The 115,343-nt window shown below is 67.7% G+C and carries 97 protein-coding genes and 2 tRNA genes (1 of these 99 only partly in view); 49 read left to right on the top strand and 50 right to left on the bottom strand.

All coding sequences use genetic code 11. The annotated features are described in order from the left end of the window. Positions 1 to 943: the 3' portion of a multidrug effflux MFS transporter gene (locus tag J5837_RS16145; RefSeq protein ID WP_210537852.1), read on the top strand. Its footprint begins 326 nt before the window's first position; only the last 943 of its 1,269 coding nucleotides appear in the window; the start codon falls outside the window, past its left edge; it ends in the stop codon at positions 941 to 943. A 109-nt stretch (positions 944 to 1,052) separates the two neighbouring features. Here J5837_RS16145 and J5837_RS16140 read toward each other — a convergent pair whose 3' ends face one another. From J5837_RS16140 to J5837_RS16105, 8 genes are all read right to left on the bottom strand, one after another. Next, positions 1,053 to 2,303, bottom strand: a complete 1,251-nt coding sequence (locus tag J5837_RS16140) for an amino acid permease (RefSeq protein WP_244756068.1) — start codon at positions 2,301 to 2,303, stop codon at positions 1,053 to 1,055. 56 nt (positions 2,304 to 2,359) lie between these two features. Further along, complete coding sequence (locus J5837_RS16135; RefSeq protein ID WP_210537848.1) at positions 2,360 to 3,433, bottom strand: aromatic ring-hydroxylating oxygenase subunit alpha; 1,074 nt, start codon at positions 3,431 to 3,433, stop codon at positions 2,360 to 2,362. Positions 3,434 to 3,544: 111 nt separating this feature from the next. Next, positions 3,545 to 5,506 carry a M2 family metallopeptidase gene (locus J5837_RS16130; protein ID WP_210537846.1) on the bottom strand — a complete coding sequence of 654 codons (1,962 nt, stop codon included), beginning with the start codon at positions 5,504 to 5,506 and terminating at the stop codon, positions 3,545 to 3,547. Positions 5,507 to 5,599: 93 nt separating this feature from the next. Next, entirely contained in the window at positions 5,600 to 6,085 is a 486-nt protein-coding gene (locus J5837_RS16125; protein WP_210537845.1) for a hypothetical protein, read from the bottom strand. Between the two features lie 43 nt (positions 6,086 to 6,128). Then, complete coding sequence (minE, locus tag J5837_RS16120; RefSeq protein WP_210537843.1) at positions 6,129 to 6,383, bottom strand: cell division topological specificity factor MinE; 255 nt, start codon at positions 6,381 to 6,383, stop codon at positions 6,129 to 6,131. A 2-nt stretch (positions 6,384 to 6,385) separates the two neighbouring features. Next, positions 6,386 to 7,195, bottom strand: coding sequence for a septum site-determining protein MinD (gene minD, locus J5837_RS16115; protein WP_210537841.1), 810 nt, complete (start codon positions 7,193 to 7,195; stop codon positions 6,386 to 6,388). A gap of 39 nt (positions 7,196 to 7,234) precedes the next feature. Next, a complete protein-coding gene (gene minC / locus J5837_RS16110; RefSeq protein ID WP_210537840.1) occupies positions 7,235 to 8,002 on the bottom strand; it encodes a septum site-determining protein MinC in 768 nt (255 codons plus the stop codon). Continuing rightward, positions 7,999 to 8,595 (bottom strand): GNAT family N-acetyltransferase, encoded by a 597-nt coding sequence (locus tag J5837_RS16105; RefSeq protein WP_210537838.1) that lies wholly within the window; start codon positions 8,593 to 8,595, stop codon positions 7,999 to 8,001. Before J5837_RS16105 ends, minC begins: the two co-directional genes overlap by 4 nt. A 148-nt stretch (positions 8,596 to 8,743) precedes the next feature. On the opposite strand from J5837_RS16105, the gene J5837_RS16100 reads away from it, so the two are divergent. The 5 genes from J5837_RS16100 to J5837_RS16080 all read left to right on the top strand — a co-directional run bounded on the left by J5837_RS16100 (position 8,744) and on the right by J5837_RS16080 (position 13,206). After that, a complete protein-coding gene (locus J5837_RS16100; RefSeq protein ID WP_210537836.1) occupies positions 8,744 to 9,988 on the top strand; it encodes a sensor histidine kinase in 1,245 nt (414 codons plus the stop codon). Further along, positions 9,985 to 10,626, top strand: coding sequence for a response regulator (locus J5837_RS16095; RefSeq protein WP_210537834.1), 642 nt, complete (start codon positions 9,985 to 9,987; stop codon positions 10,624 to 10,626). The genes J5837_RS16100 and J5837_RS16095 overlap by 4 nt, the downstream gene beginning before the upstream one ends. A gap of 198 nt (positions 10,627 to 10,824) precedes the next feature. Continuing rightward, positions 10,825 to 11,916, top strand: coding sequence for an SRPBCC family protein (locus J5837_RS16090; protein ID WP_210537832.1), 1,092 nt, complete (start codon positions 10,825 to 10,827; stop codon positions 11,914 to 11,916). A gap of 98 nt (positions 11,917 to 12,014) precedes the next feature. Beyond that, on the top strand, positions 12,015 to 12,389 hold the full coding sequence (locus J5837_RS16085) for a DUF423 domain-containing protein (RefSeq protein ID WP_210537830.1): 375 nt from the start codon (positions 12,015 to 12,017) through the stop codon (positions 12,387 to 12,389). A gap of 136 nt (positions 12,390 to 12,525) precedes the next feature. Then, positions 12,526 to 13,206, top strand: a complete 681-nt coding sequence (locus J5837_RS16080) for a DNA-3-methyladenine glycosylase family protein (RefSeq protein ID WP_210537828.1) — start codon at positions 12,526 to 12,528, stop codon at positions 13,204 to 13,206. A gap of 180 nt (positions 13,207 to 13,386) precedes the next feature. Here the strand turns inward: J5837_RS16080 and J5837_RS16075 are convergent, their stop codons facing one another. The 7 genes from J5837_RS16075 to J5837_RS16045 are packed head-to-tail and all read right to left on the bottom strand — an operon-like array spanning position 13,387 to position 17,038. After that, a complete protein-coding gene (locus tag J5837_RS16075) occupies positions 13,387 to 14,181 on the bottom strand; it encodes a M15 family metallopeptidase (protein WP_210537826.1) in 795 nt (264 codons plus the stop codon). A 36-nt stretch (positions 14,182 to 14,217) separates the two neighbouring features. Next, a complete protein-coding gene (locus tag J5837_RS16070; RefSeq protein WP_210537824.1) occupies positions 14,218 to 14,412 on the bottom strand; it encodes a hypothetical protein in 195 nt (64 codons plus the stop codon). 16 nt (positions 14,413 to 14,428) lie between these two features. After that, the gene (locus tag J5837_RS16065) at positions 14,429 to 14,980 is read right to left on the bottom strand and encodes a PH domain-containing protein (protein WP_210537822.1); all 552 of its coding nucleotides are present in this window, start codon (positions 14,978 to 14,980) and stop codon (positions 14,429 to 14,431) included. Beyond that, positions 14,977 to 15,777, bottom strand: a complete 801-nt coding sequence (locus J5837_RS16060; protein ID WP_210537820.1) for a CPBP family intramembrane glutamic endopeptidase — start codon at positions 15,775 to 15,777, stop codon at positions 14,977 to 14,979. Before J5837_RS16060 ends, J5837_RS16065 begins: the two co-directional genes overlap by 4 nt. Before the next feature lie 2 nt (positions 15,778 to 15,779). After that, a complete protein-coding gene (locus J5837_RS16055; RefSeq protein ID WP_210537818.1) occupies positions 15,780 to 15,959 on the bottom strand; it encodes a DUF4177 domain-containing protein in 180 nt (59 codons plus the stop codon). After that, on the bottom strand, positions 15,956 to 16,141 hold the full coding sequence (locus J5837_RS16050; RefSeq protein ID WP_210537816.1) for a type II toxin-antitoxin system antitoxin: 186 nt from the start codon (positions 16,139 to 16,141) through the stop codon (positions 15,956 to 15,958). Before J5837_RS16050 ends, J5837_RS16055 begins: the two co-directional genes overlap by 4 nt. Before the next feature lie 12 nt (positions 16,142 to 16,153). Next, positions 16,154 to 17,038, bottom strand: coding sequence for an SPFH domain-containing protein (locus tag J5837_RS16045; protein WP_210537814.1), 885 nt, complete (start codon positions 17,036 to 17,038; stop codon positions 16,154 to 16,156). A 121-nt stretch (positions 17,039 to 17,159) separates the two neighbouring features. Between J5837_RS16045 and purT the strand changes: the two genes are divergently transcribed. Together purT and J5837_RS16035 are read left to right on the top strand one after the other, a co-directional pair. Then, the gene (gene purT, locus J5837_RS16040; RefSeq protein WP_210537812.1) at positions 17,160 to 18,344 is read left to right on the top strand and encodes a formate-dependent phosphoribosylglycinamide formyltransferase; all 1,185 of its coding nucleotides are present in this window, start codon (positions 17,160 to 17,162) and stop codon (positions 18,342 to 18,344) included. Positions 18,345 to 18,354: 10 nt separating this feature from the next. Then, positions 18,355 to 18,681: a hypothetical protein gene (locus J5837_RS16035; RefSeq protein ID WP_210537811.1), complete on the top strand. Its 327-nt coding sequence runs from the start codon at positions 18,355 to 18,357 to the stop codon at positions 18,679 to 18,681. Between the two features lie 72 nt (positions 18,682 to 18,753). Here J5837_RS16035 and J5837_RS16030 read toward each other — a convergent pair whose 3' ends face one another. Both J5837_RS16030 and J5837_RS16025 read right to left on the bottom strand, forming a co-directional pair. Then, on the bottom strand, positions 18,754 to 19,974 hold the full coding sequence (locus tag J5837_RS16030; RefSeq protein ID WP_210537809.1) for an endonuclease/exonuclease/phosphatase family protein: 1,221 nt from the start codon (positions 19,972 to 19,974) through the stop codon (positions 18,754 to 18,756). Positions 19,975 to 20,016: 42 nt separating this feature from the next. Further along, the gene (locus tag J5837_RS16025) at positions 20,017 to 20,769 is read right to left on the bottom strand and encodes an arginyltransferase (RefSeq protein WP_210537807.1); all 753 of its coding nucleotides are present in this window, start codon (positions 20,767 to 20,769) and stop codon (positions 20,017 to 20,019) included. A 176-nt stretch (positions 20,770 to 20,945) separates the two neighbouring features. Here J5837_RS16025 and J5837_RS16020 point away from each other — a divergent pair, with 176 nt between their 5' ends. Then, a complete protein-coding gene (locus tag J5837_RS16020) occupies positions 20,946 to 21,506 on the top strand; it encodes an EF-hand domain-containing protein (RefSeq protein WP_210537805.1) in 561 nt (186 codons plus the stop codon). A gap of 120 nt (positions 21,507 to 21,626) precedes the next feature. Here the strand turns inward: J5837_RS16020 and J5837_RS16015 are convergent, their stop codons facing one another. From J5837_RS16015 to J5837_RS16005, 3 genes are all read right to left on the bottom strand, one after another. Beyond that, the gene (locus tag J5837_RS16015) at positions 21,627 to 22,121 is read right to left on the bottom strand and encodes a pathogenicity-like protein (RefSeq protein ID WP_210537803.1); all 495 of its coding nucleotides are present in this window, start codon (positions 22,119 to 22,121) and stop codon (positions 21,627 to 21,629) included. Next, positions 22,121 to 23,014: an acyl-CoA thioesterase II gene (gene tesB / locus J5837_RS16010; protein WP_210537802.1), complete on the bottom strand. Its 894-nt coding sequence runs from the start codon at positions 23,012 to 23,014 to the stop codon at positions 22,121 to 22,123. Before tesB ends, J5837_RS16015 begins: the two co-directional genes overlap by 1 nt. Before the next feature lie 107 nt (positions 23,015 to 23,121). Beyond that, on the bottom strand, positions 23,122 to 23,688 hold the full coding sequence (locus J5837_RS16005) for an N-acetylmuramoyl-L-alanine amidase (protein WP_210537801.1): 567 nt from the start codon (positions 23,686 to 23,688) through the stop codon (positions 23,122 to 23,124). A 54-nt stretch (positions 23,689 to 23,742) separates the two neighbouring features. Between J5837_RS16005 and J5837_RS16000 the strand changes: the two genes are divergently transcribed. From J5837_RS16000 to J5837_RS15990, 3 genes are all read left to right on the top strand, one after another. Next, entirely contained in the window at positions 23,743 to 24,303 is a 561-nt protein-coding gene (locus J5837_RS16000; protein WP_210537800.1) for an alpha/beta hydrolase, read from the top strand. A 138-nt stretch (positions 24,304 to 24,441) separates the two neighbouring features. Then, entirely contained in the window at positions 24,442 to 26,586 is a 2,145-nt protein-coding gene (gene rlmKL / locus J5837_RS15995) for a bifunctional 23S rRNA (guanine(2069)-N(7))-methyltransferase RlmK/23S rRNA (guanine(2445)-N(2))-methyltransferase RlmL (protein WP_210537799.1), read from the top strand. Continuing rightward, positions 26,583 to 27,191, top strand: a complete 609-nt coding sequence (locus J5837_RS15990; protein ID WP_210537798.1) for a class I SAM-dependent methyltransferase — start codon at positions 26,583 to 26,585, stop codon at positions 27,189 to 27,191. The genes rlmKL and J5837_RS15990 overlap by 4 nt, the downstream gene beginning before the upstream one ends. A 72-nt stretch (positions 27,192 to 27,263) precedes the next feature. On the opposite strand, the gene ald is transcribed toward J5837_RS15990, so the two are convergent. Then, on the bottom strand, positions 27,264 to 28,379 hold the full coding sequence (gene ald, locus J5837_RS15985) for an alanine dehydrogenase (RefSeq protein ID WP_210537797.1): 1,116 nt from the start codon (positions 28,377 to 28,379) through the stop codon (positions 27,264 to 27,266). A 415-nt stretch (positions 28,380 to 28,794) separates the two neighbouring features. Here ald and J5837_RS15980 point away from each other — a divergent pair, with 415 nt between their 5' ends. Further along, positions 28,795 to 30,081 carry an MFS transporter gene (locus tag J5837_RS15980; protein WP_210537795.1) on the top strand — a complete coding sequence of 429 codons (1,287 nt, stop codon included), beginning with the start codon at positions 28,795 to 28,797 and terminating at the stop codon, positions 30,079 to 30,081. 301 nt (positions 30,082 to 30,382) lie between these two features. Here the strand turns inward: J5837_RS15980 and aqpZ are convergent, their stop codons facing one another. The 5 genes from aqpZ to J5837_RS15955 all read right to left on the bottom strand — a co-directional run bounded on the left by aqpZ (position 30,383) and on the right by J5837_RS15955 (position 34,900). Next, positions 30,383 to 31,102: an aquaporin Z gene (gene aqpZ, locus J5837_RS15975; RefSeq protein WP_210537793.1), complete on the bottom strand. Its 720-nt coding sequence runs from the start codon at positions 31,100 to 31,102 to the stop codon at positions 30,383 to 30,385. 566 nt (positions 31,103 to 31,668) lie between these two features. After that, positions 31,669 to 32,532 (bottom strand): pirin family protein, encoded by an 864-nt coding sequence (locus J5837_RS15970; RefSeq protein ID WP_210537791.1) that lies wholly within the window; start codon positions 32,530 to 32,532, stop codon positions 31,669 to 31,671. 109 nt (positions 32,533 to 32,641) lie between these two features. Beyond that, positions 32,642 to 33,472, bottom strand: a complete 831-nt coding sequence (locus J5837_RS15965) for a phosphoglycerate mutase family protein (RefSeq protein WP_210537789.1) — start codon at positions 33,470 to 33,472, stop codon at positions 32,642 to 32,644. Between the two features lie 4 nt (positions 33,473 to 33,476). Further along, a complete protein-coding gene (locus J5837_RS15960; RefSeq protein ID WP_210537787.1) occupies positions 33,477 to 34,139 on the bottom strand; it encodes an FABP family protein in 663 nt (220 codons plus the stop codon). 248 nt (positions 34,140 to 34,387) lie between these two features. Then, positions 34,388 to 34,900, bottom strand: a complete 513-nt coding sequence (locus J5837_RS15955) for a nuclear transport factor 2 family protein (RefSeq protein WP_210537785.1) — start codon at positions 34,898 to 34,900, stop codon at positions 34,388 to 34,390. A gap of 100 nt (positions 34,901 to 35,000) precedes the next feature. On the opposite strand from J5837_RS15955, the gene J5837_RS15950 reads away from it, so the two are divergent. Next, a complete protein-coding gene (locus J5837_RS15950; protein WP_425504854.1) occupies positions 35,001 to 35,396 on the top strand; it encodes an RNA-binding S4 domain-containing protein in 396 nt (131 codons plus the stop codon). Between the two features lie 247 nt (positions 35,397 to 35,643). On the opposite strand, the gene katG is transcribed toward J5837_RS15950, so the two are convergent. Then, positions 35,644 to 37,788 carry a catalase/peroxidase HPI gene (gene katG / locus J5837_RS15945; RefSeq protein WP_210537783.1) on the bottom strand — a complete coding sequence of 715 codons (2,145 nt, stop codon included), beginning with the start codon at positions 37,786 to 37,788 and terminating at the stop codon, positions 35,644 to 35,646. 175 nt (positions 37,789 to 37,963) lie between these two features. Next, positions 37,964 to 38,590 (bottom strand): DUF937 domain-containing protein, encoded by a 627-nt coding sequence (locus tag J5837_RS15940; RefSeq protein ID WP_210537781.1) that lies wholly within the window; start codon positions 38,588 to 38,590, stop codon positions 37,964 to 37,966. 162 nt (positions 38,591 to 38,752) lie between these two features. Between J5837_RS15940 and J5837_RS15935 the strand changes: the two genes are divergently transcribed. The 3 genes from J5837_RS15935 to J5837_RS15925 all read left to right on the top strand — a co-directional run bounded on the left by J5837_RS15935 (position 38,753) and on the right by J5837_RS15925 (position 40,571). After that, on the top strand, positions 38,753 to 39,442 hold the full coding sequence (locus tag J5837_RS15935) for a helix-turn-helix transcriptional regulator (RefSeq protein WP_210537779.1): 690 nt from the start codon (positions 38,753 to 38,755) through the stop codon (positions 39,440 to 39,442). 66 nt (positions 39,443 to 39,508) lie between these two features. After that, entirely contained in the window at positions 39,509 to 40,153 is a 645-nt protein-coding gene (locus J5837_RS15930) for a glutathione S-transferase family protein (protein WP_210537777.1), read from the top strand. Between the two features lie 13 nt (positions 40,154 to 40,166). Beyond that, positions 40,167 to 40,571, top strand: a complete 405-nt coding sequence (locus J5837_RS15925; protein ID WP_210537775.1) for a GFA family protein — start codon at positions 40,167 to 40,169, stop codon at positions 40,569 to 40,571. Between the two features lie 38 nt (positions 40,572 to 40,609). Here the strand turns inward: J5837_RS15925 and J5837_RS15920 are convergent, their stop codons facing one another. Continuing rightward, on the bottom strand, positions 40,610 to 43,759 hold the full coding sequence (locus J5837_RS15920) for an AAA family ATPase (RefSeq protein ID WP_244756064.1): 3,150 nt from the start codon (positions 43,757 to 43,759) through the stop codon (positions 40,610 to 40,612). A gap of 233 nt (positions 43,760 to 43,992) precedes the next feature. Next, a complete protein-coding gene (gene mutS, locus J5837_RS15915; RefSeq protein ID WP_210537912.1) occupies positions 43,993 to 46,551 on the bottom strand; it encodes a DNA mismatch repair protein MutS in 2,559 nt (852 codons plus the stop codon). A 291-nt stretch (positions 46,552 to 46,842) separates the two neighbouring features. Between mutS and J5837_RS15910 the strand changes: the two genes are divergently transcribed. The 20 genes from J5837_RS15910 (at position 46,843) to J5837_RS15815 (ending at position 77,630) form a co-directional block, all read left to right on the top strand. Then, complete coding sequence (locus J5837_RS15910) at positions 46,843 to 49,509, top strand: TonB-dependent receptor (RefSeq protein ID WP_210537773.1); 2,667 nt, start codon at positions 46,843 to 46,845, stop codon at positions 49,507 to 49,509. Between the two features lie 93 nt (positions 49,510 to 49,602). Then, a complete protein-coding gene (locus J5837_RS15905; RefSeq protein WP_210537772.1) occupies positions 49,603 to 50,112 on the top strand; it encodes a CinA family protein in 510 nt (169 codons plus the stop codon). Positions 50,113 to 50,208: 96 nt separating this feature from the next. Then, the gene (lexA, locus tag J5837_RS15900; protein ID WP_210537771.1) at positions 50,209 to 50,853 is read left to right on the top strand and encodes a transcriptional repressor LexA; all 645 of its coding nucleotides are present in this window, start codon (positions 50,209 to 50,211) and stop codon (positions 50,851 to 50,853) included. A 264-nt stretch (positions 50,854 to 51,117) separates the two neighbouring features. Continuing rightward, positions 51,118 to 52,152, top strand: a complete 1,035-nt coding sequence (recA, locus tag J5837_RS15895) for a recombinase RecA (RefSeq protein ID WP_210537769.1) — start codon at positions 51,118 to 51,120, stop codon at positions 52,150 to 52,152. Between the two features lie 169 nt (positions 52,153 to 52,321). Then, positions 52,322 to 52,726, top strand: a complete 405-nt coding sequence (locus J5837_RS15890; RefSeq protein ID WP_342345561.1) for a DUF3224 domain-containing protein — start codon at positions 52,322 to 52,324, stop codon at positions 52,724 to 52,726. Between the two features lie 74 nt (positions 52,727 to 52,800). Continuing rightward, positions 52,801 to 53,190: an MmcQ/YjbR family DNA-binding protein gene (locus J5837_RS15885; protein ID WP_210537767.1), complete on the top strand. Its 390-nt coding sequence runs from the start codon at positions 52,801 to 52,803 to the stop codon at positions 53,188 to 53,190. 13 nt (positions 53,191 to 53,203) lie between these two features. Next, positions 53,204 to 53,581 (top strand): TfoX/Sxy family protein, encoded by a 378-nt coding sequence (locus J5837_RS15880; protein WP_210537766.1) that lies wholly within the window; start codon positions 53,204 to 53,206, stop codon positions 53,579 to 53,581. Then, positions 53,578 to 54,111 (top strand): recombination regulator RecX, encoded by a 534-nt coding sequence (recX, locus tag J5837_RS15875; protein ID WP_210537765.1) that lies wholly within the window; start codon positions 53,578 to 53,580, stop codon positions 54,109 to 54,111. The genes J5837_RS15880 and recX overlap by 4 nt, the downstream gene beginning before the upstream one ends. A 16-nt stretch (positions 54,112 to 54,127) precedes the next feature. Then, entirely contained in the window at positions 54,128 to 55,369 is a 1,242-nt protein-coding gene (locus J5837_RS15870) for a cation:proton antiporter (RefSeq protein WP_210537764.1), read from the top strand. Between the two features lie 138 nt (positions 55,370 to 55,507). Beyond that, entirely contained in the window at positions 55,508 to 58,174 is a 2,667-nt protein-coding gene (gene alaS / locus J5837_RS15865; RefSeq protein WP_210537763.1) for an alanine--tRNA ligase, read from the top strand. Positions 58,175 to 58,333: 159 nt separating this feature from the next. Next, the gene (gene csrA / locus J5837_RS15860) at positions 58,334 to 58,543 is read left to right on the top strand and encodes a carbon storage regulator CsrA (protein WP_210537910.1); all 210 of its coding nucleotides are present in this window, start codon (positions 58,334 to 58,336) and stop codon (positions 58,541 to 58,543) included. An 87-nt stretch (positions 58,544 to 58,630) separates the two neighbouring features. Next, positions 58,631 to 58,723: transfer RNA gene (locus J5837_RS15855), tRNA-Ser, on the top strand. Positions 58,724 to 58,798: 75 nt separating this feature from the next. Beyond that, positions 58,799 to 58,875, top strand: a tRNA-Arg gene (locus J5837_RS15850). 100 nt (positions 58,876 to 58,975) lie between these two features. Further along, complete coding sequence (locus J5837_RS15845; RefSeq protein ID WP_210537761.1) at positions 58,976 to 59,839, top strand: 4'-phosphopantetheinyl transferase family protein; 864 nt, start codon at positions 58,976 to 58,978, stop codon at positions 59,837 to 59,839. A gap of 52 nt (positions 59,840 to 59,891) precedes the next feature. Further along, positions 59,892 to 60,842 (top strand): cupin-like domain-containing protein, encoded by a 951-nt coding sequence (locus J5837_RS15840; RefSeq protein WP_210537759.1) that lies wholly within the window; start codon positions 59,892 to 59,894, stop codon positions 60,840 to 60,842. 4 nt (positions 60,843 to 60,846) lie between these two features. Beyond that, positions 60,847 to 67,953: an amino acid adenylation domain-containing protein gene (locus tag J5837_RS15835; protein WP_342345560.1), complete on the top strand. Its 7,107-nt coding sequence runs from the start codon at positions 60,847 to 60,849 to the stop codon at positions 67,951 to 67,953. Next, positions 67,950 to 73,712 (top strand): non-ribosomal peptide synthetase, encoded by a 5,763-nt coding sequence (locus J5837_RS15830; RefSeq protein ID WP_210537755.1) that lies wholly within the window; start codon positions 67,950 to 67,952, stop codon positions 73,710 to 73,712. Before J5837_RS15835 ends, J5837_RS15830 begins: the two co-directional genes overlap by 4 nt. Further along, positions 73,700 to 74,560: a serine aminopeptidase domain-containing protein gene (locus J5837_RS15825; RefSeq protein WP_210537753.1), complete on the top strand. Its 861-nt coding sequence runs from the start codon at positions 73,700 to 73,702 to the stop codon at positions 74,558 to 74,560. The genes J5837_RS15830 and J5837_RS15825 overlap by 13 nt, the downstream gene beginning before the upstream one ends. Next, the gene (locus tag J5837_RS15820; protein WP_210537751.1) at positions 74,533 to 75,945 is read left to right on the top strand and encodes a right-handed parallel beta-helix repeat-containing protein; all 1,413 of its coding nucleotides are present in this window, start codon (positions 74,533 to 74,535) and stop codon (positions 75,943 to 75,945) included. Before J5837_RS15825 ends, J5837_RS15820 begins: the two co-directional genes overlap by 28 nt. A 287-nt stretch (positions 75,946 to 76,232) precedes the next feature. Then, on the top strand, positions 76,233 to 77,630 hold the full coding sequence (locus tag J5837_RS15815) for a TIGR03013 family XrtA/PEP-CTERM system glycosyltransferase (protein WP_280518238.1): 1,398 nt from the start codon (positions 76,233 to 76,235) through the stop codon (positions 77,628 to 77,630). Positions 77,631 to 77,644: 14 nt separating this feature from the next. Here the strand turns inward: J5837_RS15815 and J5837_RS15810 are convergent, their stop codons facing one another. Further along, positions 77,645 to 78,550: a glycosyltransferase family 2 protein gene (locus J5837_RS15810; protein ID WP_210537749.1), complete on the bottom strand. Its 906-nt coding sequence runs from the start codon at positions 78,548 to 78,550 to the stop codon at positions 77,645 to 77,647. A 7-nt stretch (positions 78,551 to 78,557) separates the two neighbouring features. Here J5837_RS15810 and J5837_RS15805 point away from each other — a divergent pair, with 7 nt between their 5' ends. Next, on the top strand, positions 78,558 to 79,565 hold the full coding sequence (locus tag J5837_RS15805) for a polysaccharide deacetylase family protein (RefSeq protein ID WP_210537748.1): 1,008 nt from the start codon (positions 78,558 to 78,560) through the stop codon (positions 79,563 to 79,565). A gap of 31 nt (positions 79,566 to 79,596) precedes the next feature. Here J5837_RS15805 and J5837_RS15800 read toward each other — a convergent pair whose 3' ends face one another. From J5837_RS15800 to J5837_RS15785, 4 genes are read right to left on the bottom strand one after another with little or no spacing between them, the layout of a single operon-like run. Continuing rightward, positions 79,597 to 80,652 carry a GNAT family protein gene (locus tag J5837_RS15800; RefSeq protein WP_210537746.1) on the bottom strand — a complete coding sequence of 352 codons (1,056 nt, stop codon included), beginning with the start codon at positions 80,650 to 80,652 and terminating at the stop codon, positions 79,597 to 79,599. Between the two features lie 2 nt (positions 80,653 to 80,654). Continuing rightward, positions 80,655 to 81,653 (bottom strand): NAD(+) synthase, encoded by a 999-nt coding sequence (gene nadE / locus J5837_RS15795; RefSeq protein ID WP_244756054.1) that lies wholly within the window; start codon positions 81,651 to 81,653, stop codon positions 80,655 to 80,657. Next, positions 81,650 to 83,158, bottom strand: a complete 1,509-nt coding sequence (locus J5837_RS15790) for a class I adenylate-forming enzyme family protein (protein WP_210537744.1) — start codon at positions 83,156 to 83,158, stop codon at positions 81,650 to 81,652. Before J5837_RS15790 ends, nadE begins: the two co-directional genes overlap by 4 nt. Positions 83,159 to 83,169: 11 nt before the next feature. Further along, positions 83,170 to 83,418 (bottom strand): acyl carrier protein, encoded by a 249-nt coding sequence (locus J5837_RS15785; RefSeq protein WP_210537743.1) that lies wholly within the window; start codon positions 83,416 to 83,418, stop codon positions 83,170 to 83,172. Positions 83,419 to 83,557: 139 nt separating this feature from the next. On the opposite strand from J5837_RS15785, the gene J5837_RS15780 reads away from it, so the two are divergent. Next, the gene (locus tag J5837_RS15780) at positions 83,558 to 84,733 is read left to right on the top strand and encodes a PQQ-dependent sugar dehydrogenase (protein WP_210537741.1); all 1,176 of its coding nucleotides are present in this window, start codon (positions 83,558 to 83,560) and stop codon (positions 84,731 to 84,733) included. Positions 84,734 to 84,918: 185 nt separating this feature from the next. On the opposite strand, the gene J5837_RS15775 is transcribed toward J5837_RS15780, so the two are convergent. From J5837_RS15775 to J5837_RS15760, 4 genes are all read right to left on the bottom strand, one after another. Further along, positions 84,919 to 85,863, bottom strand: a complete 945-nt coding sequence (locus J5837_RS15775) for a class I SAM-dependent methyltransferase (protein WP_210537740.1) — start codon at positions 85,861 to 85,863, stop codon at positions 84,919 to 84,921. Positions 85,864 to 85,890: 27 nt separating this feature from the next. Then, positions 85,891 to 87,888 carry an asparagine synthase (glutamine-hydrolyzing) gene (asnB, locus tag J5837_RS15770; RefSeq protein WP_210537739.1) on the bottom strand — a complete coding sequence of 666 codons (1,998 nt, stop codon included), beginning with the start codon at positions 87,886 to 87,888 and terminating at the stop codon, positions 85,891 to 85,893. 73 nt (positions 87,889 to 87,961) lie between these two features. After that, positions 87,962 to 88,888 (bottom strand): glycosyltransferase family 2 protein, encoded by a 927-nt coding sequence (locus J5837_RS15765; protein ID WP_210537738.1) that lies wholly within the window; start codon positions 88,886 to 88,888, stop codon positions 87,962 to 87,964. Between the two features lie 119 nt (positions 88,889 to 89,007). Then, on the bottom strand, positions 89,008 to 90,159 hold the full coding sequence (locus J5837_RS15760) for a glycosyltransferase (RefSeq protein ID WP_210537737.1): 1,152 nt from the start codon (positions 90,157 to 90,159) through the stop codon (positions 89,008 to 89,010). 94 nt (positions 90,160 to 90,253) lie between these two features. Between J5837_RS15760 and J5837_RS15755 the strand changes: the two genes are divergently transcribed. Next, positions 90,254 to 91,282 (top strand): acyltransferase family protein, encoded by a 1,029-nt coding sequence (locus tag J5837_RS15755; protein WP_210537736.1) that lies wholly within the window; start codon positions 90,254 to 90,256, stop codon positions 91,280 to 91,282. 331 nt (positions 91,283 to 91,613) lie between these two features. On the opposite strand, the gene J5837_RS15750 is transcribed toward J5837_RS15755, so the two are convergent. Genes J5837_RS15750 through J5837_RS15735 form a run of 4 tightly spaced genes read right to left on the bottom strand, consistent with a single transcriptional unit; the run spans position 91,614 to position 96,168 of the window. After that, positions 91,614 to 93,689, bottom strand: a complete 2,076-nt coding sequence (locus J5837_RS15750) for an NAD-dependent epimerase/dehydratase family protein (RefSeq protein ID WP_210537735.1) — start codon at positions 93,687 to 93,689, stop codon at positions 91,614 to 91,616. A 2-nt stretch (positions 93,690 to 93,691) separates the two neighbouring features. Beyond that, positions 93,692 to 94,879 carry a glycosyltransferase gene (locus tag J5837_RS15745; protein WP_210537734.1) on the bottom strand — a complete coding sequence of 396 codons (1,188 nt, stop codon included), beginning with the start codon at positions 94,877 to 94,879 and terminating at the stop codon, positions 93,692 to 93,694. Beyond that, a complete protein-coding gene (locus J5837_RS15740) occupies positions 94,872 to 95,483 on the bottom strand; it encodes a class I SAM-dependent methyltransferase (protein WP_210537733.1) in 612 nt (203 codons plus the stop codon). The genes J5837_RS15745 and J5837_RS15740 overlap by 8 nt, the downstream gene beginning before the upstream one ends. A 28-nt stretch (positions 95,484 to 95,511) precedes the next feature. After that, positions 95,512 to 96,168: a J domain-containing protein gene (locus J5837_RS15735; RefSeq protein ID WP_210537732.1), complete on the bottom strand. Its 657-nt coding sequence runs from the start codon at positions 96,166 to 96,168 to the stop codon at positions 95,512 to 95,514. Between the two features lie 193 nt (positions 96,169 to 96,361). On the opposite strand from J5837_RS15735, the gene J5837_RS15730 reads away from it, so the two are divergent. The 8 genes from J5837_RS15730 to J5837_RS15695 all read left to right on the top strand — a co-directional run bounded on the left by J5837_RS15730 (position 96,362) and on the right by J5837_RS15695 (position 105,468). Then, on the top strand, positions 96,362 to 97,414 hold the full coding sequence (locus J5837_RS15730) for a polysaccharide deacetylase family protein (protein ID WP_210537731.1): 1,053 nt from the start codon (positions 96,362 to 96,364) through the stop codon (positions 97,412 to 97,414). A gap of 34 nt (positions 97,415 to 97,448) precedes the next feature. Further along, positions 97,449 to 98,732, top strand: coding sequence for an O-antigen ligase family protein (locus J5837_RS15725; RefSeq protein ID WP_244756052.1), 1,284 nt, complete (start codon positions 97,449 to 97,451; stop codon positions 98,730 to 98,732). After that, a complete protein-coding gene (locus J5837_RS15720; RefSeq protein ID WP_210537729.1) occupies positions 98,729 to 100,285 on the top strand; it encodes an oligosaccharide flippase family protein in 1,557 nt (518 codons plus the stop codon). The genes J5837_RS15725 and J5837_RS15720 overlap by 4 nt, the downstream gene beginning before the upstream one ends. Then, on the top strand, positions 100,282 to 101,628 hold the full coding sequence (locus J5837_RS15715) for a phenylacetate--CoA ligase family protein (protein ID WP_210537728.1): 1,347 nt from the start codon (positions 100,282 to 100,284) through the stop codon (positions 101,626 to 101,628). The genes J5837_RS15720 and J5837_RS15715 overlap by 4 nt, the downstream gene beginning before the upstream one ends. A gap of 2 nt (positions 101,629 to 101,630) precedes the next feature. Further along, a complete protein-coding gene (locus J5837_RS15710; protein WP_210537727.1) occupies positions 101,631 to 102,767 on the top strand; it encodes a glycosyltransferase in 1,137 nt (378 codons plus the stop codon). Then, positions 102,764 to 103,405, top strand: coding sequence for a polysaccharide deacetylase family protein (locus tag J5837_RS15705; RefSeq protein ID WP_210537726.1), 642 nt, complete (start codon positions 102,764 to 102,766; stop codon positions 103,403 to 103,405). The genes J5837_RS15710 and J5837_RS15705 overlap by 4 nt, the downstream gene beginning before the upstream one ends. A gap of 84 nt (positions 103,406 to 103,489) precedes the next feature. Then, positions 103,490 to 104,683, top strand: coding sequence for a hypothetical protein (locus J5837_RS15700; protein ID WP_244756050.1), 1,194 nt, complete (start codon positions 103,490 to 103,492; stop codon positions 104,681 to 104,683). Next, a complete protein-coding gene (locus tag J5837_RS15695) occupies positions 104,680 to 105,468 on the top strand; it encodes a glycosyltransferase family 2 protein (RefSeq protein WP_210537725.1) in 789 nt (262 codons plus the stop codon). The genes J5837_RS15700 and J5837_RS15695 overlap by 4 nt, the downstream gene beginning before the upstream one ends. Before the next feature lie 229 nt (positions 105,469 to 105,697). On the opposite strand, the gene J5837_RS15690 is transcribed toward J5837_RS15695, so the two are convergent. The 7 genes from J5837_RS15690 to J5837_RS15660 form a co-directional block, all read right to left on the bottom strand. After that, positions 105,698 to 107,869, bottom strand: a complete 2,172-nt coding sequence (locus J5837_RS15690) for a Calx-beta domain-containing protein (protein WP_210537724.1) — start codon at positions 107,867 to 107,869, stop codon at positions 105,698 to 105,700. A 13-nt stretch (positions 107,870 to 107,882) separates the two neighbouring features. Further along, a complete protein-coding gene (locus J5837_RS15685; RefSeq protein ID WP_210537723.1) occupies positions 107,883 to 109,184 on the bottom strand; it encodes an outer membrane beta-barrel protein in 1,302 nt (433 codons plus the stop codon). Positions 109,185 to 109,214: 30 nt separating this feature from the next. Then, positions 109,215 to 109,955: a P-loop NTPase family protein gene (locus J5837_RS15680; protein ID WP_210537722.1), complete on the bottom strand. Its 741-nt coding sequence runs from the start codon at positions 109,953 to 109,955 to the stop codon at positions 109,215 to 109,217. 40 nt (positions 109,956 to 109,995) lie between these two features. After that, complete coding sequence (locus J5837_RS15675; RefSeq protein ID WP_210537721.1) at positions 109,996 to 111,591, bottom strand: XrtA system polysaccharide chain length determinant; 1,596 nt, start codon at positions 111,589 to 111,591, stop codon at positions 109,996 to 109,998. After that, complete coding sequence (locus tag J5837_RS15670) at positions 111,591 to 112,214, bottom strand: XrtA/PEP-CTERM system exopolysaccharide export protein (protein ID WP_210537720.1); 624 nt, start codon at positions 112,212 to 112,214, stop codon at positions 111,591 to 111,593. The genes J5837_RS15675 and J5837_RS15670 overlap by 1 nt, the downstream gene beginning before the upstream one ends. 85 nt (positions 112,215 to 112,299) lie before the next feature. Then, a complete protein-coding gene (locus tag J5837_RS15665; RefSeq protein ID WP_210537719.1) occupies positions 112,300 to 113,307 on the bottom strand; it encodes an NAD-dependent epimerase in 1,008 nt (335 codons plus the stop codon). Positions 113,308 to 113,348: 41 nt separating this feature from the next. After that, positions 113,349 to 114,641: a nucleotide sugar dehydrogenase gene (locus J5837_RS15660; RefSeq protein WP_280518237.1), complete on the bottom strand. Its 1,293-nt coding sequence runs from the start codon at positions 114,639 to 114,641 to the stop codon at positions 113,349 to 113,351. A gap of 182 nt (positions 114,642 to 114,823) precedes the next feature. Between J5837_RS15660 and J5837_RS16470 the strand changes: the two genes are divergently transcribed. Then, the coding region (locus J5837_RS16470; protein WP_244756048.1) for an SDR family NAD(P)-dependent oxidoreductase at positions 114,824 to 115,343 on the top strand (520 nt) is incomplete at its 3' end.

Genomic DNA, 115,343 nt, shown 5'->3' with positions numbered 1-115,343 from the left:
GGCGTTCCGCGTGCTGCAGGGACTGTCCGCGGGCGTCGGCCTGATCGTCGGCCGCGCGGTGGTCCGCGACGTGCTGCACGGGGACGATGCGCAGCGGCTGATGAGCCAAGTATCGATGATCTTCGGCGTGGCGCCGGCGGTCGCGCCGATCATCGGCGCGTGGCTGCTGGGCTGGGCGCGCTGGCCGGCGATCTTCTGGTTCCTGGCGTTGTTCGCGCTGGCGATGATCGCCGCGGTGCTGTGGCGGTTGCCGGAAACCCATGCGCCGGCCGCGCGGCAACCGCTGCGCATCGCGCCGATGCTCGGCGGCTATGCGGCGATGCTGGGCGACGCGCGCTTCGTACGCCTGGCTTTCGCGGGCAGCTTCAATTTCGCCGCGCTGTTCCTGTACATCGCCTCGGCGCCGGCGCTGGTGATCGAACATCTGAAGCTGGGGCAGAACGGTTTCGCCTGGTTCTTCGTGCCGATGATCGGCGGGATGATGATCGGCGCGTTCGCATCCGGACGCATGGCCGGCAGGGTCGGCGGCATGGCCCAGGTCCGAATCGGTTTCGCCTGCTGCGGACTGGCGGTGCTGGCGAACCTCGCCTACCACGCCTGGACGGATTCGCCCACGGTGTTGCCGACCGTGCTGCCCGTGGCGTTGAACTCGTTCGGCATCGCCCTGGTGTTTCCGATCCTGACCCTGGCGATCCTCGACATGTTCCCGCAGTCGCGTGGTGCGGCATCTTCGATGCAGGCCTTCATCAGCCTGCTGTTGAACGCGGCGGTCGCGGGTTTGCTGTCGCCATGGCTCAGCGACGACTTGTTCCGCCTCGCGCTCGCGGCCGGAGCGCTCAGCCTGCTGGCGTGGCTGTTGTGGCGTTGGGAAATGCGCGTGCATGCGCGAAGGTTGCGTTGTCCGGTCGCGCCCGCGGCGCTGGAGCCTACCGACGAACTCTGACGTAGCGCATCACGCGTACACCGGTAGGCCGGGAACAATTGAACCGTAGGGCGGGCCTTGGCCGGCCATTGCGAGGCGTCGTGACGGTGGGCCAGGGCCCACCCTACGATTATCGGTTTCTGCCGTAACGCATCCAGGCGTATACCGGCAGGCCGGCGAGCAGCAGCGCGATGCCCCACAGCAGCGATTCGTGGCCGATGCCGAACAGCGCGTAGGCGCTGTAAAGCAGGCCGGCCAAGGCAAGCAGCCGACCACGACGTTCGCCGCGCAGCAACCATGCGGCGGTGCCGGCGAGATAGGGCAACAGGGTGGCGGCAGTGGACAGCAGGATCGAGAAGGTGAACAACTGCGCCAGCGAGCGGCTGTAATTCGCCGCGACCAGCAGCGAGGCAAGCACGCCGCTGGCCAGCACGCCGACTGCCGGCGTGCCGTTGCCGTCCAGTTTGGCCAGTGGCGACGGCAGCACGCCGTCGCGGGCGGCGGCAAACGGCACCTGCCCGGACAACAGCACCCAGCCATTCAGCGCGCCGAGGCAGGAAACCGCCGCGACCGCGGCGATGCCGAGGCCGGCCCATGGGCCCCATAGCGCGCGCGCCGCATCGGCCATCGGTGCGGTCGAATCCTTCAGTTGCGACGCAGGCAACAAGCCGAGCACCGCGCTGACCGCGAGCACCGTGACCACGCCCGCCAGCAGGGTGCCGACCACGGTCGCGCGCGGCACGGTACGTTCGGCGTTTTCGATGGCGCCGGCGGGAACCGTGGCGGCCTCCAGCCCGAGCAGCGCCCACAGGGTCAGCGCGGCGGTCGCGTTGATCGCATGCGGCAGGGACTCGCCGCTGGGATTGAACGGTGCGACGAAGTGCTGCGGCTGCACGAACCACAGCGCGATGCCCGCGAACAACAGCAAGGGCACGAACTTCAGCACGGTCAGCAGCAGCTGCACGCGCCCGGCCTCGCGCACGCCGAGCACATTGACCCCGACGCACAGCCACAGCGCGCCCAGCGCGCAGGCCGCGCCGCGCAGCGGCGTCGCCGTCGCCTGCGGGAACAGCGCGCCGATGCTGCCGGCGAAGGCCACCGCGATGGCCGCGTTGGCGCACCAGATCGACACCCAGTAGCTCCACGCGATCAGGAACCCCGGCACTTCGCCGAAGGCATTGCGTGCGAACACGTACGGCCCGCCGGTCTGCGGCCAGCGCATCGCCAGCCGGGCGAAGGTCAAGGCCAGCGCCAGCGCGCCGGCGAGGGTGATCGCCCAGCCGACCAGGCTCACCCCGCCGTATGGCGCCAACGACGCCGGCAACAGGAACACACCGCTGCCGATCATGTTGCCGACGACCAGCGCGATCGCCGCCCACAAGCCCAGTGTCTTTTTCTCCTCCCCCCGCCCGCGCGGGGAGGCTGGGAGGGGGGCACTCATGCGCCAGCGTCGGCGCGGTAGGCCGCGCGCAGCAGCTCGTGGAAGTGGTGCACGCCGGTCTCCCGCAGCGGGTTCAGCCGACCCGGCACGTAGCTGCCGGAAGCGAAGCCGCGCTGCACGTCCTCGCAGATGCCCAGGTCTTCGTGCTGCACTTCATCGCTGAAGGCGAGGTCGGCTTCGCGCTTCGCATCGTCGCCGGCGAGGTCGTAGTAGCTGTCGAAGATCACCCGGCAGCGGTCCACGCCCAGCGGCACCACGCGGTTGGTCTGCAGGCGGCCGGGCAGGATGTTGAGCATCGTGTTCGGCCACAGCCAGTAATACAGCGCGTCGCCGTTGCCGTACAGCGAATCGTCGCTTTCCAGGGGACTCCATTGCAGCGAATGCCAATGCATCAGCTCGGTGCGGTAGCTGCGGTAGTCGAGCAGCCGGTTCAGGCCCGGATGCACGTGCGGAACGTGATAGCCCTCGAGGTAGTTGTCGACGTAGACCTTCCAGTTGCAGGCGATGTCGTAGCTCACCCGATGGTGGTTGCCGTAGCGCTCCAGCCCGCGCTCGGCGCCGAGGCGCGCATCGATGCCTTCGACGAATGCTTCGAAGGCCGGTGCGTGCGTTTCGTCGACGGCGGCGAACACCAGCCCCTGCCAGACCATCACCGCCAATTGCGGCAGGCGGATCCCGGCGACGTCGAAATCCCGCGCGTCCTTCATTTCCGGCGCGGAGCGCAGCTGGCCTTCCAGGGTGTAGGTCCAGCCGTGGTAGCGACAGCGCAACGCCTTCGCCGCCAGTCCGTCGCATTGCGCCAGCGGGCCGGCGCGATGCCGGCAGACATTGTGGAAGACGCGGATGTCGCCGTCGGCGCCGCGCACCGCGATCACCGGCAAGCCCGCGAGGTCGGCGATGGCGTGGTCGCCGGGTTCGCGCAGTTGGGAGACATGGGCGATCAGTTGCCAGGCACGGTCGAAGATCGCACGCCGGTCGATTGCCGCCATCGCCGTATCGACGTAGTAGCGCGCGGGCAGGGCAGTGGCGGTTTCGGGAGGCTGCGGGGCGAAGTCGGGCTGGGCGTTCATGGCGGAAGTATCGTCCTGAAGATGCGGTAGGGGAAATCGGCGATCAGGGGCGGATCCCGAAGTCGCCGGGGCACATCAAAACGAAAGCCGGCTTGCGCCGGCCTTCGCCAATCATCCCTGTTTGCCCGTTCCGGCAGGCACCTGCCAGCCGCACTGCTTGCCTTCGTTCTCTTTCTTCAGCCACGCCTGCAGCGGGGCGAAGTATTCCAGCAGCGGCGTGGCATCGAGCTTGTCGCTGCCGGTCAATTCCTTCAGCGTCGGCTGCCACGGCTGGCTGGAGCCTTTCTCCAGCATCGCCCAGAACTTCTGTCCGGCGGCCTTGTTGCCGTAGAAGGTGCAGTCGTACAGCGGACCCTTCTGTCCGGCGGCGTTGCACAGGCCCTTGTAGAACTGGAACTGCAGGATGTGCGAGAGGAAATAGCGCGTGTACGGCGTGTTGCCGGGCACGTGGTACTTCGCGCCCGGATCGAAGAATTCCTCGCCACGCGGCGTGGCGGGCGCGACGCCCTGGTACTTCGCCTTCAACTGCCACCAGGCCTGGTTGTAGTGGTCCGGCTTGATCGAGCCGTCGAACACGCCCCAGCGCCAGCGGTCGATCATCAGGCCGAACGGCAGGAACGACACCTTGGCCAGGGCCATGCGCATCTGCGCGTTGATCAGCGCCTCGTTGCTTTGCTGCTGTTCGCCGACCAGGCCCACCGAATGCAGGTACTGCGGGGTCATGGCCAGCACGATGGTGTCGCCGATGGCTTCGTGGAAGCCGTCGTTGGCGCCGCTCTGGAACAGCGGCGGCAGCTTGTTGTAGGCCAGGTAGTAATAGACGTGGCCCAGCTCGTGGTAGATCGTGGTGAAGTCTTCCTCGTTCGGCTGGATGCACATCTTGGTGCGCACGTCGCCGGCCATGTTCATGTCCCAGGCGCTGGCGTGGCAGACCACGTCGCGGTCCCGCGGCTGGATGAACTGGGTTTTTTCCCAGTAGCCCTGCGGCAGTTTCGGCATGCCAAGCGATGTGTAGAAGTCCTGGGCGCGCTCGGTCATCTGCCTGGCCACGTCCAGGTCGGCCGCGCGTTCGGCTTCGTACTTCTTGCCGATGTCGGCACTGGGGCCGGCCTTGGCGAGTTCCTTCTGCAAATCCGCCTGGTATTGCGCCTGCAGCGCCTCGGTGATGTCGAGGCTGCCGGCATCGGGATAGGGTTGCAGCAGGTCCCACAGGTTGCCCCAGTCCTGCTGCCACAGGTTGCCCAGCAGGTGCGCGGGCAGCATGCCGCCGTCGACCTGGCCGCGCGCACCGTACTGTTTTTCCAGTTGCGTGCGGGTGTAGCAATGCAATTGCTCGTACAGCGGCTTGACCTGGCCCCACAGGCGGTCGGTTTCGGTGGCGATCTCGGCCGGGCTCATGTCGTAGCCGCTGCGCCACACTTCGCCCGCGTCGGCGAAGCCCATGTCGCGCGATCCTTCGTTGACCAGTTCGACGAAGCGCTGGTAATCGTTGCGCATCGGCACCGAGATCGTGTGCCAACCCTGCCAGGCGTCGAGCTGTTGGTCGTAGTCGCGGCTGCTGGCCAGCACCTTGGACAGCTGGCCGATGTCGCGGCACTGTTTCGCTTCGCCTTCGCCGGTACAGTACTTGCCGGCACCGTACATGCCGTCCATGCGCACGGCGATCTCGGTCAGTTCGGCCAGTTTCTTCGGGTCCTTCGGCGCGGGCTTGTCGCTCATCAGCTTCAGCAGCTTGATGGCGCGCGCGGTTTCCGGCTTCATCGGCTTGCCTTCGAAGCGCGCGGACTGGGCTATCCAGCCATTGAGCCGGGTCAAGAAACGCTCGTTGGCCTTGGCGCCGACCAGTTCGGTGTCGCCGTTGATGTAGGTCTGCGACAACCACTGCGCCGAGCTGAGTTCGGCGTACAGGTCGCGGTATTCGTCGTTGACCCGGGCGATGAATTCGTCGGCGCTCTCGCCCTTCGGTGGCGCCGGTACGCCCGCGCTTTCGGCCGGCTGTTCCTTCTTGCAGGCGGACAGCGCGACGAGGCCGGCGGCAACGGCAAGGGCGAGCAACAGGTGGCGTGACTTCACGGGCGAGCCTCGTGCGACGGATGCGGAAACGGCAGGCTAGTGCGCGCGACGGGCTGCCGCAAGGGTTGTTGCAATGCGAAACGGCTCATCGCCTCAGGCGGCGGGCAGGTTCCGTTCGAGCAGCCAGGCCTTCGCGTCCTCGGCGTCGCGTTCGAACCATGCCTGCGTGGAGCCGAGGCGGAACGTGTAACCCCACGCATCCATGTCCGCCATCAGCCGCTCGCGGCCGACGCCGGGCAGTTCGTCGGCGAGGATGATCTGCAGGCAGCAGGTGGCGTCTTCCTCGATTACCGAATCGGTCGCGTCGGTGTGCACCGCGGCGCGCTTCTCCGGCGGCAGCACGATCAAGTGGCCCGCTTCGTGCAGCAGCGAATGGATCGGCGTGTCGCCGCGCGCGTACACGCGGTGGGCGATGACGCCGGCTTCGGGTTCGCCCCAGAAACTGCCGGGTATCGGCGCATCGTCCTCGACGCGGTGCAGTTCCAGCCCGTGGCGGGCGAGCAACGCGGCCACGGCGGCGAAGTCCAGATCGCGCAGGCGCAGGACTTCGGGCTCGACGGCGGCGACTTGCGCGTTCATGCGTGGAATCGCGGGAGCGGGCGGGCCCGCTCCCGCGGAAGCATCAGGCCGGACCTTCCGGCAGCGCGACCGAGATGTCGAGCACGTCGTGGTCGCCGTCCTTCATCAGGTCGACCTTGACCGCGTCGGCGTCGACGTTGACGTACTTCTTGATCACTTCCAGCAGTTCGCGGCGCAGCAACGGCAGGTAGTCGGGCGCGCCGCGCGAGGTGCGTTCCTGCGCGATGATGATCTGCAGGCGGCTCTTCGCGGTTTCGGCGGTGTTCTTCTTCGCCTTCAGGAAATCGAACAGGCCCATGTTCAACCTCCGAACAACTTGCTGAAGAAGCCTTTCTTCTCCGCGGTGGTGAAGCGCATCGCCCGGTCTTCGCCGAGCAACCGCGCCACGGTGTCGTCGTAGGCCTGGCCGGCCGGGGATTCCAAGTCGAGGATCACCGGTTCGCCCTTGTTCGACGCGTTGAGCACGTCGCCGGATTCCGGGATCACGCCGATGGTCTTCAGGCCCAGCACTTCCTCGACGTCTTTGATGCTGAGCATTTCGCCGCCCTCGACGCGCGCCGGGTTGTAGCGGGTCAGCAGCAGGTTGGCCTTGAGGTTCTCGCCGTTCTCGGCGCGTCGGGTCTTGGAGTCGAGCAGGCCGAGGATGCGGTCGGAGTCGCGCACCGACGACACTTCCGGATTGACCACGACCACCGCCTGGTCTGCGAAGTACATCGCCAGGTAGGCGCCCTTCTCGATGCCGGCCGGCGAGTCGCAGACCACGTAGTCGAAATCGTCGGCAGCCAGGTCCTTGAGCACCTTCTCCACGCCTTCCTTGGTCAGCGCGTCCTTGTCGCGCGTCTGCGAGGCGGCGAGGATGTACAGGGTGTCGAAGCGCTTGTCCTTGATCAGGGCCTGCTTCAGCGTGGCTTCGCCCTGGGTCACGTTGACGAAGTCGTAGACCACGCGGCGCTCGCAACCCATGATCAGGTCGAGGTTGCGCAGGCCGACGTCGAAGTCGATGACCGCGACCTTCTTGCCGCGGCGGGCCAGGCCGCAGGCGATGCTGGCGCTGGTGGTGGTCTTGCCCACGCCGCCCTTGCCGGACGTGACGACGATGATTTCAGTCAATGCGGTTCTCCTTCGGTGATGCGTCTGTTTTGTTCGGGGTTATTCCTGCGCCGCGATCTTCAGCTGGTCCTTCTCCAGCCACACCTGCACCGGCTTGCCGTGCAGTTCCTTCGGCACTTCGTCCAGCACCATGTAGTGGCCGGCGACGGCGACCAGTTCGGCGCGGAATTCGCGGCAGAAGATCCGGGCGTCGGTGTTGCCTTGCGCGCCGGCGAGGGCGCGGCCGCGCAACGGGCCGTAGATGTGGATGGAGCCGTCGGCGATGACCTCGGCGCCTGCGCCGACCGAGCTCAGCACGGTCAGGTCGCGGTTTTCGGCGTACAGCTGCTGGCCGGAACGCACCGGCGGCTTCTGCACCAGGCCGGGCTGGCTGCTGGCGGCCGGCGGCTTCGGCGCGGCGGCCTTCGGTGCTTCGGCGACGGGCGCGGGCGCGGCGGCCGGTGCCGGCTCGCCGACGCGCTCGTACTGCGCGCGGAACTTGGCCAGCAGCGGCAGGCCGAGCTGTTCGGAAAGTCTTTCGGTTTCGCTGGTGCCGTAGGCCAGCGCCACCGGCAGCACGCCGGCGTCGCGCAGGCCGTCGAGCAGCGAACGCGCGGTAGCCGCGTCGGGCAGCTGGCTCAGGCCGCCGAAGTCGACGATCACCGCGGCGCGGCCGAACAGCTTCGGCGCGCGCTGCACCCGCTCGTGCATTTCCTGCACCAGCTGGGCCACGTCGAGGGTGCGGATGCGCAGGTTGGCGATGCCGACCTGGCCGATTTTCAGTTCGCCGGCCTGTTCGTAGCCGGTGGCTGCGGAAGTCGCGCTCATGTGCCGGTCGGCCTCTGCTCGGTGGCCACGGACTTGCGGCGCGCGCGCGTCCACGGCAGATCGGGCAGGGCGTCGCCGTAGGTGTCGCGCACCCACGGATAACTGCACAGCTCCTTCATCAGCATGCTGGCGCGCACGCCGAGGCCTTCCATCGCGTGCTGGCCGACTTCGCGGAAGCCGAAGCTGCCATGGAACAGCAGCGCCGGGTCGGCGCCGTGGTCGATGAACACTTCGCAGGCCAGCTGCGGGTAGCGCAGCTCGGCGAAGCTCTGCACGTCGGCGTAGAACGCGCGGCCGACGCCGCCGCCGCGGCGGCGGCTGGCGACGACGATGCGGTCGATGTAGAAGAACTGCGGATAGCGCTGGCGGAACCACGCGAAGTTGCTGCTGTCGTGGTCGTTGTCCGAACCGAAGCCGACCAGGAAGCCGGCGAGGTTGCCGTCGCGTTCGGCGACGCGGAAGTAGTCGGCCTGTTCGTGGAAGCGGCGCAGGCGCTGCGCATCCAGCGGCAGGATCGCCAGGCCGGCGTTGTTGTTGAGGGCCAGTACCGAATCCAGCTCGTGCTCGCGCACGTCGCGGATGACGATCGACATTACCGGGAACTCCAATGGGGGCTTGCATGGCCGTGTGCGGCCGCGGCGGATTATCGCATGGTTGCCCGGCGCCGGCCTGACCGGAAATTCACTCGCGCCATGACTTCCGTCCGGCGTGGCCGCAGCGGGTTGCGCCTAAGATGGGGGCATGTGGTCCCGTCTCAGCCATACCCGCCTGCTGCGCGCCGCCGGCCTCTACACCTGGGCGCTGGTCGGCATTCCCATCGTCGGCAACGCCTGGTTCCTGCCGCCGTCCAGCGGGGTGGACGAGCAGGGCATCAACGTGCCGATGGCGATCACCGCCTACCTGCTGTTCGGCGCCAGCTACTGGCTGGCGACGCGCTCGCTGGCCTCGTCGCGGGCGCGGGCCTCGCTGTGGGACGTGCCGCTGCTGGTGCTGCTGACCGCGTCGGCGGTGGCGGTCGGCCTGTTCACCAAGACCGGCCTGGGCGCGCTGCTGATGCTGATCGTGGCCGGCGTGCTGCCCTGGCTGCTGACCCTGCGCTACGCGGCCGCGTGGCTGGTGCTGGCGCACGTGTTCCTGGTGCCGTCGTTCATGGCGCTGGGCATCTTCAGTTTCTGGGAGGCGGTATTCCAGGCGCTGTTCTACGTCGGCTTCGCCGCCTTCGTGCTGGTCACCGCCTACGTGGCCCGCGAACAGGCGGCCGCGCGCGAGGAGCAGCGCCGGCTCAACGCCGAATTGCGCGCGACCCGCGCCCTGCTGGCCGAAAGCACCCGGGTCAACGAGCGCACCCGCATCGCCCGCGAACTGCACGACCTGCTCGGCCACCACCTGACCGCGCTGAGCCTGAACCTGGAGGTCGCCGGCCACGTCACCGAAGGCCGCGCCCAGGAACACGTCCGCCAGGCCCACACCCTGGCCAAGCTGTTGCTGACCGACGTGCGCGAGGCGGTCAGCCAGCTGCGCGGCGAGGACACCATCGACCTGGCCTCGGCCCTGCTGCCGCTGGCCGAAGGCGTGCCTTCGCTGGACATCCGCATGAACATCGAACCGGGCCTGGCCCTGGACGACCCCGAACGCGCGCATGTCCTGCTGCGCTGCACGCAGGAAATCATCACCAATGCCGTGCGCCACGCAGGCGCCAGCCGCCTGTGGATCGACTGCCGCCGCGAGGACGGGCAGGTGGTGATCGAGGCCCGCGACGACGGGCGCGGCGCCGAGCAGGTGGTCGCCGGCAACGGTTTGCGCGGCCTGCGCGAGCGCCTGCGCCTGCATGGCGGCGACGTCTCCATCGATCCGGGCGCCGGGCGCGGCTTCCAGTTGCGCCTGCGCATGCCGCTGGGCGTCCTTGAGCCCTGGCACGACGGCGAACTGCACGCCGCCGCTGCTCCGACCGACCCAGAAGAATCCACTACCCGAGGTGCCGCATGATCCGAGTCTGCCTGGTCGACGACCAGACCCTGGTGCGCCAGGGCATCCGTTCGCTGCTGGCCCTCGACGACGGCATCGAGGTGGTGGCCGAGGCCGGCGACGGCCAGCAGGCGGTCGAACTGATCCCGCAGGTCCGGCCCGACGTGGTGCTGATGGACATGCGCATGCCGGTGATGTCCGGCCTCGAGGCGCTGCAGGCGCTGGCCCGCGCCGGGCAGCTGCCGCCCAGCATCATCCTGACCACCTTCGACGACGACCAGCTGGTGCTGGCCGGGTTGAAGGCGGGGGCCAAGGGCTACCTGCTCAAGGACGTGTCGCTGGAGCAGCTGGTCGGCGCGATCCGCACCGTGGCCGAAGGCGGCTCGCTGGTACAGCCGGCAGTTACCCAGCGCCTGCTCTCGGGCCTGGAACACATGCGCAACGACTTCGTCAGCCTGGACCGGCCGGACCCGCTGACCGACCGGGAAACCGAGATCCTGCGCCTGATGGCCAGCGGCTTTTCCAACAAGGAAATCGCCAATTCGCTGGGCGTGGCCGAGGGCACGATCAAGAACCACGTGTCGAACATCCTCAGCAAGCTGGGCGTACGCGACCGTACGCGGGCCGTGCTGAAAGCGTTCGAATTGCAGTTGGTGTAACCGGCGACGCGCGTCGCTTCCGGACGATCTCTGGCGCGGCGCAGCATCCCGGCGTACCAGTGGCCGCAAGGGTCGCGATTGGTCTGCTTCGCCGTCCTTCTTCGCCCGCCCGGGAGGCTGACCTCGGCGGCGCGGCCTGCTAGGATGCGGGCCTGCTTTGTCACGTCCCGGCCGGCGCCGGCCCCTGGAGATTCCTGAATGACCCGTTTGCTTGAGTTCCTGATCGCGTTGGGACTGGTTCTGGCGCTGTTCTTGATTGTCGGATTCGTGCTTCCGTCCGAGCGTCGCCTGTCGGAAAGCGTCGAAACCAACCGCAAGATGACCATCGTCTACGACACGCTCAACAACGTGCGCCGGATGAAGGACTGGAACCAGTTGCTGCCGGCGAAGTCGCCGAGCGTGAAGTACTCGGGCGGCGGCGAGAACCACGAAGGCGTCGGCGCGCGCGTCGATTTCGACACTCCCGAATTCGGCAAGGGCCATTGGGAAATCACCGGCAGCGAGCGTCCCGCGCAGGGCGCGGGCGGCCAGGTGGTCTTTTCGATCGTCGACAAGAAGCTCGGTAGCGAGAAGACCACGACCTTCAAGCTGGAGCCGACCGGCAAGAACAACCGCAACGTCAAGATCACCCAGATCTACGACGTGAAGTACCAGTGGTGGAACCTGGTCGGCCGCTACGCCGGCATGTACGTCAGCCGCCAGGTCGGCGACGCGATGAAGACCAGCCTCGGCAAGCTGACCAACCTGCTGGCGACCGTGCCGAACTCCGATTACCGCGAGGAGGGCAGCAAGCTGGTCGGCCTGAAGGTCGTCGACGTGCCCGCCGAAGACCTGCTGGTGGTCAACGCCGGCAACATCGACCTGAACAACGACGCGATCAAGGCTTCGATCAAGTCGAACCAGGAATGGATCAAGCGCGTGATGGAAGCCAACGGCCTCACCGCCGCGGGTCCGGTCCGCATCATCACCACCGACATGGGCGCCGACAAGTACGCCTTCGACGTGGCCCAGCCCGTCAGCAAGGCCGGCGTCGAGCCGGGCACGCTGACCGCGACGATCAGCGGCGGCGCACCGGTCAAGGTAGTCAACACCAAGCCGCATCGCGCCGCGACCGGCAACTTCACCGGTTACATGTCCGGCCTGAACGCCGCCCGCGACGCGCTGCGCGCCTGGGCGACGACCTACGGCTACGAAGTCACCGACCGTCCGTACGAAACCTGGAACAGCGGCACCGACGCGCCGTTCACTTCGATGGACAGCAAGTACGACATCTACTGGGCCGTCAAGTAAGCCCGGTCGCCTGGAACCCGACGCGCCGCATCTGCGGCGCGTCGCGTTTCGGGCCCAACGAAATCCCGGCAGGACGCCAAATCACCCGAGGCTCCGCCATGTTCGATCCGCTTTCGCGCCAGCGCAGCAAGCCTTCGTTGTTCGCCTTCATCGGTGGCGTGCTCGCCGCGGCCGCGATCGCGTTGTCGGCCTATGCCGCGCACGGCGTCGCCGACGCGCATCTGCAGGGCAACCTGCAGAACGCCGCGTTGTACGCCTTCGGCCATGGCCTCGCCCTGGCCTGCCTTGGGCCGCGCGCCAATCGCACCCTGGCCCGCACCGGCCTCGGCCTGTTGCTGCTGGGCACGCTGTTGTTTTCGGGCAGTCTTGCGGCGAATGCATGGTGGGGTTTCACCACGAAGCCGGCGCCGCTGGGCGGCATCGCGTTGATGCTGGGCTGGCTGCTGTGGGCGTTCGACGCGCTGCGTCGCTAGGCTCTCGTGGGAGCGGCCTTGGCCGCGAATGCTTTTGCGCAATTCGATGGCCGCTGAAGAGCATTCGCGGCCGAGGCCGCTCCCACGAAAGCGTTTACGCAAACAGGATAGGGCCGCATCGCGCTACGATGCGCGCATGCCAAGACATGCCCGGGGCTTCGACACCGAAGCCGCTTTCGATCACCTGAGCAAACGCGACCGCAAGCTAGGCGCGTGGATGAAGCGCATCGGCTACCTCGCGCCGGAGGCAGGCTGGCGCAAGCCGTTCGATCCGGTCGATGCGCTGGCGCGGGCGATCCTGTTCCAGCAGCTCAGCGGCAAGGCCGCATCGACCATCGTCGGGCGGGTCGAGGCAGCGATCGGCAGCCGGCGCCTGCACCACGACACATTGGGGCGCATCGACGACGATGCGCTGCGCGCCTGCGGGGTGTCGGGCAACAAGACCCTGGCCCTGCGCGATCTTGCGCTGCGCGAATCGCGCGGCGAAATACCCTCGTTGCGGCAGATGGCGACGATGCACCACGACGAGATCGTGGCCGCGCTGGTGCCGATCCGCGGCATCGGACGCTGGACCGTGGAAATGATGCTGATGTTCCGCCTCGGCCGGCCCGACGTCCTCCCGATCGACGACCTGGGCGTGCGCAAGGGCGCGCAGGTGGTGGACAAGCTGGACGAGATGCCGACGCCGAAGCAGTTGCAGGCACGTGGCGAGAAATGGGGACCGTACCGCACTTACGCAGGGCTGTACCTGTGGCGCATCGCCGACGGCGAGGGCGAGGACGTCACTGCGTCGAAGACCAATCGTTCGCAGGATTGATTGCTACGTCCTGATGTATCACCCGATGTGGGAGCGACGTCAGTCGCGATCAACGAAGCGATGGTCTGCCAGGCGTCGCCGGACAGCTGAAAACAGTACTGCGCTGCTTCCCATGCCTTCGTCGATTCCGATGAAACAGGGCTTCGAATTCGCGACTGACGTCGCTCCCACGACGAACGATCAAGCGATGTGGCGCCAATGCCACGGCTCGTACACGATGCCATGCGGGTTGTCGCGCGGATAGCTCATGACGAAGCCGAATTCGCCGGCACGGTCGCGCAGCCACGCGAAGGCTGCGGTGCGTTCGAACGACTCTTCGGCCGGCGGTTCGCCTGGCGTGCCGATGTCGAGCGCGTCGCCGCCGTGGTGTTCGCTGTAACCCGGTGCTGCGTTGACGGTCAGGATCTGTTCGACCGTCTGTCCGCGCGCGAGCTTGCGTTCGAAGATGCCGAGTTGGTAGTCGTGGCTGCGGTATCCGGAGATCGCTTCCAGCACCACGTCGTCGTCCGCGGCGGCGCGGCGCATCGCCTCCCACGCGCGCGCGGCGGCGGCGGTCAGCCACAGTGGCCGGCGGTAGCGGTCGAAGCCGGCGAAGGCGAGGGCGGCGGGTTCCGGCACCAGGTCCAGGCCGACGCGTTCGCCATAACTTTCGTCCAGCCCCAGCGCATGCAGGCGTTCGCGCAGGCGATTCAGCGGCAGGCAACCCAGGGCGTCGATGTCGAACCGGCGATCGGTGCGCAACGCCAGCGCGTCCAGCGCGGCGTCGGCATCGATGTCTTGCGTCCAGCGCGGCAGCAACGGAACGATGCCTTCCGGCACCGTGGCAGCGAGGTAACGACCGTCGCGCTTGCGGCGCAACAGGTATTGCGCGCGCGCCAGCACCCGTGCGTCGGCGTTGCCTCGCGCGCGCAACAGGCGCGCCGGCCACAGTTCGATGTCGGGCGTATTCAGGAGATCCAAGGGCTGGCCGCGCATCGGCGCAGCTTAGCGGTGCATCTGCGGCCCCGCCAGTCAGCGCTGCCGCCAGCCCCAGATCGCCATTGCGCCAGCTACCACTGCGGCGAACCACGAAGCCGCAACGGGTATTTCGAATTGCCCGACGGCGAGCGGCAAACCGAGCGACGCGCGATACACCTGCAGCAGCGCGACCACGCTGAAGATCAATGCCGATACGCGGCAGTAGGCTCGCGAACCTGAAGCGGACATGGGGTCTCCTTAAGCTTCACCGGAACGGACGACTTTGCGGGAATGGGCCGGATGCGCGCAGGGCATCGAGCAGCGCCTGGGGTTTCTCGGGGCTGAGCAGGATGAATCGCCCGTCGCGTTGCGGCAGGACCAGCACGCGTTCGCGGCCGGTCAGCAGGCAGAACGCCTTGTTGCGGTTGCGCAGGCGATAGTGGCCTGCCTGGAAAAAGGGCAGGTTGAAGCCGTTGGTCTTCAGCGTCGGCTTCAACTCGGTGCGTTCGGCCAGATCCACGACACGCGCGTGGTCCAGGTCGAGCGCATCGATCGGGGTGCGCCGGGTATAGAAGGTCGCGGCCACGCAAAGTTCGCGTCCGTCGACGCGGATGCGACGGCGACGCAGTGCGAGCAGGGGGATCCCCACCGCCAGCACGAGCAGCAGCGGCAACCAGGGCGGCATCGGCGTGGCCTGGTGCCGTGGCACGAACAGCACGCCAATGACGACGGCCGCGACGATGGCGACTAGGATGGCCCAGGAGGCCGCATGCAACGGCTGCAGCGGGAAGTCCTGCGTGGCGTCACGGTCCCTCACGGCGAGGCTCCGTGCGAGAGCAGCGGTCCGAGCACGTGCAGCACGATATCGGCGGCGAAGTGGCCGACGATGGCCATTTCCAGGCCGCGTTTCCAGTACAGCCAGCCGAAGGCCACGCCGGCCAGCGCGTTGAGCAGCACGGTGCGTATCACGACCATCGCGTCGAGCCCCCACACGTGATTTGCGGCGGGGAGGTGGCCGGCGCCGAACAGGAGGGCAGCGGCGATGATGGCATTCCAATAGGTGGCGTCGCGCGGCTGCGCGCCCTTGACCTTTGCGGCAATCCACACCAGCAAGGTCATCAGGAACAGGCGCAACTGCAGTTCTTCGGCAATGCCGCCATAAAAAGAAGCGAGGAATCCGTTGAACGCCGATTGCGCGCCCCCCACTTCGGCCGGCGGATGCTGCATGGGCGGCAGGAACGGATCGATCGCCATCGATGCGCCGATCACCAGCACGGCGGCGAGCGCGCCGAGCAGGGCGGAATTCAACGGCTTCAGGCCGGATTTCTCCAGCGGCTGGCGATTGATCCAGTGCTGCAGCAGGGGCGCGCCCAGGCCGACGCGGTGGCCCATGCGCAGGCCGAGCAGGGACAGGCCGCCCAGTACGATGCAAGCCTGGATCGCCTGCGCGACCACCAGCACCCACAGCGGCACCGGGATGCGCGCGAACCTGTCCGGCATCATCTGCATCAGGTATGGAATCAGCGCAGCCGTGGCCAAGCCGGCAACGACGGCGAAAACCGCCGCGACCTTCAGGTCGGGTTTCCACGGCGAGGGCAGGGCGGCGGACTGCATCCTCATGCTTCCTTTTTCAGGAACAGGCGGATCGAATCCATGGCCTCGGACTGGACGGCCGACACCAGTTCCCAGCCGAGTTGGCCGACACGGTTCAGTTCTTCCTGCGCGCGTTCGGTGATGGGTTTGCCGAACATCTGCAGCTTCACTTCGATCACCTGGTAGGTCCAGCGCTTGCTCATGGTTCCTCTCCTTCTTCGTTGTCCGGCTTGTTGTTCGGCAGCCGTCCCGCCTTGCGCAGCGCGTCGCGCAGCGCGTACTCGATCTGCGCGTTGAGGCTGCGCAACTCGTCGTCGGCCCAGCGCTGCGCCGCGGCGAGGACCTCGGCGTTGATGCGCAGCGGATAGGCTTTCTTCTCTGCCACGATGCCGGCCGCTCAGTACAACGTGCCGGCGTTGACGATCGGCTGGGTCGCGCGTTCGCCGCACAACACCACCAGCAAGTTGCTGACCATCGCCGCCTTGCGCTCCTCGTCGAGCTGCACCACGCCGTTCTTCTGCAGTTCGGCCAGGGCCATTTCGACCATGCCGACCGCGCCGGCGACGATGCGGGTGCGCGCGGCGATGATCGCGTTGGCCTGCTGGCGCTGCAGCATGGCCTGGGCGATTTCCGGCGCATAGGCGAGGTGGCTGATGCGCGCGTCGAGCACCTGCACGCCGGCATCGGCGAGGCGTTCGGCCAGTTCGTCCTTCAGGTGCTGGGAAATCTCGGTGGCGTGGCTGCGCAGGGCGACCTGGCCCTCCTCGTGCTGGTCGTACGGATAGCTGGTGGCCATCGTGCGCAGCGCGGATTCGGACTGGATGTGGACGAAGCTTTCGTAGTCGTCGACGTTGAACACCGCCTCGGCGCTGTCCACCACCTGCCACACGATCACCGCGGCGATCTCGATCGGGCTGCCGTCCAGTTCGTTGACCTTGAGCTTGCCGGATTCGAAGTTGCGCACGCGCTGGCTGACCTTGCGCTTGGCGTAGAAGGGGTTGTTCCAGCGCAGGCCGTTGTCCTTGACCGTGCCGATGTACTTGCCGAACAGGCTCAGCACCGCGGCCTGGTTGGGTTGCACGGTGTACAGGCCGATCAGGCTGAGGAAGGCGACGATGCCGACGACGATGCCTGCGAGGAGCCTGGCCGGCGATGCCGGACCGACGCCCTTGAGGTCGGGCCCGATGCCGGTGACGACCAGCCAGCCGGCCAGCAGGCCAACGACCAGTACGCCGAGCAGGAAGGGGATGCCGGGCAGCGAGCGGATGGGGTTCTCTTTCATGGGTGGTTCCTCCGGGTTCGGCAAAAGTAGATATCAAATTGATATCAAGTTCAATAACCGTTCGTCGGCGGGCTGCCGGCCCGCTGGCTAGAATGGCGGCCCCCTCGACGATCCGTCCGCCATGACCCAGTTCGGTACCCCGCTCAGCCCGTCCGCCACCCGCGTCCTGCTGCTCGGCTCGGGCGAATTGGGCAAGGAGGTCGCCATCGAACTGCAGCGGCTGGGGGTCGAGGTCATCGCCGCCGACCGCTACGCCAATGCCCCGGCGATGCAGGTCGCGCACCGCAGCCATGTGCTGGACATGCTCGACCCCGCCGCGCTAAGGGCGCTGATCGACCAGGAAAAGCCACACCTGGTCGTACCCGAGATCGAGGCCATCCACACCGAAACCCTGGTGGAACTCGAGCGCGACCGTGGCCAGAAGGTCGTGCCCACCGCCCGCGCCGCCCGCCTGACCATGGATCGCGAAGGCATCCGCCGCCTGGCCGCGGAAACGCTGGGCCTGCCGACTTCGCCGTACCGCTTCGTCGATACGGAGGCCGAGTACCGCGAGGCCATCGCCGCGGTCGGGCTGCCCTGCGTGGTCAAGCCGGTGATGTCGTCTTCGGGCCATGGCCAGAGCATCGTCCGCAGCGAAGCCGAGATCGGCCCGGCCTGGGAAGTCGCGCAGACCGGCGGACGTGCTGGTGCCGGCCGCTGCATCCTCGAAGGCTTCATCGACTTCGACTACGAGATCACCCTGCTGACCGTGCGCCACGCCGACGGCACGAGCTTCTGCGAACCCATCGGCCATTTGCAGAAGGACGGCGACTACCGCGAAAGCTGGCAGCCGCAGCCGATGTCGCCGCGCGCGCTGCAACGCGCGCAGGAGATCGCGAAGGCGGTCACCGACGATCTCGGCGGTTGGGGCCTCTTCGGCGTGGAATTGTTCGTCAAGGGCAATGAGGTGTGGTTCAGCGAGGTTTCGCCGCGTCCGCACGATACCGGCCTGGTCACGCTGGTCTCGCAGGAATTGTCGGAATTCGCCCTCCACGCGCGGGCGATTCTCGGACTTCCCATTCCCGTCATCCGTCAGAACGGTCCGTCGGCCTCGTGCGCGATGCTGGCCCACGGCCATGGCGTGCCGATGTTCTCGAATGTCGAAGCGGCCTTGCAGGCACCGGATACCGCGTTGCGGTTGTTCGGCAAGCCCCGCGTCGAAGGCCATCGCCGGGTCGGCGTGACCCTGGCGCGCGGGGAAAAAATCGACGCCGCCCGCGCGACTGCGCGCGAGGCGGCCGCCGCCATCACCATCGGACTCGAGTAAGGCGCAATCCATGAACGCAAGCGAAGGCTACGCAGTGTTTTTCTTCCCGCAGGCGCTGGAAGCGCTCGGCGATGCGGTCAAGCCCTATCTGACCGGACAGGCCGAGGGCCCGCACATCTTCTGCAAGGAAATCGACACCGCCGGCGCGTTCACCGAGATGACCCTGGTGGGGCAGAGCCCCGATGGGCACAACGTCGAGCTGGAGCTGATGGTGCCCAGCAGCATGATCCGCATGATCGTGTCCGCGCACAGCGACGGCAGCAGCTTCGGCTTCGGCCCGCGCCCGATGGTGAAGCCGGCGACGCCCGCGACGCCGCCGATCACGCCGGTCGCGTGATCCGTAGAGTCGAGCTTGCTCGACTGCTTTTCTTTCTTGACGAGAAGCAAGAGCAGTCGAGCAAGCTCGACTCTACGGGGCCCGCTCCTGCAGTTGCAGGTCTACCCACACCAAATGATGGTCGCTGCCGTCGGCGATGGCGGCATCGGGATCGCTCTTCTTCGGCCAGAACACGCCGCTGTCTTTCAGGGCGAAGCCGACCGAAGGCAGCACGTAATCCAGGCGCATCGCGCCGGCCTTCGGACCGAAGTCGCCGGTAACGTGCTCCGGCGCGCCGCGATGCACGATGCCCTTCGCCGCATAGTCCCGCGCGGTCTCCGCGCCGCCTTCGCTGCGCGGCGTGGCCATGCGCATCACGCGCGGATGTTCCAGCAGCTCGACGATGGCGTCGTGGCGCCCATCGCCGTCGACGGGATCGTTGTTGAGGTCGCCGGCGATGATGAAGCGTTCGCCTTCGGCGAGTCCGCCGCAACGTCCGGCGTCGTCGCATAGCCAGGGCTTGTCTCCGGGCGACAGGTATTCCCGCCACAGGCGGATTTCGTCGGCGTTGCGCAGGCCATTGCGATCCTCCGGGCCATCGAACACCGGCGGCGTCGGATGCGAGACCAGGAAATGGACCACGCCGCCCGGCGTGCGTATCGGCACGTCCCAGTGCGATTTCGAAGACAGGCGCAATTGCCGCCAGATCGCGTCGGGATAGAACGCGCGGCGCGAAGCCGGATCGATGGGCGGCGTCGCGTCGGGCAGGGCGCTCCATTTCAACAACCGGAACGTGCGTGCCTGCTCCGCATCGATCGGATGACGCGACAGCACCAGCATGCCGTATTGCCCCGGATGCAGGCCGTAGCCCCAGGCATCGTTGCCGCGGTTGCGTCCGTTTCCGCCGGTGGCGCCGTTGCCGTCCAGGTCGAGCCCGCTGGGTACGCCGGTGTTGACCGGGGCGAGGTAACGGTACGGGTAGCGCAACGGTTCGCCGCCGCCGGGTTGCGCGGCTTCCAGGTATTTGCGCTGGAACAGGTCCGCGGCGCGCCCGGACTCGTCGTAATCGAATTCGTTCAACAGCACCAGGTCGGGACGCACCTTCTGCAGCACCGCGGCGATCTTGCGCGCGTGGGCGCTGTCGCCTTCCAGTTCACGGACCAGGCCACCCGCGTCGTCCGAATACAGCGAGGTGTTGTAGGTCGCCACGCGCAGCGTTTTCGCGCCGGCCACGGACGGCGCCTCGTCGCCGCGGGTCATCGTCGTGCAGGCGGCCAGGGCAAACACCGGGAACAGCAGGATGGAAAGGCGCATGCACCGATTCTGGCATGCCCGCATTGCGCCGGCATGTCGCGCTCAGCCGCGCTGCGGCAGCGTATCGCGCCGCCACTCGCGGCCATCGAACCATTCCAGCGGGTGGTAACGGCGCTTGTAGTCCATCTTGCGGTGGCCGTCGATCCAGTAGCCGAGGTACAGGTGGCTGCGGTATTCGCGCTGCGCCCATTCCAGCTGGCGCAGGATCGCCAGCGTGCCCAGGCCGTTCGCTTCGTAATCGGGATCGTAGAAGGTATAGACCGCCGACAGCGCGCCGGGCACGACGTCGGTGACCGCGACCGCGACCAGTTTGCCGTGGCCGTCGTCGCTGCGGTCGCGCAGCTCGAGGAAACGGCCCTGCGACCAGCTGCCGATCAGGAACTGGTCGAATTCCAGCGGACTGTGGTCGTCCATGCCGCCGTGGCGGTGGCGCGCCGCCAGGTAGCGCCGGTACAGGGCGAAGTGTTCCTCGTTGCGCTCGGCCGCGACGATGCGCGATTCGATGTGCGCATTGCGCGCGGCGCAGCGGCGCTGGCCGCGGTCGGGGCGGAAATCGTGCACGGGAATGCGCACCGCGACGCAGGCCTGGCAGTGCTGGCAGTGCGGCCGGTAGACCAGGTCGCCGGAGCGACGGAAACCCCAGCCCAGCGCGGTCGGGTAGAACTTCGGCAGGCGCGGGTCGCGCGGGTCCAGCACCAGGTCGCGCGCGGTGCGTTCCGGCCAGTAGCCGCACGGGTGCTCGCCGGTGTGGAACAGGCGCAGGTCGTCGCCGGAGCTGGCGCTGTCGGTACCCATCAGGCGATTGCGTGGTTGGCGAAGGCGGGGCGCATGCGGTCAGCATACTGCGTCGGGCGCGTCGCCGGAGTGGAGACCGTCCGCAGCCTGAACGTGTTGCGCCGGCGTCAACCCGGCGCGCGGCCATGCGTTTTCCCGGGGGTCGGCAACCTGCCGCCATCCACCGAGGAATCGCCATGAAACACAAGCCCCTGCTGGTCGTCGCCGTGCTGGCCAGCCTGACCGCCGGCGGCGCCGCGTTCGCCGCAGCCCAGTCCGACGCCGCCAAGGACGCGCCGCGCGTGCACGCGAAGCTGGACGCCAACGGCGACGGCGCGATCGATCGCGCCGAAGCGGCGAAGGTCCCGCGCCTGGCCGAGAAGTTCGACAGCCTGGACAAGAACAAGGACGGCAAGCTGGACGCCAGCGAACGCCCGCATCGCGACGGCATGCGTCGTCGCAACGGCGGCATGTACGACCGCTTCGCCGAACTCGACACCGACAAGGACGGCCGCATCAGCAAGGCCGAAGCCGCCAAGGGCCCGATGGCCTCACGCTTCGACGAGATGGACGCGAACAAGGACGGCTACCTGGACAAGGCCGACCGCGAGCAACGCATGAAGCAACATCGCGACGAATGGTTCGCCAAGGCCGATGCCGACAAGGACGGCAAGCTGAGCCGCGCCGAGTTCGACGCGGCGAAGCCGGCGCACCAGATGCGCGGCGGCCCGATCGATGCGCCCCCGCCGAAGCCCTGACCGAAGCGCATGACGGAAACGAAAAACCCGCGCCGGAAGGCGCGGGTTTTTCGTTGGCCCGTATTGCACAGAAATCCTTTTGTCATCCCTGCGCTGCGGTCGGGATGACAAGGCTCTCGGTCATTTCGTCGGCGTCAACCGCACGCGCACTTCCTCTTCTTCCTGCGCCTCCGGCTTCTGCTGTTGCTGCTGGACCTGCGGCGCGGCCTGCTGGCGGGCCTGCTGCGCGTGGCGGAAACGGTTGAGGGTCAGGAAGGCCATCACCGCGATCAGCGCGAGCAGTGCGACGCGGACGCGCCAACCCCAGTTGCCGCGGCGTGGCGCTTCGTCCTCGTTGTCGCGGAACACGTAGTTCAGGCCCTGGTCCGGCCGGGTCGAATCCAGCAGGCCGGCTTCGCGCAGGATTTCGCGTGCGCGCGGCTGGTCTTCGGGGCGCTTGATCCACAATGCCGGCTGCTTGCGGGCCGGTTTCGGGTCGCTGAAGCTGAACTGCCCGCCCATGCCGCCCTTGTACGAGCGCCCGTTGCTGATGTGCACGGCGATGCCGGCGTCTTCCATCAACTTGGCGACACCCTCGACGGTTTCCAGGCGCTGGCTGGTGAATACCTGGCGCATCAGTTCTTCGCCTCCGTCGGCAATACGCGGATCAGCCCTTCCTGCGCGGTGCTGGCGACCAGCCGGCCGTGGCGGTCGAAGATCTGTCCGCGCGCCAGGCCGCGTGAGTTCTGCGCGCTGGGGCTGTCGATGGAATACAGCAGCCAGTCGTCGGCACGGAACGGGCGGTGGAACCACAGCGCATGGTCGAGCGAAGCCATCTGCACGTTCGGCTGGTAGTAGCTGATGCCGTGCGGGAAGTTGGCCGTGCCCAGCAGCTGGAAATCGGAGGCGTAGGCGAGCAGCGCGCGGTGCAGTTCCGGCGAATCGCCGACCGGCTCGCACAGGCGGAACCACACCTGCTGGAACGGCGGGCGCTTGGGCGGATTCAGTTCGTCGCGCGGATACACGTGGCGGAATTCGAACGGCCCGCGCCGCGACAGCCAGCGCTGCACCTTCGGCGACAGTTTCGCCATCACTTCGGCAGGCAGTGCCGGCGCGGGTTCGATGTCTTCCGGGCGCGGCACTTCGGGCATCGACAGCTGGTGTTCGGCGCCGCTTTCCTCGCCCTGGAACGAAGCCGCGCAGAAGAAGATCACCTTGCCGTGCTGGATCGCGCTGACCCGGCGCACCGAGAAGCTGCCGCCATCGCGGGTGCGGTCGACGTCGTAGACGATCGGCGCGTCGATGTCGCCGGCGCGCAGGAAGTAGGCGTGCAGCGAATGCGCGCGGCGGCCGCTGTCGCCGTCGACGGTAGCCTGCGCCGCCGACAGCGCCTGGCCCAGCACCTGGCCGCCGAACACGTACTTGGTGCCGATGTCGCGGCTCTGGCCGCGGAACAGGTCGGCCTCGAGCCGCTCCAGCGACAGCAGCTCGATCAGTTCGGAGACGACGGGTTCGGGGGTGGGGGACAAGGTGGGGATTTCCGGCGGGAATGGGCGAATTATACCGGGGGGCGTCCGGCCCTCTTGAACCCTGGATGTGGGAGTGGTGGCGTAGCCACCACTCCCACGGGCTGTCTTCAGGGAAGCAGGCGTTTCAGGGCCACTTCATTCAATACACGCGCCCAGGGGAACAACGGGCCCGGATCGAGCTTGCGCTGGACCGACACGGTTTCGTCGTCGCTGGCCGGCACCTGCGTCGTGTCCAGGTCTTCATGCCCGGCGATGAAGCGCAAGTTCGGCAGCGCCGCGGACAGTTGGCGCAGCAATTCGATCAGCGAGGCGATCTGCGCCTCGGTGTAAGGCTCGTCCATGGCCTGGTGGCCGGCGGCGAGCCAGTGCGGGTAGCGGCCAGTGTTGACCAGTTCGATGCCGACCGAGCGGGGGTTGTAACCGCGCACGTGGTGGGCGACGCGATCCTCGGCGACATACCGGTGCACGCTGCCGTCGCGGTCGATGTAGTAGTGGCCGCTGTTGCCGGTGCCGGAGTCGTACAGCGCACGTTCGCCGTATTCCCGTGCCATGGCCAGGTCGGGCAGCTCGGTGCAGTGGATCACCACCAGATCGATGTCCCCCAGCAGCCGCGACGCCAGTTTCGCCTCATAGGGCAGGGGTTCGGCGATCACGGACGGGGCTTCGAAGGTCATGGCCGCATGCTAGCACTCCGGTAAACTGGCCTGGTTTCCACACCGAAGCGCACCATGGCCCCGGCTTCCGACACAGACATCGCCTCGCGGCCACGCGGCCATTGCATCCTTTCGCACGGCTTCGAAAGCGGCCCGGACGCGACCAAGGTCACCGCATTGGCCGAGGTCGCCGAGCGCTTCGGCTGGACCCATGAACGGCCGGACTACACCGACCTGGATGCGAAGCGCGAAATCAGCGACCTCGGCGACGTGCCGGCTCGCCTGCTGCGCCTGCGCGAACTGGCCGCGAAGGCTGCCGCACGCGGGCCGCTGGTGCTGGCCGGCTCCAGCCTCGGCGCGTACATTTCCGGACGCATTTCGCTGGAAGTGCCGGTGCGCGGCGTGTTCCTGATGGCGCCGGCGCTGAGGATGGGCCCCCTGCCGGCGCTGGACGTGGCCGACGTGCCGTTGTCGATCCTGCACGGCTGGGATGACGAGCTGATCCCCGCGGTCGATGTCGTGCAATGGGCGCTGCCGCGCAAGGCGCGGCTGTTGCTGGTGGACGATTCGCATCGGCTGTCGAGCCATGTCGAAGCGTCAGCCGAAGCCTTCGCGGCTTTGCTTTCCCGCCTTTGATCGTCATTCCGGCGAAAGCCGGAATCCATCTTGATTTTGCTGTTGCTTCCAAAGACAACGGCAAAATGGATCCCGGCTTGATCAGCCATCCGGCTGTTAAAAACCGCTGGGCTGACGGAACCGAAATTCGGAGTTTTTGTGAAATTCTTCGTCTCCTGCGCCAAAGGCCTGGAATACCTGCTCGCCGACGAGCTGCTTGCGCTCGGCGTGGCCAAGGCCAGCGCGACCATCGCCGGCGTCAATGCCGAAGGCGAGGCGGTCGATGCGCAGCGCGCGGTGCTGTGGTCGCGGCTGGCCAGCCGCGTGCTGTGGCCGATCACCGAATTCGCCTGCCCGGACGAGCAGGCGCTGTACGACGGCGCTGCCGAGGTGAACTGGCAGAAGCACCTGTCGGCCGAACTGAGCATCGCGGTGGACGCGCACGTGTCCGGCGAGGCGATCACCCATGCGCGTTACGCCGCGCAGAAGATCAAGGACGCCATCGTCGACCAGTTCCGCAACTTCGCCCTGCCGCGTCCGTCGGTGGACGTCGAGAACCCGGACGTGCGCCTCAACCTGTCGCTGCGCAAGGGCAGGGCGACGTTGTCGATCGACCTGTCCGGCGGGCCGATGCACCGGCGTGGCTGGCGCAAGGAACAGAACGAGGCGCCGCTGAAGGAAAACCTCGCCGCGGCGGTGCTGCTGCGCGGCGGCTGGCCGCAGGCGTACCGCGACGGCGGTGCGCTGCTCGACCCCATGTGCGGCAGCGGCACCCTGCTGATCGAAGGCGCGCTGATCGCCGCCGACGTCGCACCCGGCTTGCAGCGTTACGGCAACGTGCTGCCGACCCGTTGGCTCGGCTTCGATGCGAAGACCTGGCGAGAACTGTTCGCCGACGCGGTCGCGCGCGAACAGGCGGGTCGCGCGGCGCTGAAGCCGGTGTTCTTCGGCGGCGACCTCGATCCGCGGGCGATCCGCGGGGCGAAGGAAAACGCGGTGCTGGCCGGCCTGGCCGGACTGATCGAATTCGAAGTGCGCGATGCGGCGCAGTTGCAGGCGCGGGCCTCCGAGCGCGGCCTGGTGGTGTGCAACCCGCCCTACGACGAGCGACTGGCCGCCGATGCGGGCCTCTATCGCATGCTCGGCGATGCGCTGAAGCGCGCCGTGCCGCAATGGCGCGCCAGCCTGCTGTGCGGCAGCCAGGAACTGGCCTTCGCCACCGGCCTGCGCGCGACGAAGAAGTACCAGCTGTTCAACGGCGCGATCGAGTGCGCGCTGATCGTCTGCGATCCGATCTTCGCGGCGAAGCCCGAATCGGAGCCGCGCCCGCTGTCGGAAGGCGCGCAGATGGTCGCCAACCGCCTGCGCAAGAACCTGAAGAAGCTGAAACCGTGGCGCGAGCGCGAAAGCGTGACCTGCTATCGCGCCTACGATGCCGACCTGCCCGAATACGCCGCGGCCATCGACGTCTACACCGAAGACGGCGGCGATGGCCGCACCTTCCTGCACGTGCAGGAATACGCCGCGCCGGCGAGCATCCCCGAGACCGACGTGCGGCGCCGTTTCGGCGAATTGCTGGCCGCCGCGCGCGAGGCGTTCGCGGTGCCGTCGGAACGGGTCGCGGTGAAGTCGCGCGAACGCGGCAAGGGCGGCAGCAAGTACGGCCGCTTCGCCGAACGCGAGGAGGCCATCGTCGTGCGCGAGAACGGCGCGCGGTTGAAGGTCAACCTGTTCGACTATCTCGACACCGGCCTGTTCCTCGACCATCGCCCGCTGCGTGCGCGGATGGCGCGCGAGGCGAAGGGCAAGCGCTTCCTCAACCTGTTCTGCTACACCGGCGTGGCCAGCGTGCAGGCCGCGGTGGCCGGTGCCGCGGCCACGACCTCGGTCGACCTGTCGGCGACCTACCTGCAGTGGTGCGCGGACAACCTGCAGCTCAACGGCCTGGGCGGCGCGGCGCACCAGTTGGTGCAGGCCGATGCGGTCGGCTGGCTGGAGGCCGACCGCGGGCAGTACGACCTGATCTTCTACGATCCGCCGACCTTCTCCAATTCCGCGCGGGCCGACGATTTCGACGTGCAGAAGGAGCATGTACGCCTGCTGCGCGCGGCGGTGGCCCGGCTGGCGCCGGGCGGCACCCTGTATTTCAGCAACAATTTCCGCCGTTTCCGATTCAATAACGACGCGGTTGCTACCTTTGCCGGATTCGAGGAAATTAGCCGCATGACCCTGCCCCCCGACTTCGAACGCAATCCGCGCATCCACCGCTGCTGGCGCCTGCGCCGGCCGGGCGAAGGCGCATGAGTTCGGGTCCGGCCGCCTGCAGGGATCGCAAGCGTTCGCGCTGGACCTTCTTCCGGCAATGGTTGCTGCACCCGCGCAGCGTCGCTTCGGTGACGCCGTCCAGCCCCGAGCTGGGCGTGGCGATGATGGCCGAAATGCCGGCGGGCGCCCGGCGGGTGATCGAACTGGGCGGCGGTACCGGCGCGCTGACCCGCTCGATCCGGGAACACGGCATCGCCGACCAGGACCTGCTGGTGCTGGAATTGAACCCCGAATTGCATCGACACCTGCGCGAGGAGTTTCCGCAAGCATGGGTGGTGCAAGGAGACGCGACCCGGTTGCGTGCGGCGGCCGCGTCGGCGGGTTACCTGCAGGGCGGCCCCGCCGACGCGGTGGTATCCGGGCTGGGGCTGCTGTCGATGGAGAAGGCGATGCAGCGCGACATCCTCGCCTCGGCCTTCGACTGCCTGCGCGAGGGCGGGCGTTTCGTCCAGTTCACCTATGGTCCGCGCGCGCCGGTGTCGGACCGGGTAGTCGCCGAGCTTGGCCTGAAGGTGCGCAAGGGCGAGTTCGTGCTGCGCAACGTGCCGCCGGCGACGGTGTACGTGTACGAGAAGAATTCGTAGGAGCGAGGCTTGCCCGCGTGCCCTTCATTGGAGGGTCAAAGCATCGCGGGCAGGCCCGCTCCTACAAGAGCATCAGCCCAACGCCTTTCTCGCAGGCACGTACTCGTACCCGAGCGCCTCGGCGACCGCGCGATAGGTGACCTTGCCGTCGAAAACGTTCAGGCCGTTGAGCAGGTGCTCATCGTCCAGCAACGCCTGCAGCGCGCCCTTGTTGGCCAGTTGCACGGCGAAGGGCAGGGTGGCATTGGTCAGGGCGAAGGTCGAGGTACGGGCGACGCCGCCGGGCATGTTGGCGACGCAGTAGTGGATGATGCCGTCCACTTCGTAGGTCGGGTCCTGGTGCGTGGTCGGCTTCGAGGTCTCGAAGCAGCCGCCCTGGTCGATGGCCACGTCGACCAGCACCGAACCCGGACGCATCAGCTTCAGCTGTTCGCGCGAGACCAACTTTGGTGCCGCAGCGCCGGGGATCAGCACCGCGCCGATCACCAGATCGGTGTATGGCAGGCGTTCCTCGATGGCATCGCGGGTCGAGTAGATCGTGGTCAGCTGGTGGCCATACAGCTCGTCGAGGTATTTCAGCCGGTCCAGCGAACGATCCAGCACGGTGACGTGCGCATTGAGTCCCGCCGCCATGCGCGCGGCGTTGATGCCGACCACGCCGCCGCCGATCACCAGCACTTCTCCGGGCTTCACTCCGGGCACGCCGCCGAGCAACACGCCGGAGCCGCCCTGCGCCTTCTCCAGCGCGTGCGCACCGGCCTGGATCGACATGCGCCCGGCCACTTCCGACATCGGCGCCAGCAGCGGCAGGCCGCCGCGTGCGTCGGTGACGGTTTCGTAGGCGATGCAGGTGGCGCCCGACTTCACCAATGCGGCGGTCTGCGTGGGATCGGGGGCGAGATGCAGGTAGGTGTAAAGCACCTGGCCCGGGCGCAGCATCGCGCATTCGACCGGCTGCGGTTCCTTGACCTTGACGATCATGTCGGCGCGGGCGAACACCTCTTCGGCGGTGTCGACGATCTGCGCGCCGGCCTTGGCGTACTGTTCGTCGGTCAAGCCGATGGCCTTGCCGCCGTCGCGCTGCACGATGACCTGGTGACCGTTGGCGACCAGCTCGCGCGCGCCGGCCGGGGTCAGGCCGATGCGGTACTCGTGGTTCTTGATTTCCTTGGGGACGCCGACAAGCATGGTGTTCTCCGGTTGCGGTCAGGGCCTGCTAAGGCTATCTGGACAGGCCACGTTGTCGTGCCTAGCAGTCAGGTGGTTGTGCGTGGCGCTGCGGCAGGCTGGCCGGCTGCCCAAGCCGCGCGCGGCCGCTTGGCGGCTAGGCACGGCAACCCGAAGAGCCGCGCTTGGGTGCGCGCGGGGCTGCGTCATCACTCGGTCACTTATCGACATAAGTTCTCTCGTTCTTCCTTGCCCCGCACGCACCCAAGCGTGGCGTGGCCTGTCCAGATAGCCTTAGCAGGCCCTTGGCGTGGGGAGCGCCGGCGGGTCGGCGGATTCTACGCGGACCCGCCCGCCGGGCCGTGCCGCACCGCGGCAGGCGGAATCCGCCGGTCCGATCTGCCAAAATCGGCCGACACCGACAGGCCTCCTTCCCATGACGATAGTCGCAGCGACGAACCCGACCACCAACTCCGCCGCGCGCGTGCTGTTCGCCAGCCTGATCGGCACCACCATCGAGTTCTTCGATTTCTACATCTACGCCACCGCGGCGGTGATCGTCTTTCCCAAGCTGTTCTTCCCCGAGGCCGATGCGAACGCCGCGATGCTGCAGTCGTTCGCGACGTTCGCTTTGGCGTTCTTCGCCCGGCCGGTGGGTTCGGCGCTGTTCGGCCACTTCGGCGACCGCATCGGGCGCAAGGCCACGCTGGTCGCCGCGCTGCTGACCATGGGCCTGTCGACCGTGGCGATCGGCCTGCTGCCGACCTATGCCAGCATCGGCGTGGTCGCGCCGGCGCTGCTGGCGCTGTGCCGCTTCGGCCAGGGCGTGGGCCTGGGCGGCGAGTGGGGTGGGGCGGTGCTGCTGGCTACGGAGAACGCGCCGCCGGGCAAGCGCGCGTGGTACGGCATGTTTCCGCAGCTCGGCGCACCGATCGGGTTCCTGTGTTCGACCGGCGTGTTCCTGCTGCTGACCGAACTGATGGACGACACGCAATTCCTCGCCTGGGGCTGGCGCGTGCCGTTCATCGCCAGCGCCTTGCTGGTGTTCGTCGGCCTGTGGGTGCGCCTGCGCATCACCGAAACCCCGGATTTCCAGAAGACGCTGGACAAGGGCGAACGCGAGCGCGTGCCGATGTGGTCGGTGCTGTCGCGGCATCCGCGCGCGCTGATCACCGGCACGTTCGCGCTGGTCGCGACCTTCGCCACGTTCTACCTGATGACGGTGTTCACCCTGGGCTGGGCCACGTCGAAGCTGGGCTACACGCGTGAACAGTTCCTGCTGATGCAGATGGTTGCGGTGCTGTTCTTCGCCGCCGGCATTCCGGTTTCCGCCTGGTTCGCCGACCGCTTCGGCCGTTGGCAGGCGATGCTGCTGGCCACCGTGCTGATCTGCGGCTTCGGGCTGGTCTATGGCGCGTGGTTCGCCGGCAGCGCATGGACGTTCCTGATCGCCGGCATGGTGGTGATCGGACTGACCTACGGGCCGTGCGGGACGATCCTGGCGGAACTGTTCCCGACCCGCGTGCGCTACACCGGCGCGTCGCTGGCGTTCAACCTGGCCGGCATCATCGGCGCATCGATGACGCCGTACGTGGCGAAGAAGCTCGGCGACGCGCATGGCTTGCCCTACGTCGGTTACTACCTGACCGCTGCGGGCGTACTGACCTTGCTGGCGTTGCTGCTGATGCCGCGCAAAGCGGCGACTAGCGATGTAGCGCGTTGATAATGCTTTGTAGAGTCGAGCTTGCTCGACTGCTCTTCATCTGACGCGCGTTCGAGCAAAAAGCAGTCGAGCAAGCTCGACTCTACGGGCAGCAAGCTTTTGCTTCTGTTCTTGTAGATGCCGGGCTTGTCCCGGCATGCTTTTGATCTTGCGGCAAATGACGAAAAGCAAGCCGGGACAAGCGCTGCTTCTACGAAAGCAAGAGCAGCCGAGCATGCTCGGCTCTACAAGGCTAGGCAGGTGCGGGAGAACAAAAAAGCCGGGCATTGCCCGGCTTTTTCTTCACCACCAGACAACGTGTTCAGTCGTCGCGGCCCAGCCACTTGTAGGCGATGCCGCCGATCAGGCCGCCGAGGATCGGCGCAACCCAGAACAGCCACAGTTGCGACACCGCGCCATTGCCGACCACCAGCGCCACGCCGGTCGAGCGCGCCGGGTTCACCGAGGTATTGGTGACCGGGATGCTGATCAGGTGGATCAGGGTCAGCGCCAGGCCGATGGCGATCGGCGCGAAGCCGGCCGGTGCGTTCCTGTGGGTGGAGCCCATGATCACGATCAGGAAGAACGCGGTCAGCACCACTTCGCACAGGAACGCCGCCGCCGCGCTGTAGCCGCCCGGCGACAGGGCGTCGTAGCCGTTGGTGGCGAAGGCGCCTGCCGCCGTCGGGTCGATGGCGAAGCCGGCCGCGCCGCTGGCGATGTGGTACAGGATGAAGGCCGCCGCGATGGCGCCGAGGACCTGAGCGACGATGTACGGCAACAGTTCCTTGCCGGAGAAGCGGCCGCCGGCCCACAGGCCGAAGCTCACCGCCGGGTTGAAGTGGCCGCCGGAGATGTGGCCGAACGCGTAGGCGCCGGTCAGCACGGTCAGGCCGAAGGCCAGGGCCACGCCCAGCAGGCCGATGCCCAGTGGATTGCCGTCGCCGCCGAATTTGGCCGCGAGCACGGCGCTGCCGCAACCGCCCAGGACCAGCCAGAACGTGCCGAGGAACTCGGCCGCGAGTTTCTTGCCCAATGCCATGGTGCCCCCTTGTCTGGTTGTTTTACGGGTGCCGTCGCGGGCGACGGTGGCCGGAAAATAACGGAAGCGCCGCAGGCGAATGTTGAAATTTCGTTAGTGTCGTTATGACTTTGTGGGAGTGACCTTGGCTGCCAACGCTTTACTCGTCATTCCCGCGAAGGCGGGAATCGCCCTTCGCTTGTCATCTCGCTTGTCATCCCGAACACAGTAATGATCTGCTTTTATCAGCATGAAGCAAAAGCGTTTCGCGCTGACGCGCGGGGGGTTACTTTCTTTGCTTGTGCAAAGAGGCGCTTTTCAACAGCCCGAAGGGCTGGTCAAGTAACCAAAGAAACACACCCTTCCCCGCGCCCTTCGTGCTGCGCACGAAGGGTTCGCGGAGCCGGGGGGAATTTTCGGACGGCACATCCCTGTGCCTTCCGAAAACGACGCGCCTCCCCGTATCGAGTGCGGGGCAGGCTCTGCGCGTCGCCCCTGCGGGGTTTTCCCACCGGCTCCGCCGCTGCGGATGGGTTCTGAAAAGCAACCGCAACGGCAACTGCGAAAGACGTGGGCGAAGGAGTGTCTCAGTGATCCGGCAGCGGGATGAACTCGGTCTCGTCGCCCGGGATTTTGCCGAAGCGGCCTGCTTGCCAGTCCTGCTTGGCCTGTTCGATGCGCTCTTTCGAGCTGGAAACGAAGTTCCACCACAGGTGGCGCGGGCCGTCGAGCGGTTCGCCGCCCAGCAGCATCGCCTTCAGCGGGGTCTTCGCGCGCAGCACCGGACGGGTGCCGCGGTCGAGCACGACGAGGTGCTTTTCGGGGATGTCGGCACCGTCCAGTTGCGCATCGCCTTCCAGCACGTAGAGCGCGCGTTCGACCGCATCGTCGTCGATGGCCAGTTCGGCATCGGGCTGCAGGTCGAGGGCGACATTGAAGGTGTCGGCGAATACGCGCACCGGCGCTTCCTCGCCGAAGCCGCGGCCGGCGATCAGCTGGATGCGCGCGCCGCCGCGTTGCTGCACCGGCAGGGTCGTGGCGGGGTGGTGGTGGAATTCCGGCGCGACTTCCTCGTCGCGCTGCGGCAGCGCGACCCAGGTCTGCATGCCGTGCACGTCGCCGCCGTGGCTGCGCACGTCGGCCGGCGTACGTTCGGAATGGGCGATGCCGCGGCCGGCGGTCATCCAGTTGACGTCGCCGGGGCGGATCACCTGCTCGGAACCCAGGGTGTCGCGATGCTGGATCGCGCCAGCCCACAGGAAGGTCACCGTGGCCAGGCCGATGTGCGGGTGCGGGCGCACGTCGATGCCGCGGCCGGGTTCGAACAGGGCGGGCCCCATGTGGTCGACGAACACGAACGGGCCGACGCTGCGCGCCTGCAGGGTCGGCACGGCGCGGCGGACCTGGAAGCCGCCCAGGTCGTGGACGCGGGGGGCGATGATCGTGGTCATGGCGGTTCTCCTTGGCGAGGCGGGCAGGATTCCACGGTTCGCAGGGGCTTTGTACAGGCACCGCTGCAACAATCTGTTTGCCCCCGATCACCGGGACGGCAATCGAGCGTCAGGGATTCCCGGGGCGCAGCTTCAGCGCGGCACGCGGGCCGTCGCCGCGGCCCAGCGATTTCAGTTCCAGCACATAACCGGCCAGCGACCGGCTGCGCGGTTCGGCCCCTGTGTGGAGGGAAAAGCTCTCGGGCTCGCCGGCGTTTGGTGTCCAGCTGAATTGCACCTCGGCATCGCCGGCCCAGATGCATTGCACATCCGGCGGGCAGCGCGAATCGCCGACCAGTTTCTCGTAGCGCAGCATGCCAAGGCCGCCCAGCGACACCTGTTCGCCGGCACCCATTTCGAAATCCGCATTGGCGACCGCTTCGCGTTCGGATGAACCGTAGCGGCGCTGGATCAGTCGCGGCGGCTTGCCGGCAGCGATCTCGACGATCGAAAGCCGGTCGTATTCGGTTTCGTCCAGCGACGGCACCTTGCATTCGCATAGCGCGGCGACGATGTCGGGCACGGTATTGCTGTGGCCGACCACCAGCACCGAGCCCCCGGCATGTCGCTGGCGCAGTTGTGTCGCGAATTCCGCGGCCGGTTGTTTGGCGTCGTAGGTCGTGACTTCGATCTGGTGGGCCTGCGCGGCGGGTTGCGCGGTCTGCCGGGTGCGCTGGAAGTCGGTGCTATAGGCGGCCTGCAAGGGCTCGCCGGCCAATGTTTCGCCCAGCGCTTGCGCACGCGCCTGGCCCTTGGCGTTAAGCGCGGGATCGCGGCTGCCATCGTCGGTCTTTTCGGCATGGCGCACGACGATGAAGCGGGTCGTGCCGTCGGCGCGCTGTGCTGTGTTCGCGCAGGCGGAAAGGGCCAGCAACATCAGCGTGGCGAGATATCGGCGCATCCGGTCAGGCGGGTTCCGTTTGTGTCGCCGCCGCTGCCTGCAGCGCCAATGGGTTTGGAGTGGCCTCGCCGACCTTCTTCAGCAGGTTGTGGTCGGTATGGTGGAACGGTTCGCTCTGGCCGACGATCTGCAGCACGGTGTCCTCGTCGTAACCCCAGCTGCCGTCCTGGTATACGGTGACGTCGATGCGGAACTCGGTGGTGCGGAAGGCGTGGTTGAGGAAGGGCAGGGCGCAGATGCCCCAGTCGTCGAGGCCGGCGGTAGCGACCAGGGTGAACTGCTTCGCATCGGGCGCGACCACCGCACCGGCCATGGCGATCACGCCGCGCGGGATGGCCACGGTATGGATGACGGTGCTGGTAGCGGGTTCCCACAGCCAGTAGCCGACCTGTTCGTGGTACTGCTTGACCTGCGCGGGCTTGGTGATGGTGGTGTGGTAGCGCAAGCCGTACAGCAGTTGCGGGCCGTTGGTGACCGGATCGATGGGTTGCATTTCCATGCGTTCGACGTAGGTCTGCTGCTTCGGCCCCGCGGCCTTCGGTTTGGTGTCGAGCCCATCGGCGCCGGTCCAGATGCCGGCCAGCGGCTTCAACGGGCCGAGGTTGGCCAGCGTGTCGACATCGACGGGGCTGGGCTCGGTGTAGATATCGGTCGGGAAGTTCCCCATGCGTGTTCTCGCGGTGCAGCCGGGTGAAGGTGGTGGGCTACGATAACTGAAGGGTGCCCAGGCCGATCAAGCGATAACAGAGATGGCTCCTGTAGGTTGGGTGAGCGCGAAGCGCGATACCCAACATCGCCTTGCAAGATTGTATCGATGGGTATCGCTACGCTCCACCCATCCTACGCTTGCTGCCTAGTTGCAGAATCGACTCGGCTCGTGCCTGGGACGGGAAAATCGATTGTGTCGTTGAACCTTTACTTGATGTCCTGCCTCGTCATCAGCGTATCGGCATGGCGGTGGACCACACGCCAACCCTCCGGCTCGTGCCGGAAGATCGTGGTCACACGATAATCCCGCCTGGCGACTTCCGACTGGCCGGGCCGGTGATAACGGATGTGCTCGTACTGCACGATGTAGGCGAAGTTTCCGTCGACGGCGGTCTGGATCTGCTCGATGGTCTTGCTGCCATTCGTGCCCAGGAACTGTGAGCTCGCCCAATCGAGCCTTGAGCTCACGTCGTTCCATCCCTTTGCCGTATCGCCGCCGGCCGCGCCCGACAGCGTTACGTCGTCCGCATGCGACCACAGCGCTTTCACCGCCTCGGGCTTGCCGTCGTAGAACAGGGTTGCCGCTTCGGCGTACCGGTCGAGCATGGCCTGCAACGCCTTGTCGGGCACGGATTGCACCGAGGTTTCCGCGGCGGGGCTGCCGGCAGATGCGCCGACCAGCAGCACGGTGGCGAAAGCAAAGGAGCGCAACGGTTGCATCGCAGTTCCTCCGGTCGTGTCGAGTGCGTAATGACCGTGCCTTTACGGCGCGCCCACCGTATTGGCGGATAATACGCCGCAAATCCGGCAAGTCTTTCCCGTGACCGAAACCCCAGCCATCCGCCTCGATATCTGGCTCTGGGCCGCGCGTTTCTACAAGACGCGGGCATTGGCCAAGCATGCCGTCGAAACCGGCAAGGTCGACGTGGGCGGACAACGCGCCAAGCCGGCCCGGGCAGTGCGGGTCGGAGATGCATTGCGGGTGACGCGCGCCGAAGAGACTTTCGAGATCGAAGTCGTCGCCCTCAGCGGCACGCGTGGGCCGGCGCCGGTCGCGCAGGCGTTGTATGCCGAAAGCGCTGCATCGAAACAGCGTCGCGAGGAACAGCGTGCGCAGCGCCGAGCCGAGGCTGGCGGCTACCGTCCGCCGAGCAGCAAGCCGGACAAGCGGGCGCGGCGGTTGATCCAGGCGCTGGGGGATATCGACGCGATGTGACCGTCTTGGTTCGTCGTGACCCCCGAATGTCGGATCAGCGTTTCCGTGGCTGCCGTCATCCCAGCGAAAGCTGGGATCCATGTTGCTGTTGCTTCCTGCAGAAGTGGGACAAAGGCGCAATGGATCCCAGCTTTCGCTGGGATGACGAGCAAAAGAGAGATGACCGACATGCGTGAGGGTGGGGCGCTGGATACGGAAACGCCGGCATCACTGCCGGCGTTTCTGCAATACCCCGCGATGAATCGCGTCAAGCCAAGTCGAAGCGATCCAGCTCCATCACCTTGGTCCACGCCGCAACGAAATCCTTGACCAGGCGTTCCTTGCCGTCGGCACTGGCGTACACCTCGGCGTAGGCGCGCAGTACCGAGTTCGAGCCGAAGATCAGGTCGTTGCGGGTGCCGGTGTAGCGGATTTCGCCCGTCTTGCGATCCTTGCCTTCGAACAGTTCCGCCTTGGCATCCACCGGCGTCCACACCGTGCGCATGTCCAGCAGGTTGACGAAGAAATCGTTGCTCAGCACGCCGATCTTGTCGGTGAGCACGCCGTGCGCGCTGCCGTCGAAATTCGTTCCCAGTACGCGCAGGCCGCCGATCAGTGCAGTCAGTTCCGGCGCACTCAAGGTCAGCAGCTGCGCGCGATCGACCAGCAAGGCCTCGGTCGGCGCGCCGCCGCCGTTCTTGCGGTAGTTGCGGAAGCCGTCCGCCTGCGGTTCCAGCACCGCGAACGAATCCACGTCGGTCTGGGCCTGCGTCGCATCGACGCGGCCCGGCGAGAACGGCACCTCGACCGGCACGCCGGCCGCCTTGGCCGCCTGTTCGATGCCGACCACGCCGGCCAGCACGATCACGTCCGCCAACGACGCCTTGTTCGTCGCCGCCTGGATCTCGCGCAGTCTGGCCACGGTCGCGGCGACGCCGCGGTTGACTTCCCAATCCTTCTGCGGCGCCAGCGCCAATCGCGCGCCGTTCGCGCCACCGCGCTTGTCGCCGCCGCGGAAGGTCGAGGCCGACGCCCACGCCACCGACACCAGTTCGCCGACCGACAGTCCGGAGGCCGCGATCTTCGCCTTCAGCTCGGCGATGTCCGCTGCGCTCGGCTGGTGCGTCGCCGCCGGCAACGGGTCCTGCCAGATCAGGTCTTTGCTGGGCACTTCCGGACCGAGGTAACGCGCCTTCGGACCCATGTCGCGATGGGTCAGCTTGAACCAGGCGCGGGCGAAGGCTTCGGCGAATGCCTGCGGGTCTTCGAGGAAACGCTTCGAGATCTTGCCGAACTCCGGGTCGAAGCGCAGGGTCAGGTCGGTGGTCAGCATGGTCGGCTTGTGGAACTTGCCGGGCACGTGCGCGTCCGGAATGATCTCGGGCGCGTCCTTCGCGGTCCATTGCTTGGCACCGGCCGGCGACTTCGTCATTTCCCATTCGTACTTGAACAGGTTCTCGAAGAAGTTGTTGCTCCACAGCGCCGGCGTCTTGGTCCAGGTCACTTCCAGCCCGCTGGAAATGGTGTCCTTGCCGTTGCCGCTGCCGAAGCCGCTGGTCCAGCCCAGGCCCTGCGCCTCGATCGGCCCGCCTTCCGGTTCCGGGCCCTTGTGCGATTCGGGCGCCGCGCCATGCGCCTTGCCGAAGGTGTGGCCGCCGGCGATCAGAGCGACGATTTCCTCGTCGTCCATCGCCATGCGGTGGAAGGTGGCGCGGATGTCCTTGGCCGCGGCCAGGTAATCGCCACTGGCGTTGGGGCCTTCGGGGTTCACGTAGATCAGGCCCATGTGGGTGGCGCCCAGGCTGTTGACCAGCACGCGGTCGCCTTCGAAGCGCTGGTCGTCGCCCAGCCACTTGGTCTCGGCGCCCCAGCTCACGTCCATGTCCGGTTCCCACACGTCCTCGCGTCCGCCGCCGAAACCGAAGGTGCGGAAGCCCATCGATTCCAGCGCCACGTTGCCGGCGAGGATGTACAGGTCGGCCCAGGAAATCTTCTGCCCGTATTTCTGCTTGATCGGCCACAGCAGGCGCCGCGACTTGTCGATGTTGACGTTGTCCGGCCACGAATTGAGCGGGGCGAAGCGCTGCTGTCCGCGCCCGCCGCCGCCGCGGCCGTCGGTGGTGCGATAGGTGCCGGCGCTGTGCCAGGCCATGCGGATGAACTGTGGGCCGTAATGGCCGAAGTCGGCCGGCCACCAGTCCTGGCTGTCGGTCATCAGCCTGACCAGGTCGGCCTTCAGCGCCTTGTAGTCGAGCTTCTTGAATTCAGCGGCGTAGTCGAACTTGCCCAAGGGGTTCGATTTGTCCGAATGCTGGTTCAGCAGGTCCACGCGCAGCTGGTTCGGCCACCAGTCGCGATTGCTGGTGCCGCTGCCGGCGGAACCGTGGAAGGGACATTTGGCTTCGTTCGACATGCGCGGCACCTTGGGCTGGGAAGTGCGAGCAACTTAGCTTGCGCCGGCCCGCGGGAGAAATCGAATGATTTGAGCGTTCCGATATGGAATGCCTATGACAATCCGATGGCCTGCCCCCGAAACGAACGAAGCGCCATGGCTGGCGCTTCGTCGGCATTGCGGAGGGGAGGGACGGTCAGCGGCCGCCGCCCAGCAGCCCGCCGCCGATTTTCAGGATGTCGCCCAGCCCGAGCTGGCCATCGCCGTCCTGGTCGAGCACTGCGCCGAGCAAGCCGCCGCCCAGGCCGCCCTGCTGTTGTTGCACCTGGCGTTCCTGGCCGAGGATCTGGCCGAGGCCGCTGGCGTCGGTCGCCGCGCCGCCCTGTCCGCCGAGGAAACGCTGGGCGAGGAACGAGAGCACGATCGGGGCGAGGATCTTCAGCAGCATCGCGGTCTTGTCGCCGCCCAGGCCCGTGGCCTGGCCGAGGCTGGCTTCCGCACGCGGCTGGCTGGCGCCGAAGATATGGCCGAGGATCGCGCCGCCATCGGTCTGCCGGGTCGGCGCGCCACCGCCCAGCACCGAGCCGAGGATGCCGCCGAGGTCGAGGCCACCGGCGTGATCGTTCTGCAGCGCACCGAACAGGGCTTCCGCGCCGCCGGGTTGGGCGGCGTTCTTGCCCAGTGCGCCCAGCAGCAAGGGCAGCGCCGCGCCGACGGCGTTGGAGGTCTGCATCTGGCCGGTGCCGAGCTGCTGCGAGATCTGCTGCAGCGGAGCGCCCTGCAGTTGCTGGAACAGGAGGTCGGCGAGGCTGTCGTTGCTCATCGGGTGCTTCCTTGGGTGGTGGTGGTGGCCGGAAGCGCGATGGTAGCGCGCCTATGGCGTCGTTCCGGCGACGCGGCCAGGCCAGGCCCCCGCCTTCCATTCAGCTTGTCCGCGATCGCGGTGCGGCCGGCTATGCTGGGGCGGGCCCTTCTGTTCGCCGCGATGACCTCACGCGCCACCCGCTTGTTGAACCTGCTGGACGATCTGCGTCGCCGTCGCCGCCCGGTGCGCGGCGCGCAGTTGGCCGAGCAACTCGGAGTCAGCCTGCGCACGCTGTATCGCGACATCGAGGCGTTGCGCGGGCAGGGCGCCGACATCGTCGGCGATCCCGGCGTCGGCTACCAGTTGCGGCCCGGCTTCCTGCTGCCGCCGATGATGTTCTCCGCCGAGGAACTGGAAGCGCTGGCGCTGGGCGCGCACTGGGTCGCCACGCACGCGGATCCCGAACTGGCCACGGCCGCCGGCCACGCACTCGACCGCATCGTCAGCGTGCTGCCGGACACCTTGCGCCTGCAGGTCGAAACCAGCGGCCTGTTCGCACCGGACTGGCATCCGACCGAACCGGAGCCGTGGCTGCCCACGTTGCGCCGTGCGATCCGCGAGGGCCACGTCGTGCGCATGGGTTACGCCGATGCCGAAGGCCGCACGACCGAGCGCGTGGTCTGGCCGTTCGCGATGGCCTTCCTCGACGACAAGCGCCTGCTCGCGGCCTGGTGCGAGCTGCGCCGCGACTTCCGCCATTTCCGCGCCGACCGCGTGCGCTGGCTGGAAGGCACTGGCCAGCGCTACCCCGAACAGCGCCACCAGCTGTTGCGCCGCTGGCGCGAACAGGAACTGCGCCACGCGGTCTGACTGCTGACAGCGGATGGCAGCAGGACCGGCGCAGACTGCAGGCCTCTTCCCACAACGGAGCCTGCCGTGAACGAGACGCTGACCTTCTACACCCATCCGGTTTCGCGCAGTCGGGTGACCCGCTGGATGCTCGAGGAAACCGGGTTGCCGTACGAGGAAGTCGTGCTCGAGTACGGCACGACGATGAAGGCGCCGGACTACCTGGCGATCAACCCGATGGGCAAGGTACCGGCGTTGCGCCATGGCGACACCGTGATCACCGAAAACGCGGCGATCTGCACGTACCTGGCCGACCTTGCGCCCGACAAGGGATTGGCGCCGCCGGTCGGATCGAAGGAACGCGGCAGCTACTACCGCTGGCTGTTCTTCCTGGCCGGACCGGTGGAATCGCTGTTCACCGCCAAGCAGGCCGGCGCACTGGCGCCGCCGGCGAGCGCCGGTTATGGCAGCGAAGCCGATGCCTTGCGCACGCTGGAGCAGGCGGTCGCCGGCAAGGAGCATGTGTTCGGCGAACGCTTCAGCGCCGCCGATCTGTACATGGCGGCGCTGCTCGGGTTCTACCTGCGCACCGGCGTCATCGAGCCACGGCCGGCCTTCGTCGAATTCGCCCAGCGCCATTACGCGCGCCCCGCCGCGCAGCGCGCCACCGCGCGCGACGAGGAACTGGCGAAAACCTATCCCCATCCCCTGCAGCCGCGCGCTGCCGCATAAGAGGACCACGCACATGCAGAAGACCTACCACGGCAGTTGCCATTGCGGCGCGGTCCGCTACCAGGCTTCGCTCGACCTCGCCGAAGGCACCGGGCGGTGCAATTGCACCTACTGCAGCAAGATCCGCAACTGGAGCGCACGCGCCACCGATTTCGAACTGCTCGCCGGCGAAGCCGCGCTCGGCGATTACGGCAAGGACTGGGGCGAGGGCAACCTGCACCACCGCTTCTGCACCCGTTGCGGCGTGACCGTGTACGGCCACGGGCACATCCCCGAAGCCGGCGGCGACTACCTGGCGATCCACGTCAACACGCTGGACGACGCCAGCATCGACGAACTGCTTTCGGGCGAAGTCCGCTACATGGACGGACGCCACGACAACTGGATGAACCCGCCGGCGGATATCCGCGCGCTGTAGAGATGGCAGCCGACGTCCACCGTCAAGTTGCGCCGGCATCAGCCGTCGCTTTCGGCCGGCATTACGTCGAATTCGCCATTCATCACGCGATCCAGTCGTCCTGTGCGCCAGCCGCGCACGCCGTCGCGCACCAGCGGTGACGGCATGGGGCGGTAACGCCGGCAGACGCGAGGTTCCTGGCCCGAGTTTCCCGAGGCTGCCGCCTGGACGCGGGGTTGGCCGGGCAGGTCCGGGTCGATCCGTACTTGCGCGCTGATGCGGCGAATGGTCTGGTCGGGTTGTTCCAGCTCCAGCACATGCAGACCCGCTTCCGGGCGTAGGCAGTCGTATGCGCCGAAGCCGGAAACGGCAAGCCATGCACAGGCGCGCTCCGCATCCTGCTTCAGGACTTCGATGCGCATGTTGCGGCGCGCGGCCCACGCGCCGTACATGGCCAGCAATTGGGTCCACCAGTCCCGGCTTTCCGTCGTCGCCCTAGTTTCGGCGCCACCCGCGTCCACCACCAGCAACGCATCTTGCGGGCGCCTTTCGATTACGGCATTGACGGCCAGGTCCAGCAGGTAAAGCAATTGTGCCAGTTGGGCGCAGAACGCGGCGTTGCCCTGGGTCGGCGACAGTCGCCGATGCATGCGCTGGGCGCTATCGAGCGCGCTTTCGATACGATCGCGACGCTCGATCCGGTCCAGTACCGCGAATCGGTCAGGACGAGACCAGAAACCGTCCGCCGACAATTCCCCGAAGTCGGTGGCGCGGTCTTCCTGCCAATCCGCCATGTCCACGCGTTCCTGCAGGGCCGACAGGCTGCGCTGCAGCAAGGACACCACCGACGGTCCGGTGGCAGGCGTGTGCATCAGTCCACGCAGGTCATGCGTTTCCGCTGCTGGCGCGGCCGTTGCAACCGGCGTTTCGTTACGGGCATTCGGGTCGATGAAAAGGACTTCCAGCTCGTTTCCGGCGCTGCGCACGAACAGGAACTGGCCGCCTTCGGGAGCGCGGTGCTCGACGATGCGGCGTGCGAGCGGTGCGAGCAGGTGGTGTTCGATGGCGCGGCGCAAGGGCCTAGCGCCAAGGTCGGGAGTGAATCCCTTGTCGAGCAGGAATTCGATGGCGGACGGCTCCCATTCCATCGCCCAATCGCGCATGCGCAGGCCGCGACGGGTCAACACGCGGTCCAGTTCCTTGTGCAGGATCCCGCGCATCAGGCCGCGGTCGAGCGGGTTGAACAATACGACACGGTCCAGCCGGTTGATGAATTCGCGGCGGAATGTCTCGTAGATCGCCTTCTCCACCGCCGATCGCGAGTAATGGCCCCCTGAAGCGGTGAAGCCCGGCCCGGCATTGCGCTGGATGGTCGAGCCCGCGTTGCTGGTCAGGATGATGAAGCAATGGCGGAAGTCGACGGTGTTGCCGCTGCGTCCGCTGAGGCGGGCATCGTCGAACACCTGCAGGAACAAGTCCCACACGCGTGGATGGGCTTTCTCGAATTCGTCCAGCAACAGCACCGAGAACGGCTGTTCGCGAATGCGCGTGACCAGCGAGCGGGCGTCGGGCGAACCATCATCGAGCAGTCGCCATGCCGAGTCTTCGGTCTGGAACTCGCTCATGTCCAGGCGCAGGACCCGCTCGGCGCTGCCGAACAGCAATTCGCCCAACGCCTTGGCCAACTCCGTCTTGCCCGTGCCCGTCGGGCCCGCGAACAGGAACACGCCGATGGGGCGGCTACTGTCGGTCAACCCGGCCTTGACCATGGCGATGCGGTCGAGCAGGCATTCGACGGCTTCGTCCTGGCCCATTACGCGCTGCAGGAAGAAATCGCGCAACTTGGCCAAGTCCAGGCTTTGGCGATCGTCGATCACGTCCAAGGGCAGGCCGCTGCGCGCGGCCACTGCCTGCATCAGGTCGTCGGCATCCATCGGCAGGGCGGGCGGATGCGTGGTGGTGGCCGCCTGCAGCGCATCGTCCAGCAGGCGCAGGACGCGGCCGGGTTCATGTTGCTCGGGGAAGAACTGCGCTGCGATGCGCTCGGCTTCCGCCAGTGTCGCGGCGTCTGCCACCGGCTGGCGCCATTGGATCGCCTGGGCCTTCGCCCATTCGCCGGTCAGCATGCGTACCGTCTCCGGATCGGCGGGGGGCAAGTGGGCAACGTCGAACAACTGATGGACCTGGGGCCGGGCGACCGTCAATTGCGCCAGCTGCCGCGGCGCGATTTCCCCCAGTACGCGCAGTTCGCGGCGTTCTATCGCGGGCATGACCAGGTCCAGGATGCCGCGCGGATCCTGCGAATGCGCACCTTTCTTCAGAAGGTCGTGGAAATCGGGCACACGCCAGATCGCCCTGGGCCGGTGCAGCACATGGAGCATCTCGCGTATCCGGCCTTCGAGCTCGCCGACATGGCTTTGTCCGGCAAGTATTTCCGCAGCCGAGGCCTCGAATACCAGCCAGCCATCCGCGAGCAAACGCTCGCACGCGGCGTCGATCAGTACGCTCTTGCCCACGCCATGTTCGCCGGATACCAGTACCGAACCGGCGCCGCCGTCGCGTCGCAGCGACTTGTCGACGAGGTCGATTTGTTCCTGCAGTCGCGGATGGGCAAACCGGCGCCCCGACGGCGCGGCGAGCACCCGCCCGAATCCCCCCAGCACGCGCAATTCCCGGCGCCGCACCTGTTCCTCGTCGACGAGCTGCAGGAAGCGGGCGGGAACCAGGTCGCGAAAATGCTTCAGCGTCTCTTTCGCGACTTGAAGGGCTTCGTCGTTCACGTCGTTGAAGTCGACGGAATCTTCCGCATTGGGTTGTTCCGTCGCCCAGCGCAAGTACTGTTGCAGGCGCTGGCGAAACGGTTGGAAGTCCCACCACCATTCCCGCGCATGTTTCAGCAAGGCATGCAGCAGGTCCGCATTCGGTAGGGTTTGCAGATAGTCGAGGACGAAATGGAGGGCATATCCGCCCAGGCGCGGAACCGTCGCCACGACGGCGGCCGGGTCGGTATCCTGACGCCTGGGCAACGCCACCGCCGCCATCGAAGGCAACACGTATCCCTGCGCACCGAGGTAGTCCAATACGTCGCCGGATTGGTAGTGCGGCCCCGCCAGCAGCGCAACGGCTTCATTGAACTGCGGATTGGCAAGCAGATCCGCCGGTCGCTGGATGTGTTCGTCCTGCGCTTCGACTTCGCGCTTCAGCTGCAAAAGCCTTTCCTGCACTGGCCTCGGATCGTCTTCAACGACGTCCGCATCGCTCGACGGCAGGTTGTCCGCAGGAGCAGACGTCTTTCCGGATCCGGGCGGGCGACGCTTGAATACGGAATAGACAACCAGGCCCACAACCAGGCCGCACACAAACCAGATCGCGCCGACCATGCATCCCCCTTGGCCTTGTCTGCGGCGAGTCTATCGCAATGAATACGTGATTCCGGAGGCGCCTAGAGCAGCGATTTGAGCCGGTACAGCGCTTCCAGCGCCTGCTTCGGGGTCAGTTCGTCCGGGTCCAGCGCGGCGAGCGCTTCTTGTGCGGCCGAGGGCGCGGGTGCGAACAGGCCGAACTGCTGAGGCGCGTCCAGCGCCTGCGGCGAAACCTGGGCCGCGTGGGTTTCGCGGCCGCGTTGTTCCAGTTCGGCGAGGCGACGGCGGGCCTGTTGCAGGGTGGTCCTCGGCAGGCCGGCGAGTGCGGCGACCTGCAGGCCGAAGCTGCGGTCCGCAGCGCCGTCCTTCACCGCGTGCATGAACACCAGGGTTTCCGCGCCGCTGGCGTCGGTGTGCTCGACCGCGTCGAGGTGGACGTTGGCGATGCCGCTGCCGGGTTCGCCAGCCAGCGCGGTCAATTCGAAATAATGCGTGGCGAACAGGGTGTAGCAGCGGTTGCTCGCGGCCAGGTGGCGTGCGACCGCATCGGCGAGGGCAAGGCCGTCGTAGGTCGAAGTGCCGCGGCCGATTTCGTCCATCAGCACCAGCGACTGCGACGTGGCGTGGTGCAGGATGTAGCTGGTCTCGGCCATTTCGACCATGAAGGTCGATTGCCCGCGGGCGAGGTCGTCGCCGGCGCCGATGCGGGTCAGGATGCGGTCGATCGGGCCGATCACGGCCTTCGACGCCGGCACGAAGCTGCCGATGTGGGCAAGCAGCACGATCAGCGCGTTCTGGCGCATGTAGGTCGACTTGCCGCCCATGTTCGGGCCGGTGATGACCAGCATGCGGCGGTCTTCGCCCAGGCAAAGGTCGTTCGGTTCGAACGGTTCCTCGCGCACCGCTTCGACGACCGGGTGGCGGCCGCGTTCGATGCGCAGGCCCGGTTCGGCGGTCAGTTCCGGTTGCGACCAGTCCAGCGCCTGCGCGCGTTCGGCGAAGGCGGCCAGCACGTCGAGTTCGCTCAACGCGGCGGCGCAGCGCTTCAACGGCTCGAGCTCGCGGTTCAGCGCATCCAGCAGTTCTTCGTACAGCAGCTTCTCGCGCGACAGCGAACGCTCCCGCGCCGACAGCACCTTGTCTTCGAACTGCTTGAGTTCCTCGGTGATGTAGCGCTCGGCGCCGGTCAGGGTCTGGCGGCGGGTGTAATGCACCGGCGCCTTGTCGGCCTGGCCCTTGCTGATCTCGATGTAGTAGCCGTGCACGCGGTTGTAGCCGACCTTCAGCGTCGGGATACCGCTGCTTTCGCGTTCGCGTTGTTCCAGGTCGACCAGGAACTGGTCGGCGTGGGTGCTGAGCCGGCGCAATTCGTCGAGTTCCGCGTCGAAGCCTTCGGCGATCACCCCGCCGTCGGCCAGCTTCAGCGGCGGCTGCGGCGCGACCGCGCGGGCGAGCAGGGCGGCGACGCCGGTGTGTTCGCCGAGTTCCCGCGAAAGCGAATCCAGGCGCGGCGAATCCAGCGGCGCCAGCACGTCGCGGATCGCCGGCAACATGGCCAGCGCGTCGCGCAACGTGGAAAGATCGCGCGGCCGCGCCGACCTCAACGCTACCCGGGTCAGGATGCGTTCGACGTCGCCGAGCGCACGGAAGCGTTCGCGCAGGGCATCGTCGCCGCGGCTTTCGATCAGCGTGGAAACCGCCTGGTGGCGTTCGCCGAGCACGCGGCGGTCGCGCAGCGGACGGTGCAGCCAACGCCGCAGCAGGCGCCCGCCCATCGGCGTGATCGTGGTGTCGAGCACGCCGAGCAACGTGTTCTTCGTGTCCCCATCGACGCGCGTGTCCAGTTCCAGGTGGCGGCGCGTGGCGGCGTTCATCGCGATGGCGTCGCCGGCCGATTCCACCGCGATCGCGCTCAGGTGCGGCAGTTGCTGCTTCTGGGTTTCCTGCACGTAGCCGAGCAGGGCGCCGGCCGCGGCGGTGGCCAGGGACTTGTCGTCGATGCCGAAGCCGGTCAGGTCGTGCAGGCCGAAGAACTGCAGCAACTGGCGACGGCCGCTGTCGGCATCGAACAGCCACGGCGCGCGGCGACGGATGCCGCTGCGTCCCTGCAGGAACGCAGGCCAGCCTTCCTCGTCGGGCAGCAGCAGTTCGGCCGGTTCCAGACGCGCCAGCTCTGCTTCCAGCGCGTCGGCGTTGTCGACCTCGTTGACCAGGAAGCGCCCGCCGGCGAGGTCGGCCCAGGCCAGGCCGTAACCCTGCTTGCCGCGCGACACGGCCATCAGCAGGGTGTCGCGGCGTTCGTTGAGCAAAGCTTCGTCGGTGACCGTGCCGGGGGTGATGATCCGCACCACCTTGCGTTCGACGATGCCCTTGGCCAGGGCCGGATCGCCGATCTGCTCGCAGATGGCGACCGATTCGCCCAGCGCCACCAGCCGCGCCAGGTAGCCTTCGGCGGAGTGGTGCGGAACGCCCGCCATCGGGATCGGTTGGCCGGCCGAGGCGCCGCGCTGGGTCAGGGTGATGTCGAGCAGCCGCGCCGCCTTGCGGGCGTCGTCGTAGAACAGCTCGTAGAAATCGCCCATGCGGAAGAACAGCAGCAGGTCGGGGTACTCGGCCTTCGCGGCGAAGTACTGCTTCATCAGGGGCGTGTGGCCGGAAGCGGCCGGATCGGGCGCGGCCTGGTGCGGTGCGAGGCGGGTCACGAAGTCGATGGTGGGGAATGCGGTCGGGAAGTCTAGCCGGTCCGCTTAGGTTTGCCATTCTCCCGGGGCGAAGCCGGTATGGATGCAATGCAAGATGATGTAACGTAAATATGCTGTTAATTTCACTAATTGGCGTTGGCATCGCGATCGGCTGACCGCAGGGAGGGGCGGCGGACGTTCGCATGGCAGTGCCATGCTGCCAATCGACGAATCCGGGAGGGGAACCGCATGATCGTTTCGAAGCCGCAACATTGCGCACTCGCACTAGCCATTTTCGCCACGCTGTGCGCCGCTCCGCAGACCCATGCGCAGGACGCGCAGCCGCAGAAGCCGGCCGCCGACCAGGACGAGCCGACCACCCTGGGCGCGCTGAAGGTCACCGCGCAGAAGCGCGAGGAGGCCATGCAGGACGTGCCGATCTCGGTGACCGCGCTGGACGAACAGCTGCTGCAGGACACCGGCGTGCGCGACATCAAGGACATGCAGATCCTGGTGCCGGGCCTGACCGTGACCAGCACCCAGAACGAAGCCATCACCACCGCGCGCATTCGCGGCATCGGCACGGTTGGCGACAACGTCGGCCTGGAATCGTCGGTCGGCGTGGTCATCGATGGCGTGTACCGGCCGCGCAACAGCGTGGGTTTCGGCGACCTGGGCCAACTGGAGCGCATCGAGGTGCTGAAGGGGCCGCAGGGCACGGTGTTCGGCAAGAACACCTCGGCCGGCGTGATCAACGTGGTGACCCGCCGCCCCAGCTACACGCAGAGCGCGGAAGCCGAACTCACCGCCGGCAATTACGGTGCGCTCGGCGTCTCCGCCAGCTACAACGACGCGCTGGGCGAAACCTCGGCCTTCGGCGTGTACGCGGCCAAGCGCAAGCGCGACGGCTGGATGGACGTGCGCACCGGCAACGGCCCGCGCACCGAGACCGACGACTACGACCAGAACTTCCACACCCTGCGCGGCAAGCTGCTGCTGGAACCGACCGACAACCTGGAAATCCTGCTGTCGGGCGACTTCACCAGCCGCGAAGAGAATTGCTGTACCGCGGTGCAGACCACGGTCGGCGGCACCGCAGCGTTGCTGAACCTGCTGGCCGGCGGCAAGGCGGTGGCGGCACCGGGCGACGATCCGTTCGACCGGGTCGCCTACGCCAACCGCGCGACCACCCAGGACATCAAGGACAAGGGCGTTTCGGCGGAGATCAACTGGGACCTGTCGGCGTTCGGCGGTTCGACCCTGACCTCGATCACCGCCTCGCGCGACTGGCAGACGATCAACGGCCTTGACTACGACTTCAGCACCGCGGACCTGATCTACCGCAACGCCGACAAGAACGAATCGTTCAGCGGCTTCAAGACCTTCAGCCAGGAGTTGCGCCTGACCGGCAGCACCGACAAGCTGGACTGGATGTTCGGCCTGTTCTATTCGGACGAAGACCTGAAGCGCAACGACAGCTACCGCCTCGGCGCGCATTACGAGCCCTACGTCTCCACCCTGGTGTACCAGTTGGTCGGGCAAAGCCTGGCCGCGGCCGGGGTGCCCTTGAACAATCCGGCCAATCTGTCGCCGGCCGCGTTCCTGGCCCAGGTCGGCGGCACCGCGTTCGGCACCGGCTTCGCCGGGCTCGGGGCGCTGGACCGCTACAAGCAGAACGCGAAGAGCCTGGCGCTGTTCACCAACAACACCTGGCACGCGACCGAAGCGCTCGACATCACCCTGGGCCTGCGCTACACCGGCGAGAAGAAGGACCTGGAATCGACCTACAGCAATCCGAACGGCAGCCTCGCCTGCACCGGCGCGCTGACCGACCAGAACCCGTTGAACCCGAACCGCTACGCCCGGCTGCGCGCGGCGCTGAGTTCGCGCAGCACCGTGTTCGCCGGCCTGCCGGCCGCTACCCAGAACGCGATCATGGCGTCGGCCGGCCCGCAGATCGCCGGCTACATGTGCCTGCCCTGGGCCAACGCGCTGCACAACGGCCGCCACACCTTCCAGGACAGCGACGAGAAGGAATGGTCGGGCACGCTGAAGGCGGCCTACCGCTGGAACGAGCACGTGATGACCTACCTGTCCGCCGCGCGCGGCTACAAGGGCGGCGGCTTCAACTTCGACCGGGTGCAGTCGGCCGATGGCCTGTCGACCAGCGGCGCCGGCATCACCCCGGTCGCCGACACCTCGTTCCCGGCCGAATTCGTCAACAGCTACGAGCTGGGCGCGAAGACCACCTGGGCCGACGGCAACCTGCTGTTGAACGCGACGCTGTTCCACCAGGAATACGAGGACTTCCAGCTCAACAGTTTCCTCGGCACCAGCTTCGTGGTGCGTTCCATCCCGAAGGTGACCTCGTCGGGCCTGGACGCCGAGATCCTGTGGCAGCCGCAGGCCGTGAAGGGGCTGATGCTGCAGGGAGGCGTGATGTACGCCGATACCCAGTTCGGCAAGAACATTCCCGGCGGCGACTTCGTCGAGCGCACGCCGCTGCGCAACTCGGGTGCGCTGTACAAGCTGCCGGGCTCGACCATGCCGTTCGCGCCGAAGTGGTCGGGTTCGCTGTCGGCGACCTACGACTGGGACATCACCGGCCGCCTGGTCGGGCGCTTCAACATCGGCGCCAAGTACATGGGCGAATACAACACCGGTTCCGACCTGGATGTGGAGAAGCACCAGGACGCCTACACGGTGGTCAATGCGCGCTTCGGCATCGGATCCAGCGACAAGCGCTGGATGGTGGAACTGTGGGGCACGAACATTACCGACACCGAGTACGTGCAGGTCGGTTTCGACGGTCCGCTGCAGGCGCTGTTCCCCGACCCGGGCAATGCACTGAACACCTTCGATGCCTTCCCGGCGGCGCCCCGCATGTACGGCATGACCTTGCGCGTGCGCTACTGAAACCGGCGCGAGCATCGCAACGGACGGCCCGCTTCGGCGGGCCGTTTCGTTTGCGCCGGTTGTACGGGGGCGAATCGCCGCTACGATGGGCGAATGAACGTAAGCGCCCCCATTCCCGACGACGCCGCGATCCACCGCCTGTCCGAAGATCTCGGCACGCGCCTGCGCGCGGCGCACGAACGCCTGGTCACCGCGGAAAGCTGCACCGGCGGCTGGATCGCCAAGGCGGTGACCGACATCGCCGGTTCCTCGGACTGGTTCGACTGCGGCATGGCCGCCTACAGCTACGAGGCCAAGCAGGCCCTGCTGGGCGTGCGTCCGCAGACGCTGGAAGAACACGGCGCGGTGAGCCGGGAAACAGTGGTCGAAATGGTTTCCGGGGCACTGGTCAATTCCGGCGCCAGCGTCGCCGTCGCGGTGACCGGCATCGCCGGGCCCGGCGGCGGCAGCGCCGACAAGCCGGTGGGTACGGTGTGGATCGGCTGGAAACGTCGCGGTGGCTACGCCCGTGCCGAGGTTTTCCATTTCGAAGGCGACCGCGACGCGGTGCGGCGGCAGACCGTGGCGACGGCGTTGCGGGGGCTGGACGGGCTGCTGGCCTGAGAGATCAGGGCAGGTCGGGGTAACGCCCTCGACCCTCCCACGAGAGGGCGGACAATCGCTTGACGGCTCACTTTGTTAGTAGTAATACTACTAATCATGAACCTGACCGACACCCAGCAGGCGATCCTCAACCTGATCGCCGAGCGCGTCGAGGTCGAGGGCATGCCGCCCTCGCAGACCGAAATCGCCAAGGCCTTCGGCTTCAAGGGCGTACGTGCGGCCCAGTACCACCTGGATGCGCTGGAGGCCGCTGGCGCCATAGAGCGCCTGCCGGGTCGCGCACGCGGCATCCGCGTGCTGAAGGCCCCGCAGCCGCCGCAGCACTCACTCGATTTGCCGGCTGCCGCCAACGACGACGCCCTGCGCCTGCCGGTGCTGGGCCGGGTCGCGGCGGGTACCCCGATCGGCGCCGATCCGGAGCTGCACGACTACGTGGTGCTCGACCGCGTCTTCTTCTCGCCTTCGCCCGATTACCTGCTGAAGGTGAAAGGCGATTCGATGCGCGATGAAGGCATCTTCGATGGCGACCTGATCGGCGTGCACCGCACCGGCGACGCCCGCAGCGGGCAGATCGTGGTCGCCCGCATCGACGACGAGATCACGGTCAAGCTGCTGAAGATCGGCAAGGACCGCATCCGCCTGCTGCCGCGCAATCCCGACTACGCGCCGATCGAAGTGCTGCCGGACCAGGAGTTCGCCATCGAAGGCCTGTACTGCGGCCTGGTGAGGCCGAACCGGTGAGCGCCTCCATCCGCCTTTGTAGAGTCGAGCTTGCTCGACTGCTCTTGCCTCTTTGCGACCGGACGAAAAGCAGTCGAGCAAGCTCGACTCTACAAAAGCGCATGCACGAATCAGGTTTTTCCTACGATCCCAGCCGTCATTACCTGCTTACCTGCTCTCCCGCGCCGATCTAATTTCAACCCAGCCCGTCCAAGTCGCAGCTTTTGCGATGGCCCGGGTCTAGCCTGACCGCAATCCAAAACTACAAACCCCGAGGATCCAACAATGGACGAGAACAAGAAGCGCGCGCTGTCGGCAGCCCTGACCCAGATCGAACGCCAGTTCGGCAAGGGTTCGGTGATGCGCATGGGCGACAAGGTCATCGAACCGGTGGAAGCCATCCCGACCGGCTCGCTGATGCTGGACATCGCCCTGGGCATCGGTGGCCTGCCCAAGGGCCGCGTGGTCGAAATCTACGGTCCGGAGTCCTCGGGCAAGACCACACTGACCCTGCAAGCCATCGCCCAGTGCCAGAAGATGGGCGGCACCGCCGCCTTCATCGACGCCGAACACGCGCTGGACCCGATCTATGCGGCCAAGCTGGGCGTCAACGTCGACGACCTGCTGGTCAGCCAGCCGGATACCGGCGAACAGGCGCTGGAAATCGCCGACATGCTGGTGCGCTCCGGTTCCATCGACATCGTCGTCATCGACTCGGTCGCCGCGCTGACCCCGAAGGCCGAAATCGAAGGCGAGATGGGCGACCAGCTGCCTGGCCTGCAGGCCCGCCTGATGAGCCAGGCGCTGCGCAAGCTGACCGGCAACATCAAGCGCTCCAACACGCTGGTGGTCTTCATCAACCAGCTGCGCATGAAGATCGGCGTGATGATGCCCGGCCAAAGCCCGGAAACCACCACCGGCGGCAACGCGTTGAAATTCTACGCCTCGGTGCGCCTGGACATCCGCCGCATCGGCGCGATCAAGAAGGGCGACGAGATCATCGGCAACCAGACCAAGATCAAGGTGGTGAAGAACAAGCTGGCGCCGCCGTTCAAGCAAGTGGTCACCGAGATCCTGTACGGCGAGGGCATCAGCCGCGAGGGCGAGCTGATCGACATGGGCGTCGATGCCAAGCTGGTGGAGAAGGCGGGCGCTTGGTACAGCTACGGCGATGAGCGCATCGGCCAGGGCAAGGACAACGCCCGCATCTACCTGCGCGAGAACCCGAATGTCGCGGCGAAGCTCGAGGCGGAGCTGCGCGAGAAGTTCCAGCCGGCCGAAGCCAGCCGCTCGGAAGGCGACGAAGACGACGATGCTTGATGCGGGGCGGGGCGCCCGATCGTCAGCGGGCGCCCCGCTTCCAGCCCATGGATGGGCAAAGGCTGTGATGGAGCGTTTTTTCAGGGATGAAGCTTTTCGCGGCACCCTTCATGCAAGGGTGCCGCTGTCGGTTTGTCCCGGCGTTTGTTTCCACGAACCGGAGGTGCGCGTGTCCAAAATTGCCAAAGGCGAGTTCACCGTTTCGCTCAAGCCGCTCGAATTCGAAGGCGTGGCTACAGCCGCCAAGCTGGGCCGCATGAGCATCGACAAGCAGATCACCGGTGACCTGGTTGCGACCACGCAGGGGCAGATGATCACCGCGATGGGCGAAGCGCAGGGCTCCGGGGTATATACCGCCGTCGAGCGCGTGGCCGGTACGCTGGACGACCGGCAGGGTTCGTTCGCGCTGTACCACGTCGGCACGATGGTGCGTGGCGCCCCCAGCCTTTCGGTCAAGGTCGTGCCCGATTCCGGCACGGATGGATTGGCTGGAATCAGCGGCGATTTCAAGATCGTCATCGACAACGGCAAGCACCTGTACGAGTTCGCCTACTCGCTGCCGGGCGTCGAGTGACATGCGTCGAGGCGGCCCATGTGCGATCTGATCGGAAAACCCGGCCAGCGCGGTGAAGACCGGCGGAGCGTGGCGTGGACGTCGCGGCGGTAAAGGCCTTCTGTGGCGGGTTCCCCGCGGCAACATCGAAGTCGATCGGTCCGCCAGGCAACATCCTGGTGTATTCCGTCGACAAGCGCAGCTTCGCGTATTTCAAGACCAGCGAGCCCGAGCGCTGGCGCTTCAGCATCCGCGTGACTTCCGAGCGATTCCTGGAGTTGACCGGCATTCCGGGTATCAAGCCGGCCCGTTACATGGGGCGCTACCGCTGGGTCACCATCGTCGACGTGCGCACGGTACCGGCCGATTATCTGAAGGAACTGATCGCTTGGTCCTATGATCGGGCGCTGGCGGGCCTGTCGAAGCGGCGGCAGGCAGAAATCGCCGGGCAGGCGCAAGTATCCAGGCCCCGGCGTCGCGAATGAAGAGGATCGGACCATGGCGACAGACAGCGATTACATCGACTACATCCACGAGCAGGCCGGATTCGGCGCACGGCTGACCCACAAGAAGATGTTCGGCGAGTATTCGCTGTACCTGGACGGCAAGGTCGTGGCCTTCGCCTGCGACAACAGCCTGCTGCTGAAGCCGACCGAGGCCGGTCGCGCATTGCTGCCGCGGGTGACTCCGGGCAAACCCTATCCGGATGCGAAGGACTACTACGTGCTCGACGAATTCCTCGACGACGCCGAGTTGCTGCAACGCGTGCTGCAAGCCACAGCCGATGTCCTGTCCTTGCCGAAACCCAAGCCGGCGAAAAAGACGGGCGTAAAGGCCGCGAAGAAGTCCGCGCCGAAGAAAGCTCCGAAGAAATGACCCAGCGCGAAGACGAGTTCGGTCGTTTGCCCGGCGAAGGCGATACCGTGCCGGCGGGCACGCGCCGCAAGTCGCGGCGTCCCGAGCCGACCCCGGTGCAGCGCGCGCTGGGCCTGCTAGTGCGGCGCGAGCATTCGCGCAAGGAGTTGACCCGCAAGCTGGCTGCGCGCGGCGTTGAAGCCGAAGAGGCAAGAGCGGCGGTGGAACGATTGGCCGGCGAAGGCTGGCAGGACGACACCCGTTTCGCCGAGTCGCTGGTTCGCAGCCGGGCAGCCGGCGGCTATGGCCCGCTGCATGTCCGTGCCGAACTCGGTACGCATGGACTGGACCGTGCTGCCGTCGCCGCCGCGATGGACGCTTTCGAAGGCGACTGGAAGCAGGTCGCCCGCGACCTGGTCCGCCGTCGTTTCGGCGAAGCGGGTCCGCGGGACATGGCGCAGAAGCGCAAGGCCGCCGATCTGTTGGCGCGGCGAGGCTTCGACGCCGGTACGCTTCGTGAGATCATCGACGAGGATTCGATGATCGAATGAAACGGGAGTAGGGGGAGTGCAGGGCACGCTGTCGTTCATCGCGGATGCGTTGGTCTTCGTCGTGCTGCCCTGGTGCTTGTGGCGTTTGCTCGGGCGTCGCATTCCCTTCGCCGTGCTGCCGATCATCGTCGGCCTGGCTCTGGCGGCTTCCGGAACATCGATCGGCGCATCGGTGGCCACCGCAGCCGGCCAGACCCTGGGCTGGCTCGGCGTCCTGCTGCTGGCATTCACCGCCGGGCTCGAAACCCGGTCGATCCCGGCCATGGAAGCGGACGGCGCGGCGGTGTCCGGGAGAGGATTGTCGTTGCCGCGCCTCGCGGGCAGCGCGCTGCTGGCCTTGCTGTTGCCATTCGCCGCCGGCGTGGTCGTGGCCCGTGCGGGCTTGCCGGCATTGCCGGGGTGGGGTGCGCCGCACGGCAACGAGTGGACCGGGGCGATCGCCATCGGTTTATGCGTCGCGGTCAGTGCCTTGCCGGTGCTGGTCGGCATCGTGCGCGAACTGCAAGACCGGCACCGCGCGCTGGGCAACATCGCGTTGCGGATCGCGGTGATCGACGATGCCGTGCTGTGGACCGGTCTGGCGACCTTGCTGTTGGTCACAGGTGCGGTCGGCGAGGTCGGTTTCGACTTCACGCGCGGCGCGTTCGCTGTCGTGGTGTTGGTCGCGTTGGCCCTCGCAGGCCAGGGATTGCGCCGGTTCGCTTCGCCGCCGGGCTGGCTGATAGGGCCGCTGGCCGCGGCCTGGCTTGCGGCCGGTGCATGGGCCAGCGCCACGCTGGGCCTGCATGAATTGCTGGGCGCGTATTACGCCGGAGCGATGATGGCGCCCAACTGGATCGCGCGTTTGCCGGTGGAACGACTGGGTGCGCTGGCCTTGTTCGTGCTTGCGCCGTTGTTCTTCGGCCACAGCGGCCTGCGCATCGACGGCGATGCGCTGGGCTGGACCTCGATGGGAATTGCCGCCGGCCTGTTCCTGTTGTCCGCATCGGCCAAGCTGGCCGCAATCCGCCTGTATCCGCCTTCGTCGGCACTCGACCGCCGCGAAACCCTCGCGGTCGGCGCGCTGCTCCAGTGCAAGGGGCTGATGGAAATCGTCGCGGCGACCATCCTGCACGACAAGGGCCTGCTTTCCGCCAACGCCTTCGCCGTGCTGGTGACCCTGGCGGTGCTGTCCACGGTGCTGACCGGGCCGCTGTTCCGGGTGTTCGCCGGCCGCGTTGCCCGACCGCGGGGCCTGCCGGCGCACCCGGCTTCATAGCCCGGCGGCCGGAAACGGCGGTTCCGCCGCCGGTTTTGTTAACCTTGGCGACCTTTTGGGTTGTCTGCTCCAGCTTGCGGCCGCATCTTGGCGGCATCGCGCACGGTTCGGACGTGCCCGCCCGCCAAAGACCGCCAGATGAGCAGCCCCAGCCAGTCCCCCGAATTCACCACCGCCCGCGTCCGCAAGGATTTCCTCGATTTCTTCGCCTCCAAGGGCCACACCATCGTGCCTTCGGCCCCGCTGGTGCCGGGCAACGACCCGACCCTGCTGTTCACCAATTCAGGCATGGTCCAGTTCAAGGACGTGTTCCTGGGCGCGGAGAAGCGCAGCTACGTGCGCGCGGCCGACGTGCAGCGCTGCCTGCGCGCCGGCGGCAAGCACAACGACCTCGATTCGGTCGGCTACACCGCGCGCCACCACACCTTCTTCGAGATGCTCGGCAACTGGTCCTTCGGCGACTACTTCAAGAAGGAAGCCATCGCCTGGTCGTGGGAGCTGCTGACGAAAGTGTGGGGCCTGGCGCCGGAACGGCTGCTGGTCACCGTGTATCACACCGACGACGAGTCCTACGACCTGTGGCACGAGATGATCGGCCTGCCGGCCGACCGTATCGTCCGCATCGGCGACAACAAGGGCGCACCGTACGCCAGCGACAATTTCTGGCAGATGGCCGACACCGGTCCCTGCGGCCCGTGCACCGAGATCTTCTACGACCACGGCGAGCACATCGCCGGCGGCCCGCCCGGTTCGCCGGACGAGGATGGCGACCGCTACATCGAGATCTGGAACAACGTGTTCATGCAGTTCGACCGCCAGCCCGACGGCACCCTGGTGCCGCTGCCGGCGCCGTGCGTGGACACCGGCATGGGCCTGGAGCGCCTGGTCGCGGTGCTGCAGCACGTGCACAGCAACTACGAGATCGACCTGTTCCAGGCGCTGATCCGCAAGGCCGCCGAGCTGACCGGCACCGCCGACCTTGAGAACAAGTCGCTGCGGGTGATCGCAGACCATATCCGCGCCTGCAGTTTCCTGATCGTCGACGGCGTGCTGCCGTCCAACGAAGGCCGCGGCTACGTGTTGCGCCGGATCATCCGCCGCGCGCTGCGCCATGGCTGGATGCTTGGCGTGCGCCAGCCGTTCTTCCACAAGCTGGTCGGCACCTTGTCCGAACTGATGGGCGATGCGTATCCAGAGTTGCCCGCTGCGCGCGAGCTGGTCGAGCGCGCGTTGAAGGCCGAGGAAGAGCGCTTCGCCGAAACCCTCGACTCGGGCATGAAGATCTTCGACGAGGTCGCGGCGAGATCGAAGGGCACCATCCCCGGCGCCGACGCCTTCCGCCTGTACGACACCTACGGCTTCCCGGTCGACCTGACCGCCGACATCGCCCGCGAACGCGGCCTGTCGGTGGACATGGCCGGCTTCGAGGCGGCGATGGAGCACCAGCGCGAAACCGCGCGGGCCGCCGGCAAATTCGCCTCCAGCACCAGCCTGCCGGCCGAACTGGTCGCGCAACTGCAGCCGACCGGCTTCCTCGGCTACGAACAGCTCGACGCCGGCGGCCTGCAGGTCGTCGCTCTGTTGAAGGACGGCGCGCCGGTGCAGGCGATCGCAGCCGGCGACGAAGCCGTGGTGCTGCTCGACCGCACGCCGTTCTACGCCGAGTCCGGCGGCCAGGTCGGCGACACCGGCGTGCTGGCCGAGCAGGGCGTCGAGTTCGACGTGGCCGACACGCTGAAGTTCGCCGGCCAGTTCCACGGCCATGTCGGCAAGCTGGCCAAGGGCACGTTGAAGCTGGGCGACCACGTCGTCGCCTCGGTCGATGCGGCGCGCCGCGCCGCGACCATCCTCAACCACAGCGCCACCCACCTGCTGCACGCCGCGCTGCGCGAGGTGCTGGGCACCCATGTGCAGCAGAAGGGCTCGCTGGTCGCGCCGGACAAGCTGCGCTTCGACTTCTCGCATTTCCAGCCGATGACCGCGCAGGAGCTGGCCGAGGTCGAACGCCGGGTCAACGCCCAGGTCCGCGCCAACGACGAGGCCGAAGTGCACCAGATGGGCATGCAGGAAGCGCTGGACTTCGGCGCGATGGCCCTGTTCGGCGAAAAATACGGCGAACGCGTGCGCGTGCTGCGCATGGGCGATTTCTCCACCGAGCTGTGCGGCGGCACCCACGTGCGCCGTACCGGCGACATCGGCCTGTTCAAGATCGTCTCCGAAGGCGGCGTGTCCGCCGGCGTGCGCCGCATTGAAGCGGTGACCGGCCAGGGCGCGCTCGACTACGTCGACGGCGAGGAAGCGCGGCTGGACGAGGCGGCGGCGCTGCTGGGCGGCAGCCCGGCCGACGTGGTCGACAAGATCCGCCAGCTGGCCGAGCGGCAGAAGAAGCTGGAGCGCGAACTCGAATCGCTGAAGGCCAAGGCCGCTTCCGGCGCGACCGCCGACCTGGCCGGTTCGGCGGTCGACGTGGCGGGGGTCAAGGTGCTGGCCGCCCGGCTGGAGGGCTTCGACGCCAAGGCCCTGCGCGAGGCCGTGGACCGGCTGAAGCAGCAGCTCGGCGACACCGTGGTGGTCCTGGCCGGGGCCAGCGACGGCAAGGCCGCGCTGGTCGCGGGCGTGAACGGTTCCGCAACGGGCAGGGTCAAGGCGGGGGAACTGCTGGCGCACATCGCCGGTCAGATCGGGGGCAAGGGCGGCGGCCGCCCGGACCTCGCCCAGGGTGGTGGTGAGGACGGGCCCGCCCTTGCCTCTGCACTGCAAGGCGTCCGCGAATGGGTGGCCCGGCAACTGGGGACGGGCGCCTGATTACTTTCGGTGATGACGCCCCGGGTGGCAGTGCTGTCCGCTGCCTTGTATGCTTCACGTTTTTGAACCAGTAACTGGAAACGTTTTTCCGCTTACTCCTTCTGGCCCCGCGGAAAAACGCTTTGCCGATGTGCCGCCATCGGCGCAATGGAGAACGAGATGTTGATCCTTACCCGCCGCGTTGGCGAAACCCTGATGATTGGCGATTCGGTGACGGTGACCGTCCTGGGCGTCAAGGGCAATCAGGTGCGGATCGGGATTACCGCTCCGAAAGACGTCGCGGTGCACCGCGAAGAGATCTACCAGCGCATCCAGCGCGGCGATGAAGCGCCCGCTCCGCGCAACACGGCGGAAACCACTTCCGACTGATCGGGAACCGGCGACGGGTTTGCCGTCTGCCGGCGCAACCGTTATCCTTCCGCGCCCGCCGTGCAGCGCATGGCGGGCACGTCGAACGGAGTGATGCCCGAGAGGCCGAAGGGGCTCCCCTGCTAAGGGAGTATAGGGTCAAAAGCTCTATCGAGGGTTCGAATCCCTCTCACTCCGCCAGTTCGACGCGAAGTTTGCTCAAGCGGCCGCATGCTTGACCGGAATCGATGCGATTCCGCATAATAGGCGGCTCACGCGCCCGTAGCTCAGCTGGATAGAGTACCTGGCTACGAACCAGGCGGTCGGGAGTTCGAATCTCTCCGGGCGCGCCAATACACGAAAAAGCCAGCGGGCATCCCGCTGGCTTTTTTGTTTTTCCGTCCGGCATCGCCGCAACAGCGCAGGCGTGGCCTCGCGCCGGCGGGGAAGGCGTTGAAGCAAGGCATGGGAAACGCGTTCGCGACGATGGCGGCCGGCGGCCTGCAGCCGCTGGTCGAGGTATTCGAAGAGGCCTTTGGCCGCGGCGCCGCCAGCCCTTCGGCGGTATGCGTGGGTGTCGCGGCATTGTCCGAATGGATGCCCTGGTCGGCCCAGGCGCAGCGGCTGCTCGATGCCGCCGACCGGCAGCGCATCTCGCGCAAGCTTCGGGAACAGGATCGTGGCGCCCTGGTCCTGGCCTACGCCTTGCACCGGTTGTTCCTCGCCCGCGTGCTGCAACTAGAACCCGGCGAAGTGCCGTTACGCCGCGACGACGCGGGACGGCCGTGCCTGGGAGCGATGCCCGGCTGCACCAGCTTGAGCCATTCCGGCGATGCGGTGGCGTTCGCCTACAGTCCGCTCGGCGTCGTCGGCATCGACATCGAGCCGCGCGAACGCAGCACGGGCATGGCGGACATCGCCGAACGCGTGTGCCACCCCGACGAATACGCGGCGCTGCCGGCCGCGGCGGCGCTCCGCAACGAGGCGCTGCTCGCCACCTGGGTCCGCAAGGAGGCGTTCCTGAAGGCGGCCGGTGTCGGCCTGGCCTGCGAAATGGACACGTTCTCCGCGCCCGAACAGGTCGTGCTGCATACCGGCGCGGCCGGGATCTCCGATGGCACCTGGGTGCGGCTGCAGGCCTTCGGGACAGACCCGGATTCCATCTTGGCGATCGCGGCACCGCCCGAACTGAAGGTCGACGCGCGGTGCCTGACGCCGCGGCGGGCGAATACCCATCACGCACTGCACGCATCGTCGGCGCGTACCGATCCGTTTGACCCTGCACGGCCCGCCATGGCCGGAAAAGCGCTTGCATGACGTTCTGATTCATACGAATTGAAGCGGTTGCAGCTTGCTCAGGGGAAAGCTGATGTCGTGGAATGCAGGACCAGGCGACGCGGCGCCGCGAGAGCGGCTGATCGTCCTCGACGAGGACGAATTCCACCCGTGGCGCATCCAGCCGGTGAGCCATGGCCTGGTCGGGCATCCTTTGCTGCAGCCGGCGTCCCTGGTCGCGCTGGGCAGTCGCCTCGAGGCGCGGGGCCGGGTGCGCACGCACAGCAACCAGGCCAGCGCAGGTACTCCGTTCAACGCCGCACCCGGCCTGCATCCCAATCGCAAGTCCGCTGCCGAAACCCTGTCGGGCATCGCCGATGCGCAGGCGTGGATGTCGCTGCTGAACGTGCAGACGGATCCCGAATATCGCGAGCTGGTTGGACAGGTGCTGGATGGCATCCAGCCGCTGATCGACCGGCATGACCCGGGCATGTGCCGCCGCGCAGGCTGGATATTCGTCACCTCGCCGAACACGGTCACGCCGTTCCATTTCGACGAAGAACACAACTTCCTGTTGCAAGTGCAGGGGCGCAAGCGCGTGTACGTCTGGGATCCGGACGACCAGGTCGTGGCCAGCGAACAGGCGCGCGACCGTTTCCACCATCGGCATGAGCGAGACCTGCTGCAATGGCACGAGGAATTCCGCGCGCGGGCCAAGGTCTTCGACCTGGAGCCGGGGCAGGGCGCCTACATGCCGTCGACCAGCCCGCACATGGTCGAGAACGGCAACGAACCGTCGATCACCATCAGCCTGACCTACTACACGGATGCGACGCGGCGCGACGCGATGCTGCACAGGGCGCATGCGTTGGTCCGCCGCGCCGGGATGACGCCGCCACGGGTGGGCCGGTATCCGGCCTTCGATGCGTTGACCTATGCAGGCATCGCGACGGTCTCGGCTTGCCGGCGCGCGGTTGCGGCGCTTGCGGACAAGCATGGTCCCGGTCCTTTCGCGCGCTATTCGCTGGTCGGAAACGAGGGCTGACGTCGTGCTGCTCGATATCCTGCCTTGCAAGTCCGGTACCGGAACCGGGTTGTTGCGGCAGCTGGAATTCCCGCTCGATGCGCAGGTGGACGCCGGCTTGCGCTCCGGCGGGCACGACGCGGCCCGGTGGCTGCGCCTTGCGCTGGCGCGGGTCGAATCGCGGCTGACCGGCCTCAATGCCGGAACCGACGCCGGGGAAGTGCCGGCATGGGCCGTCGTCGCTGGCGAATTCCCGGGGCAACTGCCGGCGCTATCGCAATGGCGACTGGCGGAAGGCAGGTTGGAGGTCGCATTCCGTGCACCGCTGACCGAAGCGGCCATCGATATCCTTGCCGATGGCGTGAAGCGGATACTGGCCGCCATCGCCGGTGGCGAAGAACCGCCCGAGAGCTTCGACCCGCTCGATCCGGGTGCGCGCGCGCGCGCGCTGGCTGCCGGCTGCAACGCCGATCATTCGGCGCGCCGTTACCGCAGCGTGCTCCAGCGGTTTTCCGAAATGCGCGATGCCGCGCCCACCGCGCCGGCGGTGGGCGATGGGGGCCATACGCTGAGCTATGCCGAACTCGATGCGCGTGCCGATGCGCTGGCGCAGCGCCTGCGCGTCGCGGGCATCGCGCAGGGCGCGGTGGTGGCCGTGCTGATGGAGCGTTCGACCAACGCCGTGGTGGCATTGCTCGGCGCGCTCAAGGCGGGTGCGGCCTACCTGCCGCTGGATCCGGCCCATCCGGGCGAGCGTCTGGCCCACGCCATCGGCGACGCCGGCGTGCGCGTGGCGTTGGTCGATGCGGCGGGTGCGAAGGCGCCGCTGCCTGCGGGAGTGGAGCGGATCGTCCTCGATGATGTACCGGTCGCGGCGGGTCTCGAAGCGCCGGACGTCGAACCGCGCACCGATCGGGATGCGACGGCCTACGTGATGTACACCTCCGGTTCGACCGGACAGCCGAAGGGCGTGCAGATCGCCCATCGCGGCATCCTGCGGCTGGTGGTCGACGCGGATTACATCCAACTGGGGCCGGATACCCGTTTCCTGCATGCCGCGCCGCTCGGGTTCGACGCCTCGACCCTGGAAATCTGGGGTGCGTTGCTCAATGGCGGTTGCGTGGTCGTGCACGCGGAAACGCTGCCGACCGGTGGCGGGCTGGCCGCCACGATCCGTCGGCAGGGCGTCACCCATGCGTGGTTGACCGCGGCGCTGTTCAACGCCGTGGTCGACGACGACCCACGCCATCTGTCCGGTTTGCGCGAACTGTTCATCGGCGGCGAAGCCCTGTCGGTCGATCACGTGCGCCGCGCATTGCGGGCGCTGGCGGGCTTGCGCCTGTGCAACGGTTATGGGCCGACCGAATGCACGACCTTCGCCGCCACCCACGCGATCGCCGCGCCCTTGCCCGACGACGCGACCGCAATACCGATCGGACGTCCCTTGCCGGATACCACGCTCTACGTGCTCAACGCCCGCGGCGAGCCCGTGCCGCAGGGCGTGGTCGGCGAGCTGTACGTCGGCGGGGCCGGGGTAGCGCGCGGTTACCTCAACCGGCCGGAACTCGATCGCGAACGCTTCGTTCCGGATGCCTTCGCGGAGGACGCGAAAGGCCTGCTGTACCGTACCGGCGACCTGGTGCGTTGCACGCCCGAAGGCGTGTTCGAATTCATCGGCCGCAACGACGAGCAGGTGAAGATACGCGGTTTCCGCATCGAGCCGGGCGAGATCGAATACGCGCTGGCGCGGCATCCGGCAGTGCGTGCCTGCGCCGTGCTGGCGCGCGCGGATCGCCCGGGGGATCGGCAGCTGGTTGCGTACTTCGTCGCGGAATCGCCCGCGCAACCGCCGACGGCGGCGCAACTGCGCGAGCACCTCGCGGCTACCCTGCCGGATTTCATGGTGCCTGCCCGCTACCTGCGCCTGGATGCGCTGCCGGTGACGGCGAACGGCAAGCTCGACCGTCGGGCCTTGCCCGCGCCGGATCGCTCGCGTCCGGAGTTGGCTGATGCATTTGAGCCGGCGCACGACGCGGCCGAGCGACAGATCTGCGAAGCGTTCGCCGAACTGCTGGATATCGATCAGGTCGGCCGCAACGACAACTTCTTCGCGCTCGGCGGCAATTCGCTGCTGGGGATGCGCCTGCTGGAACGCATCCGCCGCGCGCGCGGCATGGAGGCCGCGATTCCGCCGACCTTGCTGTTCCGCGAGCCGACTCCGGCGGGGTTGACAGCGGCGTTGGCCAGCGCGGGCGCTGACGCGATCGGGTCGGCGCGCATCGCCCGCGGCCGCGGCACCGATGCCTTGTCGCTGGCCGAGCCCATCGCCATCATCGCGATGGCCGGCCGTTTCCCCGGCGCCGGCGATATCGAAGCGTTCTGGCGCAACCTGTGCGAAGGCCGCGAGACGATCAGCTTCTTCGCGTCCGGCGAAATCGACCCCGGCGTGCCCGCCGACGAGCGCAGCGATCCGGCCTACGTGGCCGCGCGCGGCGTGGTCGACGGAGTCGAACTGTTCGATGCGGCGTTCTTCGGCATCAGTCCGAAGGAAGCCGAACTGATGGACCCGCAGCAGCGGGTGTTCATGGAACTGTGCTGGGAATGCCTGGAGCGCGCCGGCCACGTGCCGGACAAGGCCGCGGGACCGGTGGGCGTGTTCGCCGGCATGTACAACGCGACCTATTTCCAGCGCCACCTCGCCGCGCATCCCGACCTGATCGCCAAGCTCGGCGAATTCCAGGTCATGCTCGGCAACGAGAAGGATTACATCGCAACCCGCGTGGCGCACAAGCTGGGCCTGACCGGTCCGGCGGTCAGCGTGCATACCGCCTGCTCGACTTCGCTGGTGGCGATCTGCCAGGCCGTCGACAGCCTGCGTGCGGGTCGTTGCGACATGGCGCTGGCCGGCGGTGCGTCGATCAATTGCCCACCGCGCAAGGGCTACCTGTACCAGGAAGGCTCGATGCTGTCGCCGGACGGGCATACGCGCGCGTTCGACCTCGGCGCGCAGGGCACGGTATTCAGCGATGGTGCGGCGGTGGTGCTGCTCAAGCGTCTGTCCGACGCCATCGCCGACGGCGACGACGTCTTCGCAGTGCTGCGCGGCGTGGCCGTCAACAACGATGGCGGCGACAAGGCCAGCTTCACCGCGCCCAGCAGCGAAGGCCAGGCCGCGGTGATCGCGATGGCGCACGACGATGCCGGCGTGGAACCGCGCAGCATTTCCTACGTGGAGACGCACGGGACGGCGACGCCGCTGGGCGATCCGATCGAGATTGAAGGTCTGACCAAGGCATTCCGCCGCCGCACGGCCGATGCCGGTTTCTGCCGCATCGGTTCGGTCAAGACCAACATGGGCCATACGGTGATCGCGGCCGGCGCGGCCGGGGTGATCAAGACTGCGCTGGCGCTGCGCGAACGACGCATTCCGGCCAGCCTGCACTTCACCGCGCCGAATCCCGCACTGGCGCTGGACGGTTCGCCGTTCGTGGTCAACGACCGGCTGCAGGCGTGGCCCGATGGCGACGGGCCGCGCCGCGCGGGCGTCAGTTCGTTCGGCGTCGGCGGCACCAATGCGCACGTGGTGATGGAGGAGGCGCCGGAGCGGGCAGCGTCGGACCCGGCGCAGGGACCGCAGTTGCTGGTGCTGTCGGCGCGCACGCCCACGGCGCTGGCGCGTGCGGCCGCGAACCTGGCGTTGCATCTGCGCGCCGATGCCGAGGCGAACCTGGCCGATGTGGCCTGGACGCTGGGCGCAGGCCGCAAGGCGTTCGCGCATCGCATCGCGATCGTCGCGAACGACGCGGCGGATGCGGCCGGGCGCCTGGACAGCCCGGAAACCGCCGCCGCGATCGCCCGGGGTCGTCCGGCCCGGCATGGCGACGTGGCGTTCCTGTTCCCCGGCCAGGGCTCGCAGTACGCCGGCATGGGGCGCGCGCTGTATGCCGGCGAGCCGGCCTTCCGCGATGCGTTCGATGCCTGCGCCGACATCCTGCGAGGCGAACTGCGCTACGACCTGCGCAACGTGGTGTTCGGCGACGATGCCGATGCGCTGCTGCCGACTTCGGTGATGCAGCCGGCGATCTTCGCCGTCGAATATTCGCTGGCGCGCATGTGGATGGAGTCGGGTCTGCGCCCGGTGGCGATGGCCGGGCACAGCGTCGGCGAATTCGTGGCCGCGACGCTGGCTGGCGTGTTCAGCCTGGCGGATGCGTTGCGGCTGGTGGCCCGGCGTGGCCGCCTGATGCAGGCGCAGCCGCCGGGCGCCATGCTCTCGGTGCGGATGGCGGCCGAGGCCGTGCTGCAAAGGCTGCCGGCGGAACTGTCGCTGGCGGCGGAAAACTCGCCCGGCGCCTGCGTCGTCGCCGGGCCGCATGCAGCCATCGCGCAACTGCAGTCGCAGTTGGAAGGCGAGGGCATCGCTTGCCGCGCATTGAACACGTCGCATGCGTTCCATTCCGCGATGATGGAGGCGGTGGTCGCGCCGTTCCGCGCCGAAGTCGAAGCGGTGCCGCGCTCGGCGCCGCGCCTGCCGATCGTCTCCACGGTCAGCGGCGAATGGCTGGACGAAGCCACTGCGGTTTCCCCCGACTACTGGGCGCGGCACCTGCGCGAGCCCGTGCGCTTCGCGTCTGCGCTGGGCCGCTTGCTGGAGACCGAGACGCCGCCGGTGCTGCTCGAAGTCGGCACCCGCGCCACGCTGGCTGCGCTGGCGCGCCAGCATCCGGTGGTGCAGCAACGCCGCGCAGCCGTGGTGTCCTCGTTGGCCGACGCGCCTGACGCCGAGGCCGCCGGCATCCGTCTTGCTGCCGGCCAGTTGTGGTGCCAGGGCGTCGCCATCGATCCGAGCGTCTTCGATCATCGCGGTTCGCGTCGTCGCGTGCGCTTGCCGACCTATCCGTTCGAACGCCAGCGCTACTGGATAGGCGCCGCGGCGCCGGGCCACAACGTCGTCCCCCTTTCCGTCGTCGCCAACGAACCGCTTCCGGAACCGGCCATGCCCACGCCTGCCACGCCCACAGCACCGCCCGTCGCCAATCGCCTGCCGCGCTTGGTCGCGCAGCTGAAGGAAATATTCGAGGACGGTGCCGGCTTCGACCTGTCCGATGCGGACGAGGGCGCCAGCTTCATCGAGCTCGGACTGGACAGCCTGATGCTGACCCAGGTCGCGACCCAGTTGCAGAAGCATTTCGCGGCGAAGGTCACCTTCCGCCAGTTGATGGGCGAATACGGCAGCCTGGACAAGCTGGCGGCGATGCTGGACGCGAGCCTGCCGCCGGAAAGCGCGCCGGCGCCCGTCGTCGCGGCGCCAGCGGTGCATGCGACGCCCGTCGCGATGCCGATATCGGGATTCGCGCCGGTGGCGGCGCCCGTGGCCGCAAACGGCGATCTGCTGCGCAGCGTCATCGAGCAACAAATGCAATTGATGTCGCAGCAGCTCGCCCTGTTGGCGGGAACCGGCGGCGGTGCGGTGGTGCCGGCACCGGTCGTTGCTTCGGCGCCGCCCATGCCCTCCATCGTCCAGCCGGCAGCACCCGTGGCTGCGTCCGACGCGGAAGAAGAGGCCGCGCTGGCGCACACCAAGTACGACGTGAAGAAGGCGTTCGGCGCCATCGCCCGGATCGACAACAGCGGCCAGTTGCAGTTGAGCGAACACCAGCGCCGGCGCCTCGACGCGTACATGCAGCGTTACATCGCGCGCACACGCAAATCGAAGGAATACACCGTGCGGCATCGTCCGCGCATGGCCGACCCGCGCGTGGTCAACGGCTTCCGTCCGCTGACCAAGGAAATCACCTACCAGATCGTGGTCGAGCGCTCCAAGGGCGCGCGCATGTGGGACCTGGACGGCAACGAGTACGTCGACGCGCTCAACGGTTTCGGCATGAGCCTGTTCGGCTGGCAGCCGGATTTCGTCGTGGACGCGGTGCGCCGGCAGCTCGACCTGGGCTACGACATCGGGCCGCAGCATCCGCTCGCCGGCGAAGTCGCCGAGCTGGTCTGCGACGTCACCGGCCACGACCGCGCGGCGCTGTGCAACACCGGCTCCGAAGCGGTGCTCGGCGCGTTGCGCATCGCCCGCACCATCACCGGCCGCGAAACGGTGGTGGTGTTCAATGGCGCCTACCACGGCATCATCGACGAGATGATCGTGCGCGGCACCAAAAAGCTGCGCGCGGTGCCGGCAGCGCCGGGCATCCTGCGCAACACCGCCGAGCACGTGCTGGTGCTCGACTACGGCACGCCGGAGTCGCTGCAGATCATCCGCGAGCGCGCCCACGAGATCGCCGCGGTGCTGGTCGAGCCGGTGCAGAGTCGGCGCCCGGATTTTCGCCCGGTCGAATTCCTGCGCGAATTGCGCAAGATCACCGAGGAGTCCGCATCGGTGCTGGTGTTCGACGAGGTCGTCACCGGCTTCCGCGCGCATCCGGGCGGGGTGCAGGCGCTGTTCGGCATCCGCGCCGACCTGGCCACCTACGGCAAGGTCGTCGGCGGCGGCTATCCGATCGGGGTGATCGCGGGCAAGCGCGAATTCATGGATGCGCTGGATGGCGGGCAGTGGGAATACGGCGACGATTCCACCCCGACCGTCGGCGTGACCTATTTCGCCGGCACCTTCGTCCGCCACCCGCTGGCGCTGGCCGCGGCCAAGGCGGTGCTCGAACACGTCAAGCGACAGGGCCCGCAGCTGCAGGAGCAGCTCAACGCCCGCGTCGATGCGATGGTCGCGGAGATGAACGCGTTCTGCCGCGATGCCGGCGCGCCGATCGAGATCCGCCATTTCGCTTCGGTGTGGAAGACCTTCTTCCTTGAGGACCATCCGCTGCAGGACCTGCTGTTCGGCATGATGCGCAGCCGCGGCGTGCACATACTCGACAATTTCCCCTGCTTCCTGACCACAGCGCACGACGAGGCGGATTTCCGCACAATCGTCGATGCGTTCAAGGCGTCCGTGGCCGAATTGCAGGAATCCGAGTTCCTGCCGCGCCACGCGGCCACCCCGCGCACGGTGATGGATGCCGACGAACCGATCGTGCCCGGCGCGCGCCTCGGCCGCGATGAAGACGGACGTCCGGCCTGGTTCGTGCCCGATGCGGATCGCCCCGGCAAATACCTGAAGGTGGCCGGATGACCGCCCTGGCGCGCAAGGAGCAGCGCGAAGCCGTCGAATACGATCCCTTCGCGGGCGGCGAACTGGCGCGGGTGGTGCCGACCACCGAGCCGCAGCGCGAAGTGTGGCTGGCGGACCGGCTGGGCGAGGACGCGTCGCTGGCCTACAACGAATCGGTGAGCCTGCGCCTGCGCGGATCGCTGGACGAAGCCGCACTCGCCGCCGCGCTGCAGGCGCTGGTCGAGCGCCGGGATGCATTCCGCGCCAACTTCGGCCCCGATGGCGAAACCTTGTGCGTGCGCAAGTGGGCGAACCTCGCGTTCTCGCGCTTCGACTTCTCCAGCCTGGATCCGGCAGCGCGCGCAGCGGCGCTGGCCGAACGCCAGCGGCGTGCGGTGGATACACCGTTCGCGTTGGATCGCGACACGTTGCTGCGCGCGGAACTGGTCCGCCTGGATGCCGAAGAGCACGCCTTGTTGCTGACCGCGCACCATATCGTCTGCGACGGATGGTCGTGGTGGATCCTGGTGCGCGAACTCGGCACGCTGTACGCGCAAGTGCGGGACCAGGCCGTCGAAGGCCTTGCAGCCCCGGCCTCCTTCGCCGATTACGCCTTGCAGCTGGCCCGGCAATCCGGCGGTGTCCGCACCGAAGACGAGGCCTACTGGCTGGCGCGTTTCGCCGACGGCGCGCCAGTGCTGGACCTGCCGCTGGACCGGCCGCGGCCGGCGCGGCGCGGCTTCGCCTCGAAGCGCGAAGACCATCTGCTCGACGCCGAACTGCTGACCGCGATCCGTGCGATGGGCGCGCGCCGTGGGGCCAGCCTGTTCGCGACGCTGCTGGCCGGATTCGGCGGCTTGCTGGCCCGGCTGTGCGGCCAGTCCGACGTGGTGATCGGCATTCCCGCCGCCGGGCAATCGGTCGACGGGCACGACGACGTGGTCGGGCATTGCGTCAACCTGCTGCCGCTGCGCTGCGACGCCGCGCCGGACAAGCCATTCGCGGCGCTGCTGCAGGAAACCCAGGCCGGCCTGTTCGATGCGCTGGAGCACCAGCGCTACACCTTCGGCACCCTGCTGAAGAAACTGCGCGTGGAACGCGATCCGTCGCGCCTGCCCCTGGTCGGAGTGATGTTCAACATCGACCAGGCGCTGGACCAGCAGGCGGGCGCGTTCCCCGGCCTGCTGATGGAATTCGAAAGCAATCCGCGCAGCCACGAGAACTTCGAGTTGTCGGTCAACGCGGTGCAGACCCGCGATGGCCTGCGCCTGGAATGCCAGTACAACACCGACCTGTTCGACGACGGCACGGTGCGGCGCTGGCTGCGCGCCTACGAAAGCCTGCTGCGCGGCGCGGTGCAGCAGGCCGATGCCGAACTGGGCCGCTTGCCGCTGGTCGATGCGCAGGGCCTACGGGAGCTGGCCGCGCTGCAGCCGGCGGCCACGCCGTTCCCGGCGCACGCGGGCATGCACGAACTGTTCGAAGCGCAGTGCGAACGCACGCCGGAACGGATCGCGGTGCGTTGCGGGCAGCAGGCGCTGAGCTACGCCGGGCTGGAAGCGCGGGCCAACCGCATCGCCGCGCTGCTGCGCGCGCGCGGCGTGCATCGCGGCGCGCTGGTCGGGCTCTCGGTCGATCGCGGCGTGGACATGCTCGCGGCCTTGCTGGGCATCCTCAAGACTGGCGCCGGCTACGTGCCGCTGGATCCGGCGTTCCCGCAGGAACGGCTGGCCTATATGGTCGGCGATGCCGGGCTGGCCGCGCTGGTCACACAACGTGAGCATGCCGGACGCTTCGACCTGCGCGGACGCCCGGTACTCATGCTGGATGCGCTGGAACAGGAACTGGCCGCGGCTTCGCCGGCGCGCGCGGCGCGCGAATCCGTCGATCCGGAAGCGGCCGCGTACGTGATCTACACCTCCGGCTCCACCGGCCAGCCGAAGGGCGTGCAGGTACCGCATCGCGCGGTGGCAAATTTCATCGCGTCCATGCAGCACGAGCCTGGCATCGTCGACGACGACCGGCTGGTGGCGGTGACCACGCTGTCGTTCGACATCGCGGTGCTCGAGCTGTTCCTGCCGTTGAGCGTCGGTGCCGAAGTGGTCATCGCCGATCGCGAGACCGTGATGGACGGCGAACGGCTGGCGGCCTTGCTGGATGAAAGCGGCGCCACGCTGATGCAGGCGACGCCGGCGACGTGGCGGATGCTGCTGGATGCGGGCTGGACGGGCGACCCGGATTTCCGTGTCTTGTGCGGCGGCGAACCCTTGCCGCCGGCACTGGCCCAGGCGCTGCTGTCGCGCTGCGGCGAGTTGTGGAACCTGTACGGCCCGACCGAAACCACGGTGTGGTCGACCTGCTGCCGCGTGCACGATCCGGAGCGCGGCATTTCCATCGGGCGTCCGATCGCCAACACCACGGTGTGGATCCTCGACGCGCAGCGGCAGCCCTGTCCGCTGGGCGTGCCCGGCGAACTGTGCATTGGCGGCGACGGCGTGTCCCTGGGTTACCTGGGGCGTGCCGAGCTGACCGCGGACCGTTTTCTCGCCGATCCCTTCGACAAGCGTCCGCAGGCGAAGCTGTACCGCACCGGCGATCGCGCGCGCTGGCGGTCGGATGGCACGCTGGAACATCTCGGCCGGCTCGACTTCCAGGTCAAGGTCCGCGGCTATCGCATCGAGTTGGGCGAAATAGAAACCGCACTGGCCGCATGCCCCGGCGTGGATCAGGCGATCGCGCTGGTGCGTGAGGATCGCCCCGGCGATGTGCGCCTGGTGGCTTATGCGGTGGCGCAACCGGACGTGACACTGGATCCGCTCGATCTGCGCCAAAGGCTGAAACAGGCCCTGCCGGAATACATGGTGCCGCAGCACGTAATGCCGCTGGAACGCATGCCGTTGCTGCCGAACGGCAAGATCGACCGCAAGTCGTTGCCGTCGCCGATCCAGCCGGCTTCCGGCGAAATGGCTGCATCCGCCACGGCCCTGCCGGCGACGACGGACGCGCCGCGCAACGGCATCGAACGCCGGGTCGCCGCGGCGATGGGGCAGGTGCTGGGCATGCCCGATATCGGCGTGCACGACAACTTCTTCTCGCTGGGCGGACATTCGCTGCTGGCCGCGCAACTGACCTCGCGGCTCAACCGCGAATTCGGCGCGTCGCTGAGCTTGCGCGCGCTGTTCGACGGTCCGACCGTCGCGCAGCTGGCCGCGGCGATTTCGGCAAGCCCCACGCAGGAAGCGCCGCGTCCGCCGGTTTTACCGCGTGCCGACCAGCGCGAGGCGCCGTTGTCACTGGTGCAGGAACACATGGCGCAGCTGGAGCGGATCAATCCGGGCCAACTGGGCTTCAACACGCCTTCGGCGCATTGGCTGACCGGTCCGCTCGACCATGCCGCGTTCGAACAGGCGTTCGCCGACCTGATGCAGCGCCAATCGGTGCTGCGCACGACCATGGAAGAGCGCGATGGCGAATTCGTCCAGGTCGTGCACGAACGCATTGACACGGGGCTGGCGGAAATCGAGGATCTGAGCGCGTTACCCGCAGAGCAGCGCGAGCTGGCGCTGGCGCAGCGCATCGACGCGCTGATCGCCACTCCCTTCGAGCTGGTCGGCGCGCCATTGTTTCGCGCGCGCCTGTTCAAGCTGGAAGAAACGCGGCACGCGCTGTTCTTCATGACCCACCACATCGTCTGGGACGGTTGGTCGTTCGATCTGTTCTATCGCGACTTCGCCGAGCTGTACGCTGCGCGCTGCGAGGGTCGCGAAGCGCGGTTGCCGGCGCTGCCGGTCAGCTACGGCGATTTTTCGGCCTGGCATCGCGGTTTCGTGGACAGCGTCGAGTACGCGCGCCAGCGCGATTTCTGGCGCCAGCGCCTCGGCGAAGCGCTGGCCGATGGCGAGCCGGCGCAGGATCTTTCCGGCGGTCGCGGCAACCGGCCGCTGGTCGCCGTCGAGGGGGGAAGGACGCGACGCTTCCGCATCGACCGTTCCGTGGTCGACGGCCTGCGCGAGCTGGGCCTGTCGCTCGACGCCACCCTGTTCATGGTGCTGCTGGCCGCATACTTCGTCCTGCTGCAGCGCTTGACCGGGCGCAGGAACCTGATCGTTTCCTCGCCGGTGCGCGGCCGCAACAGCGCCGAGGTCGAGGACCTGATGGGTTACTTCGTCAGCGTGCTGCCGCTGCGCGTGCGCCTGGACCCGGGCATGCCATTCGCCGAAGCGGTGGCCAAGGTCAGGGAAGTGGTGCTGGAAAGCTTCGCCAATCCGGACATCCGCCTGGAGGAAGTGGTTCGCGAGCTGAGCCTGCGCGGTGAGCGCAGTGCGTTGTCGCTGTACCAGGTGATGTTCACCCTGCAGGACATCCGCCAGCGCGTCACGCGCTGGGGCGGGTTGACGCACGAACGATTGGAGGTGGCGCAGCCGGGTTCGACCGAAGACCTTGGCCTGTCGCTGATCGAAGACGAGGAAGGCGTGCTGGCCAATCTGTTCGTCGGCGCCAATGCCTTGCCCGGGGAAGATGCCGGCGCATTGTGCGAAAGCTATCTCGCCGTGCTCGAAACGGCGTTGCGCGATCCGCTCGCGCGGATCGATGCGCTGGCGGTGGCGTCGCCCGCGACCCTCGAGCCGGCCACCGCAATCCCCGCGGCCGGAACGCTTCCGCAACCCGCGCCGGAACCGCAGGCAACGGACGAAAACCAGGACCCGCGCGTCGCCTATTTGAGCCGGCTGTGGTCGGGCCTGCTGCAGGCGCCGGCCGGCGCCGACGACAACTTCTTCGATCTGGGCGGCCATTCCCTGCTGGCCATGCAGATGGCCGCTCAGGTCGCGCGCGATACCGGCGTGCGCCTGAAGATGTTGCCGCTGGCCACACTGACCCTGGGGCAGCTGGCGCTGGAACTGCCGCGCTCCGCGCCGGCCATCGCCCCGTCGCCGCCGGCTCGCGCCCTCACGGGCGCAAGAACCGCGGGAAAGACCGGCACTGCGATGTTCTTCGGCAAGCCGCATCGCCGCCTGTACGGCATGTGGCACGGCGATGGCGCCGCGAACCGGAACATGCTGATCGTGCCGCCCTTGCTGCAGGAAGGCATCGTCAGCCAGCGTGCGCTGTGGACGCTGGCCGAGGCGCTGGCGACCGCGGGAACGCCGGCGCTGCGCTTCGACTGGTACGGCAGCGGCGATTCGGCCGGAGACAGCGATGCATTGTCGCTGCCCGGTTTGCAGGACGACCTGGCGGAAGCGACGGCGTGGCTGTCCTCGGCCAGCGCAGACGCGCGAATCCGCACGCTGGCACTGCGCAGCGCCTGCCTGCCGGTGCTCGCCGCCGCGACGTCTGCGGGCGAAGCGGTGGACCTGGTGCTGTGGGATCCGGTGCTGGAAGGCGCGGGCATGCTGTCCGCCTGGCGACGCACGCATGCCAGCCAGTTCGCCGAGGTGGGTCGTTATCGCAAACCGATGCCCGTGCCGGAGAAAGACGATGAACTGCTCGGTTTCGATGTCGACCCGGGATTCATCGACGAACTATCGAAGCTTGATCTGCGCCGCCGCGCGCTGCCCGCGGGCAGTCGCCTGCGTCTGGCGGTGTGGCAGGAGAACCCTGCATTGAACGAATACATCGCGATGCAGGCCGCCGCCGGCGTCGATGCGAGCCTGCACGTGCTGGCGACCCAGGACCAGCCGGCCTGGGACGATCCGAACCAGATCGAGAAGCAGGCGTTCCCGCGGCGCAGCGTGATCGAACTGGCCAACCTGCTGGCGGAGGCGCGCGCATGGCCGCGCTGATGCAAGCGCCGCCGGCGTCGGCGAGCGAGGAGGACGCGGTGCTGGAATCGGCGCACGAATTCGGCCCGGGCCTGGTCGGCGTACTGACCCGGCCGGCGACCCAGGTGCGCGGCAAGGCGGCGCTGATCCTGTACAACGCCGGCCTGGTCCAGCGCTGCGGTCCCTATCGCATCCAGGTGAAGCTGGCGCGCGAACTGGCCCGGCGCGGATTCGTGGTGTTGCGCTTCGACCAGGGCGGGCTGGGCGACAGCGCCGCCTCGCGCCTGGCCGATCCGGTGCGCAAGCGCAGCGAGGCGACGGCCGCCGCGATGGATCTGGTGACGCGGCAGACCGGCCTGGACCGTTTCGTGCTGGGCGGCATCTGTTCCGGCGCCGACGATGCGTTGAACATCGGACCCGACGATCCGCGCGTGGATGGACTGATGTTGCTGGACGGCGCCGCCTACCACACGCGCGGTTACCGCCTGCGTCGCTACCTGCCGCGGCTGTTCCGTCCCAGCGCCGTGATGCATGGATTCGGTCGCCTGCTACGGCAGCGAAAGCCGGTCGAAGTCCGCGCGATCGATGCGGACGACTACCGCCACTTCCCCGATCGCGTGGAAACCACGCACCGCCTGCAGGCCCTGGTCGGTCGCGGCGCCCATGTGCTGTTGCTGTACACGGGCGGCAACAGCCGCTACTACAACCATCGGCGGCAGGCCAGGGAATGCTTCGGCGCGGTGGTGGATTCGCCCGGATGGACGGACCTGTACTGGGAAGATTGCGACCACACGTTCTACCTGCGCGAACATCGCGAACGGCTGTTGCGGACACTGGGCGAATGGATGCAGTCCCGGTACTCGGCTTGAGCAACGCGGCCGTTGCCGCGCGAGGAAAGTTCGCGGCGCTTGCCGGCTTCGTGGCGATGGCCCTGGCCGGGCACGCGGCCGCCGCCACCTATACCGTCGGGCCTTCCGGTCGCCAGTACACGCAATTGTCCACGCTGTTCGAGCGCGTGGACCTGGCGCCTGGCGACGTGGTCGTGGTCGACGGCAACGCCATCTACCGCGGCGGCATCGTGGTCGGCGACGACGATGGCGGCGACGCGAAGCGGCCGGTGACGATCCGCTGGAGCCGCACCGCGGGACAGCAACGGCCGAAACTGGTCGGCGGCGTCAACACGATCAAGTTCGAGCAGTCCAACCACGTGGTGTTCGAAGGTTTCGAAGTCAGTGGCGGCTCGCGTTCGTGCCTCTTCAGCGAAGCGCACGACGTCACCGTGCGTGACGCGTACGTGCACGATTGCCCTTCCCACGGCATCCTCGGCGCCGACCGGAATTCGGGTTCATTCACCCTGGAATACAGCGAAGTCGCGCGCGCCGGCGCCGGCGATACCCGCCACGCCATCTACATGCAGTCCGACGAGACGGCCTGGCCGGGCGCCGTGTTCCGCATGCACCACAACTACGTGCGCGACGCCACCGGCGGCGTGCTGGTGCGGGTCCGCCACGAGCGCGCGGAAATCCACTACAACTGGATCGAAGGCTCCGACCTGCACGAGGTGGAACTGATCGGGCCCGATTGCGAAGCGCAGAAGCCGGGCTGGAACGCCAACCTGCGCCGCGAGGACGCCGAACTGGTCGGCAACGTCATCATCCACGATGCGCGCAGCCGCTCCGGCAGCGCCCTGCGCATCGGCGGCGACCTCAACGGCCGCAACCAGGGGCGCGTGCGCCTGGTCAACAACACCATCCTGTTCCGGCGTGCGGGGCCGGTCACCGCGGTGCTGGTGCAACTGGGGCAGGGCTCGCTGGAGATGCACAACAACGTCGTCTACCAGCCGGGCGCGGGCTCGCCGACGATCGTTCGCGAGAACGCCGCCAGCTCGGTACGCAGGCCGTTCTGCGGGCCGCTGGGTCGCGAGCCGTGGAGCGAGGGCCGCAAGGTCGCGGGCAGCCGCAACTGGGTGCAGAACAAGGCGACGGGCGTTCCCCGCGAATGGTTGGAGACCCTGCGCGGCGGCGACCCGTTATTCGTGGATGCAGCCCATCGCCGGCTGCGGCCGCGGCCGGGGAGTCCATTGCTCGGCGCGGGCAATCCCGCGCCCGTGGCGCCGGTCGCATTCCCGTTCCCTGCGCCCCAGGCACTGCCGGCTTTCGAGCCGCCGCAGGGGCGAAAACCGGCGCTGGGCGAAAGGCGGCCGCGCGTCGTACCGGCTGGCCGGATCGCCATCGGCGCATTGGAACAGCAGTAGGCGGAGACCGCCGGAACCGGGTTCCGGCGGTTCCCGCCGGAGGCCGATGTCCTGCCATTTCCTGTCCTGTCGGCGCCCATGCCTGCGTTGTTATGGGAACGAGATCAGGCGGTACTGGCCGACGCGCGTCGAAGGCCATGACCAAGGCGGGCGCAGGGAGCGCCGAAGCAGGGGAGGCCCAGTCGTGGGGACGGTATGGCACCAGCATTGATGACGATCCGGCGCGGTAGCGCGGTTGCGCCATTGCGGCGACGTGCGGGGTTGGGTAGCGAATCGAGGACGGCACGATGAAGTCCAGCCCTGCACGCCGCAAGGCCAATGCTGCCCGGATCCTCTGGCTGATCGAAATGGTGGTGATCTTCGCCGCGGTGATGATCGCCGGCTGGCTGCGCTTCCACGCCGATCGCGAATATGGGCAGGTCTTCGCCGAGCAGGCGCCGGTCCGCGCCGTGCTGGTGGCCTTGTTCATCACCGGTGCGATGACGGCCTTCGGCCTGTACCAGCCGCACCTGCGCCATTCGCGGATGGACTTCGCGCTGCGCATCGCGTTTTCCTTCGTCTTCGGCGGCGTCGCGCTCGCCGTCCTCTATTACCTGTTCCCGCCGGCCTACATCGGTCGCGGCGTGCTGGTCATGTCGCTGGCCGCCAGCGCGATCGGAGTGCTGCTGGTCAGGTTGGCCTGGGTGCGCGTATTCCATTCGGGCGTGCTGAAGCGGCGCGTGCTGGTGTTCGGCGCCGGCGTCAACGCCGACCTGATCAATTCGCGCATGCGCCGCAAATCCGACCGGCGCTCGTTCACGGTGGTCGGCTTCGTGCCGGTGCCGGGACAGACGCTGCAGGTTTCCCAAGAACTGCTGGTGCATCCTGGCGAGGCGGGCCTGGCGGAACTGGTCGAACGCCTCGGCATCGACGAACTGGTGATCGCGCCGGACGAGCGTCGCGGCGGATTGCCGATGGAAGAAATGCTGCAATGCGCGCAGGCGGGCGTCGCGGTGACCGACGTGTCCAGTTTCTTCGAGCGCGAAGCCGGCATGGTCCAGCTCAACGTGGTCGATCCGTCGTGGCTGGTGTTTTCGGGCGGCTTCGACCATTCGGCGCCGCGCCGGTTGAGCAAGCGCTTCTTCGACCTGGTCGCGGCGGGCTCGCTGCTGCTGGTGTCGTGGCCGCTGATGCTGCTGACCGCGCTGGCGATCTGGCTGGAATCCGGTGGCCCTGTGCTGTACCGGCAGGTGCGCGTCGGCGAGCGCGGCAGCCACTTCACCCTGACCAAGTTCCGCAGCATGCGCGTCGATGCGGAGAAGGGCGGCGTGGCGGTATGGGCCAGCCGCAACGACGACCGCACCACGCGCGTGGGCAAGTTCATCCGCAAGACCCGGCTGGACGAGCTGCCGCAGCTGTTCGCGGTGCTGCGCGGCGACATGAGTTTCGTCGGCCCGCGCCCGGAGCGCCCGCAGTTCGTCGACATGCTCAACGGCGAGGTCCGCTATTACGGCGTGCGCCATTGCATGAAGCCCGGGCTGACCGGCTGGGCCCAGTTGCGCTATCCGTACGGCGCCTCGGTGCGCGACGCGGAAGAGAAGCTGAAGTTCGATTTGTTCTACGTTAAGAACCACGGCCTGGTGTTCGACGTGATGATCCTGCTGCAGACCGTCGAAGTGGTGATGTTCGGCCGCGGCGCGCGCTGAAACGCGCCGTGCCTTCAGCGAGGCAGCATCCCGCGCAAAGCACGGCGCGCGGCGAACGGCAGCAAGCGCAGCAGCTCGCGGCGTACCTCGCGATCCTGGGTCAGACCCCACGAGCGCCGGATCAGGCGCATCGCATCGGACCAGCGACCGCGGATCAGCATGCCGCGCGCGTTGCGGGCGTAGGTGGAAGCGAGCGCGCGGTCCAGGTCCTGGTCGTCGAGCACGCCGCGCGCGCCGGCGATCGCGCGTTCGACCACCCGCACGTAGTCGTCGTAGGTGCCCGGGTCGGCGGACAGGCCGTCGTGGCCGCGCATTGCGCGCACCAGCGGCGCCTCGACCACGCCGATCGGCCACCGCCGCGCCACGCGCAGGTGGAAGTCGATGTCCTCGGCGGTACGCAGGCTTTCGTCGAAACCGCCGATATCCTCGAAGACTTCGCGCAGGAACATGGCCGACGCGGGGGCCAGCGCCGGGTTGTGGATCACCCAGCGCAGCGCGGGGCCGTCTTCGCGGATCGTGTCGCGGCGGCGCAGGATGTCGATCGCGTTGCCGGCGGCGTCGACGCGTTGCACGTCGCACAGGGCCATGCCCAGGTCGGGGCGCGCCTGCAGCAGGGCCAGTTGGCGCGCGGTCTTCTCCGGCAGCCATTCGTCGTCGCTGTCGAGCAGGGCGAAGTAGCGGCCGCGGGCCAGGCGCATGCCGTGGTTGCGGGCCGCGGAAACGCCGGCGTTGGCCTGCCAGACGTAGCGAATGCGTTCGCCATAGCGTGCGTGCAACGCGTCGCCGGTGCCGTCGCTGGAACCATCGTCGACGACGATGATTTCGTCGATCGGCACGGTCTGCGCCAGCGCGGTTTCGATGGCGCGGATCACCAGGTCGCGCCGGTTGTACGTGGGTATAATCGCTGAAATTCGGATCACGGGCGCCATGCTTAAGGAAGCCTCCAAGAAGTTCTTATATGCCAGTGGGCTGCTGGGCTTCTACCACCGCATCCGCAACGCGAACACGCTGACCGTGGTCATGTTCCACCGCGTGCTTCCGCCCGACGATCCCCGCTGGAGCAGTTGCGATCCCGATTACACCCTGGCGACCGCCTGGCTGGAAGCGTCGCTGGCGTTCTTCAAGCGCCACTACCATGTCGTCTCCCTGCAGCAGGTGTTGGATGCGCGGCGCGGCAAAGGCTCGCTGCCGCCGCGTGCGTTGCTGATCACCTTCGACGATGGCTGGTCCGACAACGCGGACCATGCCTTGCCGGCATTGCGGCGCGCGGGCTTGCCTGCGCTGATGTTCGTGGTGTCCGATGCCGTCGGCACGCGGCAGCCGTTCTTCCAGGAACAGTTGATCGGTGCGTGGCGGCGCGGCGTGTTGACCGTGTGCGAGCTCGCCTCCGCGCTCGGCGCGGCCGAGGGGGTAGGCGAGTCGATGGGGGCGTTGCGCAAGTTGATCGCCCGTCTGGAGGAACTCGATCCCGGCCAGCGCGAACGCGTATTGGCGCCGTTCTCCGACCGGCTCGACGACGGCCATCGGCACATGGTCGACGCGCAGGACCTGCATCGGCTGCTGCGGGGCGACGTTGCCCTGGGCCTGCACGGCAAGACGCACACGCCGATGCGGCAGGCGGTCGACCTGGATGCCGAACTGGGTGGCGCGCGCGCCGCGCTGGCCACCGCGCTCGGGCAGCCGGATGCGAATGCGGCGTCGATGTCGTTTCCGCACGGATCGTTCGACCGGGACATCGCCGCGCGTGCGAGCGAGGCCGGCTACGAGCTGGTGTTCACCAGCGTGCCGGTATTGAACCCGACCGCGCCGCAGCTCGGCTGGCTGCTCGGCCGCACCGGTTTCGAAACGGACACGGTGGTGGATGGCCATGGCAGGTTCCGTCCCGACCTGCTGGCGCTGTACCTGTTCCGCAAGCCGAGCCAACGCCTGGCCTAGGCGCCGCGGCGTGGCGACGGATCGCGGAGGTTCATTCATCCTCGTCCGCCGAAGTCAGGAACCATGCCGCGGATGCCGCGGGCGAATCCGCCCGGGTCCAGCGCAGGAACACCGGCCGATAGCCGCGCGGGCGGAAGCCGCAGGCCCGCCAGCCGCGCAATTGCGCATCGCTGGCGCGGATCTCGACCGAAACCGAAGCATGGCCCTGACGGTGCGCGGCGCGAAGCAGCGCGGCGATATGGTGCGCGGCCATGCCGCGCGCGCCGTCGGCCGACCAGAAGTCGCATACGTGCAGCATGTTGTCCGCGGCCTGGACCGCGAACCATGCGTCGAGCATCCGGTCCCGCGCGCGCTCCAGCAGCAGGTAGTGGGTGGTGGCCAGCGGCGAGTCGTCGAAGCGCCAGCGCAGGTGCGCGGCATCGCGGACGGCGACGACGTCATCGCCCTTGGGCGACGCTTCCCACAGCGCGTCCACGCGCGGGTCGACCTCGTCGCTCCAGTGCGCGCGCAGGCGCGGGCCGCGCAGTGCGTGCCAGGCGTCCAGGCAAGCCATCGCCACATCCGCGATCCATCCGGCAGGGGTCGCCAGCCAGCGCGGCAGGTGCGTGCGCATGTATCCGGCGTGGCGCAATACGCGCGCGTACCGGCACAGGGTGAACGGTTGGCGGTAACCGATGCGCTTGAATACCGGACCGGCTTTCGGATTGGGAAAGCCGTACAGCACGTCGAGGGCCTCGTCGGCCGCCGAATCCATCAAGCCCTGCTGCAGCATCAGCGCGGGTCCGAGCGAGCGGTGTTCCGGCAGTACCGCCAGGTCCACCAGTACGCCGGCGCGCAAGGCGCTTCCTTGCCAGTGCAGGCGACGGCGGCCCGCGGTGGCGGTGCCCACCGGCGCGCCCGTGTCCGTCGCGCACAACAGTTGCAGCAACGGTTGCCCATGCGGACAGCGCAGGTAGAACCAGTCGTACTTCGCCGCCATCCGCTCGTTGCGGCCGAGGTTGCCCCGCCATACCGCGAGCGTGGCCTCGCGGTCGCGCGCTGGTTCGCCGGCACGCACGACATAGGACGACGTCGCCGTCGAAGCCATGTTCACAAGTCCAGTTCGGCGACCTCGCCGGCGAGCACCGGCGCCAGGTGCAGGTAGCGGGTCGTGCGGCGCTTGTTGCGGATGTCCGTGTAGATCGCTTCGGCCTGCGCTTCGCTCAGGTCGAGGGCGGCGGCCAGTTCGGCGGCGGGCCGTGCGTGGTTCAGCGCCCACAGCGCCAGGTCCATCTGCCGGTAGGGCAGGGCGAAGTAGAACTCGTCCTGGCCCTGGTCGAGGCTGTAGGTATCGGTGGTCGGCACCGCGGCGCAGACGCGTTCCGGCAGTCCCAGGTGGCGCGCCATGGCGTAGACCTGCGACTTGTACAGGTGCGCGATCGGCTTGATGTCGGCCGAACCGTCGCCGTTCTTGACGAAGAAACCCTGGTCGTATTCCAGCCGGTTGGGCGTGCCGACCACGGCGTAGTTCAGGCGGTCGGCGTGGAAGTATTCCAGGGTCTTGCGGATGCGCTGCTTGAAGTTGGTGGCCGCGACGATGGTCAGGTAATCGGCCAGGGCGAGATCGCGTTCGACGTGTTCGCCGCTTGGCGATTCGGCAACGACGCGGAAGCGGTTGATCAGGCCTTCGACGCCGCCGGCAATGACGATCTTGAACTTCCAGCCCTCGCCGTAGCCGGGCACGACATTGCGCACCGCTGCGTCTCGCGCGCGGTAGCAGCCGATCGCCTCCAGCGCCGGCGCGATGTCCACCGTCTCGGTGCGCACGCCCAGATGCTCGGCGAGCAGGCCGGCGCGCACCGCGCTGTCGTCGGAGGAATCGCGTTCCGGCAGGATCAGCGCGAACACGCGCTCCGGCCCCAGGGCGCGCACCGCCAGCGCTAGGCTGACCGAGCTGTCGATGCCGCCGGAAATGGCCACGACCAGGCCGCGACGGTGCAGTTGCCGCGCGACGATCTCGCGCAGGCGCGCGGCAATGCGGGTGGCCTCGCTTTCGAAATCGAGGTCGAGCACGCGCGGATCGAGCATGGGTTGTTCGGGGCGGTTCATGGGCTTGGGATGGTTTCCGTCAGTTGGGCGCGACGCACCTTGCCCGACGCGGTGCGCGGCAAGGCGTCGACGAAGGTCACGTGGCGCGGGATCTTGTAGGCGGCCAGGCGGGCGCGGCAGTGCGCCTTGATGCGGTCGCTGGCGCGCGGCATCGATGCATCGCTGGAAACGACATAGGCCCCGACCACCTGGCCGAGCACTTCGTCGTCCACGCCGACCACTGCGACTTCGCGTACGTCTGGCAACTCGGCGATCACTTCCTCGACATCGAGCGGATGCACGCGGTGCGCGCCGGTCTTGATCATGTCGCTGCGCCGGCCGTGCAGGTACAGGTAGCCGTCGCCGTCGAGCCAGCCGAGGTCGCCGGTATGCAGCCAGCCATCGCGCAGCGCGGTAGCCGTCGCCTGCGGGTTGTTCCAGTAGCCCGGCATCACGCCCGGCCCGCGGACGCAGACTTCGCCGCTCTCGCCGGGGCCGACTTCGCGGCCGTCCTCGCCGACGATCTTCCAGCGCGTGCCCGCGACCGGGATGCCGACCGAACCGGGCTTGTCGTCCAGCCGTTCCGGCGGCAGCCAGCTGATCCGCGAAGTCGCTTCGGTCTGCCCGTACATGACGAACAACCGCGGCTCCGGAAGGACCTCACGCAGGCGACGGGTCAATGCAGGGGACATCGCGCCGCCAGCCTGCGTGAGGTAACGCAAGGACCGTAGTGACTGTTTTTCCCGCACCAGCGTTTCCAGCAACAGGGCGAAGGTCGAAGGTACGCCGGGGAAGCCGGTGGCCTGCTCGCGCTCGATCGCTTCCGCGACCAGCTTCGGGAAGGCGAGGCTGGGCCCCAGCGCCACGCAGCCGCCGACGATCAGATGGGTGTTCAGTACCGACGCCCCGTACGCGTAGTAGAACGGCAAGATGCTCAGCACCCGGTCATCCGCGGTCAGGCCGAGGTAGCCGACGATGGATTCCGCGTTCGCCAGCAGGTTGGCGTGGCTCAGCATCACGCCTTTCGGCGCGCCGGTGGTGCCGGAGGTGTACAGGATCGTGGCCAGGTCGCCCGGCGCGGTCGCGGGTGCGGAGGCTTCCGGCGTGGCGCCGGCATCGGCGACCAGGGATTGTCCGTCTTCCAGCAGGCTCGCCGTCGGTGCCGGCGCGAGTTGTGCCAGGGCTTCGACGGTGTCGCGGTTGGCGCGCTCGCCGACCACGTGGCGCGCGCCGCAATGGCGCAGCCATGGCAGCAGGTCGCGCACGCGCGCCTGAGCATTCAACGGCACCGCCACGCCGCCAGCCAGCCAGGTGCCGTAACAGGCGACGGCGGCTTCGATGCGGTTGGGCAGGATGATGGCGACGCGTTCGCCGGGTTGCAGGCCGTCGGCGCGCAGCCGCTCGGCGAACTGGTTGCACTGTTTCCAGAACGTCGCGTAGTCGATGCGGCGTTCGCCGTCGACGATGGCGATGTTCCCGGGACGTTCCCGGGCCACGCGGGCGACGCGGGCGGGCAGGGTAGCCACGTCGGGGGCGATCAGCCGGCCAGCTTGCGGCTGACGAAATCGTCGACGGTCTGGATGGAATCGAAGTTCGCCGGGATCATTTCCTCCGGCACGATCTGCAGCTTGAAGGTGTCCTCGAGGAAGAACACCAGTTCGTGGATGCCGGTGGAATCGACGATGCCGGTCTGGATCAGCGAATCCTGGTCGCCGATGGCCGAGGCGTCGTCGGAGAACAGGAAATTCTCCAGGATGAACTGCTTGATCAGCTGCTTCTGCGGCATGGGACTCCCCCTGTTTCCGGTTTCGCTTCTGTCCGGTGAATACGCGGAATGCGCGGCTTTCAGGCCATTCGGGACGCCCCGTGTCCGCACGGAAGCGGGTGCTACCATCGACGGCGACCGGCGAGGGAAGGGAATCGCGATGAGGCGCCTGCCATTCTTGTTGTTGTGCGGACTGGCCGCGTGCCGGCCGGGCGCGGAGCCGGTCGATGCGGCCAGGCCGCCGCACGCCGTCCGCGATGCGGTGGCGAAGGTGTATCCCTCCGAGAAGGGCAGTTACGCGGTGACCGAATGGGTCGCCGGACTGGACCATCCGTGGGCGCTGGCGTTCCTGCCCGAAGGCGGCATGCTGGTCAGCGAACGCCCGGGCCGCCTGCGCCGCATCGATGCGACAGGCGCGGTCTCCGCGCCCATCGCGGGTTTGCCGAAGCTGTTCGTCGATGGCCAGGCCGGCCTGCTCGACGTGGCGTTGTCGCCCGGCTTCGCCAAGGACCGCCTGGTCTACCTGTCCTTCGCCGAGCCGAATTTCCGCGGCAATCTCGCCGGTACCGCGGTCGCACGCGGACGCCTCGAAGGCGACGCACTGAAGGATGTCGAAGTGATCTATCGCCAGCAGCCGAAGCTGTCGGCCGGCAGCCATGTCGGTTCGCGGCTGGTGTTCGACGACGCCGGGCATCTGTTCGTCACCCAGGGCGACAACCGCGTCGCCGCGGAGGCGGCGCAGGAACTGGACAAGCTGCAGGGCAAGCTGGTGCGGATCTGGCCCGACGGACGCGTTCCCGACGACAATCCTTTCGTCGCCCGCGAAGGCGCGCGCAAGGAAATCTGGTCGTACGGCCATCGCAACATGCAGGGTGCGGCATTGCATCCGCGCACGCGCCAGTTGTGGACCAGCGAACACGGGCCGCAGGGCGGTGACGAAATCAACATCGAGAAGGCGGGCGCCAACTACGGCTGGCCGCTGGTCACTCACGGCATCGATTACGACGGCGATCCGGTGCCCGGTTCCATCGGGCGCAGCGCGCCGGGCATGCAGGATCCCGCCTATGTGTGGAAGAAATCGCCGGCGGTCAGCGGCATGGCGTTCTATACCGGCCAGTTGTTCCCGCAATGGGAGGGCAATCTGTTCCTTGGTGCGCTGGCCGGGCAGGCGTTGATTCGCCTGGAGCTGGATGGGGACAAGGTGGTGCACGAGGAGCGCCTGCTGGGTGCGCTGGGGCAACGCATCCGCGATGTGCGGCAGGGGTCGGATGGGGCGCTTTATGTGTTGACCGATGATGCCGACGGCAAGCTGTTGCGGTTGTCGCCAGCGAACTGAAGCGGGTAGAGGCAATCAATCGACTTGTGCAGGAAATTCTCGATTGCCTCCGCCTCTGTCACTGTCTTCAGTCCGGGCGCCAGGATACCGGGCGTGGGAGCGACGTAAGTCGCGATGCTTTTCAGCCCGATTGCAAGGAAAACGACAAAAGCATCGCGACTAACGTCGCTCCCACATCGGATTCCTCAAGCCGGCTCCGCGGTACGTGGTTTGCGCGCGATGAAATCGACGCTGGTAATGCACAGCTCTTCTGGGGGAATGCCGGCAAACTGCGCGTGCACCGGAGTGCTCGCCAGTTGCCTGAGCCGTTCGGGTCGCGCAGTCGCCGTATTCAGTTCGATCCGGAACCCAAGCGCTCTCGCCTCGTCGACGAAATACCGCGCACGCAAACGATTCTGGTACAGGAAGGCGTTGTTCCAGCGCTGCCATTGCCGGTCCGAATAACGCAGGTAATGCAGCTGGTGCAACTTGCGGTCGACATACGCGTAATGGTCGCCGCAATTGACCGAATGGAACATGATGCCGCCCGGCGCGAGGATGCGCATGGACTCGCGGTACATCGCCTCGATCACTTCCGCCGGCACGTGTTCCAACACGCTGTTGGAGAACACCACGTCCACTTCGCCTTCGCCCAGCGTCGTCTTCGTCGCATCGGCGGGCGCGCGGTAATGGATCACGCCGCTGCTCGCCGTCTCCAGGTCGTCGCCCGCTAGGATGCGTTCGCGCAGCGCGTCGTAGCGCTGGCGGACCGCCTCCGGGTTCGCGCCGCCGGCTTCGGCGATCACCGGCAGGAACCGTTCCAGCGTTTCCACGCAGGCGCGGGTCAGGTCGGCGCGCAGATGCGGGTTGAGGTCGTAAGTAGTGATCCGCGCCGCGCCCGCCAGGTAGCACGCGAACGGAAACGTCGGATACCAGCCGGTGCCGATCTCGAAACCACGCATCCCGGCGAACTCGCGGCCGGCGTTGCGCAGGTGCCCGGCCATGATCGTCCAGTCGTCGATCTTGCTCGCCAACTCGCCGGAGAAATCACGCAGGCCGCCGAAGCGGCGCTGCAGCTGGAAATGCAACGCATCGCCGCCGGGCAGATAGCCCAATGCTTTCTGCAGGGTTCCCTTGATCCGCCAATGCATGGACGATGCCCTCTCCCTGGTCCCGGATCAGGAAGCGACGGTCGCCAGCGGCGCCGTCTCTCCCGCGGTTGTTTCGCGCCGCGTCGCGGCATCGTCGAGGAACTGCCGGTGCAGCAGCATCGTCGACAGGATGCCGACGAAGGCCTGGTTGTCGGCGAAGCCGGTGGCACGGTCCTGGCGGCATTTCTCGAACAGCCGGCCGGCCGCCGCCGGATCGAAGTACCCCGCGTCGCGCAGCCGCACGGGCTCGAACGCATCGGCGACGTAGTCCAGCGGTTTCCCGTCGAAGAAGAAGCTCTGGCTGTCCGGGGCGCGATACGGCTGCTTGGTGCGGTTGACGATATCGGCGGGCAGTAGGTCCGCCAGGGCGCGGCGCAACAGGTATTTCTCGGTCATGCCGCGGATCTTGAAGCTGGGCGGCAGGCGGTTGGCGAACTCGATGACCCGATGGTCCAGGTAGGGGAAGCGGCCTTCGATGGAATTGGCCATCGCCACGCGATCGCCCTGCGACGACAGCAGGTAACCGGCCAGCAGCGACTTCGCCTCGACGTACTGATCGCGGGCCAGCGGGCTCCAGTCAGAAGTGTTCGCGGGCAGCGTCCGTTCGTAGAAGTCGAGCGGATCCCATCCGGCGGTCGCGGCACGAAGCTCCGGCGACAGGAACGCCAGCGCACGCTGCGAAGTGGTCCAGCGCGGCACATGCGCGAACACCGGCCGCTGCAGATACTGCATGCCCTGGCCGAAGAACTGCTGGGCGAAGCCGGCATGGCCGACCGGCGAATTGCGCAGGTAGCCGTACAGCTTCTGCAGCAGCAGCGGACGGAATCGCGAATCCGGCTGCCGCGCCCAGAAGCGGCGCACCTTGGCTTCCTTGAACAGGTCATAGCCGCCGAACACCTCGTCGGCGCCTTCGCCGGTCAGCACCACCTTGTAGCCGTGCTCGCGCACGCTGCCCGACAGCAGCATCAGCGGCACCGGCGCGGTGCGCAGCACGGGTGCCTCGGCGTGGCGGACCAGCCGGGGAAAAGCTTCGCCGATGTCGCGGCGCGTGCAGCGCAGGGTGGTGTGGTCGGTGCCGAGGTGGCGCACCATCGCCTGCTGGTAGCCGCTTTCGTCGAACTCGCCGTCTTCGAATGCCACCGAGAACGTGCGCACCGGCGTGTCGGTGAAGCCGCGGATCAGCGCGACGATGCCCGATGAGTCCAATCCGCCGCTGAGGTAGGCACCGACCGGCACGTCGGCGCGCAATTGCAGGCGCACCGCATCGACCAGCAGTTCGCGCAATTCTGCGGTCGCCTGCTCGACCGACAGCGGATAGCGCGATGGCGAAGTCTCCGCCGCATCGGGGAAGGTCCAGTCCCAGTACTGCTTCAGTGTCTGCCGGCCATTGCGTTCGACCGCCAGCAGGCAGCCCGGCGGCAGGCTGCGCACGCCTTCGTACAACGTGTCCGGGTCTGCCGGCGACCAATAGGTGAAGGCCTGCACCAGCGCCTGCGGGTTCAATCGCGCACATTGCGGCAGTACCGCAAGCAGGGCCTTCATTTCCGAAGCGAACCAGACGCGTCCGTCGAAATCGGCGTAGTAAAGCGGGCGGATCCCGGCCCGGTCGCGCGCCAGTACCAGGCGCCGGCGCGTTCCGTCCCACAGCGCGATGGCGAACTGGCCGTTGAGGTGCTTGACGAAATCGTCGCCATAGCGGTCGTACAGGTGCACGATCACTTCGGTGTCGGATTGGGTGTAGAAGCGGTGGCCCTGTGCTTCCAGCTCGCGGCGCAGCTCGATGTAGTTGAAGATTTCCCCGTTGAACACCGTCCACACGTCGCGGCGCGGGTTGTGGATCGGCTGGTCGCCAGTGGCCAGGTCGATGATCGACAGTCGCGCATGGGCGAGGCCGACGTCGTCTTCGACGTGGAAGCCATAACCGTCCGGGCCGCGGTGGTGCAGGGTCCGGATCATCTTCCTCAGGGCGGCGCGCGCGGTGTCCGCACGGATGCCGGGGCCGCTGAAACCTGCGATTCCGCACATGGCGACGAAGTCTCCCTAGGCGCCAGTGCGGTGGAAGTCGTCGGGGCCGGGAGTGGCGTTCTGCATGCGGATATCAACGCTCCATGGCAAGTTTGGCCCGCTTGGCCGCGCGCAACAGGAACCCGGGCAGGCAGGCCCGGCCGATGCCGACGACTGCCGGAAGCGAGGGCCGTTCCTGCATGGAACGCAAGGCGGAGCGGAGTCCGTCCATGCGTTTGCCGTTGCGTACCAGGCTGGCGGCGTGCCGTGAATGCAGGTTCGCGTAGCTGCGCGAGGCCATGCCGGGATGGTTTGCCTCGAGGGCAGGGTGGGTCGCGAAAATGCGGCGATACACCTCGAGCAGCTTGGCGTAGCCGGAAGCGCTGTCGTGGCTGAGGCTGCCCTGCACGTCGCGCTTGTACACGACGGCCGCATCGATCATCGCGGTGGCGGGGCGTCCGACCAGCACCTTGAGGAAGAAATCGACGTCCTCGGCGTAGGGCAGCGATTCGTCGAAGCCGCCCACGCGGTCGAAGGCGGCGCGGCGCACGACCACGGTCGAGGTGCCGAAGAACGGATGGAAAAAGCTGCTCTCGAGATCGGTCGTCCGCGTGTGTCGCGGCAGGCCGTCGCCGCCGGGCCGTCCGGGCGAAGCGAGCGATTCCGGTATCTCCACGAAGTTCGAGTAGACCAGATCGCAGTCCGGATAGCGTTCGAGCAGGCGCACCTGGGCCTCGAGCTTGCCGGGATGCCAGACATCGTCGGCATCCAGGAAGGCGACCAGCTCGCCCGAGGAATGGCGCACGCCGGTGTTGCGCGCGTGGGAGACGCCGGCGTTCGCCTGGCGCAGGCAGGTCACCCCGGGGATGGACGCGGCGATCGCGGCGGTGGCGTCCGAGGAGCCATCATCGACGACGATGACCTCCTTGTCCGGCCAAGTCTGGGCCAGCGCGGACTGGATGGCCTCCGCGACATAGGCGGCGGCTTCGTAGGCGGGGATGATGATGCTGACCTTGGGCATGGTTGGAATCGGCAATGGAACGGTCGCTGCGACTCCGATTCGCAAAACCGCCGAAGGTTCTGCCGTCTGCGGTCGTCGGTAACGGCATTGCCAACGCAAAACGCGGCGCAGACCGGCCGTCAGCGTCCGCTGCGCAGGACCGCCTCGCAAGCCCGCAGCGTTTCTTCCGCCACCTGCGTCCAACTGCGCGAGAAGCGCTTCGCCAGCGCTGCCGCATCCCATTCGCGCGCCAGGCCCGAACGCAGGCCTTCGGCGAGCGCCTCGGCATCGCGCGGCGGTACCAGCACGCCGCAGGCCGCATCGACGACCTCGGGAATGCCGCCCACCGGGGTCGCCACGACCCCGCGGCCGCAGGCCAGTGCCTCGACCAGCACGTTCGGATGGCCTTCGGAGTAGCTGGGCAGGGTCACCAGGTCGGAGGCGGCCATCCAGCGCGCGACTTCGTCCGGCGGTTGCGCGCCGGCGAACACGACCTCGCAGCCGCTTTGCGCGGCCAGCGCCGCCAGTTCGGCGCGCATCGGGCCTTCGCCGACCAGGGCGATGCGCAGGTCCGGCATCGCAGGCGCCAGTTGCCGCGCGGCTTCCAGCAGTTCGCGCAGGCCTTTTTCGGGAACCAGGCGGCCGACGTAGACGACCAGCTGCGCGTCGGCGGGCACGCCGAGCGCGGCGCGGGCGGCGGCACGGTCGCGCGGATGGAAGATCGAGGCGTCGCAGCCGTTGGGCACGACATGTACGCGCTCCGCATTGGCGCCGTAATCGCGCACGGCGAGCCGGCCCAGATCGTCGCTGACCGTCAGCAAGGCGTCGGCCCCGCGGACCACGCGCCGGGTCAGGCGGCGGCTGATGGCGTCGCGCACCCGGATGTCCGAGCCGCGCGCGCCGGCCACCAGGGGCACGCCGGCGCGCCGCGCGGCCAGCAGGGCGCCGTAGGCGTCGGGGTAGAGCCAGTAGGAGAGCAGCACGTCCGGCCGCAGTCGCGCGACCGCAAGATGCAATGCGCGGGCGCACAGCGCGCCATTGAAGGGCCGCGACAGTGCCGGCAACGCCGGGTAGGGAAGGTAGTCCACCTTGCAGCCCTCGATCGCCGCGGCCGGCCCCGGCGCGCGATACAGGTAGCTGCGCGGACGCGCCCAGCGCGGATAGGTCGCGACCGGGCTCAATACGTGCACTTCGGCCATGCCCGCCAGTGCGCGCACGGTCTGGTGGATCGGGCGGCCGCGATTGGGTTCCCCGGCGATGGGGAACTGGGAAGTGACGATCAGGAGGCGCATGGCGTCGGCGCGTGCGGGCGGCCTCGATGGCCTGTCCGCGGGGTGGCCGACGTTATAGCGATCAAGCTGCGAATCGGAACAGGGGACCGATGTGGTGAAGGAAGGCTCGCCATCTGCGCGCGTGGTGGAATTGGATGCATTGCGGGGCATCGCCGCCGTGGCCGTCATGGCCTACCACTACACAACGCGGTATGCGGAACAGATCGGTCATGCCGGCGGGTCGCTGCCGAGTATGGCATTCGGCAAATACGGCGTGCAGCTGTTCTTCCTGATCAGCGGCTTCGTGATCTTCATGACCCTGGAGCGCACCCGCACCGCGATGGATTTCGTGGTATCGCGCTTCTCGCGGCTGTTCCCCGCCTACTGGGCAGCGATGGCGATCACCGCGGCGGTGGTGTACACGGTCGGCCTGCACGGCCAGCGCCTGCACATGGACGACCTGCTGCTGAACGTCACCATGGTCCAGGACTTCCTCGGCGCCGAGGAACTGGACGGTTCCTACTGGACCCTGGAAATCGAACTGTTCTTCTACGCGCAGATGCTGCTGTGGTTCGTGCTGGGTTGGCTCGGCCGCATCCGCTGGATCATCGGCGGCTGGCTGCTGCTGGCCGCGCTGGAAGGATTGCTCGAGCGGGCCGGCTGGCATTTCCCGTACGCGATGCGCGAACTGCTGATCCTGCGCCACGTCCCGTTCTTCGCCCTCGGCATCCTGTTCTATCGCCTGCGGACCCGGCCCGCGCAGTGGCGGGGGGACGTGGCGATGATCGCGCTGGCCTTGCTGGCGGTGGGCATCGGCCAGAAACCGCTGATGCTGCTGGTCGCGGTGGTGTGCTGCGCGATCTTCGCGGCGTTCGTGCGCGGCTGGCTGCGCTTCCTGAACCTGTCGCTGTTCGCCTTCATCGGTGGGATTTCGTACACGCTGTACCTGGTCCACCAGTCGGTGGGTTTCGTCGCCATCTACCGGCTGGAGCACGCCGGCGTGCCGGCGTGGGCGGCAGTGCTCGCGTCGATGACGCTGGCCTTCACGCTGGCGACCGCACTGCACCGGCTCGTGGAAAAGCCGGCGATGGAGTGGATCCGCGCGGAATGGCGGATGCGCCACGCCCGTGCGCAGGAGGCGTGAGCCCGCGGATGCGGACGGGCCGGGAAGCTTCCCAGGAAGCGATGGAGTCCGTAAAGAACGCAAAATCCGACGTGACGTTCCTCTCTCCATCGTTTGATGGGGAGAGGGCGCCGGAGGCGGCGAGGGGCGCTTTTGATGTTGCCCGTTGCTATTGCTATTGCCTGCGATCAAGAAGCAAAAGCATGCTCGCTTCGCGCGCGCCCCTCATCCGGGCTGTCGGCCACCCCCGACTAAAGCATTCGAGGGCAGGCTCTTCTCCCCGTGAACGGGGAGAAGGAGATTCCACACTGGAGTCCGAATGCTTCGTTTTTCGCGTCCTTCGCGGACTGAATCAACCGAACGTGCCGTCGAGGCCTTTCGCCACGCCGACGCGCGGGGTCCAGCCCAGCCGCTCGCGCGCGGCGCGGGTATCGAAATTGGAAAGCGGGCGCAGCGAGCGTACCCGATAGCGGGTCAGCGGCACTTCACGCTTCAGCACCTTGCCCAGCAACTCCACGCCGAAGCCGAGTCCCAGGAACACCCAGGTCGGCACCCGGACGCGTTTGAGCGTGGCGCCCAGCTTGCGCTGCGCACGCTGCAGGTAAGCCTCCTGCGTCACCGTGGCGGTATCGACGATGTTGAAGGTGCCGCCGCTGGCCTGCGCCGCGGCTTCCGCCAGCAGCAGGGCATCGACCACGTCGTCGACGTAGACCAGCGGCAGGGTTTGCTTGCCGCTGCCGACCGCGACCCAGCGACCCGCCAGCGAGATCACCCCGTTCGGCGTGACCTGCTCCGCGCCGGGCCCGAAGATCTGTCCGGGGCGCAGGATCACCGCGGGCAGGCCGCGATGGTCGATGGCGTCGCGGACGAAGCGTTCCGCGTCGAGCTTGGTGCGGGTATACGCGCCGCGCCAGTCGGGATGGGGTTCCTGCGCCGAACCTTCGGTCATCGTCGCGGCCGGGTCGCGCCCGGCATGGTCGAACACGCTCATCGAGCTGACGTAGACCAGCCGCCGCGTCGCATGCGCCAGACAGGCTTCGACCACGTTGCGCGTGCCCCAGGTGGTGCCGGCCTCGAAATCGCGCGGACCGCCGCGCATCGCCGCGCCGACGTGGTAGACCACGCCCGCGCCACGCACCGCATGGTCGACGATGCGTGGGTCGCCAAGGTCGCCGACCACCACCTGCACGCCGGGATCGTTCGCGTAGGCGGGCACCGGGCGGCGCACCAGTACGCGCACGCTGCGGCCTTCGCCGCGCAGGCGCGCGACGACCTTGCGGCCGAGGAAGCCGGCGGCGCCGGTGACCAGCGCGTCGGCCGGGGGCAGTGCCGCGTAACGGCTTTCCAGCAATGCCAGGCGCTGGCGATCGGGTTCGGCGCAGGCGGGTTCCAGCAGGCGCGCGATGCGCAAGGCGTCCTCGCCGGAAAACGGCGGCGCGCCGCCGTCGCGCACGGCTTCGGCGAAGGCGCGCGCGCCATGGCGGATGCCCGGCGACGGCTTCAACAGGCCGGTGGCGAAACGGACCACGTTCCAGGGAATGCGGAACACGTCCTTGACCGCGCTGAAGAACGCGTTGGCGACGATGCCGATGAACTTCGGTCCCGGCAGCACGCGATGCACGCGGCAGGTCTGCAGGAAACGGTCGACCTCGATGGTACCGCGCGTGCCGCGCACGAACACGCGGTTCTCCATCGGCCGCGCGTTCCACGACAGCAACAGGCGGCCGACGCCGCGCCGGGTCCACGCCTGCGCCTGCCATTCGTCGAAATGCAGGTTGGGATCGGTGCCGCTGGCCTGGCATTCGACGCCGAGGCGCTCGACCGGGCCAAGGAACGCCTCGATGGTGTACAGCCCGTGCACGCCGAGGTCGCGGAACGGATACGAACCCTGGGTCACCGAACCGGGCAGCGGGCCGCCAGCGTACGGCGGGTATTCGGAATTGCGGATGATGTCGACCGACAGCACCTCGCCGATGCGGCCGTCGCGCGCCGCCTGTAGCGCCTGCATCAGTACCGGGTCGAACAAGTCGGAATGGTTCACGCCCAGCAGCAGGCCGCGCGCCTGCGCGGCGGCGATCATCGCTTCGCAATCCGCCACGCTGTCGGCCATCGGCTTCTCGACCAGCACGTGGCAGCCCATGTCCAGCGCGGCGAGCGCGATGGCGGGGTGCGACGACGGCGGGGTGAGCACATACACGACCTGCGGCTGCGCATCCGCCAGGTCGGCCAGGGCGGTAGCGCTGCGCGGAATGCCGAAGCGCGCGGCCAGCGCCTGCGCCGCGGGCAATTGGCTGTCGCAGATGCCGACCACGTCGACGAAGTCCAGTTGCTTCAGCGCGGCCAGGTGATGGGTGGCGACGTAACCGGCGCCGACGATGGCGACGCGCAGGCGGGTGGAGGCAGGGGAGTGGGGCGTGGTGGTGAGCATGTTCAGGCGGCTTGGGAGCTAGAGGGGAGGGCGCGCGCCACGACGGCGAGCACGTCGTCGACGCGACGGTCCCAGGTCTGGTCGGCGACCGCGGCGATGCGTTCGGCGGCGGCATCCGGATCGTTTTCCGCCAGCGCCTGTTCCAGCGCCTGCAGGAAACCTTCGCGGTCGTCGGCGATGCGCACCCAACGCGCGAATTTCTCGATCTCGGGATTGCGCACGCTGACCACCGGCTTGCCGGTGGCCAGGTATTCGCGCAGCTTCAGCGGATTGGCATTGGCGACCTGGCGGTTGAGCCGGTACGGAATGATCGCGGCATCGAAAGCCTTGGCCCAGCGCGGCAGGTCGGCATAGGGCTGCGGACCCGCGAGCCTGACGTTGGCCAGGCTGCGCAGGGCGCCGACGTCGGCGGCGGCGTGCCCGACCAGCAGGAAGGTCCAGTGCGGGCGTTGCTGCGCCAGCCAGGCGATCAGTTCGAAGTCGATCCACTCGTGCAGCGAACCGATGTAGCCGATCACCGGCGAAGCCAGGTCGCGCGCGGCCGGCGGCAGCGGCGTGCCGGCGTCGCCGGCGCGGCGGAACAGGTCCACGTCCACGCCGTGCGGCGCGTAGAAAGTCTGCGGATTGATCGCGCGCTTGGGCTCCAGCAGCGCGGGTGGGGCGACGAACTGCAGGTCGGCGCTGCGGCTGAGCGCCGCGTCGCGATGGCCGATCAGTTCCGCGTCGACGCCCGGGTGTGCGGCGTAGTCGTCGATGCAGTAGTACACGCACAGGTCTTCGCCGAGGCGACCGGCGAGGAAGCCCGGATGCGGCACCACGAACCAGGAAATGCGCCGGTCGATGCCGACGCTGCGCAGCGCACGGCGCACCGCCCAGCGGCCGAACGCGCGGTTGAACGCCTCGACGCCGGGAACGCGCCGGAACGGCAACTGCGGCACCGTGCAGCGCCAGAAGCCCGGGCGGATCGGTTCCGGCTTGCGCAATGCCGCGGCCAGCTTGCGCCAGGCCTTGCGCAGGTCGCGGCCGGAAGCGTTGGGCGCGCGCATCCCGGGCGAATCGACGTACAGCACCGGCATGCGCTGGGCCAGGCGCGCGGCGACATGGTGGCTGCTGGTGCGGTTCTCCGCGTTCCAGTCGTTGCCGAAGTAGACGATGCCCCGCCCGTGCAGGGCGGCATGGACGTCAGTCATTGCGCCACCACGCCACCAGCCACGCGGTGCCGCCGTGGAAGATCCAGTCGCGGTGCACGCCGGGCAGCTTCTCCAGGTGCGGGCCGACCCTGCCGCAGGCGGGCGCGAAGAAGGTCACCAGGCCATTGCGCCCCAGATGGCGCATGCGCCGCAATTCCTCGGCCGGATCGCTGAGGTAGTACAGCACCTCGCAGGCGGTCACCAGGTCGAAGCGGTGCTGCTGGTCGCCCCACGGTTGCGCGGACAGTTCGGTGGCGGCGAAATGCGCCTGCGGCAGCCGGGCCCGGGCGCGTTCGATCGCGTGCGGGCTGACGTCGATGCCGTATTGCCGATCGCTCAACCGGGCCAGGTATTCGGTCTGGTGGCCTTCGCCGCAGCCGATCTCGAGCACCGATCCGACCCGGCCGAAGGCCTGCTCGATGATCCGGTTGGTGGCCTCGAAGCGCGTGCGCTCCATCGGCGAATCCATGTTCCATGGATCCTCCATCCGGTAGGCGAGGTCGAGCCCCTGATGGTTGTCGTTGCCGCCGACGCCGCGCAGCGCGTACTTCATCCAAAGGCGGCGGCGGGCTTTCTTCAACAGACTCGCGGTGTCGGCGAACATTCCGGGTTTCCTCGTGAGCGCGTCCACGTCAGCAGCCCGGCGCCGGCGTCGGTGCGGCGTGGGCGCTATCTTGGTCGACGCGCAGCGGACGCTGCGGCGAGCTGTACCAGCCGATGACCTTGCCGCATTGCAGTTCGACCCACGACGGCCCGTAATCCCAGCGCGTCGCGCTTTCGTTGTCGGGTTCGCCGAGGATGTCGCGGGCGAGTTTCTGGTCCATGCCCAATCCCAGTTGCAACGTGTGCGGCTGGAACAGGCCCGGCGCGACTTCGTCGCCTGGACCCGCCGGGTCGAGCGAGGGCGCGTTGCCGCGCTGCAGTCCCAGCCAGTAAAGCAGCAGGGCCAGCGCGGCCCCGACCAGCAAGTACCATTTGCGACGGACGGGGCGATCGTCACGCCCTGACGATGCCGGTGGCGGGTCGGACGATTCGATCGCGGTGATGCGGTGGATTTGCGGCGCCGGGCGGCCGCCGGGCAGGCGCCCGTAGGTGCGGTGGAAGTCCAGCGCGGCGTCGTACAGGCCGTTCAGGCGCTGCAGGCGCGACATGTCGGCGGCAGCGCCGGAGTGGTCCGGATGCAGCTGCGAAGCGCGCCTGCGGTAGGCGCGCTTGAAATCGTCCAGCGCGCATTCGGCGCGCAGGCCCAATTCCTCGTACAACGCGTCGAAGACGGTTTCATCCGCCATGCATGCTTCCCCTGTGGCCTCCGGCGCGAACCCGAGAAGTCCTTCGCACCTCTTCGTGCAAACGCGAAGCGGGTCCCGCGCAGGCCATGCGTGCGGTCGCATGACCGGAATACGCCGCGTTTCGCGTAATGCAATGCAACGGAAGGAATTGACCGGAACGATGACGGACGGGGGGATTTCCACGCAGACGGGCATGCCGGTCGGACGACGGCCGCTGCTCGCACGCTGGTGCCATCGCGCCGGCATGTTGCCGCTGTTGCGCGGCTTGCGCGGGCTGACCCGCCACGACCTGCGCGTGCTGGCCTACCACCGCGTGCTGGAATCGGTCGATCCGCCGGGCTTCGATTTCGATGTCGAACTGATCAGCGCGTCCGTGGAAGCCTTCCGCGGGCAGATGGCCTACCTGCGCCGGCATTTTTCGCCGATGCGCTTCGACGAGGTGGTGGAGCGGATCGAGCACGGGCGCAGCCTGCCCAGGAACGCGGTCCTGGTGACCTTCGACGACGGCTACGACGACAACTACCGGCTGGCCTTCCCGATCCTGCGCGAATTCGGCCTGTCGGCGATGTTCTTCGTGTCGACCGGGCACATCGACAGCGGGCGGCCGTTCGCATTCGACTGGCTGGTGCACATGGTCTGCCGCAGCACGGCCGGGCGCCTGCAGTTGCCCGAACTGGACATCGACTGGGCGCTGGCGCCGACGCTGGATGCGCGCCGCGCGCAGGCGGCGGCGCTGCTGGACCGGCTGAAGTCGCTGGACGCCGAAGCGCAGAACGCGTTGATCGTCGGGCTGGAGGAACGCTGGGGCATGCGCCGGGCCGAGGCCCCCGCGGATTGCCGGCCGATGAGCTGGGACCAGCTGCGCGAGATGCACGCCCACGGCATGGAGATCGGTTCGCACGGCATCGACCACAACATGCTGTCGAAGTTGCCGCGCGAGCGCATGGTCGCCGAAGTCGCCGGATCCAAGCGCACGCTGGAGCGCGAGCTGGGCGGCACCGTGTCGGCGCTCTCGTATCCGGTCGGCGGTCCCGACGCCTACGACGGCGACACCATCGCGGCCGTGCGGGAGGCGGGTTACCGCATGGCCTGCAGTTACATCGGCGGCGTGGCGGCGGTCGGCGAATCCTCGCGTTTCGCGTTGCCTCGCCTGTCGGTCGAAAGGCAGATGGACCAGGCCTGGTTCGAGGCGATGCTGACCGCGCCGGAAGTGTTCGCCTATTCGCCCCGGCTGCGCAACGGCTAGACCCACGGAGCAAGCACGACCGATGTTCCCCCTCATGCTGATTTATCTGGCGCTGGTGATCATCCGGCCGCAGGACTACCCTGCGGTGGCCGAATCGCCGGGCCCGCCGCTGCAATCGCTGGTGCTGCTCGCGGCCGCCGGGATGTGGCTCTTCTCCTCGCGCAAGTCGTTCGCGGCGCCGCAGTACCTGCTGATCGCCGGGTTCCTGGTGGTGGCGATGTTCTCCCAGGTGGTCAACGGCTGGGTCGGCGGTTCGCTGTTCGTGTTCTCGGCGTTCGCGCCGACCGTGCTGGCCTACGTGCTGCTGGCCAACGCGGTCGATACCCGGGCGCGCCTGGAAACCACGATGGCGGTGCTGACGGTGTGCGCGGCGGTGCTGGCGCTGCATGGCGTGGAGCAGGCCTCGACCGGCATCGGCTGGACGGGCGTCGAGCTTTCCCAGGGCACGCGCATCCAGTACGTGGGCATCTTCAATGATCCCAACGACCTGGGCCTGCTGTTCGTGATGTGCCTGCCGATGGCGTTCTACCTGAGCGCGCGGGGCGGGCTGATGGGCCTGCGCCGCCTGTTCTGGCTGGCCGTGGCCGGATTGCTGCTGTGGGGCTGCTACCTGACCAATTCGCGCGGCACCCTGCTGGCCGCGCTGGCGTTGCTGGCGGTCTACGTCTGGCGCAAGCGCGGCCTGCTGACCGCGGGCATCCTCGGCTCGGTCGCGTTGACCGGCCTGATGATGCTGCCCTCCCGCCTGCAGGAAATGGACGTGTCCGAGGAGTCCGCGATGGGGCGCGTGGAGTCGTGGTACGAGGGCGTGCAGATGTTCCGGCAGAATCCGATTTTCGGCGTGGGCGCCGGCAACTACACCGACTACAACCCGCTGACCGCGCACAATTCCTTCGTGCTGGTGCTGGCGGAGCTGGGCATCATCGGTTTCACCGTGTGGCTGGCCATCGTCGGCTACAGCTTCCGGATGACCCTCGCGCCGCTGCGCCGCGGCGACGACATCATCGAGGACGTGCCGCCCGAGGTGCCCGACGACATCGCGCTGGCGCACTGGCGCAGCGATCGCGCGCTGACCTTCTGCCTGCTGCTGTCGCTGTGCGGATTCTTCACCGCGGCGTTCTTCCTCAGCCGCAGCTACGTCGTCATCCTGTACCTGCTGGTGGCCCTGGTCGTGGGCAACTACACCCGCTTGCGCAGGCAATACCCGAGCCTTCCGGCCTTCAGCCTGGACCAGGATCTGTTGCGCTGGCCCATCTACGGCGCGGTCGGCGCCGTCGGGCTGTACATCGTGGTCAAAGTACTCCTGGCAATGGCATGAACAACCGCGCGCGCACCCTGAGCAATGCCCTGTTTTCCTCGGTGGGCATGTACACCGAGTACGCCCTGGGCATGCTCACGTCGATCATCATCGCCCGCTACCTGGGGCCGGAGGATTTCGGCGCCTACAGCATGGTCATCTGGATGGTCGCGGTGGGCGTGGCGATCTCCAATGCCGGCAGCGCCAGCGCCGCGATCAAGTTCGTCGCCGAGCTTCGCGGCGGCGGCAATCCCGAACTGATCCCGCCGATGCTGAGCCACCTGCGCAGGGTGCAGAACCTGTTCCTGCTGGGCCTGCTGCTGGTCGGCGGCGTGGTGTTCATGTCGTTCGGCAACAAGTTCGCGCCGGGTTGGAACCACTGGCTGTTGCTGGGCTTCCTGGTGGTGGCCGTGGCCCTGCGTTCGTCGTACATGTTCAACATCGGCGTCGCCAAGGGTTTCGAGAACTTCAAGGCGACCGCGACGGTGGCGCTGGTGGCCACGCCGATCAACCTGGCCCTGGTGGCCATGGCCTGGTGGATGGACGCGTCGGTCGGTTGGCTGCTGGGGGTGTTCCTGTTGTCGGGTTGCGTGTTCCTGTGGATCTCGCGTCGCCAGATCGCGCCGCTGCTGCCGGAATGGAAGCCCGGCGTGACCCTGCCGCCGGAATTGCTGGCACGCGTGCGCAGGCACGTGGCCTGGTCGGCGCTGAGCGTGTCGGTGGGATTCTTCTCGGCCAGCGAGGTCGAGGTGATGTTCCTCAACATGCATGCCGACAGCCATGCGGCCGGACAGTTCAAGGTGGCCTACCAGCTCGCGGTCGGCGCGACCGCGCTGGTGCCCGGCGTGTTCAGCGCATTGCTGCTGCCGATGATGGCCAGTGCACTGAGCCAGGGCCGCGAGATCGCCGCGCGCCGGTTCGTCGGCACCACCGCCTACCTGGCGTTGCTGGGGCTGCCGCTGATCGCTTTCGGCGTGGTGTTCGGCGGCGACACCATCCTGTTGATGTACGGCAAGGAATACATCCCGGCAGGGGCGGTCTTCGCCTTCTGCCTGATCGGGGCGTGTTCCAGCATGATGGGCAGCGGCGCTTCCAGCCTGCTGATCAGCGCCGACCGCCAGCGCAGCGTGCTGATCGTGGTTTCGTTCTTCGCGCTGATGAAGCTGGTGCTCAATGCGGCCCTGATTCCGCATTTCGGTTTGAACGGAGCGGTGGCGGCCTACACCTTCCTGGGCGTGGCCAGTCCCGTGTGCTGCATCGTCCTGGCGTGCCGGGCCAGCGGCGCTTCGCTCGATTGGGGACGGTTGGGTCGAGTGGCGCTGGCGGCGACGATCGCGGCGCTGGTCGCGTTCCCGTTGCGCGACCACGTGTTGCCCTGGGTGTCGGTGCTGGGCGGCGGCGTGGTGCTGGCCCTGGTCTATGCGCTGTCGACCTTGCTGCTGGGCTGCTGGAGCCGCGGCGACATCGAGCACCTGCAGCACCTGCATCAACGTTTCGCCGCCGGCCGGCCGCGCGCGGGCGCGCGCCTGCTGGAATGGGCGTTCCAGCGCGCGCCTGCAGGAGGTTCGCCATGAGCGGATTGTACGAGTCGCTGTTCCGCGGGGCGTTGTTCCCGCTGTACGAATCCGGATTGCGCCGGCGCGATACCCTGGGTTACCTGCGCGAATACGAGCGCAGCCAGTGGCTGGACGCGGAAGGCCTCGAGGCGCTGCAGTGGCGGAGACTGCAGGATCTGCTGCGTCATTGCTGGGAAAACGTGCCTTTCTACCGGCGGCAATGGCAGGAACTCGGCCTCGCCGGCCCCGGCGACATCCGCAGCTTCGCCGACTACGCGCGCCTGCCGGTGCTGGACAAGCCGACCATCCGCGCCAACTTCGAACAATTGATCGCGGACAATCGTCGCGAAGGCCTGCTGTACAAGACCACCGGCGGCTCGACCGGCGAGCCGCTGCGCTTCGGCTATACCCGCGAGAGCTACGAGCGCCGCCTGGCGATCATGTGGCGCGGCTACGGTTGGTCCGGCGCGCGCCTGGGCCAACGCACGCTCTACCTGTGGGGCCTGTCGCCGGGCAAGCAGAAGCGCAAGGACCGGCTGTACCACGCAGCGTTCAACCGGCACATGCTCAACGCCTTCGAGATGAGCGAAGCGCGCATGGCCGAGTACGCGGATGCGCTGGACCGTTTCCGTCCCGAAACCATCGTGTCCTACGTCGCGCCGGCGGTGAAGTTGTCCGAATGGCTGTTGGCCAACGGGCGCAAGCCATGGCGTCCGCAGCGCGTGCTGGCTGCGGCGGAAACCTTGCACGAAAGCCAGCGCGAGCTGATCGAGCGCGCGTTCGGCTGCCCCGCATACAACACCTACGGCTGCCGCGAGTTCATGCTGATCGCTGCTGAATGCGAGCACCGGCAGGGCCTGCACGTCAACGCCGACCACCTGCGGATGGAGCTGGGTGGCGCGGTCGGCAGCGACGGCCACGGACCGCGCGATGTCGTCGTCACCGACCTGCACAACTACGGCATGCCATTGCTGCGCTATGCCAACGGCGATCTGGCCACCCCCGGTACCGCCGCGCGTTGCGGCTGCGGGCGGGCGTTGCCGCTGCTGGCCAGCGTGGACGGACGCCGGCTGGACGCGTTGCGCACGCCGGACGGGCGCTACGTGCCTGGCGAATACGTGGTTTACGCCTTCCTCCGCGCCACCGGCATCCGTCGCTACCAGGTCGTGCAGAAGCGCCTGGATGCGTTCGACATCACCCTGGTGCGCGACCACGATTTCGACGAATCCGTGGTCGAACTGGTGCGGGGCGAACTGGCCAAGGTAGTAGGCGGGGAAGTCGCGTTGAACTTCCATTACGCCGACGACCTGCCGCTGACCGCGACCGGCAAGCAGCGCGTGACCATCTCGGAGCTGCCGTGACCATGGAAATCGTCCATTGCGTGGAAAACCTGGCGCGCGGCGGCCTGGAACGGACCGTGCTCGACCTGGTCGCCGCGCAACGCGAAGCGGGTCACCGGTGCCGGGTGCTGTGCCTGTACGAACCAGGCCAGCTGGCCTCGGAACTGGTTGCGCAGGGCGTCCAAGTCGAAGCCTGCCGCAAGGGCGCCGGGCTGGACGTCGCTGGAATGCGGCGCATGCGGGCGTCGTTGCGGCGCAGTCCCGGTGCGGTCCTGCATACCCACAACGCCGCCGCGCACTACCACGCGGTCGCCGCCGGCTGGGGGCTGCCGCTGGGCTGCGTGGTCAACACGCGCCACGGCATGGGCATGGCGAACGCCGGCAGCCGCAAGGAATGGCTGTATCGGCGCAGCATGCCGCTGACCGACCACGTGGTCGGCGTATGCGAAGCCGCGCGCGAGCGTTTCGCCGCACAGGGCGTGCGCCCGCGCGGCGAACTGCTGGCCATTCCCAACGGCATCCGCCTGGAACGGTTCGCCATGGCCACCGCGCAGGCGCGCGCCGCCCTCGCGGCCGAACTCGGTTGGCCGCACGACAGTCGCATCATCGGCACGGTCGGGCGACTGCATCCGGTGAAGGACCAGCCGCGGCTGCTGCATGCGCTGCACGTGCTGCGCGCGCAGGTGCCGCAGGCGGTGCTGGCGGTCGTTGGCGACGGCCAGATGCGCGCTGCGCTGCAGGACGAAGCCGGCCGGCTCGGCCTGCAAGACGCGGTGCGTTTCCTCGGAGACCGCGACGACGTGCCGCGCCTGCTGGCGGGCATGGAGGCGTTCGCACTGCCATCGCTCAGCGAGGGGTACTCCGTCGCGTTGCTGGAAGCCTGCGCCACGGGTTTGCCGATCGTCGCCACCGACGTCGGCGGCAACCGGGAGATCGTCCACGACGGACGCAACGGCCGCCTGGTGCCATCTGCCGATACCGGGGCGCTTGCATCCGCGTTGGCCGAGGTGTTGCAGGACCGCGAACTGGCCGAACGGATGGGCAAGGCAGGACGCGAATGGATCGTCGCGGAGGGCTCGTTCCGGACCATGGCTTCGCGTTACCAGCGCCTGTATGCGGGCAAACACGCCGCCGGCGCAGCGACGATGGAGGCCGCATGAGCAATCCGCGTCCGCGACGGCTGAAGTTGCTGCACATGCTGCCGAACGCATGGGTCAACACCGCCGGCCCAGTCGACGGCAAACGCTTGTACCTCAGTTTCGACGATGGCCCGAACCCGAAACACACGCCGCCGCTACTGGACCTGTTGCGGGAGCACCAGGCCAAGGCCACGTTCTTCCTGATCGGGCAGGAGATCGAACGGCATCCCGAACTGACCCGGCGGATCCACGCGGAAGGGCATGCCCTGGGCAACCATTCGTATTCGCATCCGCGCTTCGACGAGTTGTCTCTGGCCGAGCAGTTCGAGCAGATCTCGCGCACCGACCGCGCCCTGTCGGCGGTCGATGGGCTCGAAAGGCATGCGTTCAGGCCGCCGCGCGGGGTGCTGACGCTGCCGATGCTGCTGCGTTGCATACGCGAGCGGCGGCGCATCGATTACTGGTCCTACGACACCCTCGACTACAACCGGCGTCCGTTGGGCGATGTGCTGCCGGCGATCCGGCGCAACCCGGTGCGCAGCGGCGACATCCTGCTGATGCACGACGATGGCGGACTTGCCCTGGAATTGTTGCGGACGCTGCTGCCGGAATGGAAGGCGCAGGGCTATTCGATGTGCGCGCTGCCGGTCCACCCATGATCCGCGCATCGCACGAAGCGGGAAAGGCCGATGAGCGATGGATGCCTGCCGGCGGCGGAATCGGTCCGTTGAGGGGAGAAGAGCTTGGATAACGGGATCTACTGGCTGGCCGCGGTACTGGCGTGCGCCGCCTTCGCGGTTCTGGCGCTGTGGCTGATGCTGCGCGCGCGCAACATGCAGATATGGATCGGCAGCTACCTGCGGCGCATTCCGCCGCGCGTCGACGATCGCCCGGTGCATGTCATGTTCTGCTTCGTCGACCACTTCGAACCGGGCTGGCACGGCGCCGGCATCGACACCCAGCGCGCGCGCGTCGATCGCTGGTGCCGGGATTACCGCGCGCTCGCCGAGCGCCATCGCGATGCGGACGGCCGCCCGCCGCAGCACAGCTTCTTCTACCCGGAAGAGGAATACGCGCCGGAGCACCTCGACAAGCTGGCCGAGCTGTGCGCCGACGGTTACGGCGAGATCGAGGTGCACCTGCACCACGACAACGACACCGAGGCGAACTTCCGCCGCACCCTGTCCGGGTTCTGCGAAACGCTGCACCAGCGGCATGGCGCGCTGCCGCGCGATCCGGCCAGCGGCGAGTTGCGCTTCGGCTTCATCCACGGCAACTGGTGCCTGGACAACTCGCGCCCGGACGGCCGCTGGTGCGGCATCGACAACGAGATCACCCTGCTGCGCGAACTGGGCTGCTATGCGGACTTCACCCTGCCTTCCGCGCCCAGCGACACGCAGACCCGGACCATCAATTCGATCTACTACGCCACCGACGATCCCGGCCGGCCGAAGTCCCACGATACCGGCGTGCCGGCGTACGTCGGCGGCGAAACCCAGGGCGACCTGCTGTTGATCCAGGGGCCGTTGGGCCTGAACTGGCGCGACCGCCGTTTCGGCATCGTGCCGCGCATCGAGAACGCCGACGTGCGCGGCGGACAACCGCCGACGCCGCAACGCGTCGACGCCTGGGTGCGCACCGGCGTGCATGTGCTGGGACGGCCGGAATGGGTATTCGTGAAGATCCACACCCACGGCACCCAGGAAGCCGACATGGACACGCTGCTCGGCCCGCGCACCGACGCCATGCATGCCTACCTGGAATCGGCCTACAACGACGGCAAGCGCTTCGTGCTGCATTACGTGAGCGCGCGCGAGGCCTACAACATCGCCAAGGCCGCCGAAGCGGGGCGCGAAGGCAATCCGCACGACTATCGCGACTTCCTGCTGCCGGCGCCGAAATCCTCCTGGGCCGGATCGGGACGCAATCCGCGATGAACGCGGAGCCGATCCCCGATCCCGCGGCTGCGACCGGCGATGTGCTGGTCAGCGTGATCATGCCGGTCTACAACGCCGAGTCGACGATGCGGCGCTCGATCGACTCGGTGCTGGCGCAGACCTTCGCCGCGCTGGAGCTGGTCCTGGTCGACGATGGCTCGCGCGATGGTTCGGCGGCGATCATCGCCGAATACGCCGCGCGCGACGCGCGGGTCCGTCCGTTGCACCAGACCAACGCCGGGGTTGCCGCCGCGCGCAACACCGGCATTGCCGCCGCGCGCGGCAGTCATGTCGCGTTCCTGGACAGCGACGACTGGTGGATGCCGCGCAAGCTGGAACTGCAGCTCACGGAAATGCGCAAGCGCGACGCCCTGGTCAGCTACGCAGCCTACCAGCGCGTCGCCGAGGACGGACGCCTGTTGTCGCGGGTGCAACCGCCGGCACAAGTCGGATACCGCGAGATGCTGGGCAGCAACCACATCGGCAATCTCACCGGCATGTACGACCGGCGCCTGGGCGACGTCGAGTTCCAACGCCTTGGCCACGAGGACTATGTGTTCTGGCTGGATCGGGTGCGGCGCGCAGGTCGCGCGGTCTGCGTGCCCGGCACGGAACCACTGGCGTTCTACCTGGTGCGCAACGGATCGGTGTCGGCGAACAAGCTGCGCGCCGCAGGCTGGCAGTGGCGCATCTATCGCGAAGTCGAAGGACTGTCGCCGCCGCGCGCCGCCTGGTACATGCTGCAGTACGTGAAGCACGCGTTGCGCAAGCGCGGCGGGGTTTGATGCTGGCCGAAGGTGAGGGGCGACCGGAGTTGGTGTCCGTTCCGAAGCAAAGTCCTATCGAGCGCAGGGAAAGTCGGGGCCTTTCGCACTCGAATTGCCGTGGCCCTCGAAAGTGTGTCGGCTCCGGGCCACCCCTCATCCGGCCTGCGGCCACCCCCGACTAAAGCACTCGAGGGCAGGCTCTTCTCCCCGCACGCGGGGAGAAGGAGATTCCATTGCGAGTCGCGGCTTACTGGACTTCGCTCAGTTCCACCAAGTAGCCGGTGGTGCCGCCGCTCACGTCGATGCGGAAGCCGCCGCCGCTTTCGATGTACTTGCCCGAGCTGAAGTTGCTGCTGATGGTGGCGTTGGCCGGTTCGAGCACGCGCACGCGCAGGCGGCCGGCAGTGGCTTCGCGGCTGTTGACCAGCACGGGCTGTACCGGCGTGTTGACCTGGAAGGTCGCGGTGGTGCCGGCGGTGATCGCGAACTGGTCGCGCACGGTCAGCTTGCGGCTGCCGAAGGTGAACTGCCGCGTCCACGAGGTCACCGCGTTGTTGTCGCAGAACGCCGGGGTCAGGTTGGCGGTGGCGGTGAACGCGCCGCCGGTGCCGGGGGTGACGCTCAGGGTCGAGGCGCGCGAAGTCGATTCGCACTGGCGGGCGACGGTGCCGTTGTTCACGAAGCGCACCAGGTTGTGCACGTCGGTGCCCTGGTTGATGCCATTCGAAGGCGCTTCGATATTCGCGGTGACCGCCAGCCAGCCGTTGGAGTACAACGAGAACGAGCCCTGGTCCTGGTGCGCGTGGCTTTCGTTGTACGGGCCGGCGACGATCGACATCCACATGGCCGCGCGGTCCCAGCCGGTGCGTGCGAAGAAATGGCCCACGCCGGTGGCGTGGTAGATCAGGTCGGTAGGCGGGCCGCCGGTGCTGCCGGCCGGCAGCAGGTCGAAGCGGCGGTTGAAGGCGCTGGTCATGTTAGTGACCGAAATATTGTTCAGCCACCACGACGACGAGGCATAGGCCTGGGCGTTGGTGGTCAGCTTGCGCGCTTCCAGCATCAGCCGGCGCTGGTAGTCGTACAGGTTCGCCTCGCGGTCGCGCGACTGGTCGCCGATCGGCGCGAAGCGATCCAGGGTCGGGACCGTCGCATGGATCCAGTAGAAGATGCTGTCGGTCGCATGCGGGCTGGCGTTGGCCAGGTCTTCGCCGGTGCTGTCGCGCCACACGCGGTACACGGCGAACAGGCGCATGTGCGCGGTGCCGTAGCCGGTGCCCTCGCGGCTGCCGCCGCCGGGGAGTGCCGCGAAGTAGGTGCGCAGCGGCGGCAGGCGGTTCTGGCGCAGGTCGTTCAACCAGGTCGTGCTGTTGACCACCAGTCCCCAGTACATGGTCGCTTCGAGGAAGCTGTAGTAGTAGTTGTTGCCCGGGTTGTCGGTGGACCAGCCCGACCACGAGAACAGCTTGCCGCCCCATGTGGCTTCGTTGTGGTGCCACACGTTCCATATCGCCTGTTCGGCATAGGCCGACCAGCGGGTGCGCTTGGCCTGGTCGACGAAGCTCGGACACGCGTGCAGGGTCATGGCCACGTCGGCGATCATGGGGCCGACTTCAAGATAGGAATCGCCGGAAATCGCGGGCCTGCCGCCGGCGCTGATCGCCGCCTCCGCTTCGGTGACCTGCGCGTCGGCCAGGCTCACCGCCCGGTTGCAGTATTTCGCATCGTTGACCAGCAGGTACATGAAGGCCGGATCGTAGGCCGAGTAGCCGTAGGGGGTGCTGGTCAGGCCGGAATCGACCCACTCGCGAAAACGGGTGAAGGCGGCGGAATTGCGATTCACATAGGAAACGTCGACGACCAGGGCGTCCTGGCCGGCCGGAACGGGCGGCGGGGGCGGCGGAGGCGGGGGCGGCGATGTCGGTTCTTCGTCGTCGATGATCGTGCCGGTTCCGGTGGCGGTACCCAGCGTTGCATTGGTCGGGCTGCTGATCGTCGCGGTGAAGGTCTTGTTGCCTTCGTAGGTCGTGTCGTTGACGGTCGGCACGTTGACCGCTGCGCTGGTGCTGCCGGCCGGGATGGTGACGGTCACGCCGCTCTGGGCGGTGTAGTCGGCCGGGGCGACGGCCGTGCCGTTGGCGGTACTCAGCTTGACCGTGACGCTGCTGGAACTGGATGCCGACAGGCTGACCGTGAACGCCAGGGCCGAGCCTTCCGTCGCGCTGCCGTTGCTGATCGAGACCGTGGGCTGGGTCGGCGTCGGCGTGGTCGGGGGCGTTGGCGTCGACGGAGATGCCGCGCTTTTCCCGCCCCCGCCGCCGCATTGGCACAGGATGATGGTCAACACCGCCAGCGACAGCGTCCGGCCGGCGGACTTGATCCGCGTGCCGATGGAGGGATGGGAGAGGGATGGCGTGGTCATGGGGGGATGATCCTCAGCGATTGCTGTAGGAAATGCTCAGGTAGGCGATGTTCTGCCCGACGGTCTGTCCGGCGTCGGTGCTGTCGCGCTTGTAGTGTTCCCAACTGAATGCCGTGCTCCAGTGGCGGGACATCTGGTAGCGCAGCGTGGCACCCGTGCGCGCGGTCTTGTCTTCGCGCGACAACGAGGTGTAGTGCAGTTTTTCACGGGTCGCGTAGACGCCGAAGGTCAGCGACGGCCGCAGGACCCATTCGAAGTCCGCCCTGGCGCCACGGAGCTTCTGGTCGAAGGCGTCGGTATCGACATAGTTGCGTTTCTGCGCGTAGACGTTCGCGCCCACGCGGATACGGGTCGCGGAATACGTGTAGCCAAGATCGGCGCCGCGCACCACGTAGGGCGAGGCGTTGACCACCGCACGGCCGGTCAGCACGTTGTCCGGCACCGTGCTCGGCGGCTCCATGGAGATGCTGCTGAGCGCATCGCCGGCGGTATCGGAGAATTCGCTGGAAACGGATGCGGTGAAGGCGCTCTGCGCGGTCGGGTTCCATTTCAGGTTGCCGCGCACCAGCGGGTCGGTGCGGCCCTTGCCGCGGCGATAGTCGATGCGCGAGTAACCCGCGTCGAACTCCAGTTCGAAATGGGCCAGCCTGCGTTCGTAGCGGGCGTACAGGTCGTAGCGATGGTAATCGCGCGCGACCACGTCGTTGTCGAAGTCGACGGCCTGCGCCTGGGCCAGCAGCGACAGGGTGCTGGTCGGGGAAAGGTCGCGGATCGCGCCCATGGCCAGCGTCAGCTGGTTCGAATTGAATTCGTCGCTGATCTCGGCATTGCTGTCGATGTAGCGCAGCTCCGCCCGCCCGCGCAGCGTCCGCGTCCAGTCGAACAGCAGGGTCGGTCCCAGCGAGAACACGTTGACCTGCTGGCGGTTGCCGGGCGCGTTGGGCGCGAGCGCGTTGACCGGCTGCACCGTCAGGCTGTCCTCGGCCGAGAAGGACAGGCGGTCGGGGATCGCGACCCAGTTCACCCGGCCGGAGAGGACGCCGTCCACGGTGTCGTCGAACACATCGTCGCGGTAGCCGCGGTATTCGACCCGGCCATTGAGGTTGACCTGCAGCGCCGACAGGTTGTCGGTGATGATGAAGCCGAGGCCGGCGCGCGAGTAGCGCTGGTCGATCGGATCGTTCGGCGAGAGGGTGACGTTGCTGTTCTGCTCGACGCCGGCATCCAGCGTGTAGTCGACCCGGGCCGCCCATGCGTCGCTGGAGCATGCGGCGATAACGCTTGCGGCCATCATCCTGACGTGCAGTTTTTTCATCTCATGGCCACCGGTGGGTTGCCCGCGTTTTCAAGGGATGTGGTTGAAGACCACGCCTGCCAGTTTTTCCGGGGCGAAGCTGGCCACCGCCTTGTCGATCTGTTCGGGAGTGGCCTTGCCGTAGCCGGCCACCAGCACCACCAGGTCCGCCAGGCCCGACAGGATGCGCGCGTCCGGCGAGCCGAGGACGGGCGGCGCATCGAGCACCAGGTAACGGTCCGGGTAGCGGCTGTGCAGCGAATCGACCAGCATCCGCATGCGCAGCGAGCTGAACGCCTCGCCGGTGATCTCGCGCTGGCTGCCGCTGGGGATCAGTTGCAGGCGCGGGATGCCGGTGGAATACAGGATGCTGCCGAGGTCGGGCTGGCGCTCCTCCAGGTAGTCGATCAGGCCGCCGTGGCTGGTGTCCACGCGCAGTGCCGCGTGCTGCGACGGATGCAGGGCATCGCAGTCCACCAGCAGGGCCGACTTGCTGTCGTCGAAGGCGAACGCCGCGGCGAGGTTGCGGGCGACGAAGCTGCCGCCGCAGCCTTGCCCGACCGAGGCGACCAAGGTCACGAAATTCCGCTCGCCGCCCAACGCCAGCAGGCGGGTGCGCAGCTCGCGGAACGCGTCGGCCTGCTCGCGGACCGAATCGTTGCGATGGATGATGCGCCGGTCTTCCAGTTCGCGCGTGGTCAACGCGGTCGAATCCGCGCGCGGCGCGATCGAGCGGGCGTCGGCGGAATTGGGCGAGAGGTGGTCCTTCAGCCGCTGATTGTCCAGGGTCACGGATGTTTTCCTTGCGGTAGACGTCGGCATGAGGCTGGCCTCATCCCGCCAGTTGCTTGAGGGCATAGACCAGTACGTAGGCCAGCGCCACCGTGGCCAGCATGCCCAGGCCCATGGCGTCGCGCTTCATCTGCATGCGACGGTCGTGCGAAGACGAGTAGGCCGGCACCGTGGTCAGTACGGCGACCGGAGCGACCTTCTGCAGGTGGCGCGCGGAACGGATGCGCGGATCGAAACGCGCGCGCAGGAAGATCAGTCCGGCGGGGATGGCCAGCGCCAGGGCGAGGCCGGCCAGCACCACGTGCATCGGGCTCAGGCCGGTGGGGCGCAGCGGCATGGTCGCCGGATCCTGCACGCGCAGGGTCAGGCCGCGCTGCTCGCGGTCCAGCTCCATCGACACGCGGGCGTTTTCGCGACGCTTCAGCAGGTCCTGGTAGATGTCGCGGTTCACTTCGTAATCGCGGGTCAGCTCGGCCAGCGTGTTTTCCGATTCGGCGATGCGGCGGCTGCGCTCCAGCTCGCCGCCGAGCATGGCTTCCGCCTCGTTCAGGCGCGTCTGGGTCGCGGCGGCGTCGCGCTGGGCCTGCGCCTGCTGGCTGCGCAGTTCCTGGTACATCGGGTTCATCTGCGCCTGGTCGAACGGGCTGTTTCCCCGGGGCGCGGAGGCTTGGCGCTGCTGCTCTTCGGTCATGGCGCGTTGCAGGTCGGCCATCTGGTGGCGCACGCGGACCACGTCGGGATGCTGCTCGGTGTAGTTCAGCAGCAGGCGGTCCAGCTGGCCTTGCAGGTCGAGCAACTGGGCGCGATACAGGGTCTCGCGGGTCTGCACCGCGGTCACCGCCGATTCGCCGGACAGTTGGGCGCCGACGGCGTTGGCGCGCGAGCGCTGTTCCATCAACGCCATGCGGGTCTGTTCGACCTGGGTTCGCAGCGAACTGATCCGGGTGTTGGAATCGGTGGCGCTGCCGGGCTGGGCATCGATGTTCCTGGCCCGGTAATCGCGCAAGCTGTTCTCGGCTTCGGTCAGCTTGGCGTGGTAGTCGGTGACCCGGCTGTCGATGAATTCGTAGGCTTCGCGGCTTTCGCGGGCCTTGCCGGCCAGGCTTTCCTGCATGAAGGCCGTGCCCAGGCGTTCGGTGACCTCGTAGGCGCGCTTCGGATCGCTGTCGCGATAGGCGATCTGGACCAGGTTGGGGCGCGGGCTGGTGACGACGATGCGGCCCTTCACGTCTTCCATCAAACGGTCCTGTTCGACCGGGGACGGCTTGTCCGCCAGCCAGCCGCCGGCCTGCAGCGCTTCGCCCAGCACTTTCCGGCTGTAGATCACCTGGCGGGCCAGGCCGGCACGGTCGGTCACCCGCGTCGCCACCGCGCGGCCTTCGAGCAGCGGCTGGATGATGTCGCTTTCCTGCGCCAGGATGGTGGTCGAGGCGGCATAGGTGCCCGGCATCAGCAGGGCAACGAGCAAGGCCAACAGGGCGATGCCGGAGAACACGGCGGCCATGGTCAGGCGGTTGCGCTTCGCTTCGCTGATCATCACCGGGATCAGCTCGTTCGGCGTAAGCGCGACCGCGCCAGTGGCCGAAGGCGCGGAATAGTGGCGCCGGGCGGGAAGTTGGGCGTTATGGCTGTCCATCAAAATGTGCGCTCGGGTACCGTGATGACGTCGCCCGGGGCCACCGGGAAGTTGGTGCTGAGGTCGCCGCGGCCGAGGATGCGATCCAGGCGGACGGCATAGGCGCCGGTTTCGCCGGCCGCGTTGCGGTGCAGGTCGGCGCGGTCGGCGGCGGCGAATTCGGTGATGCCGCCGGCGGCCAGCACGGCGTCCAGCACGGTCATGCCCGGGCGATACGGAATGGACACCGGCTGGCGCACGGCGCCGGTGACGCGCACGCGCGACAGGTATTCGTGGCTGCGCAGGTCGGTCAGGATCACCGCGACCTGCGGGTCGCGCACGAAGGCCGAGAGCTTGGTCTCGATGTCCTTGGCCACTTCTTCCGGTGTATGTCCGCCGGCAGTCACGTCGCCCACCAGCGGAACCGAAATCTTGCCGTCGGGACGCACCGGCGCGGTGATGCCCAGTTCGGGATTCCGCCAGACGTTGACCTGGACGATGTCGTCGACACCGATGTGGTAGGCATCCACGGCCACCGCCCCTTCCGCCGGCGGCGGAGGCGCGTCCTTTCCGGGGGAAGTGGCGCAGGCGGACAGGACAAGGCCTTGCACCACGACGACAAGGCCGGCAACGAAGCGGTTCATCGGGAGGTCCCCTGATGTGTGTGCGATTGATCGATCAATACGCGACACGCATCAAAAACCGGCCAGTTCGGCCGCGGGGAAACGATCAGGCGCGGTAGAAGGCGCGATACCACTCGACGAAACGGCGCACGCCTTCCTCGACGCCGGTGGCCGGCGAATAGCCGGTGTCGCGGCGCAGCGCTTCCACGTCGGCTTCGGTGTCGGGTACGTCGCCGGGTTGCATCGGCAACAGGTTCATCTGCGCCTTGCGGCCCAGGCACTGTTCCAGCACTTCGATGTAGTGCAGCAATTGCACCGGCCGGTGGTTGCCGATGTTGTAGACCCGGTACGGTGCGCTGGAACTGCCGGGATTCGGCGCCAGCGGGTCGTACTGCGGGTCGGGACCGGGCACGCGGTCCAGGGTGCGGATCACGCCCTCGACGATGTCGTCGACGTAGGTGAAGTCGCGGCTGTGATGGCCGTGGTTGAACACGTCGATCGGCAGGCCGGCCAGGATGTTCCGGGTGAACAGGAACAGGGCCATGTCCGGACGCCCCCATGGACCGTACACGGTGAAAAAGCGCAGGCCGGTCGTGGGCAGGCCGAACAGGTGGCTGTAGGTATGCGCCATCAGCTCGTTGGCCTTCTTGCTGGCGGCATACAGGCTGACCGGATGGTCCACGCTGTCCTCCACCGCGAACGGCAGCTTGCGGTTGGCGCCGTACACCGAGCTGGACGATGCGTAGACCAGGTGCTCGACGCCGCGATGGCGGCAGGCTTCGAGGACGTTCAGGAAACCGACGATGTTGCTGTCGATGTAGGCGTGCGGATTCTCCAGCGAATAGCGCACCCCGGCCTGCGCGGCCAGGTTGACCACGCGCTGCGGGCGGAATCCGTCGAAGGCGGCTTCCAGCGCCGCGCGATCCTCCAGCGATCCCTTGACGAAACGGAAGCCCGGTAACGGCAGCAGGCGGTCCAGCCGGGCCTGCTTCAGGGTCGGGTCGTAGTAGTCGTTGAGATTGTCGAAGCCGAGCACCTCGTCGCCGCGTTCCAGCAGGCGGTGGCTCAGGTGCGAGCCGATGAAGCCGGCGGCGCCGGTGACCAGTACGCGCATGGGTGTTTCCGGGCGAATCGTGGGCGTGAGGGGCGCGGCCGTTACAGACAATCGTCGACCGCGGCGCGGGGCAGGGCGCGCTTGACGTCGAATAGTACCGCGCCGGGTTTGCCGAGGCGGCGAATCCCGTCGGCGCCGAGCTGGACGAACTCGCGGTGCGAAACCGCCAGCACGATCGCGTCGTAGCTGCCGGCTTCCGGCGTCTCGACCAGCGGCAAGCCGTATTCCGCATGGGCTTCGTGCGGGTCGACCCACGGGTCGTGCAGGTGCACGTTGGCGTTGTAGCTGCGCAGCTCGGCGACGATGTCGACGACGCGGGTGTTGCGCAGGTCGGGGCAGTTTTCCTTGAACGCCAGGCCCAGCACCAGCACGTTGGCGCCGGCGGTCTGGATGCCGCGCCGCTGCATCAGCTTGACCGTGCGCCGGGCCACGTGCGCGCCCATGCCGTCGTTGATGCGGCGGCCGGCGAGGATCACGTCCGGGTGGTAGCCGATCTGCTGCGCCTTGTGGGTCAGGTAGTACGGGTCCACGCCGATGCAGTGGCCGCCGACCAGGCCCGGACGGAACGGCAGGAAGTTCCACTTGGTGCCCGCGGCTTCCAGCACCTCGTGGGTGTCGATGCCGAGGCGGTGGAAGATCAGCGCCAGTTCGTTGATCAGGGCGATGTTGACGTCGCGCTGGGTGTTCTCGATGACCTTGGCGGCCTCGGCCACGCGGATGCTGCTGGCCCTGTGCGTGCCGGCGGCGACGATGCTGCGGTACAGCGCATCGATGAAGTCCGCCGCCTCGGGGGTCGAGCCGGAAGTCACCTTCAGGATGGTTTCCAGCCGGTGTTCCTTGTCGCCGGGATTGATCCGCTCGGGGCTGTAGCCGGCGAAGAAGTCCTGGTTGAACTTCAACCCGGATTCGCGTTCGATGATCGGCACGCACACTTCCTCGGTGGCGCCAGGGTACACGGTCGATTCGTAGATCGCCACGCCGCCGCGGCCGATGGCGCGGCCGACGGTACGGCTGGCCGATTCCAGCGGGCGCAGGTCGGGGCGCTTGTATTCGTCGATCGGCGTGGGCACGGTGACGATGAAGACGTTGCAGCCCTTCAACGCTTCCGCGTCGTCGCTGAACTGCAGTTGCGCGGCCGCGCCCAGTTCCTCTTCGGAAACTTCCAGCGTGTGGTCGTGGCCGCGACGCAACTCGCCGATGCGCTGGCCGTTGATGTCGAAACCCAGGGTCGGGAAGCGGCGCCCGAAGGCGACGGCCAGCGGAAGGCCGACGTAGCCCAGGCCGATCACGGCGATCCGGGCCTGGCCGAGGTCGGGCAGTGCGGCAACATTCATCGAAACATCGTCCCCTGTGGTGGAAAACGCAGCCCGAAGTCTAGCGGGTGCAGCAGCGGAAACGTGCAAACCATTCCGTGCAGGACAATTCGGAGAGGCGAAACCCCGTTTGACCTGAATTGCGCTGGCGCGACGTTACAATCGCCAGTGCCGACCACGACGGACAGGGGCGACGGGACCGGATGCGAATATTGCTTTGCGGCGGCGCGGGCTACATCGGCGGGCACACCGCCGTCGTGCTGGCCGAACGCGGCCACGACCTGGTCATTGCCGACAACTTCTCGAACAGCACGCCGCAGGCCCTGCGCCGGCTGGAGCAGGTCGTGGGGAAACCGATCGAGTTCCACCAGGTCGATATTCGCGACCGCGCCGCGCTGGAACGCCTGTTCGCCATCGCTCCGGTCGACGCGGTGCTGCATTTCGCCGCGCTGAAGGCGGTCGGCGAATCCTGCGAGCGGCCGCTCGACTACTTCGACAACAACATCGGCGGCACCATCGTCCTGTTGCAGGCGATGCGCGACGCCAACGTGCGGCGGCTGGTGTTCAGTTCCTCGGCCACCGTCTACGGCGATCCGGACAGCGTGCCGGTGCGCGAGGACGCGCCACTGCGCGCGACCAATCCCTATGGCCGCACCAAGCTGGTGATGGAACAGCTGATCGCCGACCTGTGCGACGCCGACCCCGGGTTCCGCGCGATCAACC

Source organism: Pseudoxanthomonas helianthi (assembly GCF_017939625.1).
Lineage (GTDB): Bacteria > Pseudomonadota > Gammaproteobacteria > Xanthomonadales > Xanthomonadaceae > Pseudoxanthomonas_A > Pseudoxanthomonas_A helianthi.
Note: the sequence above shows the minus strand (reverse complement) of the source record. Positions and strands in the feature narration are given on the sequence as shown.

Excerpts from the sequence above, each read along its gene's own strand:
- J5837_RS16135 (WP_210537848.1), bottom strand. The coding sequence starts at position 3,433 with ATGAACGCCCAGCCCGACTTCGCCCCGCAGCCTCCCGAAACCGCCACT.
- J5837_RS16125 (WP_210537845.1), bottom strand. The coding sequence starts at position 6,085 with ATGAACGCGCAAGTCGCCGCCGTCGAGCCCGAAGTCCTGCGCCTGCGC.
- minE (WP_210537843.1), bottom strand. The coding sequence starts at position 6,383 with ATGGGCCTGTTCGATTTCCTGAAGGCGAAGAAGAACACCGCCGAAACC.
- minC (WP_210537840.1), bottom strand. The coding sequence starts at position 8,002 with ATGAGCGCGACTTCCGCAGCCACCGGCTACGAACAGGCCGGCGAACTG.
- J5837_RS16105 (WP_210537838.1), bottom strand. The coding sequence starts at position 8,595 with ATGTCGATCGTCATCCGCGACGTGCGCGAGCACGAGCTGGATTCGGTA.
- J5837_RS16100 (WP_210537836.1), top strand. The coding sequence starts at position 8,744 with ATGTGGTCCCGTCTCAGCCATACCCGCCTGCTGCGCGCCGCCGGCCTC.
- J5837_RS16095 (WP_210537834.1), top strand. The coding sequence starts at position 9,985 with ATGATCCGAGTCTGCCTGGTCGACGACCAGACCCTGGTGCGCCAGGGC.
- J5837_RS16090 (WP_210537832.1), top strand. The coding sequence starts at position 10,825 with ATGACCCGTTTGCTTGAGTTCCTGATCGCGTTGGGACTGGTTCTGGCG.
- J5837_RS16085 (WP_210537830.1), top strand. The coding sequence starts at position 12,015 with ATGTTCGATCCGCTTTCGCGCCAGCGCAGCAAGCCTTCGTTGTTCGCC.
- J5837_RS16080 (WP_210537828.1), top strand. The coding sequence starts at position 12,526 with ATGCCAAGACATGCCCGGGGCTTCGACACCGAAGCCGCTTTCGATCAC.
- J5837_RS16075 (WP_210537826.1), bottom strand. The coding sequence starts at position 14,181 with ATGCGCGGCCAGCCCTTGGATCTCCTGAATACGCCCGACATCGAACTG.
- J5837_RS16070 (WP_210537824.1), bottom strand. The coding sequence starts at position 14,412 with ATGTCCGCTTCAGGTTCGCGAGCCTACTGCCGCGTATCGGCATTGATC.
- J5837_RS16060 (WP_210537820.1), bottom strand. The coding sequence starts at position 15,777 with ATGCAGTCCGCCGCCCTGCCCTCGCCGTGGAAACCCGACCTGAAGGTC.
- J5837_RS16055 (WP_210537818.1), bottom strand. The coding sequence starts at position 15,959 with ATGAGCAAGCGCTGGACCTACCAGGTGATCGAAGTGAAGCTGCAGATG.
- J5837_RS16045 (WP_210537814.1), bottom strand. The coding sequence starts at position 17,038 with ATGAAAGAGAACCCCATCCGCTCGCTGCCCGGCATCCCCTTCCTGCTC.
- purT (WP_210537812.1), top strand. The coding sequence starts at position 17,160 with ATGACCCAGTTCGGTACCCCGCTCAGCCCGTCCGCCACCCGCGTCCTG.
- J5837_RS16035 (WP_210537811.1), top strand. The coding sequence starts at position 18,355 with ATGAACGCAAGCGAAGGCTACGCAGTGTTTTTCTTCCCGCAGGCGCTG.
- J5837_RS16030 (WP_210537809.1), bottom strand. The coding sequence starts at position 19,974 with ATGCGCCTTTCCATCCTGCTGTTCCCGGTGTTTGCCCTGGCCGCCTGC.
- J5837_RS16025 (WP_210537807.1), bottom strand. The coding sequence starts at position 20,769 with ATGGGTACCGACAGCGCCAGCTCCGGCGACGACCTGCGCCTGTTCCAC.
- J5837_RS16020 (WP_210537805.1), top strand. The coding sequence starts at position 20,946 with ATGAAACACAAGCCCCTGCTGGTCGTCGCCGTGCTGGCCAGCCTGACC.
- J5837_RS16015 (WP_210537803.1), bottom strand. The coding sequence starts at position 22,121 with ATGCGCCAGGTATTCACCAGCCAGCGCCTGGAAACCGTCGAGGGTGTC.
- J5837_RS16005 (WP_210537801.1), bottom strand. The coding sequence starts at position 23,688 with ATGACCTTCGAAGCCCCGTCCGTGATCGCCGAACCCCTGCCCTATGAG.
- J5837_RS16000 (WP_210537800.1), top strand. The coding sequence starts at position 23,743 with ATGGCCCCGGCTTCCGACACAGACATCGCCTCGCGGCCACGCGGCCAT.
- J5837_RS15990 (WP_210537798.1), top strand. The coding sequence starts at position 26,583 with ATGAGTTCGGGTCCGGCCGCCTGCAGGGATCGCAAGCGTTCGCGCTGG.
- ald (WP_210537797.1), bottom strand. The coding sequence starts at position 28,379 with ATGCTTGTCGGCGTCCCCAAGGAAATCAAGAACCACGAGTACCGCATC.
- J5837_RS15980 (WP_210537795.1), top strand. The coding sequence starts at position 28,795 with ATGACGATAGTCGCAGCGACGAACCCGACCACCAACTCCGCCGCGCGC.
- aqpZ (WP_210537793.1), bottom strand. The coding sequence starts at position 31,102 with ATGGCATTGGGCAAGAAACTCGCGGCCGAGTTCCTCGGCACGTTCTGG.
- J5837_RS15970 (WP_210537791.1), bottom strand. The coding sequence starts at position 32,532 with ATGACCACGATCATCGCCCCCCGCGTCCACGACCTGGGCGGCTTCCAG.
- J5837_RS15965 (WP_210537789.1), bottom strand. The coding sequence starts at position 33,472 with ATGCGCCGATATCTCGCCACGCTGATGTTGCTGGCCCTTTCCGCCTGC.
- J5837_RS15960 (WP_210537787.1), bottom strand. The coding sequence starts at position 34,139 with ATGGGGAACTTCCCGACCGATATCTACACCGAGCCCAGCCCCGTCGAT.
- J5837_RS15955 (WP_210537785.1), bottom strand. The coding sequence starts at position 34,900 with ATGCAACCGTTGCGCTCCTTTGCTTTCGCCACCGTGCTGCTGGTCGGC.
- katG (WP_210537783.1), bottom strand. The coding sequence starts at position 37,788 with ATGTCGAACGAAGCCAAATGTCCCTTCCACGGTTCCGCCGGCAGCGGC.
- J5837_RS15940 (WP_210537781.1), bottom strand. The coding sequence starts at position 38,590 with ATGAGCAACGACAGCCTCGCCGACCTCCTGTTCCAGCAACTGCAGGGC.
- J5837_RS15935 (WP_210537779.1), top strand. The coding sequence starts at position 38,753 with ATGACCTCACGCGCCACCCGCTTGTTGAACCTGCTGGACGATCTGCGT.
- J5837_RS15925 (WP_210537775.1), top strand. The coding sequence starts at position 40,167 with ATGCAGAAGACCTACCACGGCAGTTGCCATTGCGGCGCGGTCCGCTAC.
- mutS (WP_210537912.1), bottom strand. The coding sequence starts at position 46,551 with ATGAAGCAGTACTTCGCCGCGAAGGCCGAGTACCCCGACCTGCTGCTG.
- J5837_RS15910 (WP_210537773.1), top strand. The coding sequence starts at position 46,843 with ATGATCGTTTCGAAGCCGCAACATTGCGCACTCGCACTAGCCATTTTC.
- J5837_RS15905 (WP_210537772.1), top strand. The coding sequence starts at position 49,603 with ATGAACGTAAGCGCCCCCATTCCCGACGACGCCGCGATCCACCGCCTG.
- lexA (WP_210537771.1), top strand. The coding sequence starts at position 50,209 with ATGAACCTGACCGACACCCAGCAGGCGATCCTCAACCTGATCGCCGAG.
- recA (WP_210537769.1), top strand. The coding sequence starts at position 51,118 with ATGGACGAGAACAAGAAGCGCGCGCTGTCGGCAGCCCTGACCCAGATC.
- J5837_RS15880 (WP_210537766.1), top strand. The coding sequence starts at position 53,204 with ATGGCGACAGACAGCGATTACATCGACTACATCCACGAGCAGGCCGGA.
- recX (WP_210537765.1), top strand. The coding sequence starts at position 53,578 with ATGACCCAGCGCGAAGACGAGTTCGGTCGTTTGCCCGGCGAAGGCGAT.
- alaS (WP_210537763.1), top strand. The coding sequence starts at position 55,508 with ATGAGCAGCCCCAGCCAGTCCCCCGAATTCACCACCGCCCGCGTCCGC.
- csrA (WP_210537910.1), top strand. The coding sequence starts at position 58,334 with ATGTTGATCCTTACCCGCCGCGTTGGCGAAACCCTGATGATTGGCGAT.
- J5837_RS15840 (WP_210537759.1), top strand. The coding sequence starts at position 59,892 with ATGTCGTGGAATGCAGGACCAGGCGACGCGGCGCCGCGAGAGCGGCTG.
- J5837_RS15830 (WP_210537755.1), top strand. The coding sequence starts at position 67,950 with ATGACCGCCCTGGCGCGCAAGGAGCAGCGCGAAGCCGTCGAATACGAT.
- J5837_RS15825 (WP_210537753.1), top strand. The coding sequence starts at position 73,700 with ATGGCCGCGCTGATGCAAGCGCCGCCGGCGTCGGCGAGCGAGGAGGAC.
- J5837_RS15820 (WP_210537751.1), top strand. The coding sequence starts at position 74,533 with ATGGATGCAGTCCCGGTACTCGGCTTGAGCAACGCGGCCGTTGCCGCG.
- J5837_RS15815 (WP_280518238.1), top strand. The coding sequence starts at position 76,233 with ATGAAGTCCAGCCCTGCACGCCGCAAGGCCAATGCTGCCCGGATCCTC.
- J5837_RS15805 (WP_210537748.1), top strand. The coding sequence starts at position 78,558 with ATGCTTAAGGAAGCCTCCAAGAAGTTCTTATATGCCAGTGGGCTGCTG.
- J5837_RS15800 (WP_210537746.1), bottom strand. The coding sequence starts at position 80,652 with ATGGCTTCGACGGCGACGTCGTCCTATGTCGTGCGTGCCGGCGAACCA.
- nadE (WP_244756054.1), bottom strand. The coding sequence starts at position 81,653 with ATGAACCGCCCCGAACAACCCATGCTCGATCCGCGCGTGCTCGACCTC.
- J5837_RS15785 (WP_210537743.1), bottom strand. The coding sequence starts at position 83,418 with ATGCCGCAGAAGCAGCTGATCAAGCAGTTCATCCTGGAGAATTTCCTG.
- J5837_RS15780 (WP_210537741.1), top strand. The coding sequence starts at position 83,558 with ATGAGGCGCCTGCCATTCTTGTTGTTGTGCGGACTGGCCGCGTGCCGG.
- J5837_RS15775 (WP_210537740.1), bottom strand. The coding sequence starts at position 85,863 with ATGCATTGGCGGATCAAGGGAACCCTGCAGAAAGCATTGGGCTATCTG.
- asnB (WP_210537739.1), bottom strand. The coding sequence starts at position 87,888 with ATGTGCGGAATCGCAGGTTTCAGCGGCCCCGGCATCCGTGCGGACACC.
- J5837_RS15765 (WP_210537738.1), bottom strand. The coding sequence starts at position 88,888 with ATGCCCAAGGTCAGCATCATCATCCCCGCCTACGAAGCCGCCGCCTAT.
- J5837_RS15760 (WP_210537737.1), bottom strand. The coding sequence starts at position 90,159 with ATGCGCCTCCTGATCGTCACTTCCCAGTTCCCCATCGCCGGGGAACCC.
- J5837_RS15750 (WP_210537735.1), bottom strand. The coding sequence starts at position 93,689 with ATGCTCACCACCACGCCCCACTCCCCTGCCTCCACCCGCCTGCGCGTC.
- J5837_RS15745 (WP_210537734.1), bottom strand. The coding sequence starts at position 94,879 with ATGACTGACGTCCATGCCGCCCTGCACGGGCGGGGCATCGTCTACTTC.
- J5837_RS15740 (WP_210537733.1), bottom strand. The coding sequence starts at position 95,483 with ATGTTCGCCGACACCGCGAGTCTGTTGAAGAAAGCCCGCCGCCGCCTT.
- J5837_RS15735 (WP_210537732.1), bottom strand. The coding sequence starts at position 96,168 with ATGGCGGATGAAACCGTCTTCGACGCGTTGTACGAGGAATTGGGCCTG.
- J5837_RS15730 (WP_210537731.1), top strand. The coding sequence starts at position 96,362 with ATGCCGGTCGGACGACGGCCGCTGCTCGCACGCTGGTGCCATCGCGCC.
- J5837_RS15725 (WP_244756052.1), top strand. The coding sequence starts at position 97,449 with ATGCTGATTTATCTGGCGCTGGTGATCATCCGGCCGCAGGACTACCCT.
- J5837_RS15720 (WP_210537729.1), top strand. The coding sequence starts at position 98,729 with ATGAACAACCGCGCGCGCACCCTGAGCAATGCCCTGTTTTCCTCGGTG.
- J5837_RS15715 (WP_210537728.1), top strand. The coding sequence starts at position 100,282 with ATGAGCGGATTGTACGAGTCGCTGTTCCGCGGGGCGTTGTTCCCGCTG.
- J5837_RS15710 (WP_210537727.1), top strand. The coding sequence starts at position 101,631 with ATGGAAATCGTCCATTGCGTGGAAAACCTGGCGCGCGGCGGCCTGGAA.
- J5837_RS15705 (WP_210537726.1), top strand. The coding sequence starts at position 102,764 with ATGAGCAATCCGCGTCCGCGACGGCTGAAGTTGCTGCACATGCTGCCG.
- J5837_RS15695 (WP_210537725.1), top strand. The coding sequence starts at position 104,680 with ATGAACGCGGAGCCGATCCCCGATCCCGCGGCTGCGACCGGCGATGTG.
- J5837_RS15690 (WP_210537724.1), bottom strand. The coding sequence starts at position 107,869 with ATGACCACGCCATCCCTCTCCCATCCCTCCATCGGCACGCGGATCAAG.
- J5837_RS15685 (WP_210537723.1), bottom strand. The coding sequence starts at position 109,184 with ATGAAAAAACTGCACGTCAGGATGATGGCCGCAAGCGTTATCGCCGCA.
- J5837_RS15675 (WP_210537721.1), bottom strand. The coding sequence starts at position 111,591 with ATGGACAGCCATAACGCCCAACTTCCCGCCCGGCGCCACTATTCCGCG.
- J5837_RS15670 (WP_210537720.1), bottom strand. The coding sequence starts at position 112,214 with ATGAACCGCTTCGTTGCCGGCCTTGTCGTCGTGGTGCAAGGCCTTGTC.
- J5837_RS15665 (WP_210537719.1), bottom strand. The coding sequence starts at position 113,307 with ATGCGCGTACTGGTCACCGGCGCCGCCGGCTTCATCGGCTCGCACCTG.
- J5837_RS15660 (WP_280518237.1), bottom strand. The coding sequence starts at position 114,641 with ATGAATGTTGCCGCACTGCCCGACCTCGGCCAGGCCCGGATCGCCGTG.